This window comes from Rhodococcoides fascians A44A, from assembly GCF_000760735.1.
GTDB lineage: Bacteria > Actinomycetota > Actinomycetes > Mycobacteriales > Mycobacteriaceae > Rhodococcoides > Rhodococcoides fascians_E.
In genome coordinates this window covers 71,319-181,499 of the sequence record NZ_JMEX01000008.1, presented here as the reverse complement: position 1 = coordinate 181,499, position 110,181 = coordinate 71,319, and the positions used below count along the sequence as shown (strand labels likewise).

Sequence of the window (110,181 nt, the reverse complement as noted above, 5' to 3'; positions counted from 1 at the left end):
GAGCGGGGTGCCGTCGTCGTGTCCGACGAGTGCTACCTCGGTCTGACGTGGGAGGCGGAGGCTGTGTCCGTCCTCGACCCGCGTGTGTCCGACGGAGACCACACCAACCTTCTGGCCGTGCATTCGCTGTCCAAGACGTCGAACCTGGCCAGCTACCGTGCCGGGTTCGTGACCGGTGACCCGGTGCTGGTGAAGGATCTGCTCGAAGTGCGTAAGCACGCAGGCATGATGGTGCCTCTTCCGGTGCAGGCGGCCATGACCGCGGCCTTGGACGACGACGCGCACGAGAACGAGCAGCGTGAGCGATACCGTGCACGCCGCACCGAACTGAAGTCTGCCGTCGAGAAGGCCGGATTCACCGTCGACCACTCCGAGGCCGGTCTGTACCTGTGGGCGACGCGTGGCGAGTACTGCCGTGACACGGTCGACTGGCTCGCCGAACGGGGCATCCTTGCTGCGCCGGGGGAGTTCTACGGCCCGGGCGGGACCCGGCATGTGCGCATTGCGCTGACGGCCACCGACGAGAGAATCCACGCGGCAGCGGAGCGGTTGCTCTCCTGACGTCGAACTCTACCCTCACGTGAGGGTAGAGTAGCGCTACGTGCCGACCGACGTACTGAGCGCTCTGCGTTCACCCAAGATCCTCAAAACCGAGATCCTCGCCGGACTCGTCGTTGCCTTGGCGTTGATTCCCGAGGCGATTTCGTTCTCGATCATCGCCGGTGTCGATCCGCGAGTCGGTCTGTTCTCCGCCTTCACGATGGCCGTCACCATCGCGATCGTCGGCGGCAGAACCGCAATGATCTCCGCCGCGACGGGTTCCGTCGCACTGGTCATCGCCCCGATCGTCCCGAAGTACGGTCTCGACTATCTGGTCGCGACGGTCTTGCTCGGTGGACTGATGCAGATCGTCCTCACCGCGTTCGGGGCAGTGAAGCTGATGAGGTTCATTCCCCGCAGCGTCATGGTCGGATTCGTCAACGCGCTGGCGATCCTGATCTTCATCGCCCAGATCCGATACTTCGTCGACGTGTCGTGGCTGGTGTTTCCGATCGCCGCGGCCGCGATCGTCATCATGGTGGTTCTGCCCCGACTCACCACCGCGATTCCGGCGCCGCTGGTTGCCGTCGCGGCTCTGACCGTCGTCACCATCGTGTTCGGAGTTCAGGTCCCGAACGTCGGCGACGAAGGGGAGTTGCCGTCGTCGCTGCCGTCGCTGTTCTTCCCGGACCTTCCGATGAACCTCGAGACGCTGAAGATCATCGCGCCCTTCGCTTTCGCCATGGCGCTCGTGGGACTGCTCGAATCCCTGTTGACCGCGAAACTCGTCGACGACGTGACCGACACACCGTCGAACAAGACGAGGGAAGGCGCCGGGCTCGGTGTCGCTAACATCGTGACCGGCGCGTTCGGAGGCATGGGCGGGTGCGCATTGATCGGCCAGACGATGATCAACGTGAAGATCTCCGGAGCCCGGACGAGGATTTCGACGTTCCTCGCGGGAGCGTTCCTGCTCGTCCTCGTGGTGGTCTTCGGCGACGTCGTCGCGCGCATACCGATGGCCGTTCTCGGAGCCGTCATGATCATGGTCTGCTTCGCGACGTTCGACTGGCACTCGATCGCGCCGAAAACCCTGCGCCGCATGCCGCTCAGCGAAACCGCCGTGATGGTGGCGACGGTGGCGGTCACGGTCGCCACCGACAATCTGGCCTACGGCGTCATCGTCGGTGTCGTCGTCGCGATGATCCTGTTCGCACGTCGCGTCGCGCACGTCACGGAGGTCGTCGAGATCGCGCATCCCGACGACGACACTCGGGTCTACGGCGTACGCGGCGAACTGTTCTTCGCGTCGAGCAACGACCTGATCCACCAGTTCGACTACGCGACAGACCCGGCCAACGTCGTCATCGACCTGTCCGACGCGCACATCTGGGATGCGTCGACCGTTGCTACCCTCGATGCCGTGACGACGAAATACGCCAAGTACGGCACGCACGTCTCCATCGTCGGACTGGCCGGGGCAAGCAAGGAAAGGCATGATCGACTGACCGGACGCCTCGGCGGAGAAGGCTGAATCATGGCTGCGCACATGCAGATCGGTGAAGTCGCCGAACGTACCGGCTTGTCCATCAGAACGCTCCGCCACTACGACGAGGTGGGCTTGGTGCCGCCGTCGGAGCGCAGCGCCGGCGGGTTCAGGTTGTACACCGACACTGACGTCGAGCGACTGCTGGTGATTCGGCGCATGAAACCACTCGAATTCACGCTCGACGAGATGAGCAGACTACTGGCCTCGCTGGACACCATCGAGTCGGGCGGCGACGACGCCCAGGAGGCAGGCGCTTTCGTCGACGAATGCCATGCCAGGGCCGAGGCAGCGTGCGCGAACCTGCGGAAGAAGCTGGCGTACGCCGAGGAGTTGACCGCGGTTCTGGCCGCTAACCGACATCCCAGCCGCCGCGCCTGATACGCAGGATGTACACCAGCTCGGTGCTGCCGAACGCCTCGACCGTCGTGAACCTCTTCGGTTCGGTGTTCGTGGACGGGTTGCGGGCGAACTGCTCCTCGTAGAGTTGCCCGGCCCGAAGGTCGGCAAGTTCGACGCGTGTCCAGAAATCGTCGGACTGCACCGAATACACAAGCCGCGGCGCACTGTCGGTGACATGGTCGAAGTCGAGATCGTCGTCGTCGGCGGTGTCGTCCGCCAGTTCGTCCGACTCCTCGTCGGTATCGACGTCCTGTTCGGCGTCGGTGCCGATGAGGTACACCCCGGGTTGCAAGCTGCCGGCCGGGACCGTCAAATACTCGGCGTAGTCGCCGGAGTCGATTCCATCGGCGTCCATGTATGTACGGTAACCATGTGCTGCTTCGTTCACTGAACCCACTCGCCGTTGCGCGCGGAGACGATATTCCCGACGCCGTCACCATCGACGGAGTCTCGCTGTCACGAGGAGACATTCTCGGGGCGGCGACGTCGGTGGCGGAGCGTGTCGCCCAGGCGGACCGGCTTGCCGTGCTGGCGACGCCGTCGGTGAAGACGGTGCTGGCAGTGGTCGGTTGTCTGATCGCAGGCGTGACGATCGTTCCCGTGCCCCCGGACGCGGGGCCGGCGGAACGGGCTCACATTCTTCGAGACTCCGGTGCCCAGGCGTGGCTCGGAGCCGCTCCCGACGACACCGCCGGGTTACAGGTGCTGCCCGTGCGTCAACACGCTCGGTCGTGGCACAGCTACCCGGACCCGCATCCGTCGTCGACGGCGTTCGTTCTCTACACCTCGGGCACCACCGGCCCACCGAAGGGCGTGCTCCTCTCGCGTGAGGCCATCGCGGCGGGAATCGACGCCCTCGCCGAGGCCTGGCAATGGACGTGGAAAGACACACTGGTGCACGGTCTTCCGCTGTTCCACGTACACGGACTGATTCTCGGTCTGCTGGGACCGCTCCGGGTGGGAAGCCCCGTGATCCACACCGGCAAGCCGACGCCGGAGCTGTACGCCGCCGCGGGTGGCTCGCTCTACTTCGGAGTTCCGACTGTCTGGTCGAGGGTCGCCGCGGACGCCGACTCCGCTCGCGCACTGTCCGGTGCTCGTCTGCTGGTATCGGGGAGCGCGCCGTTGCCGGTACCCGTGTTCGAGAAACTGCGCGAGTTGACCGGTCAGGCACCGGTCGAGCGGTACGGCATGAGCGAAACGCTGATCACACTGTCGACGCGTGCCGACGGAGAACGCAGGCCGGGATCGGTGGGTCTTCCCGTTGCCGGCGTCGATACCCGGTTGGTGGGCGAGGACGGTGCGGTGCTGCCGCACGACGGTGACTCCATCGGTGCGCTCCAGGTCCGCGGACCGATGGTGTTCGACGGCTACCTGAACAACCCCGAGGCAACGGCCGAGTCCTTCACTGCCGACGGCTGGTTCGACACCGGGGATGTCGCGGTGATCGAGCCCGACGGCTTCCACCGAATCGTCGGCCGCGCGTCGACGGATCTGATCAAGTCCGGCGGTTATCGCGTCGGGGCAGGGGAGATCGAGACGGTACTGCTCGGTCACGCGACGGTCGACGAGGTGGCCGTGGTGGGGCTTCCGGACGAAGACCTGGGGCAGAGAATCGTTGCATTCGTCGTCGGGACGGGTGTGGAGCCGACGGTGTTGATCGACCTGGTGGCGTCCGAATTGTCGAACCACAAGCGGCCCAGGGAAATTCGTGTCGTGGATTCGCTACCGCGGAATGCGATGGGGAAAGTGCAGAAGAAGCAGCTCAGCTAGGAAAGTCGGCCGAAACCGACTATCGCAGAATCGGACAGAACGTCGACGGAGTGCACACGAATCTTTCCGAGTTCGTTGCCTCCCACCGTCGTTGCGGTGTCTCCGTCGACCGCCACGACGATGTTGGTGTGCTGGCCGACCCAGCTGCTGTTGTCGTACAGCACGACGTCGCCGACGGAGGGGACGTAACCCTTGGGCTCGAACGTGCCCTGCTGCTGGTAGTACTCGGTCAACGTGTACACCCCGGGGATGCGCCAACTGCCGGAATGCGGGTTGCTCAGCGGGCGGCCCGCTTCACGCATGATCCAGCTGACGAAGTTCGCGCACCAGGCCTCCTCGACGCCCTCGGAGTAGAAGGTGCCGGGGCGTTGCCGTTCGTGCTCCGCCCGAGTGAGGTCGACGACGGCCGCCTGCTCGGCAGTGAGCGCGGACGTGTCGACGTCGGGAAACGGCGTCGTGTCCCACGGCAGGTACCGGCTCGGGGCCGACCACAGCACGGCGCCCGCCACCACCACGACGACCGCGACGAACGCCACGAACCAGCGGCCGACGCGTCGGCGACCGCGTTGCGGGGCGGTGGGGACCTCGATGCTCATCCTTTGAATGTACCGGCAGGTCCGTTCGAGCCGACGGTGAAGAACCACGCTTGACCTTCGATCGACCGGAGACCCCAGGATGGGCTCGTGACCACATCGGAATTGATGACAATCGGCGCATTCGCCCGCGCAACAGGGTTGACCCCCGGTGCCCTGCGCTTCTACGCGGACTCGTCTCTCCTGGAGCCCGCCAGGATCGACGAGACCACCGGCTACCGCTACTACGCGCCGGGGCAGCTCGAGCAGGCCGAGGTGATCCGGAGCCTGCGGCAGATCGACATGCCGTTGGACATGATCGAGTCGGTCCTCGCCGGCGACGCCTCACCGATCGATCGGCACGTGAGCACCCTGACCGATCAGGCGCGGCTGGCGGCCCGTTCCGCCACCGCCGTACACGCAACACTCGACACCGAAAGCAGGAAGCCAATGTTCACTGTCAACGGCCCGGTCCTCGCCGCCGCACTCGATCAGACCCTCACCGCGACGTCGCATCACCCCGAGCATCCCGTTCTCGCCGGGGTGTACCTGGAATGGCGGGACGACACGCTGACCATGACCGCGACCGATCGATTCAGGTTGGTGTCCCGGTCGCTGGTGGCGAAAGCGGTTGCAACCGAGCCCGAATGGACCGCAGTGGTCGACGGGGACGATCTGCGGTCCGCGGTCCAATCCATCAGGCAGCACCATCGAGTGCAGGTGGATCGCACCCCCTCGGCGGTGACCTTCCGGCCGGGCGACGACCGTGCCCGCATCCTTGCGGCCGAGTTTCCGGACTACCGCGCACTGCTCGGCGCGCTGCCGGACGTCACCACCCGGATGGTCGTCGCCAAGTCGACGTTGCTGTCCATGCTCGACACCGAGAACGAGTACATCGATTTCACCACGTCCGACATGGATGCAACCGTGTCCGGACCCGACGTGGACATGGCGTTCGCCGTGACCACCCTGTACCCGGCCGTCGTGGCAGCGCTCGGCCCCGACGTCATGATCGACGTGTCGGGTCCGGAGTACCCGGTGGTGATTCGCTCCGCGGACAGCGGCGACCTCACCACTCTCGCGATGCCCGTCGACCGGAAGCTGCTACTGTCGCGTTCGTGACTGCGACCCACGTGACAGCCGATGTGCTGGTGAGGCGTCGCACCGTCGATTTCGGACTGGTCTGCTCTTCGCGTTGTTGCGCGTCCTGATCCAACCAATCAGGTCAGCACCCAACACACCTCACGAAGGGGACAGTCATGTCCACAGCTCTGTCGCACCTCGGATCCGTCACCAGCGCAACCAAGAACGCAGTCGACGCCGATCCACACAACGCCCTCGTCGTCTTCCGTGCATCCGCAGCCGCGCACGATGCCGTCGCCAGCACGGTCACGCTCGGCAAGTTCAGTGTCGAGGTGGACGAACCGCCCGCCCTCGGCGGCGAGAACACCGCGGCCAACCCCGTCGAGTACTACCTGGCGTCTCTGCTGTCCTGCCAGGTCGTGACCTACCGGGTCTGGGCGGACAAGCTCGGTATCGCGGTCGACGACATCACCGCGCGTGCCGAGGGTGACCTCGACGTTCGGGGCTTCTTCGGCTTCGACGACTCGGTTCGGGCCGGGTTCGGCGAGGTCCGAGTGATCGTCAAGGTCACCGGGCCGGAATCGCGTGAGCGCTACGAGGAACTGCAGGAAGCGGTGGACGCGCACTGCCCGGTCCTCGATCTCACACGCAACCGGACGCCGGTGCACACGACCCTCGAAACGGCCTGACGGATGAGCGAGAGGTCGTTCGGTCTCCGAACGCGCGCGATACATGCAGGTGCCAGACCCGATTCCGAGACCGGCGCGCGGGCGGTACCGATCTATTCGACCGCGAGCTACGTGTTCGAGGACTCGGCGGACGCCGGCGACCTCTTCGCTCTGCAGAAGTACGGAAACGTCTACAGCCGGATCGCCAATCCCACCGTCGCCGCCTTCGAGGAGCGCATCGCCAGCCTCGAAGGCGGCATCGGGGCGGTCGCATTCGCCAGCGGCCTGGCTGCGGAGTTCGCAGTGTTCGCCGCGCTCGCCGGCACCGGCGACCACATCGTCGCGGCAGCGGGGTTGTACGGGGGCACCATCACACAACTCGACGTCACGCTGCGACGGTTCGGTGTGGACACCACGTTCGTTCCGGGAACCGACCCGGCGGACTACGCAGCAGCGGTGACCGACCGGACGAAGCTGGTCTACGTGGAGGTCATCGGCAACCCGTCGGGTGACATCGCCGATCTGGAAGGCCTCGCCGTCGTCGCCCACGAGCACGGAATCCCGCTCGTCGTGGACGCCACCATGGCAACGCCGGTGTTGTGCCGGCCGATCGAGTTCGGCGCCGACATCGTCGTCCACTCGGCGACGAAATTTCTCGGCGGTCACGGGTCGACGCTCGGAGGAGTGGTCGTCGAATCCGGCAGATTCGACTGGGGCTCGGGGCGATTCCCGCAGATGACCGAACCCGTCGCGTCGTACGGAGGCCTGTCCTGGTGGGGGAACTTCGGCGAGTACGGCTTCCTGACGAAACTTCGCAGTGAACAACTCCGCGACATCGGTGGGTCCTTGGCCGCGCAGTCGGCGTTCACCCTGATACAGGGCGTGGAGACCTTGCCGCAGCGGATGGAGGCACACGTGCAGAACGCCCGCAACGTGGCAGCCTGGCTCGACGCCGATCCGCGAGTGGACTACGTCGCGTTCTCGGGTCTGCCGAGCCATCCCCACCACGAGCGTGCCGCGAAATACCTTCCGTCGGGACCTGGTGCAGTGTTCACCTTCGGGGTCGACGGCGGCAGGGACGCCGGCCGAGCATTCGTCGAGAACGTCCGAATCGCGAGCCACGTAGCGAACATCGGCGATGTGCGCACACTCGTCATTCACCCGGCCAGTACGACACACCGCCAACTGACCGACGATCAACTACACGAGGCCGGTGTCCGGCCCGAGGCCGTCCGCATCAGCGTCGGGCTCGAGGACGTCGACGACATCGAGTGGGACCTCGACCAGGCGCTCACGGCGGCAACGGGACGGGAGCGGTCATGACCATCAGGCAGATCCTTCAGCAGACCACGTCGGTCGCGATCGTCGGCGCATCGAAAAATCCATCGCGTGCAAGCTATTTCGTGAACAAGTATCTGTCGTCGACGAGCGCGTACGACATCTACCTCGTCAACCCCACGATCACCGAGATCGAGGGCACGCCGGTGTATCCCACACTTGCCGACCTCCCGGTGAGACCGGACCTCGTCGACGTCTTTCGCAAACACGACGACCTGCCGGCCGTGTTGGCGGAAACAATTGCCGTCCAAGCGAAAACGATCTGGCTGCAACTCGGACTCGTACACGACGAGGTCGCGCGCGACGCCGAACGCGCAGGACTGTCCGTGGTGATGGACAAGTGCCTGAAGATCGAGCATGCACGGTTCCACGGCGGACTTCACCTTGCCGGTTTCGATACCGGCGTCATCGACTCACGGAGGCGTCTAGCATTATGACCATGACCGAGCAGCCCCGAACCGTCGCATTCGTGCAAGCCACCTGGCACAAGGAACTCGTCGATCGAGCACGCGAGGGTTTCGTCGCCGAATTCGGTGCCGACGTCGAGATTTTCGAGGTACCGGGCGCGTTCGAAATTCCGCTGCACGCCCAGCGACTCGCACGGACCGGCCGCTACGCGGCCATCGTCGCCGCAGCCCTGGTGGTCGACGGCGGAATCTACCGACACGAATTCGTGGAAACCGCCGTCATCGACGGCCTCATGCGGGTCCAACTGGACACCGACGTTCCCGTCTTCTCGGTGGTGCTGACTCCGCACCACTTCCACGAACACGCCGATCACACCGACTTCTTCGCCGACCACCTCGAGAAGAAAGGCGTCGAGGCGGCACGGGCAGTCACACGAACCCTGGAATCGCTGAACTCGATCGGCTAGAGCGCGCACCTGGCATCGCCGGCGCTCGGGGTGATCGAGCGCTGCCGAACCCTCATGCGCATGTTCTGCGGCTTCAGCGTCAACGATTCCTGGATGTCCAGTTCGTAGCCGTCTTCGAGGTCGAAGTCGAAGGACCGCACCAAGTGCGCGAGCGTCAGCACAGATTCGTGCAGCGCGAACTGACGCCCGATGCAGCCGCGCATTCCGGTTCCGAACGGCTTGTACGCCTGCGCCGGGCGAGATTTCGAGCGGGCCGATGAGAAACGATCAGGATCGAAGACGTGAGAATCCGGGCCCCAGATCGGGTCGCGGTGCAACCCGAGTGTCAGTACGAATGCCCACTCACCGGCCTTCATCGGATATTTGCCGTCCGCCAACGACGTGTCCTGACGCGCCTTACGGAAGTAACCGGGAGCCGACGGCCAGAGACGTAGCGTCTCGTCGACGACGCTGCGGGTGTAGCGCAACTTGGAGACGTCCGCGTAGCTCACCACGTCGGATGCGTGGTCCGCCTCTTGGCGGACTCGGGCGGCGACATGGGGATGTGTCGCGAGGAAGTACAACGCGAACGCCAAGGTACCCGCGGTGGTTTCGTTTCCCGCGACGAGGAACGTCAGAACCTGGTGGCGAATGTTCACCTTGTCGAGCAGTTCCCCGGTCTCGGGATCGGGGGTGTGCAGCATGAGATCGAGCAGGTCGTCGTGACGAGTCTCTGTGTCCAGCATCCTTTTCCGAATGACGTCGTCGACCACGCCGTGCACGTACTCGATGTCGCGCTCGTTCCGGACCCGAGCTTTCCTGTCGAACAACCGCATGAACGGCAGGTCGTTCGACGTCCGGTTCACGTGACCGAGCACGCGGACTATCGCGGATACGAATGCGTCGTCGTCTCGTCGGAACGAGTCGAAGCTGTAGCCGAACCCGGCGCGGGCCATGTTCTCCAGTGTCAGCTTGTTCAGATCCGCCGTCACGTCGATCGACTGGTCGGAGCGCGTCCGCCAGTGCGAGGTGAGCTCGTTCGCCACGCCCTGCATGACGTGGTGATGACGTTGCATTGCATCCCGGCTGAATCCTGGCATCAGAACTCGATGTGCCGCACCCCAGTTGGGCTCGGAGTTGAACGCGGTGAACAAGCCGTCGCCACCCAGTGCGCGCAGCTTGCGATGCGGGAGTGCGAGAAACTTGGCGAACCGTGTCTCGTCGTTCAGCTCGGCCACCAGATCAGCACCGCTGACCACGACAAGGCGGTGCGACAGGATCTTCCGTTCGAATATCGGTCCCAATTCCGACGCCATCTTCAGTTCACGCTGGGTCGGTTTTGCCGCATCGATGCTGAGGATGTCACCCACTATCGGGAGGCGGAATCGAGGTTTGGGAATTGTCACGCCGACAGTGTGCCCCATACCGAGCGGATGGTCGATGTGAGAATGCGCGCGTAAGCCTGTGTCGTGGAAGGCGACAGATCAGCTGCGGTGACAGTGGATCCGGACGAGAGGTGCGGATCGTAGGGCACCTCGAGAACGTCGAAGACTCGGTCGAGGTCGCGCCGCACGTCGTCGACCGCCGAGGTGTTCGGTCCTGGAGTGCACTGCGCGACCACAACAGTGGTGCGGCGCAGTGCTTTCTCACCGGCAGCCAACCCGATCGTGTGGAGCGCAGCCCTCGAGCGTCGAACGGCATCGGGCCTCGCAGGGACCACGAGCACCACAGCTGCCGACGGCCCGCTCCGCAGTGGGCTCGCACTGTCGCGTTCCACACTTCCGTGCCCGAAATCGTAGATCGCCGCGTCGGTCGTGCAGGTCAGATGCCAATCGAGACGGCCGAAGTCGGGGTCGATCGAGTCCGGCCACGCCCGACCCAGCACTTGTGCCCCGGTACTGGTGGTCGACAACTCGACGCCGACATACCCCGATTCGACGGTCGCTGCGGTGACAGTGTTGTCGGCGGCGCGTTCGACGAGATCACCGCCGCCGACGGTCGCGTCGACGACCACCACGGACTTCCCGTGCAGCGAAAGAGCATTGGCAAGACCGACCGACGTCGTCGTGGTCCCGGCCCCGCCGCACGCCCCGAGTACCAACGTCACACTCATGGAGCGCCTTCTCGACAGATTCGGTGCAACGTCCGGGCCGAGCGTCAAGCCGCGGGAAGCTCCCAAGCGGAAGCGCGGGGGTCAGTATACAACCGGCAAATCAGTCGTTCGCGTGCAGAGCAGCGTTCAACTCGACGCCGGTGCCCTTCCACGGAACGACTTCCACCGCACCGGACACGGAGTTCCGACGGAAGAGCAGATTGCTCTTTCCGCTGAGCGTCGCAGCCTTGACCACGGTGCCGTCGGGACCGGACACCTTGGTGCCCGCGGTGATGTAGAGACCGGCCTCCACCACGCAGTCGTCACCGAGCGAGATACCCAGACCGGAGTTGGCGCCGAGCAGGCAGCTCTTACCCACCGAGATGACGTTCTTTCCGCCGCCGGACAACGTGCCCATGATGGACGCGCCGCCGCCGACGTCGGAGCCGTCGCCGACGACGACTCCGGCCGAGATGCGACCCTCGACCATCGAGTTACCGAGCGTCCCGGCGTTGAAGTTCACGAAGCCCTCGTGCATGACGGTGGTACCGCTGGCCAGGTGTGCACCGAGGCGCACACGGTCGGCGTCGGCGATCCGCACGCCGGAGGGGGCGACGTAGTCGACGAGGCGGGGGAACTTGTCGATCGAGTACACGGTGACCTGGCCGCGGGCACGAAGGCGAGCGCGAACGGTCTCGAAGCCCTCCACCGCAGCCGGGCCGAAGTTGGTCCACACGACGTTGGCGAGGAATCCGAACTGGCCGTCGAGGTTGACACCGTGCGGCTGCACGAGTCGGTGAGAGAGCAGGTGAAGGCGAAGGTAGACGTCGTGCGCGTCGACAGGTGCATCGTCGACGGACGCAATGGTGGTGCGCACGGCCACGACGTCGACGCCGCGAGCCTCGTCCGGGCCGACGAGTGCCGCGAGCTCGGCGGGGATGTCCGCACCGTCGAGTCGGGTGGTGCCGGAATCGGTGTAGTCCCCGAGCTCAGGGCTCGGGTACCAGGTGTCGAGTACGACTCCGCCGGTGGTGATGTTGGCAAGACCGATTGCAGATGCTCCCTGTGCGCTCACAGGTATCGAGAATACGGTGTGGGTCCGCAGGGTGTGGACACGGCCGATGGATGTCACCGCCGGGGTGTAGACATGAACGTAGGTAGCGGGGAGCCATCGACGTGTGGGGGACGAACGTGCGCGTAGCGAAACGAATTCGGACAGCAGTGACAGCAGCGACCGTGGCGGCGGTTGCCGCCACCGGCGCGGTGCTCGTCGGGACACCGGCCGCGTCCGCGGCACCGGACTGCGCGGCCGCTGCGGCACCGGTCCGAGTCGGTTCGGTCGGCGGCGCGGCGCTCGAAGGACTCGCCGTCGACTCGGCGGGCAGGCTCTACACGACGGACATCATCACCGGAGGCGTCTTCCGGATCGACGCACCTGGGCTGCCCGCCTACGAGATCGCGCGTGTCCCCGGCGGCGGTGGCGCGCTCGCCTGGATGCCCGACGGCACCCTGCTCGTCGGCTACGGAGCCAACCCGACCGTCATCGTCGGCGACATCGTCAAGGCAGCCGGGATCGTGCGGTTGAATATCGACACGCTCGAGACCAGCACGTTCGCCACCGGCCTCAGCGCAGCCAACGGTCTTGCCGTGGCCGATGACGGAACTGTGTACGCGACAAACGATTTCGGTAGCCTGGTCGGCCAGGTCGCGCCGGACGGAACGGTGAACCCCGCGTGGGCGCGGCTACCCAGTTCCAACGGCGCGGTGCTCGACGAGGCTGGTCGATACCTGTACGTGTCCAGAACGTTCGTGAACTCGGGCGTCAGCAGAATTCCCATCGCGAACCCGTCCGCACCGGAGAGCATTCTCGACCTGAACGGACTCGACTCGCTCAGCGCACCGGACGGGCTCACCCTCGATTCCGCCGGCCGTCCGGTCGTGCCGCTGAACACCCGAGGCCAGATCGTCCGAATCGATGCGCCCGGGCAGTACTGCGTCCTCGGCAGCGGAATCCCCACCTCGAGCGTCGTGATCTACGGACGGGGCGAGCAGGGCTTCTCCAGCGGACGGCTGTTCCGGGCGGGCTTCGACGGGTCGGTGTACGAGATCCCCGGCGGCCGCGACCTCGGCTAGAGCTTAAAATCGTCCGATGAGTGTTCCCCGCCTGGATCTGCACGCCGACCCGATCGACCTGACAGCCGCACTCGTCGACATCCCCAGCGTCTCCGAGGACGAGTCGGTGATCGCCGACGCCGTCGAAGCCGCACTGCGCGAGCAGACAACCGGGTTCGAGATCGTCAGGAACGGCAACGCTGTACTCGCGCGGACACACCGCGGCCTGCCCACTCGCGTGATGCTCGCCGGGCACCTCGACACCGTTCCGATCGCGGACAACGTGCCGAGCCGTCGTGAACGCGACCACGCCGACGGCGACGTGATCCACGGTTGCGGCACGGTCGACATGAAATCCGGGGACGCAGTCTTTCTGCACCTGGCGGCCACCGTCGACGCTGCCCACGACCTGACCTTGGTCTTCTACGACTGCGAGGAAATCGCGGCGTCCAAGAACGGACTCGGCCGCATCGAACGTGAACTGCCGGAGTGGTTGCAGGCGGACGTCGCCGTTCTGGGTGAGCCGTCGGGAGGGTTCATCGAGGCCGGCTGCCAGGGCACTCTGCGGGTGCGCCTGACGGCGAGTGGCACCCGTGCGCACAGTGCCCGATCATGGCTGGGAGACAACGCCGTTCACAAACTCGGTGCAGTGCTGGACCGGCTGACGGCATACGAAGCCCGGCAGGTCGACATCGACGGCTGTGTCTACCGCGAAGGACTGCAAGCGGTGCGCATCTCCGGAGGCGTCGCGGGAAACGTCGTCCCCGACGCCGCCGAGCTCGACGTGAACTTCCGATTCGCCCCCGACCGCAGCGTCGAGCAGGCCGTCGGTCATGTTCGCGACGTGTTCGCCGGGCTCGATGTCGGCGTCGAGGTCACCGACTCGTCGCCCGGTGCACTGCCCGGCCTCGGAGCTCCTGCCGCGGCTGCGCTGATCGAGGCCGCAGGTGGCCAGTTCCGCGCCAAGTACGGGTGGACCGACGTCTCGAGGTTTTCCGCTCTCGGTATCCCCGCCGTGAACTACGGGCCGGGCGACCCGAATTTGGCGCACAAGCGTGACGAGCGGGTGCCGACAGCACAGATCACCGACGTCGCAGCAGTCCTTCGTGCCTATCTCTCGAAGTCGTGAAGGGCCGCCGGATAGCCTGTCCGCATGGACGACGACAAGGCAGCTAGGCACAAGGGTTCGGTGGTGTTGCGGCGCGGACGCAACTCCGAGACGTCCACGTCGGATCAGCGTCTGCTGGATCAACGCGGCCCCGGCAACTGGATCCACACCGACACGTGGCGGGTGCTCCGCATCCAGAGTGAATTCGTCGAAGGGTTCGGTGCGCTCGCCGAGGTGCCAAGGGCCGTCACGGTATTCGGCTCCGCCCGCACCCCGCAGGATCACCCGGAGTACGAGCGCAGCCGGCAGCTCGGACAAAACCTCGCCGAGGCCGGATTCGCCGTCATCACCGGTGGCGGGCCCGGCGTCATGGAAGGAGCCAACCGCGGCGCATCCGACGCCGACGGCTTCTCCATCGGCCTCGGAATCGAGCTGCCGTTCGAGCAGGGACTCAACGACTGGGTCGATCTCGGCGTCAACTTCCGCTACTTCTTCGTCCGAAAGACGATGTTCGTCAAGTACTCCCAGGCATTCGTGTGCCTACCCGGCGGATTCGGCACCCTCGACGAACTGTTCGAGGCACTCACCCTCGTTCAGACCCGGAAAGTCACCAGGTTCCCGATCATCCTGCTGGGCACCGACTTCTGGTCCGGTCTGATCGAGTGGATCAAGAACACCCTCGTCGCCGAAGGCAAGGTCTCGCCGTCCGACCTGGAACTCATCCACTGCACGGACAGCGTCGAGGAAGCCGTGCGGATCATCGAAAGCACAACGGGGGAGCAGTCATGAGTTGGAACGTGTGCGTGTACTGCGCGTCGGGGCCCGTCGATCGGTCGTTCATCGACTTGGCGCGCGAGCTGGGAACGGAGATCGGACGCCGAGGGTGGGGGCTGGTGTCCGGCGGCGGCAACGTGTCGATGATGGGCGCCGTCGCGGAGGCAGCTCGCGCGGCAGGCGCGAACACCGTCGGCGTGATCCCGAAGGCGCTCGTCCACCGCGAAGTCGCCGACGTCGACGCCGACGAACTGATCGTCACCGACACCATGCGCGAGCGAAAGAAGATCATGGAGGACCGCGCCGACGCGTTCATCACGTTGCCGGGAGGCATCGGGACGCTCGAGGAACTGTTCGAGACCTGGACAGCGGGTTACCTGGGAATGCACGCCAAACCGATCGTTCTGCTGGACCCGGTCGGTCACTACGACGGACTCCTGCAGTGGATCGACAGCCTGTCCTCGACGGGATTCGTGCAACAGCGGGCCCTGGACGCGCTGGTCAGAACCGACACCGTCCGGGGTGCACTGGATGCATGCGCGGAGCCTGCGGAGTGACCTCGAAATCGGACGGGAGCGGAGCCTGCGGAGTGACCTCGAAATCGGACGTTACTCTGGAGTAAGGTTAGCAAGGTCACATCGGACTAAGGGGAGTTCATGGCTGTCGATGCCCGTCAGAAGATCAAGGTGACCGACGTCGCCGTCGCGTTGCCGAAAATGGTGACGGAGGTGCCCAGCCTGCTTCGGGGTGTCGCCGGGTTCACCCGCAAACCCCATCACAAGGCGTCGATCGGCCTCGTGTTCCAGGATGCTGCGGCGAAGAACGGTGACAGGCCGTTCGTGCGGTTCGAAGGGGAGTCCACGTCGTACGCGGACGCCAATGCGATCGTCAATCGTTACGCTGCTGTTTTCGCGGACCGGGGTGTGACGCGCGGGGATGTCGTCGGGGTGTTGAGCAAGAACCGCCCGGAGGCTCTGTTCGCGGCGTTGGCTGCGGTCAAGCTCGGTGCGACGGCTGGAATGCTGAACTACAACCAGCGTGGTGACGTGCTCGAGCACAGCCTGGGAATCCTCGATGCGAAGGTCCTGGTGTTCGACGAGAACACGCAGGAGGCACTCGATTCGCTCGAGGCCGCTCCGCAGGCCGGTTCGGTGCTGCCGCTGAAGGAACTGGACGAGCTGTCGCAGAAGGCGTCGCCGAAGAATCCGTCGGTCACCGCGGAGATCCTGGCGAAGGAGAAGGCGTTCTACATCTTCACCTCGGGCACGACGGGAATGCCGAAGGCGAGCCTGATGAGCCATTTCCGGTGGCTCAAGTCGATGTCCGGTCTGGGCAACATGGGTGTGCGTCTGCGTAGCGACGACGTCATCTACTGCTGCCTGCCGCTCTATCACAACAATGCTCTGACGGTGACGCTGTCCTCGGTGCTCGCCGGTGGTGCGACGATGGCGATCGGCAAGCAGTTCTCGGTCAGCAATTTCTGGGAAGACATCAAGGTGAACAAGGCCACGGCGTTCACCTACATCGGTGAGCTGTGCCGGTACCTGCTCACCCAGCCGAAGAAGGCGACCGACCGGGACAACACGGTCAAGCTCGTAGTCGGCAACGGCCTTCGCCCGGAGATCTGGGAGGAGTTCACCGAACGGTTCGGCATCCAACGCGTCGCCGAGTTCTACGGCGCCAGCGAGTGCAACATCGCCTTCATCAACGCGCTGAACATGAAGAAGACCGCGGGCATCTGCCCGCTGCCGTACGCGGTGGTCGAGTACGACGAGGAGTCCGGCAAGGCCAAGCGCGGTCAGAACGGCAAGCTGCGGAAGGTCGGGAACGGTGAGGTCGGTCTGCTGCTCTCCAAGGTCACCGATCGCGCCCCGTTCGACGGCTACTCCGACGACGAGGCCACCGAGAAGAAGCTCGTCCGCGACGGGTTCAAAGACGGCGACGCATGGTTCGACACCGGCGACCTCGTGCGTAAGCAGGGTTTCCTGCACGTCGCTTTCGTCGACCGCCTCGGCGACACGTTCCGCTGGAAGGGTGAGAACGTCGCGACCACACAGGTGGAAGGTGCCCTCGGCGGCCACTCCGCCATCGACGGTGCCGTCGTCTACGGCGTCGACATCGACGGTGCCGACGGCAAGGCAGGCATGGCTGCGGTGACGTTGCGCGACGGTGAGTCGTTCGACGGCAAGGCCGTCGCAGCGCATCTGTACGACAAGCTTCCGACGTACGCCGTGCCGTTGTTCGTGCGCGTCGTCGACAGCCTCGAACAGACGTCCACGTTCAAGAGCCAGAAGGTCGCCCTCCGCAAGCTCGGCTACGAGGAGGACGGGGAGAGCGAGCTCTACGTGCTGCGCGGCAAGTCCGGCGGTTACGACAAGGCGTACGACGGTTACGTCGACGAGGTCGCGGCAGGTAAGGCGCCCAGCAGCAAATAATGCCCGTGCCAGTATTGAAAGCATGAGCACTCTCTGCGGCAAGCCGGTGGCCGACGATCGCGCGCTCGTCATGGCGATCGTCAACCGCACTCCTGATTCCTTCTACGACAAGGGTGCGAACTTCACCGACGAGGCGGCGATGGCGTCGGTCCATCGCGCCGTCGCCGAGGGTGCCGACATGGTCGACATCGGCGGCGTCAAGGCGGGCCCGGGTGTGCTCGTCGACGCTGCCGAGGAGATCCGTCGCGTCGTTCCGTTCGTCGAGGCCATCCGCGGTGAGTACCCGGATCTGCTGATCAGTGTCGATACCTGGCGTAGCGACGTGGCGAGGCTCGCGTGCGGTGTCGGTGCCGATCTCATCAACGACACGTGGGCCGGGGCGGACCCTGGCCTCGTCGGGGTGGCCGCCGAGGAAGGCGTCGGCATTGTCTGCTCGCACACCGGAGGTGCCACACCGCGTACCCGACCACACCGTGTTCGCTATACCGATGTCGTTGCCGATGTCGTCGAGGAAGTGACAGCCGCGGCCGAGAAAGCTGTTGCCGCGGGTGTGCGTCGCGACTCGATTCTCGTCGATCCGACCCATGATTTCGGCAAGAACACCTTCCACGGGCTCGAGTTGTTGCGTCGCGTGGACGTTCTTGTAAACACCGGATGGCCAGTGCTCATGGCGCTGAGCAACAAGGATTTTATCGGGGAGACTCTAGGTGTAGAACTCGCCGACCGGTTGGAGGGAACATTGGCAGCGACAGCATTGGCCGCAGCAGGCGGCGCCCGAATGTTCCGGGTGCACGAGGTTGCGTCGACCAGAAGAGTCGTAGACATGGTTGCGGCGATACAGGGAAACAGGGCTCCGGTGCGGACCGTCAGGGGGCTGGCATGACGCTTGCGGACCGAACCACCGTCCTGGATTCATGGGCGGACACCAATACGTGGGACACCCCGTCGTGGTCCATCGCCGAACTCGAGGCAGCGAAGGCGGGCCGCACCGTCTCCGTCGTACTGCCTGCGCTCGACGAGGAAGACACCGTCGCGGCAGTAGTGGATACCATCCACCCGTTGCTCGGTGGTCTCGTCGACGAACTGATCGTCCTGGACTCCGGGTCGACCGACGCCACCGCCGAACGTGCCACGGCCGCCGGCGCACGAGTGATCAGTCGCGAGGAAGCAATTCCCGGACTCGACCCGGTCAAGGGCAAAGGTGAAGTGCTGTGGCGAGCGATCGCTGCCTCGACGGGTGATCTGATCGCGTTCGTCGACTCCGATCTGATCAACCCGGACCCGGCGTTCGTACCCAAGCTCCTCGGCCCCCTGCTGATGGGCGACGGTATCCATCTGGTGAAGGGCTACTACCGACGTCCGTTGCGCACCAGCGGCACCGAGGACGCCAACGGCGGTGGCAGGGTCACCGAACTGGTTGCCCGGCCGATGCTCGCCGCCATGCGCCCGGAGCTCACCGGCGTGATCCAACCGCTGGGCGGGGAGTACGCGGGAACGAGAGAACTCCTCTCCGCGGTGCCGTTCGCGCCCGGCTACGGCGTGGAGATCGGGCTGCTGCTCGACACCTACGACAAACTGGGACTCGGCGCGATCGGTCAGGTCAATCTCGGTGTCCGCAAACACCGCAACCGCCCGCTGGTGGAACTGGGCGCGATGAGCCGTCAGATCGTGGGCACCATGTTGAACCGCTGCGGCATGGTGGACTCGGGGGCCGGACTGATGCAGTTCCGCGTCGACGGAGATTCCTTCGTGCCGTTCTCCACCGAGGTGTCGCTGGCCGATCGACCCGCCATCAACACCTTGCACGTGTAACGCGCAGAACCGTTCGAGAGCAGGGCTGTGAGAAGATTCTGCGATGCTGACGCTTCTGCTGTACGTCGTCGTCATCGCGGTCATCGCAGCCCTGCTCTTCTTCGTCGCAAGTGCCGTGTTCGGTCGCGGTGAAGAGCTCGAACCATTGCCCGAGGGGACGACGGCCACCGTCCTACCTGCCGAGGGCGTGACCGGCGACGACGTGAAAGACCTCAAGTTCCAGCAGACGTTGCGTGGCTACAAGCCCAGCGAAGTCGACTGGGCCCTGGAACGACTCGCCGCGGAGATCGACCTGCTCCGGTCGCGCCTGGACGATACGACGAACGTGGACAAGTGACGGCCGTACCCGGCCCCGACGGCAAGCTGCGGTGCCCGTGGGGAGCAACCGACGACGAGCTGTACCGGACCTATCACGACACCGAATGGGGTCGTGAACTCCACGGCCGAGACGCCCTGTACGAACGATTGTGTCTCGAAGCGTTCCAGTCCGGATTGGCGTGGATCACGATCCTGCGCAAGCGCGAGAACTTCCGTCGCGCCTTCGCCGGATTCGATCCGGAGAAGGTCGCGGCATTCGGCGCCGCGGACACCGAGCGGCTGATGCAGGACAGTTCGATCGTGCGCAACCGCGCCAAGATCGACGCAGCCATCGGCAACGCGAGGGTGATCCTCGACCTGGACCCCGACCTCGATTCGCTGCTCTGGTCGTTCGCTCCGGCCCCGCGAGGACAGCGTCTCGATTCGATATCGGACGTACCTGCGGTGACCACCGAATCCACCGCGATGGCCAAGGAGCTCAAGCGTCGTGGGCTGCGGTTCTTCGGTCCGACCACGGCTTACGCATTGATGCAGGCCACCGGAATGGTCGACGATCACCTGACGGGATGTTGGGTGAAGTCCCCGAATACCGACTCCAGTTCCCGGTATCGGTCCCGATAGGGAAGAATGGAGCGCAAGAACCATTCTCGCTCACGGCGAGAACACTTTTTTGGCCGAAGCGCAGAGCTGGGTGGCGCAGATCTGGAGGGAGCAGAGGATGGCGGCGATGAAGCCCCGGACCGGGGACGGTCCCCTCGAAGCAACCAAAGAGGGACGAGGGATCGTGATGAGGGTGCCGCTCGAAGGCGGAGGACGCCTGGTCGTCGAGCTCACCCCTGACGAGGCAGCCGCCCTCGGTGAAGAGCTGAAAGGCGTCACCGGTTAACTGTTTTTCGTTTCTGTGCCCAGCCCCGCTTGCCGATTACGGCAGGTGGGGCTTAGTGGTGGTCGGGGTGCGCGGTAGGCGGGGTGTGTCGTGCTCGCCGACGTGATCGACCTGCTCGTCTGCCCGCACTGCGGCTCCGACCTCGACGTGGAGGACCGCACTCTCCTGTGCGATCGAGGGCATTCGTTCGACGTCGCACGTCAGGGATACGTCAGTCTCCAACCGGGCAGCGCAGGCAAGATCACCGGCGACTCACCGGACATGATCGCGGCCCGCACCGCGTTCCTGAGCACCGGCCACTTCGACCGGGTGACGGCGGCCCTCGTCGACGCGGTCGGTGCGTCTCGCACCGTGCTCGAGATCGGCGTCGGCAGCGGTCATTATCTGGCGGCCGTCCTCGATCGCACCGGTGGACGCGGAATCGGCATCGACGTGTCCAAGGCCGCGGCTCGTCGTGCGGCGCAGGCTCATCCCGCGATCGGGTCCGTGGTCGCCGACGTCTGGAACGGTCTACCCGTCCGTTCCGGCTCGCTCGACGCGATCATCTGTGTCTTCTCGCCGCGCAACGCCGCAGAATCCAGGCGGGTCCTCGCACCGGGAGGCAGGCTCGTCGTCGTCACCCCCACCGTCCGGCATCAACAGGAACTGATCGGCGAACTCGGCCTCATCGGCGTGGACGAGGACAAGGCCAGGCGGCTCGGTGATTCCCTGTCCGGAGGGTTCGACCAGGTGGACCGGACAGCCGTCGAATACCGCATGGAGCTCACCCACGCCGAGGTGGGCAGCCTCGTCGGGATGGGTCCGTCCGTTCGGCACACCACCGAAGCGGACAGGCGTGCCGCAATCGAATCCTTGTCCGAGCCGGTGGCCGTGACCGCGTCGGTCGTCGTCGGAACCTACGAGCGACGGGCGAGCGCCGCGGAGTAGACGTCCAGCGTCTGCTGAGCGATGGCCGCCCACGAGAATTCTGCGACGGCACGGGCACGACCCGCCTTGCCCATCGATGCCGCGAGCGTCGGATCCAGCGCGACCTCGTTGACCGTCCGGGCCAGAGCCTGCTCGAACGCCTGCGGTTCGTATGCGTTGTAGTGCACGAGGCGACCGGTGACACCGTCGTCGACGACCTCCGGGATGCCGCCGACGTCGGACGCGACCACCGCGGTTTCCGCTGCCATGGCCTCGAGGTTGACGATGCCCAGTGGCTCGTACACCGACGGGCAGACGAAAACCTGTGACGCAGAAAGTATTTCGCGGATCTTTTCGGTGGGAAGCATTTCGCGCACCCAGTGGACGCCGTCGCGCGCAGCGGACAGCTCGGCAACCGCACGTTCGGTCTCCGCGGCGATCTCCGGAGTATCGGGAGCGCCCGCGCAGAGCACCAGCTGAATCGACGGATCGAAATGGTGCGCGGCCGCGATCAGATGCCCGACGCCCTTCTGGCGCGTGATCCGCCCGACGAACGCGACGATCGGCCGATCCAGGTCGACACCGATGGCGTCCAACGCGGAATCCGACGGATCCGCGGCGGGTCCGGCGTGCCAGTTCTCGGTGTCTATTCCGTTGCGCACCACATGAACACGCTGCGGGTCCAGGCGCGGGTAGGCATCGAGGACGTCCTTGGCCATGCCCTCGCTGACGGCGATGACCGCGTCGGCGTACTCGACGGCATTGCGCTCGGACCACGACGAGATGCGGTAGCCGCCGCCCAGCTGCTCGGCCTTCCACGGACGGCGAGGCTCGAGCGAATGCGCGGTGAGGATGTGCGGAACGTCGTACAACTCCGCGGCCAGGTGGCCGGCGAGACCGGTGTACCAGGTGTGCGAGTGCACCACGTCCGCGTCGGCCGCGGCGTTCGCCATTCGCAGCTCCGCCGACAGGGTCGTCAGCGCCGCATTGGCGCCTTTCAGTGCCGGATCGGGATCATGGACGTGCGCGGTGTCCCGCGGCGCACCCATGCAGTGGATGTCGACCTCGCACAGCGCTTTCAGCTGCGCCGCGAGTTCGGTGACATGCACCCCGGCGCCTCCGTAGACCTCCGGCGGGTATTCCCTAGTCATCATCGCCACGCGCACATCTGTAAACCTACATTCCCGCGGTGAAACGCGTGTACTGCTAGCAAGCTTCACCCAGTGCGGATAGGTTGGCTTTGTGAGGACACAACCGCATGTTCTAGGGATCGTGCTTGCCGGCGGTGAGGGTAAGCGGCTCTACCCCATGACCGCGGACAGAGCAAAGCCAGCCGTACCGTTCGGCGGCGCCTACCGACTGATCGACTTCGTTCTGAGCAATCTCGTCAACGCCGGATACCTCCGGCTGTGCGTGCTGACCCAGTACAAGTCCCATTCACTGGACCGCCACATCTCCCAGACCTGGAGGCTGTCCGGATTCGCCGGCGAGTACATCACCCCGGTGCCGGCGCAGCAACGCCTCGGCCCACGCTGGTACACCGGCAGCGCCGACGCCATCTTCCAGTCGCTCAACCTCGTCTACGACGAAGACCCCGAGTACATAGTCGTTTTCGGTGCCGACCACGTCTACCGCATGGACCCCGAGCAGATGGTCCAGCAGCACATCGACTCCGGTGCAGGCGTCACCGTCGCCGGGATCAGGGTGCCGCGCAGCGAGGCCTTCGCGTTCGGATGCATCGACAGCGACGAGAACGGCAAGATAACCCAGTTCCTGGAAAAGCCCGCTCAGCCTCCGGGCACACCCGACGACCCCAACGTCACCTACGCATCGATGGGCAACTACGTCTTCACGACGAAAGTGCTGATCGACGCCATCAAAGCGGACTCGGAGAACTCCGACTCCGACCACGACATGGGCGGCGACATCATTCCCGCACTCGTCGAAGCCGGTGTCGCCTCGGTCTACGACTTCAACGACAACGTCGTACCCGGCGCCACCGAACGCGACCGCGGATACTGGCGCGACGTCGGAACCATCGACGCCTTCTACGACGCACACATGGACCTGGTGTCCGTGCACCCGATCTTCAACCTCTACAACCGCCGGTGGCCCATCCGCGGCGCCGCCGAGAACCTCCCACCCGCCAAGTTCGTGCAGGGCGGGCTCGCGCAGGAATCCGTCGTCGGCGCCGGATGCATTCTCTCGGCCGCGACCGTCCGCAATTCGGTACTCAGTTCCAACGTGATGATCGACGACGGTGCCACCGTCGAAGGCAGCGTCCTCATGCCAGGTGTACGCATCGGCAAGGGCGCAGTGGTTCGCCGGGCGATCCTGGACAAGAACGTCGTCGTCGGGCCCGGCGAAATCATCGGCGTCGACATGGAACGCGACAACGAACGCTTCAACGTCTCCGCAGGCGGCGTCGTCTCCGTCGGCAAGGGCGTCTGGATCTGACGGGAGTGGAGCCTGCGGAACGATCCGAGGTCAGCTGCGCGAAGCCCCGGGAGTGGAGTCTGCGGAGACCCGAGGTCAGCTGCGCGAAGCCCCGGGAGTGGAGCCTGCGAAATGACTCAAGGTCAGCTGCGCGAAGCCCCGGGAGTGGAGCTTGCGGAACGACCCGAGGTCAGCTGCGCGAAGCGCAGATCAGTCCGTCGCCGAGCGGAAGCAGGACGGTGGTGAGCCGTTCGTCCTCGGCGATGGCTCGGGCTGCTGCCCGGACTGCGACGGTGGTGGCGTCGCGCTGAGTCGAGTCCGGCACCCGGCCGTTCAGCAGTGCGTTGTGTAGCACCAGTACACCGCCGGGGCGTAGTAGTCGGACGCTCTCCTGAACGAAATGAAGGTGGTCGACGGGGCTGGCGTCGATGAACACGAGGTCGTAGGTGTCGTCGGCGAGGCGAGGGAGGACGTCGAGCGCCCACCCGTTGATCAATCGCGTACGTGACGGCGGGATACCTCCGGCTCGGAACGCTTCCTTGGCCGCGCGCTGGTATTCCGGTTCGGTGTCGATGGTCGTGAGTACGCCGTCCTCGCGCATCCCGTCGAGCAACCAGAGGCCGCTGATGCCGGCGCCGGTCCCGATCTCGACGACGGTCTTGGCGCCGAGCATCTGAGTGAAGATGCTGAGAATCGCGCCGACGGAGGCCGGCACGGGTGCTGCACCGAGGTCCTCGGCGCGTTCGCGGGCCGAGACGAGAACGTCGTCCTCCTGGGCGGATTCCTCGGCATACGACAGCAATCTCTCGGCATTAGTCGGCACCCTGCGACATTAACGTGACCCGGACGAATTTCCGAGCGGACAGGTTTCTCAGCGGCACCTCAGGTTATTCACACGTCGGCCACACGCGAGTGGGAGAAGCTACTTGTGATCGCTTGATCGACGAGCAACGCGAAACAGGAACATCCCGGCGGTGTCGCTGGTTGTACTGGTACGTGTTCCTGAGCAGGAGGATCCAGCCATCTACGAGATCAAAGAAGATCTAGACACCGCCGAACTGAGCGGCACCGCCGCTTTCGATGCCAGCGGCGAGGACGCCACCATGCCGTCCTGGGACGAACTGGTCCGTGAGCACGGTGACCGCGTCTACCGTCTTGCCTACCGGTTGTCCGGTAACGCCCAGGATGCCGAGGATCTGACGCAGGACACGTTCATCAGGGTGTTCCGTTCCTTGTCGAACTACCAGCCGGGAACGTTCGAGGGTTGGTTGCACCGCATCACCACCAACCTGTTTCTCGACATGGTCCGTCGACGCAACCGCATCCGCATGGAGGCGCTGCCCGAGGACTACGACCGTGTGCCGTCGGAGACACCCAACCCCGAGCAGATTTATCACGACGCCCGGCTGGATCCGGATCTTCAGTCCGCGCTCGACTCGTTGGCGCCCGAGTTCCGTGCAGCGATCGTGCTGTGCGACATCGAAGGCCTGTCCTACGAGGAGATCGGTGCGACACTGGGCGTCAAGCTCGGGACGGTGCGTAGTCGTATCCATCGTGGACGCGCGGCGCTACGGGAGTACCTTCGAGTGAACGGGAAGGTCGACACTTCTCACGCCAGTGTTCAGTAGCTACGAGGAGGGTTGGATGACGCAGGCCCGAGAGCCACGGCGGTTCAGCTCTACCGAACATCTGGCCAGCGAAGCGATCGCTGCATTCGCCGACGGTGAGCTGCGTATGAACGCGTACCTACGTGCTGCTCGGCACATTGCGGAGTGCCCGGAGTGCGCAGCCGAGGTCGATGCCCAGCAACAGGCGCGTAGCGCCCTGAAGGATTCGGGCGAGATGTCCATGCCCAACTCGTTGCTCGGTCTGCTCAGTCAGATCCCGATGTGCGAGCCGCCCGAGGTCAAAGCAGAGGTCGAGCGACGCCGACGCGTCATCGTGACGTCGGTCGTGAACCTTCGTCGCAGACGCCGTTAGGGTCGCCCTGTGTAATCTTGGCCGCTGTGACCGACGTGAGCGAGGGGTACCGGGAACGCGTGAGCACCAATACAGATCGCAGCACCGACACTGACCCGGAGGCGCCGCGGCTACCACCGCGTCCGGTCTACCGGCCGGAGGTCGATCCTGCCGCCACTGCCGCCTTCGGTCGGCCGAGCGACGTCCAAGGCTCCTTCACCCCCGCGGCACGACGCGGCGAACCGTCGCCCAGAATCACCTCGCGCGCGCCCGACCCTGTTCTCGCCGAGGCTTTCGGCAGGCCCACCGACGCGCAGGAATCGCTGCAGCGCGATCCTGAAGCTCCCACCGGCCCCCCGGAGGCAGAACCGGAACCCGAGGACCCGTGGCGCGACCCGAACTCCACCGTCAGGCTCGGCGCCGCAGCCGAGGACATCCCCGAGCCCGCAGTTCAACCCTTCGGCCCCAAGCTCGGTGTCCGTGAGGTTCTGTTCGGCGAGAAGGTCGCCCCGAAAGCTCTCGTCGTTCTCGGCGTCGTCGCACTGGCCATCGGTCTCGTCGGCGGCCTCATCGGGCGCGAAACAGCCGAGGTGACCGGAGCGTTGACCAGCCAGAAGGTGAATCTGACGCAGTCGACCGGCGAGGACTTGCCCCAAGGGCAGGTGGCACGCGTCGCCGACGCCGTCCTGCCGTCCGTGGTGTCCATTCAGGTCACGCTCGGCGAGAACGCAGGCACCGGATCCGGCGTCGTCATCGCCGGCGAGGGCTACATCGTCACCAACAACCACGTCATCTCGATGGCGGCCACCAACCCCGATCGCGCCACGCTGCAAGTGACGTTCTCCGACGGCACCAAGGTTCCCGCGGACATCGTCGGCCGCGACATCAAGACCGACCTCGCAGTGCTGAAGGCCGACGTCGGCAACCTCACCGTGGCCGAGCTCGGCAACTCCGCCGACGTCCAGGTGGGGGAGGACGTCGTCGCCGTCGGCTCGCCGCTCGGCCTGAACAAGACCGTCACACGCGGCATCGTCAGTGCACTCGACCGGCCCGTTCGACTGTCCGGCGAAGGCACCGACACCGACGCCGTCATCGACGCAGTGCAGACCGACGCCGCGATCAACCCGGGTAACTCCGGAGGACCACTGATCGACGCCGAAGGCCGCGTCATCGGCATCAACTCGGCTATCCGCAGCGAGAGCGGCGGATCGGTCGGCCTCGGTTTCGCCATCCCCATCGACGACGTCACCGAGGTAGCTCAATCGCTGATCCGGACCGGCGAGATGAAACACCCGGACATCGGCATCAACGCTCGATCGGTGATCAACGACGCAACATCCGGTGCCGAAGTGGCGAACGTGCGTGCGGGAGGGCCGGCACAGGAAGCCGGAATCGTCGAGGGCGACGTCATCACAAAGGTCGGTGACCGCGCTGTGACCAGTGCCGATGAGTTGGTCGTTGCCGTTCAATCGAGCGAAATCGGCCAGTCGACGCCTGTTCAGCTGGTCCGGTCCGGCAGACTCGTCGATGTGTCGGTCACCCCGGTTTCGGACTAGGCTGGCAGGCGTGTTCGGCAACATCGGCTGGGGAGAGCTCGTCATTCTCCTGGTAGCAGCACTCGTCATCCTCGGTCCAGACCGGCTGCCCGGCGCCATCAGCTGGGTCACCAAGTCCATCCGCCAGGTCAAGGAATACGCCAACGGCGCAAGCCAGCAACTCAAGGACGAGCTGGGCACCGACTTCGAGGACCTGCGCAAGCCCCTCGCCGACCTCAATCAGCTCCGCGGCATGACGCCCCGCGCTGTCATCACCAAACACCTGCTCGACGGTGACGACTCCATCTTCACCGGCAACTTCGACTCCAAGAAGCCGAACGGCAGCTCCAACGGAACCCCGAACACCCCCGCCAAGCCGTCGCTCGAGAAGAAACTGCCCGCAGGCCAGACCCCGCCCATCGACTCCGACGCCACGTAGCGCTCTTAGCGTCACAGCATGAAGGCGCCACCGCAGTGCACTGGATCCCGTGGGTCGGACAGCTGCGGTGGCGCCTTCATGCTGTGGGTCGAGCCTTACAGCACCTTGTTCAGGAAGTCCTGGGTCCGAGGGTTCTGCGGATTGCCGAAGAGCTGATCCGGGGTTCCTTCTTCGACGATGACGCCGTCGGCCATGAAGATGACTCGGTCCGAGACCTCGCGGGCGAAGCCCATTTCGTGGGTGACGACGACCATTGTCATTCCGCCCTTGGCGAGGTCCCGCAGAACCTGCAGTACTTCGCCGACCATTTCGGGGTCGAGTGCCGAGGTGGCTTCGTCGAACAGCATGATCGACGGGCTCATCGCGAGTGCTCGGGCGATGGCGACGCGCTGCTTCTGACCGCCGGAGAGGCTCGCGGGCTTGTAGTCCGCGCGCTCGGACAGTCCGACCTGCTCGAGCAGTTTCAGTGCCGTGTCCTTGGCCTCGGACTTCGACATCTTCTTCGTCTCGACGGGTGCGAGCATGACGTTCTCGAGTGCCGTCATGTGCGGGAAGAGGTTGAAGTGCTGGAACACCATGCCGATGTTCTGGCGAATCTTGTCGAGATTGACGTTCTTGTCGGTCAGGTCGACGCCGTCGACGACGACGTGGCCGCCGGTGATGTCCTCGAGCTTGTTGAGGCATCGCAGGAAGGTGCTCTTACCGGATCCTGACGGTCCGATGACGCAGACGACCTCGCCGTTGGCGATCTCGGCGTCGATTCCCTTGAGGACCTTGTTGTCGCCGAATGCCTTCTCCAGCGCCTTGATCGAAATCTTGGTGCTCACTTGTTGATCCTCTTCTCGAGCCGGTTCGACAGCTTGGTGAGTGCCATGATGATGATGAAGTACATGACGCCGATGATCAGCCACATGTTGAACGACTCGAAGTTGCGGGCGATGATCAGTCGGCCTGTCTGGGTCAGCTCGGCCAGGCCGATGACCGACAGCAACGAGGTGTCCTTCAACGTGATGACGAACTGGTTGATGTACGACGGAATCATCGTGCGGATGGCCTGCGGCATGACGACGCGGCGCATCGACTTGAGGTAGCTGATCCCGAGGCTTCGCGACGCTTCCATCTGGCCCTTGTCGACGGCGAGGATTCCGCCTCGGACGATCTCGGCCATGTAGGCGCCCGCGTTGAGCGACAGCGTGATGATGCCGGCGGTGAATGCGGACATCTGGAAGTTCAGTGCCGCAGGGACACCGAAGTAGATGAAGAATGCCTGCACCAGCAGCGGTGTGCCGCGGAAGATGTCGACGTACGTCGTGCCGATTCCTCGGAGCACGATGTTGGACGAGACACGGAACAGGCCGAAGATCGCGCCGAGAACCAGAGCGATCGCGATGGAGATGACGGTGAGAACGACCGTCAGCCACAGACCTTTGAGCAGCAACTGCCAGCTGCTCTTGATCAGACCGGGGATCGAGTTGTCCGACGTCGACGCTTCCGCGCTGAGGTAGGTGTCGAGAATGTCGTCGTACTGCCCGCTCTCACGCAGGTTCGCGAGCCCGGTGTTGAACTGCTCGAGCAACTGCGCGTTGGTGCCCTTGGCGACGGCGAAGCCGTAACTTGCTCCGGCTTCCTTGTCGGTGACGGTCTTGAATCCGTTGCCCTGGTTGATGCCGTAGGCGAGAACGGGGTAGTCCTCGAAGGCGGCGGCGGAATTGCCGGTACGCACTTCCTCGAACATCGTCGCCGAGTCGTCGAAACTACGGATCGTGAAGCCGTACTGGTCTGCGATGGAGTCCGCGAACGTCGCGCCCTCGGTGCCGTTCTTGACGGCGACGGACTTCCCGCGCAGGTCTTCGTAGCTCTCGATGTCGTTGTTGGACTCCAGAATTGCCATCTGGACACCTGAATCGAAGTACGGGTCCGAGAAGTCGAACGTCGCCTTTCGTGCGTCGGTGATGGACATTCCGGCGATCATTCCGTTGAACTGACCGCTCGTGACGCCTTGCAGGGCGGTGTCGAAGCCGACCTGCTCCACGTTGTAGGTGAAGCCCTGGTCCGCGGCGATCGCTGCCAGGAGGTCCATGTCGATTCCGACGAGTTTGCCCTGCTCGTCCTGGAACTCGAAGGGAGCGAACGTGGTATCGGTTGCGATGGAGTAGTTCTGTCCGGACGGCGGTGGCTGCTGCGCCGACGCCAGGGCCGGACCGAACAGCGACCCCACCAGGGTCACGAAAAGGGCGAGCACGATCGGTACCAGTACCGTCCGACTCGATTGCGGCTTCTTCATGCAGGCCACTCTCTATCGAAGAAAAGGATTCTCACCAAAGTGTAAGACTTGGCGAATTCTAAGACTCCAACCCTCGACAGGTGTGCATTCGGGTGGTATCAGGCCCTTCGGGTGGTGTCGATGCTCAGCGACATTCCGACGAGCCCGCGCTCCCGCACTGCGAGTTGCTTGGCCACCGCTTCCAACGCCTGCGCGGCCGGAGTCTCGGGCTGCGCCAACACGATCGGAGTGCCGGCGTCGCCACCCTCACGGACTGCAGTGTCGAGTGGAATCTGGCCCAGCAGAGGCACTTTCGCGCCCACGGCTTTGGTCAGCCGATCCGAGACATCCTGGCCGCCGCCGGATCCGAAAATGTCCATGCGGGTGCCGTCGGGCAGCTCGAGCCAGGACATGTTCTCCACGACTCCGGCGATGCGCTGACGGGTCTGCAGAGCGATGGCGCCTGCGCGTTCGGCGACCTCGGCGGCAGCCTGCTGCGGCGTCGTCACGACGAGGATCTCGGCGCCGGGAATCAACTGAGCCACGGAGATGGCGATGTCTCCGGTGCCGGGCGGAAGGTCGAGGAGCAGCACGTCGAGGTCGCCCCAGAACACGTCCGCGAGGAACTGCTGCAACGCGCGGTGCAGCATCGGTCCACGCCACACGACGGGCGTGTTGCCCGAGGTGAACTGCGCGATGGAGATGAACTTCACGCCGTGTGCCTGCGGCGGCATGATCATCTTCTCCACTTGAGTGGGTTTGGCGTCGTTGCCCAGCATGCGGGGGACCGAGTGACCGTAGATGTCGGCGTCGAGCACACCCACCGACAGACCACGCTTGGCCAGCGATGCGGCGAGGTTGACCGTCACCGACGACTTCCCGACGCCGCCCTTGCCCGACGCGACGGCGTACACACGCGTCAGCGAGCCGGGTTGAGCGAACGGGATGGTCGGTTCCGCGGAATCGCCGCGTAGAGACTTGCGGAGTTCGGTGCGCTGCTCGTCGTTCATGACGTCGAGTTCGACGGTGATGGTGCCGACTCCCGCGACATCGGCGACGGCTTTGGTGACGCGGTCGCTGATCTCCGATTTCATCGGGCAACCGGCAGTGGTGAGGTAGATCCCGACGTCGACGGATCCTCCGTCGCCGATGGTGACACCCTTGACCATTCCCAGGTCGGTGATGGGTTTGCGAATTTCCGGATCGATGACTTTCGAGAGCGCGCTTCGAACGTCGGATTCCGTCAGTACTGCCATGAGCTCATGCTAGTGGGGCGGGAGTGGAGCCTGCGGAATGACCCGGGGGAGGCGGGAGTGGAGCCTGCGGAATGACCCTTAGTGGATGCGCGGGAGCTGGTCGGAGGTGGGGACGATGCCGGTGGCGTAGCCGGTGGACCAGGCGAGGACGTTGGCGACGTAGGCCATGGAGTTGTTGTAGCGCAGGATGGCTTTGGTGGTCTGTCCGAGGTCGCGGAGGTTCAGGCCGCCGTCGCACAGGTAGTCGCCGGTGGCGAGGGCTGCGTCGTAGAGGTTCTGTGGGTCGGAGATGCCGTCGCCGTTGCCGTCGGCTTTGTAGCGGTTCCATGTTTCGGGGAGGAACTGCATCGGTCCGACTGCGCGGTCGAAGTTGGGGTCGCCGTCGAGTGCGCCGCCGTCGGTGTCGGCGATGACGTTGTTGCCGGCGAGTGATCCGTCGAGGCGGGGGCCGAGGATGGGCTCGAGCAGCTGGCCGAGGTCGTCGGCTTTGCCGTTATTGGCGTGGGTGGATTCGACGCGGCCGATGCCGGCGATGATGGTCCAGCTGATTCCGCAGCCGGGCTGGGTTTCGGCGAGAATCCGCTCGGCGTTCTTGTAGGCGGAGACGTTGACCGTCGGGATTGCGATGGGGCTGGCGGCGAGGCTCGTCGGCAGCTCGGGAGTCGGCGGGATCTCCGGCGCGGGCGCCGGGACGGGTGCTGCCTGCGGGACGGGTGCCTCGGCTGCGGCGACGGGCTGTGCCTCGGTGTCATCCGCGATGGGGGCGGGTGTTTCCACGACGGGCTCGGCTTCCTGCGCCGTGGAGGTGGTCGTCATGAAGGGGATGTACTCGGCCGCGCCTGCGCTGGTGGCGGCGGTGATGAGTCCTGCGGGGACGAGACCCGTCAGAGCAATCACCGAATTCCGGCGTACGTTGGAATTCGATGCTTTTCTGTGACGTCCCACGCGTCGGTACCTCCTGATCGTTTGCGAACCGGAGTCGAGGGTACCTGATTCGAGATCGTTCCGTTACACGGCCGTTATCAAGCGGCCCGGGCGGAACTAGTCCACGTCGAACGGGGCGTCGTTCTCCGGCGCCGGACCGTCCTCACGCTTGCGTGGGCTTTGCTTCTTCCGTGACTTCTTCGGCGCCGTGGACGGCTCGCCGCCCATCTGTTCCAGCAACTCGCGGATCTCGTCGAGTTCACGCCGCAGGTAATCACGAGTCGCGACCTCACCGACGGCGATACGCAGCGACGCCAGCTCGCGGGCAAGAAACTCGGTGTCCGCCTTCGTCTGCTGTGCCCGGGCACGATCTTCTTCCAGCGAAACCCGGTCGCGATCGTCCTGACGGTTCTGCGCGAGAAGGATCAGCGGAGCCGCGTACGCAGCCTGCGTCGAGAACGCGAGGTTCAACAGAATGAACGGATACGGGTCCCACTGAAGTGCGACGACGGCGACGTTCAGAAAGATCCAGACGATGACGATGATCGTCTGAATCGCCAGGTACCGTCCGGTGCCGAGGAAGCGGGCGGCGCGCTCTCCCGAGCTGCCGAGGTCGACGTCGAGATGCCAGTTGAACAGCCGCGAGCCCTGCGGTGTGTCCATGCGCTGCCGAGCGGTTTCCTTCACTGTCCTGCCACCTCCTGATCACGCCAGTCCTCGGGAAGAAGATGGTCGAGAACGTCGTCCACTGTCACTGCTCCGACCAGGTGATCTTCGTCGTCCACCACCGGCCCGCACACCAAGTTGTACGTCGCGAAATATCGGGTGACGGCCGTCAGGCTGTCATCCGGCGACAACTTGGGCAGCGCCTTGTCGATCACGCCGCCGACCAGGCTCGCCGGCGGCTCGCGGAGCAGTTGCTGCAGGTGAACACACCCGAGGTACGCGCCCGTCGGAGTTGCCGTCGGCGGGCGAACCACGAACACCAGCGAGGACAGCGCGGGCGTCAGATCCGGGTTACGTACCCGGGCGAGAGCCTCGGCCACCGTCGTCGATGCGTTCAACACCACCGGTTCGGTGGTCATCAGACCACCGGCAGTGTCCGGTGAGTGTTCGAGAAGGCGCCGGACAGGAGCGGAGTCCTCCGGGTCCATCAGACGGAGCAGCGACTCCGCCTCGGGCTCGGGCAGTTCACCCAGAAGGTCGGCTGCGTCGTCGGGGTCCATCGCCTCGAGCACGTCGGCGCCGCGTTCGACACCGAGGTAGTGCATCAGTTCGACCTGATCGTCGTCGGGAAGTTCCTGCACGACGTCGGCGAGCCGCTCGTCGTCGAGGGCGTGTGCCACCTCCATCCGTCGTTTCACCGGCAGCTCACGCATCGCGTTGGCCACGTCGGCAGCCCGGAGATCCTCGAACTGCATCAACAGCTGCGCGACGCCTTGGCCGGGGAGGGACAGCTCGTTCTGGGTCAGGCCCTGGACGTGTTGCCAGTCCACGACATGGATTGCACCTCGGCGCGCGAGCCTGCCGCGGCTGCGCCGGACCGCGACCCGAGCGACCAGCCAGTCACGGGTTCGAGTCAGTTCGATGCCGAGGTCGACGACGATGGAATCGGCGTCGTGCAGCTCTTCGAGTTCCGGGTCGTCGACGCGAACCTTGGAGTCGAGAATCTGCGCGAACACGAGGATTTCGTTGGCTCGCTGCGAGAATCTGCGCAGACTCACGTTGCCGGTGTTGAGCTGAACGGAGTTGGGTTCGATGCTGGTGACGCGCAGCATCGGCACGAAAATTCTTCGGCGCGTCGCGAGTTCGACGACCAGGCCGAGTACTCGGGGTTGGGCGCGGCCGACGCGCATGGTGATGACGAGATCGCGGACGCGGCCGATCGATTCGCCGTCGGGGCCGAGCACGACCAGACCCGCGAGCCTGGCTGCGAATAGCTTGCTCAGTGCTGCCATGATGGAAAGGTTAGAGCGTGACAGTACGAACCGGAGAATCGACAGCCGGTGAACAAGCAGGGAGCGATGAGGCTCGAATGAGCTCGGTGAAGCAAGACCGTCCCCGCCGATCCGTACTCGCGGTTCCCGGCAGTTCCGCGAAGATGATCGAAAAGGCCAAAGGACTGAAGGCCGACGCGATCTTCCTCGATCTCGAGGACGCAGTCGCCCCGATCGCCAAGGTGGAGGCGCGCGGACGCATCGTCGAAGCGCTCCGGTCCGACGGATGGGGAGACCAACTGAAGGTCGTCCGCGTCAACGACTGGACGACGCCCTGGACCTACGGCGACGTCATCGACGTCGTCTCCGGTGCAGGTTCTCGGTTGGATGCGATCCTGCTTCCGAAGGTCGAGACCGCAGCGCACGTCGAAGCACTGGATCTGCTTCTGACCCAGGTCGAGAAGACGAGCGGACTCGAGGTCGGCGCCATTGGAATCGAACCGCAGATCGAAAGTGCTCGCAGCCTGCGCAACATCGACGAGATCGCCACGGCCAGTCCCCGTGTGCAGACTCTCGTGTTCGGTCCCGCGGATCTGATGGCCAGCGTGAACATGCGCACCCTCGTCGTCGGCGAACAGCCGGAGGGGTACGACACCGGTGACGCCTACCACCACATCCTGATGACCATTCTGCTCGCCGCGCGGACCCACGGACTGCAGGCGATCGATGGTCCGTACCTCCAGATCCGAGATCTAGACGCGTTCCGCCGCGCCGCGGGCCGCACGGCCGGTCTCGGCTTCGACGGCAAGTGGGTACTGCATCCCACCCAGATCGATGCCGCCAACGAAATCTTCTCGCCCCGGCAGGCCGATTTCGACAAAGCCGAGAACATTCTCGAGGCGTACGAATTTCATACCTCCGAGGCCGGTGGTGGCCGCGGTGCGGTGATGCTCGGAGACGAGATGATCGACGAGGCGTCGAGAAAGATGGCCCTGGTGGTCAGTGCGAAAGGGCGCGCGGCAGGAATGCTGCGTAGTGAAGTAACACAAAGTGCAGATTCGGGCACAATAGAGCAATGACGAATCCACTTTCGCAGCCCGGCCGCCCAGGTCAGGGTCTTCCGACTCCGCCGTCCGGGTGGCCGATCGGTTCCTACCCGACGTACGCCGAAGCGCAGAAGGCCGTCGACTACCTCTCCGACCAGGAGTTCTCGGTTCAGGACGTCACCATCGTCGGCGTCGACCTCATGCAGGTCGAGCGTGTTCTCGGTCGGTTGACGTGGCCGAAAGTCATTGGCGGAGGCGTCGTCTCGGGCGCCTGGCTCGGACTGTTCCTCGGCCTGGTGCTTGGTATCTTCACCAACGGCAACATTCTCGGGGCGTTGATCATCGGCATCGTCGGCGGCGTCATCTTCGGATTGATCTCCGCGGCCATTCCGTACGCGGCCACCAAGGGCCAGCGAGATTTCGCGTCGAGCATGCAGTTGGTCGCCGGTCGGTACGACGTGTTGTGCGAGCCCAAGAGTGCGGAGAAAGCACGCGATCTGCTCGCGCGTCTCGCGCTCTGACACGTTCGTCGAGACGGCAGGTTACGGAATAGTTCCAATATCCCTATCGCCGGCCTTCGTTCGGTTACGTTTCTTTACGTACAGGACAGTCAATAAGGAAGTTCTGTATACGTAATCGAAAATACGGAGGCGGAAAGTGCCGAGACAACGTAGTCAAAGGCCTCGGAGTGCGAGGCCTGCACACGCAACCAGAATAGGGGTGTTGGCGGCCGCTGCGTTGGTCGCCAGCCCGTTGCTCGCAGCCTGCGGATCCTCCGACAGCAGCACACCTGTACTGAGTTTCTACACCGCAGCGGACGGCGCCGAGCAGTACGCCGCCGCTGCGGAGGCGTGTTCGGCCGCGTCGAACGGACGCTATCGAGTGGAACAGCGAACTCTCCCCAAGAGCGCGAACGATCAGCGACTGCAGTTGGCCCGACGTCTGGCGGGCAACGACAATTCGTTGGACCTGATGACCCTCGACGTGGTGTGGACCGCCGAGTTCGCCGAGGCCGGCTGGGCACTTCCGGTCCCGGATGATCTCGCCGCCAAGCTCGAAGGCGGCGCCACCCTGGAAGGCCCGCTCGAAACGGCGCAGTGGCAGGACCAGCTGTACGCGGTTCCACTGAACTCCAACACGCAGCTGCTGTGGTACCGACCCGATCAGGTGCCGGGTGGTCAGCCGCCGCAGACGTGGGACCAGATGATCGACGAAGCCGAATCGAACGCGGCCGAAGGCAAACCCGCGTACATCGGCGTCCAGGCCAAGCAGTACGAGGGCCTGATGGTGTGGTTCAACAGCCTCCTCGTCAGCGCAGGCGGTCAGGTCGTCGCCGACGACGGTACGACGGTGACCCTGAACGACACTCCCGAGCATCGTGCGGCGACCGAGAAGACACTCGAGATCATGAAGCGCGTCGCCACGGCCGACGGCCACGACCCGTCGATCTCGCAGACCGACGAGGCCACCGCCCGTCTCGGTATGGAGGCCGGCAACTCGGCATTCCAGGTCAACTACCCGTTCGTGCTCCCGGGCATCAAGGAGAACGCGGCAGCCGGGGCAGTACCGTTCCTCGATCTGACGAACGTCCCTGCGGACCAACAGGATGCCAAGGTCGCCGAGGTGTTCCGCAGCGCGCCGTACCCGGCGGTGATCCCGGATACTCCGGCCAAGGTGACCATCGGTGGCTTCAACATCGGCGTCGCCAAGACCACTCAGCACGAGGACCTCGCGTGGGAAGCCGTCGAGTGTCTGACCAACGAGGACAACCAGCGCAACAACGCCGTCAACGGCGGAGTTCCGCCGGTGCTGGCACAGCTGTATCAGGACCCTGAATTCCAGGCCGTCTACCCGGCGTGGGAAGGCGTACTCGACTCCATCGAGAACGCCGCGGTCCGACCCGTCTCACCTGCCTACCAGAGCATTTCGATCCTGCTTGCCGACGCGCTCAATCCACCTCAGAACATCGATCCCGTTGCGGACGTGGACAAGCTCGCCGACCTGGTCTCCAAGGCTGTCAATTCGGAAGGGCTGATTCCATGAGCGAGACGTTGGACAAACAGGAGATCCTGAAGAAGGTCTCCGACGGCAAGAAGGCCGAACGTCGGCTCGGTCTGACGTTGATCGCTCCCGCCGCGATCATGATGATCGCGGTGACCGGATACCCGATCATCTACGCCTTCTGGCTCAGCCTGCAGAAGTACAACCTCGCGTTCCCCGACGATCGTGAGTTCGTCGGAATCTCCAACTACGTCACCGTTCTCACCGACGGATACTGGTGGACGGCGTTCGGTGTCACCACCGCGATCACCATCATCTCGGTGATCATCGAATTCGTACTCGGCCTCGCGGTAGCGCTCATCATGCACCGCACGATCTTCGGCCGCGGACTGGTGCGCACGGTCGTGTTGATCCCGTACGGCATCGTCACCGTCGCCGCCGCCTACAGCTGGTACTACGCGTGGACGCCGGGCACCGGCTACCTCGCCAACCTGCTGCCCGACGGCAGTGCCCCACTGACCGAGCAGATTCCGTCGCTCGCCATCGTCGTGCTCGCCGAGGTGTGGAAGACGACGCCGTTCATGGCCCTGCTTCTGCTGGCCGGTCTCGCACTCGTCCCGGACGATCTGCTCAAGGCCGCGCAGGTGGACGGCGCGGGAGCGTGGACACGGTTGGTGCGCATCACAATCCCGCTGATGAAACCGGCGATCCTCGTTGCGCTGCTGTTCCGCACACTCGACGCATTCCGCATCTTCGACAACATCTACGTGCTCACCAAAGGCAGCAACGGCACGGGATCGGTGTCGATTCTCGGCTACGACAACCTGTTCGGAGCGTTCAACCTCGGACTCGGCTCGGCGATCAGCGTTCTGATCTTCTTCTGCGTCGCCATCATCGCGTTCGTGTTCATCAAATTGTTCGGTGCGTCGGCGCCGGGCTCGGACGACGGAGGCCGTAAGTAATGACGACCGTGACGCCTCGCAAGAAGGTCGGTTGGACCGTCATCAATGCGCTCGTGCTGCTGTACGCGCTCATCCCACTGGCATGGATCATCAGCTTGTCGTTCAAATCGACGGCCACCATCGCCGACGGCAAGTTCATTCCGAGCTCGTTCACCCTGGACAACTACAAGGGCATCTTCCAGACCAACCAGTTCACCTCGGCACTGATCAACTCGATCGGAATCGGACTGATCACCACGGTCATCGCCGTCGTGATCGGAACCATGGCTGCCTACGCCGTCGCTCGCCTCGACTTTCCGGGCAAGAAGGCGCTCGTCGGTGCGGCTCTGCTCATCGCGATGTTCCCGCAGATCTCGCTCGTGACACCGTTGTTCGACATCGAACGCGCCATCGGCCTGTTCGACACGTGGCCGGGCCTGATCATTCCGTACATCACGTTCGCGTTGCCGCTCGCGATCTACACGCTGTCGGCGTTCTTCCGGGAAATCCCCTGGGAGTTGGAGAAGGCCGCCAAGATGGACGGCGCGACACCGGCACAGGCATTCCGCAAGGTGATCGCACCACTGGCGGCACCCGGCATCGTCACGGCCGCGATCCTGGTGTTCATCTTCGCCTGGAACGACCTACTGCTGGCGATCTCGCTGACCGCGACGGAGCGATCCATCACCGTTCCGGCCGCGATCTCGCAGTTCACCGGTAGCTCTCAGTTCGAGGAGCCGACAGGGTCCATCGCCGCGGCTGCCGTGGTCATCACCATTCCGATCATCATCTTCGTGCTCTTCTTCCAACGACGTATCGTGGCGGGCTTGACGTCCGGCGCAGTGAAGGGATAACCGTCATGGCCGAAATCGTTCTCGACAAAGTCACCAAGCTCTACCCGGACGGCGCGGCTGCGGTCAGCGACGTCGACATCACCATCGCCGACGGCGAATTCATCATTCTCGTCGGTCCGTCGGGCTGCGGAAAGTCGACGACGCTCAACATGATCGCCGGTCTGGAGGACATCTCCTCGGGTGAGCTGCGCATCGCAGGCGAACGCGTCAACGAGCGGGCACCGAAGGACCGCGACATCGCGATGGTGTTCCAGTCCTACGCGCTGTACCCGCACATGACGGTGCGTCAGAACATCGCGTTTCCGCTGACGCTCGCGAAGCTCAGCAAGGACGAGATCAACACCAAGGTCGAGGAAGCAGCGAAGATCCTGGACCTGAGTCAGCACCTGGACCGCAAGCCGTCGAATCTGTCGGGTGGTCAGCGTCAGCGAGTCGCGATGGGCCGGGCCATCGTTCGTACACCCAAGGCGTTCCTGATGGACGAGCCGCTGTCCAACCTCGACGCCAAGCTGCGCGTGCAGACGCGTGCGGAGATCTCGCGGTTGCAGAAACGTCTCGGCACGACGACGGTGTACGTCACGCACGATCAGACCGAGGCCATGACGCTCGGGGACCGGGTCGTCGTACTGCGGGGTGGGCTCGTGCAGCAGATCGGATCGCCCCAGGAGCTGTACGACAAGCCGCGCAACCTGTTCGTGGGCGGGTTCATCGGATCGCCGTCGATGAACTTCGTTCCGGGCCAGCTCACGTCGGACGGGGTGCAGACGGACCTCGGCACCTTCGAACTGCCGCACGAGCGTCGTCAGGCGATCGCGCAGAAGAACCCGGGCAAGGACGTCGTCGTCGGTATCCGTCCGGAGCACTTCGAGGACGCGGCGTTGATCGATTCCTATCAGAAGTTGAACGGTGCGACGTTCACCGCGAGGGTGGATGTTCTGGAGTCGATGGGCAGCGACAAGTACGTGTACTTCGAGTCCAAGGGCAGCAAGGTGCAGTCCGCGGAGTTGCAGGAACTGGCTGCGGACGCCGGTCTCGGGGACACCGGAGGTGCTCAGATCGTCGCCCGTCTGGCCGCGGAGTCGGCGGCCCGCGAGGGCGGCGACGTCGAGCTGTGGTTCGATCCGGGCAAGATCTCGGTGTTCGACCAGGCCTCGGGTGACAACCTGACGCTGTAGAGGGCTCTACCCCCTGTGTGAGTGGAAATGTAGGCCCTGGGCCACCGGAGCGGAGTCGGCGAAGCGACCCGAAGACACATTTCCACTCACACAGGGGAAGCGAGCTACAGGGACGAGCCGGTGGACAAGCCCTGGAAGAACCCGGGCGCGAAGTTCGGAATGTCGGTCGGCGCCGGGGCGGGGGCAGGCGCGGGGACCGGTTGAGCCGGAGCCAGATTCGGCAACTGGAACTGCGGAAGCTCCCATTGAGGCTGAGCCTGCTGATGTCCCTGCTCGTCACGGATCGGATCGGCCGAGGCGGTACCCACCACCGCGACGAGCGGAACGGCAACCAGTACCCCGGTGACAGCGGTGCGGGACAAAATCTTTCGAGCGTTCATTCGGATTCCCTTTCGTGTGCGTACAACTCGAATCTAGGTACGCACGGAAGGGTCCGAAAGGGAGAAGCGGCTACTCCCAGAACGTCAGCAGTCTTCTGCCAGGATGCGCTCACCAGCGGATGCGCGTGCTTTTGCCTGCTCGGAATCGCCTCCGACCGTGGAGGCTGCTGTGAGTGTGCTCCGAGTCGCGCGGGGTACGCGGATCGCGAAGGCGGACAGGGTCGCAATGGCGCACGCGAGTGCACCGACCAGGAACGCTGCGGTGTAGACGATCTCGCGAGGAACAGATGTACTCGCGATCGTGTAGGTGGCGAGCATCGTCGTCAGGACCGCGCTCGCAATGGATGTCCCGACTGTTCGAACGATGGAGTTGACGCTGTTCGCGACGCCGGTGTCCGCCGGAGAGACCTCGGCCATCAGCAGGTTCGGGATCGAGGCGAAGGCCAGCGACACGAAGACGTTGACGATCGACGACGCGAGAATCACCTGCCACGTCGTGTCGTGGAACAACGCGAACTGGATGAATCCGACGATGCCGATCGCGCCGCCGCCGATCAGAACCGGCCGTGGGCCGAACCGTCGGATCAGCCCACCGCTCAACGTCGCCGCGACGACGCCCACCGCGGCACCGGGGAGCAGGTAGACGACGCTGGCGGACAGCACGTCGGCGCCGAAACCGTATCCGGCGACCTCGCGCGGTGTCTGCACGAAGTACGAGCACGCCAGGAAGTTGACGAACATGCCGATGCCGACGAACAGCGTCGCGACGCTCGTTGCGAGCAGTGGGCCGTGGGTCAGCATGCGCGGCGCGACGAGCGGGGCGGCAATGCGGTTCTCGAATATCCACCAGCAGGCGAGGACGACGATGCCGCCGACAGCGCAGAGAACCGTCGGAATCGATCCCCAACCCCACGACCGGCCCTGTGTCAGTGCGAGGAAGAGAAGTACCAGTGCGGCCGCGAGCAGGATCGCACCCCACCAGTCGACCGAGCCGGTTCCGGTGCGTGCGCGCGTGGGAACACCGAACCAGACGAGTGCGATCGCCGCGGCGACGAAAGCGACGGTGAGCCAGAACACACGGTGATAGTCCGCGCCGTCGGCCGTCAGGACTCCGGTGAGCACGAGACCGAACCCACCGCCCGCGCCGAGAGTGCCGGACAGAATGGCCATCGATCCGACAAGGCGGCGCGGGGGCATTTCGTCGCGCAGCAGAGCGAGGGAGATGGGAAACAGCGCGTAGGACAGACCCTGGAGGACGCGTCCGGCGAGCAGAAGTGGCAAGGATTCGGTGACGGCGGCCAGGAGCGATCCGAGCAACACGAGAACCAGGACGGCGATGAGGACGGGTCGCTTGCCGTGCAGGTCGGCGAGGCGACCGATGACGGGGGTCGCGACGACGGCGGCCAGTAGGTTGGCCGTCAGGACCCAACCGGCCGCTGTCGTGCTGACGCCGAGCTGTGTACCGATCGTGCCGATGATGGGGACCACCATCGTCTGAAGGACAGCAAGTGTCATGACGACGAAACAGAGGCCGGGAAGCAGCAGGCGTCCAGGGTGGATCTCGTCGGTGCGAGCCTGGGTGGGCATGACGAAAACCTCGTTACTTTTTCACAAGAGCTAAAGGGAAGACCAAAAGTTTGATGTGTGCATCTAAGTAACTATCAGGTTTGTGCCCGCCGGGAAAGACGAGCGGTGTTCTACGGAGTGCGCGAGCTGCGAGCGCGCTGGCGAAGCTCGGACACGATCTCGTCGTTCCAGATGTGTTCGCGGACCAATCGGTACCGCTCTCGGCTCATCCACATGTACGCCTCGGCGTCGGTCCGGCCCTCGAGAATGTCGGCGGCCCGGACCATCCTGACGACGGGCAGGAACTCCTCACCGAACCATCGGCGCGCGACGGTCGCCCGGTCCACGAATTCGCCCAACTCCTGCATCAACCTGAAACCCCACGCTTCGACCGACTCGCTCAGCTCGGCGTAATCGAACGGGTCGGTCACGGTGACGGCCTCACGAGCCTTCCCGACGAGGGGGACCCGGGACAGGAAAATCCGTCGGTGATCCTTGATCAGCAGGTCACCGCGCCGAGTGATTCCTTCGGGGGAGATGCGGGTGACGATTTCCGTGACGAGCGCGTCGATCGTGGTGCGGTGCATCGCGAACGCGATCGACACCCGGTGATGGCCGTCGAGCACGAAATGCATGGAACCGATGCGGTAGACCTGAATCGGCGGCATCGCCTCGCCTCGCCGCTGCGCCGCAGCAAGACGCTGCCACCGCTCCCTGATCCGAGCCGACGTCGGCCTGAAGAACCGGTCGAAGTCCCGGGTGCGGTCGACACTGCCGACGATCGAATCGACACGAATGACCTGAACACCCAGTTGGCGTTCACCGACCTTGCCGAGCGCGGCGACCACCTCGTCGAACGGCAGGATCGTGTTGATGTCGTCGGGTTGGCGACGCAACCAGCCGACGAGACGCGCCACATCGGCACGCCGACGCTGACGGGTGAAGTCGTTCTCGGCGTCGGCCGCGGGGAATCCGGTGTCACGTGCCATGGCGTCGCCTCACGATGGTCGGTGCTGTGATCTCCCGAGCCCCTCCACCGGGTTCTATGTCCAGCAAGGTGTAGCCGACGGTGTTCACGACGGCTGTGTCGTGCAGTCGAAGATCCGGAGGTGACTGCCCGTGCGGATGAATGTGCCCGTGCAGCAGAACCTGCGGTCGAAGAGACTGCACCGTGTCGTGCAGGCACTCGAATCCGATGTGAGCGGGATCGGTGTCGTCTCCGACGCCGAACGGTGGACTGTGCGTCAGCAGTACATCGACGCCGCGGTCGTCGCCCCGGACCTTCTCTGCCCACGTCTTGGTCCGTGTCAACGTCCGTGCCCGACGCCTCTGTTGGCGCTGGGTCCACTGGTTGGGTCCGCCGTTGTAGCGGATGGACCCGCCGAGACCGGCGATGCGAAGGCCCGCTGCGGTCACGATCCGACGATCCGCGTTGACGGCGCCGACGGGGCCCGGCCAGGTGCTCGGCAGTCCCGCCCGCATCCATCCGGCGCGTCCGGCCGAGTAGCCCGTCAGGTCGGCGTCGTGGTTTCCCGGCACGAACACGCACGGCGCGTTCAGGGCGTCGGTCAGATACTCGAGGTAGTCGAAGGGGAGGTCTCCCGCGCCGAGAACGAGGTCGACGTCCAGTGAACGCACCTGAGAACTCCACAGGCTTTCGATCGTTTCGTCGGAGACGGCAAGGACAGAGACCACGCGGACGACGCTACCGGGCAGCGGTGGTGTTGGATGGACTTCGTGAGCGACAGTGTCATAGCTCGGGTACGCAGTCATCTGCTTGCCGCGATCGGAGACGAGAAGCCGACGCCGTTCTCGGTGACGTTCCTCGGTCTCGAATCGTTGGACGTGTTGACGTTCTTCCCGCGACGCGACGAGTTCGCCCGGTTCGTGACGCTCGGTTGTTCGAGGTATCCGATGTCGGATCCGAGCGAGATGATCGCCGACGCCACCCGCGGTCCTCGCGCCGAGCTGATTCTCGTCACCAGAGTGTTCGACGGGATCGACAAGGATTTCCTGCGGAACCTGGCCAAGCTTGCCGCGACGCCGTCCGTCGAGGGTGTCGTGCTCCGCGAGGATCTTCTGCTGGATCTCGGTGAACCATTGTGGGCGGGTGCGCCGTTCACGGCGGTGCTGCTCGGGCGCAGCGACATCGAGGATCTCGAGCTGCCCGAGCCTGCCGACCCGGTCCAGTTTCTCGATGTCGTGCCGATCACGGGCACCGAGGCGGCGTGGGTTCGGCTGCGCGGCGCCGAGGCCCTGCGCGACGCGTGGACGGAAGCGGGAATCGACGTCCGTGACCCGAGCCGGTCCGCCGTGACGCTCTAGAGCCAGTCGTTCTTGCGGAACGTCGCGAACAATCCCACGCAGGCCACGGCCACCACGGCGACGACGATGTAATACCCGTACTTCCAATGCAGTTCGGGAATGTTGTCGAAGTTCATCCCGTAGATGCCGGCCACCATCGTCGGCAGGGCTGCGATGGCCACCCACGCCGAGATCTTGCGCATGTCCATGTTCTGCTGCATCGTCACCCGCGCCAGCGCGGCGTCGACGAGCGAGCTCAGAACCTCGTCGAACTCCGCTACCCGTTCCGCGACCAGAGTGTGATGGTCCTGCACGTCGCGCAGGTAGCGTCGAACCGCTTTGGGGACAGGGTTCTCCGAGCTCTGAGCCAGCTGATTCAACGGCGTCGACAACGGCGTGACGGATCGTCGAAGTTCGACGACCTCACGCTTGAGCAGATAGATGTTCTCGATCGGTACGTGATGGTGAGGCGAGAAGACCTCTTCCTCCATGACGTCGACATCTCGCTCGATCGAGCCGGTGACCTCGAGATATTCGTCGACGACGTGGTCGGCGACGGCGTGCAGAACGGCCGACGGCCCCAGAGCCAGCTGCTCGGGATTGTTCTCGAGCGTTCGCCGCACACCGGACAACCCCGAATGCTCGCCGTGGCGCACGGTGATGACGAAGTCCCGTCCGAGGAACACCATGATCTCGCCGCTCTCGACGATTTCGTTGGCCGTGGTCACCGATTCGTGTTCGACGTAGCTGATGGTGCGCAGAACGAGGAACAACACGTCGTCGTAGCGCTCCAACTTGGGACGCTGATGCGCGTGGACGGCGTCCTCGACCATCAGTTCGTGGAGGCCGTAGCACTGCGCGACACCGTCCATCTGACCCTCGTCCGGGGCATGCAGACCGAGCCAGACGAAGCCTTCCCCTCGCTTGCGGACCTCGGCTATCGCCGCCGAATGCGTGTACTTGCCCGGCAGCCGGTGCCCGTCGACGTAGACCGCGCAATCGACGATCGCGCGAGCGGTGGGTACGGGAACCTTCGGTCCGGCTGCCTGTCCACGATTGGACGGCCGCAGGGAGTGGAGCGACGGAAGCGACGGCCTCGGAGGTAGAGACGGCATGGCGCGAATCGTACGCCTGCGATACCAACGCCCGGTGCGCCTGAGACACTGGCTGTCGTGCGCATCGACCTCCACACCCACTCCTCGGTCTCCGACGGCACCGACACTCCCGCGGAGCTGGTCCGCGCCGCTCGTACCGCCGGACTCGACGTCGTCGCGCTGACCGATCACGACACCACATCGGGGTGGGACGAGGCCCTCGATGCAGCCCCGACCGGACTGACCGTCGTGCGCGGTATGGAGATGTCGTGCGTCGGCCGAGGGGAAGACGGCAAGCCGGTCCCGGTGCATCTTCTGGCCTACCTGTTCGATCCGAACGACTCGAGCTTCGCCGACGAACTCGCCCGCCTTCGAGGGGAGCGAGCGGCCAGAATCCGGCTGATGGCCGAGCGTCTAGCCGCTGACATCCCAGGCATCGTCCCCGACGACATCATCGCGGCCACCGGCGAATCGGCAGGCAGGCCTCACCTCGCCCGAGCCCTCGTCGACCTCGGCGCCGTCGACAGCGTTCAGCACGCGTTCGACGGCTACCTGTCGACGACCAGCCCGTACTACGTCGACAAAGTGGACACACCGATCCAGCGGGCCGTGGAGATGATCGCGGCGGCAGGGGGCGTCAGCGTCGTCGCGCACGCCCGTGCACGCAAACGCGGACGGATTCTCGACCCGAACCACATCCGAGAACTCGTCCCGCACGGTCTCGGCGGCGTCGAAGTCTTCCACGCCGACCACGACGAGCCGGACACCCACTTCATGCACGAACTCGCCGACGAACTCGGCATCATCGCGACCGGATCGTCGGACTACCACGGAGCGAACAAACCCCTGAAGCTCGGAGAACACACCACCGCGCCGGACCAGTACGAGCGCATCCTCCGCGCGGCGACAGGGTCGACGGTCCCGTCGTGAGCTTCGACACGACCCTCTACCTCACCGTCCTGATCACCCTGTTCGTGATCATGGACCCGCCCGGTGCCATCCCGGTGTTCCTCTCCCTCGTCGGACGCAAGAGCAAGGAAGCACGCAACCGCGCCGCATGGCAGGCACCGGCGGTATCGCTCACCGTCATCACCGTGTTCGCGATCGGTGGCCAGGCCATCCTGAACTACCTGCACATCGGTATCCCCGCACTGCAAGGCGCAGGAGGACTGCTCCTGCTCATCATCGCGCTGTCCCTGCTCACCGGACGCGGAGCCGGCGGCGGCGCCGAAGCCGAAGACGTCAACGTGGCACTCGTCCCTCTGGGAACCCCACTGATGGCCGGGCCGGGAGCAATCGCCGCCGTGATCGTCAACGTCAGCCAAGCCGAAGGACACGTCGGATCCCTCCTCGCGGTCGCACTCGCAATCGTGACCATCCACCTCGTGTTCTTCCTCGTCCTCCGATTCTCGACCGTCCTCATCCGCATCCTCGGCGAAGGCGGCATCACACTGCTCGCCCGCATCGCAGGTCTACTGCTGGCCGCAATCGCGGTCCAGCTCATCGCGGACTCCGTCCGCGGATTCATCACAGGAGGCTGACGGTTTGCTACGAGGTTTGAGTGGGGCCGTCACCGCGGGCCTCGTCGTACTGGCCGTCGTCGTCGCCGGCGCACAGTATCTCGGCAGCCAACGGGGATTCCCCGGCCCGGGAACAGTATCCGTCGCCGCGCACATCGCCGCAGCCATCGGCGCCGTCGTGATCCAGCACTTCGCGGATCACCGACGCCGCGCCGTCTCCGTCATCGCATCACTACTTGTCCTCGCCGTCGCCGGCATCCTGCTGTGGACACAGTGGTGGGGCTGACGCGGGCTCACTCCGCAGGCTCCGCTCGCGGGTGGGGCTGACGCGGGCTCACTCCGCAGGCTCCGCTCGCGGGTGGGGCTGACGCAGGCTCACTCCGCAGGCTCCGCTCGCGGGTGGGGCTGACGCCGCGGGCTCAGTCCGTCCTGGACCGCAGTCGACGGCCGGGATGTTTGCGCATCACGCGGTCCCGGTGGCAGACTGACCGACCAGTGCAGCCTGCGGTGCCACAGCGCCCGGCTCTTGTCTGCGACGGCGTCACCCGCCTCACGCCATCTTCGTGATTTCCCGACGCTTTTACGCGTCTTTACGTGACTGGGGCAACTAACGTGACTGCTGTGACCGAATCCATCGACAACGCCATCGACCCGACCGCCATCACCGACGAGGACATCTTTCTCGGCCACGTCGGCGGAAAACTCTCGGTCGAACTGACTGCGCCGTTGGACACGCAGCGGGACTTGTCCATCGCTTACACGCCCGGCGTCGCGCAGGTCAGCCGCGCGATCGCGTCCGACGCCTCGCTGGCGAAGCAGTACACGTGGACCGACCGTCTCGTCGCCGTCATCACCGACGGATCGGCTGTTCTCGGACTCGGCGACATCGGACCACGCGCGTCGCTTCCCGTCATGGAAGGCAAGGCGGCGCTGTTCAAAAGGTTCGCCGGCCTCAACTCCATCCCGATCGTTCTCGACACGAACGATGTCGACGAGATCGTCGACACCATCGTCCGGCTCCGCCACAGTTTCGGTGCGGTCAATCTGGAGGACATTTCTGCGCCCCGCTGCTTCGAGATCGAGAAGCGGGTCGTCGAGGCTCTCGACTGCCCGGTGATGCACGACGACCAGCACGGCACCGCCATCGTGGCGCTCGCAGCACTCAACGGCGCCGCGAAGTTCCAGGGCCGACGTACCTCCGAACTGAAGATCGTGATCTCCGGAGCGGGCGCCGCTGGAGTCGCATGTGCCAACATCTTTCTCGCAGCGGGTATCTCGGATGTCGTGGTGCTGGACTCTAGAGGCATCGTCTCCGCCGACCGCGGTGACCTGAACGCCGTCAAGGTCGATCTCGCTGCACGCACCAACCCGCGTGGACTGTCCGGTGGGGCAGGGGATGCGCTCGTCGGCGCGGACGTGTTCCTCGGGGTCTCTGCGGGCAAGATCGACGAGAGCTACATCGCGTCGATGGCGCCGCACTCCATCGTCTTTGCATTGTCGAACCCCGACCCGGAGATTCATCCGGAACGGGCTGCGCTGTACGCGTCGATCGTCGCGACCGGTCGCAGCGACTTTCCCAATCAGATCAACAATGTGCTCGCCTTCCCCGGCGTGTTCAGAGGCGCACTCGACGCCGGAGCGCGACGGATCACCGAAGGCATGAAACTCGCCGCCGCCGAGGCAATCCTCTCGGTACTCGGCGACGAGCTGGCTGCGGACAAAATCGTGCCCAGCCCGCTCGACCCTCGCGTCGCCCCGGCCGTTGCGGACGCAGTTGCGGCAGCAGCGCGAGCCGAGGGTGTCGCGTAGGACAGGGAAACGAAGCGCCCCGAATCACGCCTTACCTGGCCGTGGTTCGGGGCGCTTTCCCGCGTAGGGTCAGCCGGCCGGTGCCGGAGCGAACGTGGCGTCTGGTCAGTCTGACTGACTGAAGGGTTCTTTCGCTCCAGAAACCGGACTGTCGGCGTGAGGGTTAGAACGAAATGTGGCCGTTGGTCGAGCTAGTGCAGGTTCGGTGTTCGACGCAGCCGGCCGGTGCCGGGCACGGACGCGTACACCGCGAGGGCGAGGAGGCCGTCGACGACGAGTGCGAGCACGGCAACCAGGATGGCGCCGACGAGAACTCGGTCGTAACTGTAGAGCGCCAGACCGTCGAAGATGTAGCGGCCGAGCCCGCCGAGGTTGACGTAGGCCGCGACGGTCGCGGTAGCGATGACCTGCAGGGTGGTGTTGCGAAGACCGCCGAGAATCAAGGGCATCGCGTTGGGGATCTCGACTCGGAACAACACTTGCAATTCGGTCATGCCCATAGCGCGTGCTGCATCGACGACGTCTGCGTTCACGTTCGCCACTCCGGCGTACGTTCCGGCGAGCATCGGCGGAATGCCCAGTAGGACAAGGGCGATGATCGGTGGAACGAGCCCGAGACCGATGAGCAGCACGAGGAACACGAGCACGCCGAGCGTCGGAAGCGAACGAAGGGCGTTGACGAGTCCGACGATCAGCACCTCGCCGCGGCGCAAGTGCCCGATCAGCAGCCCGACGGGTACTGCGATCGCCGAGGAGACGACGACGGCGATGAAGCTGTACCAGATGTGTTCGAGGATCCGTGCGCCGATTCCGGTGCTGCCCTCCCAGTTCGCCGGGTCGGTCATGTACGCGAAGGCGTCGGTGAAGATGTTCATGCCCGTGCTCGCTTCTTGCCTGCCGACGTTCCGATACGGGTCCACGGCGTCAGTCGACGCCCCAGCAGATACAGCGCAGCGTCGAAGATCAGCGCCAGGAACACGATGGAGATGATCCCCGCGACGATCTGATCCGGGTAGTCACGCTGGTACCCCTGGGTGAACAACTGGCCGAGACCGCCGATGCCGATGACCGAACCGACGGAGACGAGCGAGATGTTGGTGACGGCGACAACGCGGATGCCTGCCACGAGAACCGGAAGTGCCAGTGGCAGTTCCACTCCGATCGCGCGGCGCAACGAGGTGTAGCCCATCGCCTGCGCGGAGTCGACGACGGCGAACGGCACCGAATCGAGTGCTTCGGGGACCACTCTGATCAGGAGCGCGGTGGAGTACACGGCGAGAGCGATGACGACGTTGATCTCGTCGAGAATCCTGGTGCCGAGGATGGCTGGGATGGTCACGAACAAGGCGAGCGACGGGATGGTGAACGCGATGCTGGCCACCGTCAACGTGATTCGGCGGATCCACGAGACGTTGCGAACCAGAGTGCCGACGGGGACCGCGATTGCGAGTCCGATGAGCAGGGGGACCAAGGACAGGTACAGATGAGTCTTGGTCAGGTCGAGAACGACGTCGAAATTGTCGACGAGCCAACGCATCAGAGCGACCCGAAGTGGTGCTCGTTGCGCGCCTCGTCCTCGGCGCGGCGTTGTGCCGCCAGATGCTCGAGAATTTCCGAGCCGTCGAGACTGCCGACGACCGCACCCGACTCGTCCACAGCGACACCGATTCCGGACGGAGACGAAATGGCTGCGTCCAGCGCCTGTCGGAGGTCACCTCCGACGGTGAACAGCGACCCGCCTGCCGCGGTGCTTTCCTGAACACTGCGCCCGGCGCGGATGCCCTCGACACCGGTGACGTCGATCCAACCCAGCGGCGCACGATCGGCCGTGACGACGAGAACCCACTGGCCCTGCTCGAGCCGGAGGCCGTCGAGTTTCTCGACCGGAGAGGTGTCGATGTCGTGCACGGGAACGGCGTCGGCGCTGCGGAAGGACAATCCGCGGTAGCCGCGATCGCGTCCGACGAACGAGGCCACGAAATCCGTTGCGGGTGAAGAGAGTACGACCTCCGGCCGGTCGTACTGCTGAAGCCTGCCTCCCGTCCCGAAGACGGCGATACGGTCCCCGAGGCGTACGGCCTCGTCGATGTCGTGGGTGACGAACACGATCGTCTTCTTCAGCTCGGCCTGCAGCCGGAGCATTTCGGTCTGCAGGTCCTCGCGAACGACCGGATCGACGGCGCTGAACGGCTCGTCCATCAACAGGATGGGTGGGTCCGCAGCCAGTGCACGGGCGACACCGACTCGCTGCTGCTGCCCACCGGACAGCTGAGCCGGATAGCGGTCGGCGAAAGCAGGGTCGAGCCCCACACGTTCGAGGACACCCAGTGCGGCGGTTCGTGCAGCGCGGCGCGACGTGCCCCGCAACACCGGGACCGTCGCGACGTTGTCGACGACGGTCCGGTGGGGGAGCAGACCCGCACTCTGGATGACGTATCCGATACCGCGCCGCAGCTTCACCGCGTCGGACTCGGCGATGTTCTTCCCGTTCACCGTGATCACCCCGGACGTCGGGGTGATCATGCGGTTGATCATCCGCATGGACGTCGTCTTGCCGCAGCCCGACGGCCCGACGAACACCGTGAACGATTCGGCCTCGATGTTCAGATTCAGCGAATCGACCGCGGTGGTGCCGCTGAGAGTGGAGCCTGCGGAACGACCCCCGGCTTCCGGGTATCGCTTGGTGACGTTCTCGAATGTGATCACGTGCGGCTCTCTCTAGGAGACCGGAGTATCCAGTCCCTGTGCGGTGACCCACTGCTGTGCGGCAGCAGCAGGCTCTGTCTTCGACTCACCGGATACGGACTGGTTGAGCGCCAGCAGTTCCTCGGTGGTCAGCTTGTCCGAGATGGCGTTCAGCACCGACGTCAGCTTGTCCGACGTCTTGCCCGCGTTGATGACGGGAATGACGTTCTGCGCGGCGAAGTTGAACTCCGGATCCTCGAGGACGACGAGGTTGTTCTCGGCGATCGACGCGGATGTGGAGAAGATGTCGGCGGCCGTGACCTCGCCGGAGGTCAGCGCGCGGACCGTGGCCGGGCCACCACCGTCGGACAGCGGCACGAAGTTGGCCGGATCGATGTTCACGCCGTAGTTCTCGCTCAGCCCGGGGAGGCCGTAGGTGCGCTCGGCGAACTCGGGAGGTGCACCCAACTTGATCTCACCGGAGTAGGGGGCGAGGTCCGCGATGGACGTCAGATTCCACCGGTCGGCGGTCTCCCTCGTCACGACGATGGAATCCTTGTCCTCCGCCGACGCCGGGTCTGCGACGACGAGGTCCGAGCCCAACGCGTCAGGGAGCGCAGCTTCCACGTCGTCCGCCGACGTTGCCGTGGCCTCGGGATCGAGGTACTGCAGCAAGTTACCGGTGTAGTCCGGGATCACGTCGATGGAGCCGTCCTTCAGTGCCGGGATGTAGGCCTCACGGCTGCCGATGTTCAGGGTCGTGCTGACGTCGAAGCCGTTGACCTTCAGCACCTCGGCGTAGATGTTGGCGATGATCTCCGACTCGGTGAAGTTCGCCGATCCGACCACGATGGAATTGGGGTCGGAATTGGTGTCACCTCCGCCCGAGGACAACGGATCGGAGTCCTCGCCGCCGCATGCAGTGAGAGCGAGGGCCGCTACCGACAGGGCCGCGACAGCGCGCGCAGTTCGGGTGATCTTCACAAGGAATCCTTCCATCGTGTCCAGCCGTCGCGTTCAGCCTGTTCCAGAGCTGTCCGAGCATGCGGGATGGTGCTTCGAGCGAGTCTAGCCATAAGGTTGTCCGGAGTATTTCTCTCGCAGGGCTCTGTTCCCAGCGTGCGAAACGTTAAACCAGACCACCGACAACTACTCCTCGAACGGAGATCTCTCTCGTGCGTGCGTTCGGCAACCGGCTGGTCGGCTCCCTCGTCCTGGCGTCGGTGGTCACCGCATGCAGCGCCGCGGCCGAGCCGACGGACGCGTCGTCGGTGGTGGTCGGTCGCGGAGACGACACGACGAGTGAACTGCTGGCCGAGATCTACGCGGGAGCGATTCGGTCCGCCGGAGTCACCGTGTCGGTCACGGACGGTCTCGGAGAACGCGGTGACTACCTTGCCGCACTCGACGCCGGGGATGTCTCGCTCGTTCCGGATTTCACGGGCGAACTTCTGCGTACGTTCGATTCGACGTCCACGTCGACGGACGCCGAGGATGTCTTCGTCGACCTGAACAGGTCGTTGCCGGAAGGGTTGTCTGTGGGCGACTACGCGCTTGCGGAAGACCGCATTGCTGTCGCGGTAGCGCCCGACGGGCCGCTTGCCGAACTGACGACAGTCTCGGAATTCGTGGACAACCGCGGTAGGGCGACGTGGGGTGTCGTCGGTGATCCGCCCGACCCGGACCCGATGGAGGTCGCCATGCGGCTGGTTCCTAGCGGAACAGGATCTGTGTTCGAGGACATCGCCGTCTACGTCGATGCAGACGCTGCGACAGCCGCACTCGAGTCCGGCGAGATCGGAGCGTTGGTGTTCAGAACGGCATCGCTCGGCCCGGCGGCGGCGAATCTGCTGACCCTCGAGGACGAACAGTCGGCGTTCAGCGCGGAGAACGTCGTGCCGTTGATGCGCACGGGGACGTTGAACGATGCCGCGACAGCGACGTTGAGTGTCGTTGCGGGCGAACTGACCACAGCGGACCTCGCCGACATGATCGGCGAGGTCCGCAGTGGCGGAGAATCAGGCGATGTCGCTGCTCGTTGGCTCGGCGAGCACAACCTCTGACGATCGCAGACGCGCCCCGAGGAAAGCACCGAGGTGGTGAGTCGCCTCGGCGGCCTCGCGCAGTATCGAGGTCTGCAGATGCGCGACGTGCCACAGCTTCTCGTACTCTACGTACTCGACCTCGTTGCCCTGCGTCAGTAGCCGATCGTGAAAATCCACGATCTGCGAGTAGAGCACCTCGGCCTTGCCGACGTGCATGACGATGGGCGGAAGTCCGGACAGGTCTCCGTGCAACGGCGCGAAGCCCTGATCGAGTGGATCCCCGTCGCCCAGGTACGCTTCCGCGGCCGCGAAGGACCAAGCGGTGTTGACGACGATGTCCCGGGGGAACGGCGCGTCGCGAGCACCCGGATCCACCCACGGCGAGATGAGGCCCAGCGCAGCCGGTTTCACACCGTCGTCGACGAGATGCCGGGCCGTCGCGACGGTCAGCCCGCCGCCCGCGGAATCGCCGGCGATGGCAATCCTGTCCGGCGTGTATCCGTGTGCCTTGACGAGTTCGCGGAACGCCGCGACGGCGTCGTTCAGGCCGGCGGGATAGGGGTTCTCGGGCGCCAGGCGATAGTCGAGAACGTACACGGCACTGGCCGATTCGCGCGCCAGGTGGGCAGCGAGCGAACGGTGCGTCGAGATGGATCCGATGGTGTACGCGCCGCCGTGCAGATACAGAATCGCAGTATCGCGCTCGGTTGCTCCGACGGTGATCCGCTCGGCGGGTCGGCCGGCAAGCGTCGTCTTCAGGCTGACGGCGCCGTCGGGCATGGTCTGCAGCGGAGAAGCCAGATCGAGGATCCGTCGCTGCACCGACACCGGCAACCTGGAGTCGAGGGCCAAGCGGTAGAACGGTTTCAGTGCGGCGGCGACCAGCGGAAGCGGCAGGTAGAAGGACTTCATCGTCCTACTTCTTCCTGGGCATGACGCGGTTGGCGATGGTGGCGACCACTCGCTGGTACTTCGACCCGGTGATCCGCTGGAACAGGTCCAACGCGATGGCGTCGGATCCGATGAGTACGCGGCCCTTGCCCTTCTCGACGCCTTTGAGGATCGTCTTCGCGGCCTGATCGGGTGTTGTCTTGGCGAGTTTCGCGTCGAAGAACTTCGCGACCGACTGCTGGTCGTAGTTCTCGGCAACCGTGGCGTTGCGCGCGATGGCGGTCTTGATGCCACCGGGGTGCACGACGGTCATCTTGACGGGGGCCTTGGAGATCAGCAGTTCCATCCGCAGCGCTTCACTGAAACCGCGGACGGCGAACTTCGCCGCGTTGTAGGCGGCCTGCGACGGCATCGCGAGCAGCCCGAAGAGGCTGGAGATGTTGACGATGTGACCGTCGCCGGATTCCTGCAGGTGCGGGATGAAGGCTTTGGTGCCGTTGACGACGCCCCAGAAATCCACGTCGACGATGCGTTCGATGTCCTTGAACGAGGACTGCTCGACGTCACCGTGGTACGCGATGCCTGCGTTGTTGTAGATCTGGTTGATCTTGCCGAAGCGTGTCTTGACGGTCTCGGCGTACTCGATCACGGTTTCCCGCTGGGTGACGTCGAGGAACTGTGATTCGACCTCGCCGCCGAGTGCCTCGACCTGCCGCACGGTCTCGGCCAGGCCGTTCACGTCGACGTCGGACAGTGCGAGTTTCGCTCCGCGCTGAGCCAGGTTCAGCGCAAGGGCGCGTCCGATACCCGATCCCGCGCCGGTGACGACGGCAACCTTGCCGGTGAATGTGGTGGTCACTTCGCTGCTACCTCGATGTCGGAGTCGTTCACGGTGCCCACGGCGGGAGCGGGCAGATCGGATGCTGCGACGCTTCGGTAGGCCGCCAGATCGAACTTACGGGTGATGGCGCGGAAGCGGAAGGTGAAGTCCGGCCACAGCGTCGTGTTGTTCCCGTGCTTGTCGAGGTACCAGCTGGCGCAGCCGCCGTTCATCCAGACGCTGTCCGCCATGCGGTCCTGCAGGTCGGCGTTGTAGTCGTCCTGGATGTCCTTGCGGACCTCGATGACACCGATGTCGTGCTTCTCGATGGTGTCCAGGGCGTCGACGACGTAGTTGAGCTGCGACTCGATCATGAAGACCATCGAGGTGTGGCCGAGACCTGTGTTGGGCCCGACGAGGAAGAACATGTTGGGGAAGTTCGCGACAGCGGCCCCCTTGTAGCCTTGCTGGCCTTCCTCTTCGAAGGTCTGCGCGAGGGTCTTGCCGCCCTTGCCGTAGATCCCCTGGTAGGCGGGCGAATCCGTGACATGGAATCCCGTTGCCACGACGAGTGCGTCGATCTCGCGCTCCGTGCCGTCCGCGGAGACGATCGAGTGCGCCTTGACCTCGGCGATGCCGTCGGTGACGAGGTCGACGTTCGGGCGGTCCAGCGCGGGGTAGTAGGCGTTGGAGATGAGCATGCGCTTGCAGCCGATTCGGAAGTTCGGCGTGACCTTCTTGCGGAGCGCCTTGTCCTTGATGCCCTTGTTGATCTGCTGCTTGGCGATGAGCTCGAAGATGCGCATCAGCGCGGGCTTCTTCGCGAGACCGACGACCTGCGTCTCGCGTGCCGCGTAGATGCCGGTGCGGGACAGTCGCTGGAATCCGGGGATGCGCTTGAAGGCGAACTTCTCGAGTGCGGTGTACTCGCGGTCGAACCGGGGAAGGATCCACGGCGCGGTGCGTTGGTACACGTCGAGGTGCTTCACCTTGCCGGCGATCGCGGGCACGATCTGGATGGCCGACGCACCGGTGCCGATGACGGCGACACGCTTTCCTTCCAATGAGACGTCGTGGTTCCACTGTGCGGAGTGGAAGACGTCGCCCTCGAAGCTCTCGATGCCTGCGATGGGCGGCAGGTTCGGCTCGCACAGGGCGCCGACGGCCGTCACGACCACCTTTGCGGTGTACTCGCCGGTGCTCGCGACGACGTCCCAGCGGTGAGTGCTCTCGTTCCAGGTCACGGAGGTGACGTCGGAGTTGAACACGTGCTTGTCCAGCACGTTGTACTTCCGCGCTACAGACGAGATGTACTTCTGGATCTCGGGCTGAGTGGAGAAGGAGCGGGTCCAGTCCGGGTTCAGCGCGAACGAGTACGAGTACAGGTGCGACGGCACGTCGCAGGCTGCACCCGGGTAGGTGTTGTCGCGCCAGGTGCCGCCGACGTCGCTGCCGCGTTCGAGCACGAGGAAATTGTGCTTGCCCTTCTGGGACAGCTTGATCGCTGCACCGAGGCCTGCGAATCCGCTGCCGATGATGAGGGTGTCGACCGTGCGCGGGGCAGTCACGCGCTCCGAGTTATCTGTTACGGAAAGACTCATGAAACAGAGAGTAGGAGCTTATTGAGTGTGAGTCAATAGTTATTGACTGCTATTCAGTAAGCTGGTTGCATGTCCAGTGTGAACACCCCGGCTGCCAAGCGAACGCGTATGAGTCCACAGGAGCGTCGTGCCCAGCTGATCGAACTGGGAACGGAGATGCTCGCGGACCGACCGCTGGAACAGGTATCGGTCGAGGACATCGCCGACCAGGCCGGAGTGTCCCGCGGCCTGCTCTTCCACTACTTCTCGTCGAAGCAGGACTTCCACCTCGCCATCGTGCGAGAAGCAAGCAAGACCATGCTCGAGCGCACCGCCCCGGACATGACCCTCGACCCGTACCAGATCCTGCGCGACTCCATCGCCAACTACGTCGACTACGTGACCGAGAACCGCGAAACCTTCATCTCTCTACTCCGCGGCTCCGCCACCGGCGACCCGGACATGCGCGACGTCTTCGAGCAGACCAGAACCACCATGGCCGAGCGCACCATCGCCAACCTCTACAAACTGCACGTCGAGGCCAACCCCACCACCGAACTCGCCGTGCGTGGATGGATCGCCTTCGTCGAGGAAGCCACCATCTCGTGGCTCCGCGACCCCCGCATCAGCCGAGACGAACTCATCGAACTGAACGTCGGTGCACTGCCCGCCGTCGCCCTGGCGCCCAGCATGATCGCCAGCCTCCTCGGCACCGGGGCTGAGTAACCTCCCTCTGTTCGGCATGAATGCCATGGCAGCCGTACGACGAATGTCATGTGACATCGATGCCGATGCCGATGCCGAAACTGTCCGCCGAAAAAACGAATGCGCCGTTCGGTCACTCGAGGTGACCGAACGGCGCATTCGCTCCGAATTGGTGCGGGTCGACTATCCCTCGCCGACGCCCGAGAAGGCTTCGTCGATGATTTCGAGCTGCTCCACGGCGTGGACCTTGCTCGAACCCGAGGACGGTGCGGACATTGCACGGCGGGAGACGCGCTTGATGTTGCTGAGCACGTCGGGCATGAGCTCGGGGAATGCGAGGCCGAAGAACGGCCATGCACCCTGGTTCGCGGGCTCTTCCTGGACCCAACGGAATTCCGTTGCGTTCGGGTAGCTCTTGATGGCCTCGGTGATCCGACGGGTCGGGACCGGGTAGAGCTGCTCGATGCGGACGATGGCGACGTCGTCGCGGTTGTCCTTCTGCTTGCGTGCCAACAGCTCGTAGTAGAGCTTGCCGCTGACCATCAGGACGCGCTTGACCTTGCTACGGTCACCGGTGCCGGTTTCGTAGGTCGGCTCGTCGAACACCGAGTGGAACTTGCCGTCGGTGAAGTCCTCGATGTTGGACACAGCGGCCTTGTTGCGCAGCATCGACTTCGGGGTGAAGACGATGAGCGGACGCCGGATTCCATCGCGTGCGTGGCGACGCAGCAGGTGGAAGTAGTTGGCAGGCGTCGACGGAACCGAGACGGTCATCGATCCTTCGGCGCACAGCGTCAGGAACCGCTCGATGCGGCCGGACGTGTGGTCCGGGCCCTGGCCTTCGTGGCCGTGCGGGAGGAGCAGCACGACGTCGGACAGCTGTCCCCACTTGGCTTCACCGGAGCTGATGAACTCGTCGATGATGGACTGCGCGCCGTTGACGAAGTCACCGAACTGCGCTTCCCACAGGACGAGTGCGTCCGGGTTTCCGACGGAGTAGCCGTACTCGAAGCCGACGGCCGCGAACTCGCTGAGCGCGGAGTCGTAGACCATGAACTTGCCGGGGTTCTCGCTGCCGATGTTGTGCAGCGGGGTGTACTCGGCGCCGGTCTTGCGGTCGATGATGACCGAGTGACGCTGGGTGAACGTTCCGCGGCGAGTGTCCTGGCCGGAGAAACGGACGTTGCGTCCTTCGTCCACGAGCGATCCGAGGGCGAGCAGCTCGCCGAACGCCCAGTCGACCTTGCCTTCGTAGGCCATCTCGCGACGCTTCTCGAGCACGGGCTTGACGCGCGGGTGCACGTTGAAGCCTTCGGGGACCTCGAGGAACGCATCGCCGATGCGGTGCAGGATGGACTTGTCGACGGCGGTGGTGAGCTTGGCCGGCAACTGCTGGTCGAGTTCGACCGATTCGCTGGGCTCGGGGTTGTACTTCTCGAGTTCGCGAACCTCGTTGAACACCCGCTCGAGCTGTCCCTGGTAGTCGCGGAGCGCGTCCTCTGCCTCCTTGAGGGAGATGTCGCCGCGGCCGATGAGGGATTCGGTGTAGCTCTTGCGGACGCTGCGCTTGGTGTCGATGACGTCGTACATCGCCGGCTGCGTCATCGACGGGTCGTCGCCCTCGTTGTGGCCACGCCTGCGGTAGCAGATCATGTCGATGACGACGTCCTTGTTGAACTTCTCGCGGAAGTCGACGGCGAGCTGTGCAACGCGGACACATGCCTCGGGGTCGTCGCCGTTGACGTGGAAGATCGGCGCGCCGATCATCTTCGCCACGTCGGTGCAGTACTCCGAGGAACGGGAGTGCTCGGGTGCGGTGGTGAAGCCGACCTGATTGTTGACGACGATGTGCACGGTGCCGCCGGTGCGGTAGCCGCGCAGCTGTGCGAGGTTCAGCGTCTCGGCCACGACGCCCTGGCCTGCGAAGGCCGCGTCGCCGTGGAGCATGAGCGGCAGAACCGAGAAGCCACCTTCGCCCGGTCCCTTGTCCAGAAGGTCCTGCTTGGCGCGAACGAGGCCTTCGAGGACCGGGTCGACGGCCTCGAGGTGCGACGGGTTCGCGGTCAGCGACACGGCGATGTCGTTCTCGCCGAACATCTGGATGTAGGTGCCTTCGGCGCCGAGGTGGTACTTCACGTCGCCGGAGCCGTGTGCGGCTGCCGGGTTCATGTTGCCCTCGAACTCGGTGAAGATCTTCGAGTACGGCTTGCCGACGATGTTGGCCAGCACGTTCAGTCGACCGCGGTGCGGCATACCGATGACGACCTCGTCGAGGGCGTGCTCGGCGCTCTGGTCGATGACGGCGTCCATCATCGGGATGACGGACTCGGCGCCTTCGAGCGAGAATCGCTTCTGGCCGACGTACTTGGTCTGCAGGAAGGTCTCGAATGCCTCGGCGGCATTGAGCTTGCTCAGGATGTACTTCTGCTGTGCCACAGTCGGTTTGACGTGAGTGGCCTCGACGCGCTCCTGCAGCCAGGCAACCTGGTCGGTCTCGAGGATGTGGGTGTACTCGACGCCGACGTGGCGGCAGTAGGAGTCGCGCAGAACGCTCAGCACGTCCCGCAGCTTCATCTTGTCCTTGCCGTGGAATCCGCCGACCTTGAATTCACGGTCGAGGTCCCACAGCGTCAGGTCGTGGCTGATCACGTCGAGGTCCGGGTGCATCCGGAACTTGTCCTTGGTGAACTGCAGCGGATCCGTGTCGGCCATCAGGTGACCGCGGTTCCGGTACGCCGCGATGAGCTCGAGAACGCGGGTGTTCTTGTCGACGGTGCCCTCGGGCAGATCCTTGCGCCAGCGGATGGGCTCGTACGGGATCTTCAGCGAATGGAAGATCTCGTCGTAGAACTCGTCGCTGATCAGCAGGTTGTGGATCGTGCGGAGGAAGTCGCCGGACTCTGCACCCTGGATGATGCGGTGATCGTACGTCGAGGTCAGCGTCATGAGCTTGCCGACGCCCAGTTCCGCGAGTCGCTCGTCGGACGAGCCCTGGAACTCGGCGGGGTACTCCATGGCTCCTGCGCCGATGATGGCGCCCTGGCCGTTCATCAGGCGAGGAACGGAGTGCACGGTTCCGATGCCGCCGGGGTTGGTCAGCGAGATCGTGACGCCCTGGAAGTCGTCGCCGGTGAGCTTGCCGTCACGGGCACGCCGGACGATGTCCTCGTAGGCGTTGTAGAACTGCGTGAACGAGTGCTCGTTCGTGTTCTTGATGGCAGCGACGACGAGGGAGCGGTTTCCGTCCTTGCCGGGCAGGTCGATCGCGAGGCCGAGGTTGGTCGACGCCGGGGTGACTGCATTGGGCTTGCCGTCGACCTCGGCGAAGTGCCGGTTCATGTTGGGGAACGCCTTGACGGCCTGCACGATGGCGTAGCCGAGGAGGTGCGTGAACGAGATCTTTCCGCCCCGCGTGCGTGCGAGGTGGTTGTTGATCACGAGGCGGTTGTCGACCATGAGCTTGGCCGGGATAGCGCGGACGCTGGTCGCCGTGGGGATCTGCAGTGAGGCCGACATGTTCTTCGCGACGGCAGCAGCGGCGCCGCGGAGGACCTTGGACGATGCCTCGGCCGCGGGGGCGGCTGCAGCGGGCTTGGCTGCGGGAGCGGACGGTGCCGCACCTGCCGCCTTGGAGGTCGCGGGCTTCGCGGTGGGCGCAGGCTTCTCGGCAGCTGCCTTCGGCGTTGCGGATTTCGGGGCGTCGGCCTTGGCTGCCGGGGCCTTGGGCGCAGCCTTCGCTGCCGGGGCCTCGGACTTCGTGGGCGCACCGTTGCCGTTGGAGCTCGTGCCGTTGGAGCTGCTGGAGCTCGTCGACTTCCCGGAGCTCGCCGAGCCGCTTCCTGCACTTCCGTTCGGAACCGGCGCGGCCTCGTCACCTGCCGGCGCGTCCGGGTCGTAGTCGGTGAGGAATTCGTGCCAGCTTGCGTCGACCGATGACGGGTCGTCCTTGAATCGCTGGTACATCTCGTCGACCAGCCATTGATTTTGTCCGAATTGGGTAGTGGAGCTGCTGCTCACGGCAGTAGTTCGCCTCGCTTCTTCTCTTCGTTCCCGATCACACGCGCGTACACATCCAGGGTAGACCTCATCCGGGGAGCGCGGACGTCCGGGACGTGGCTGTGGTATGTACTCACGAGTAACTGTCAACCTCGTTGCTGACGACTCCTGTGCTTATCGAATTATTCCCGCCGCGCGTTTCGGCCGCATCCCACAAGCGTGCGTAATACCCGCCGCGGGATCTCAGATCGTCGTGAGTCCCGGTCTCGACGATCCGGCCGTGGTCGACCACGACGATCATGTCGGCGCGTGCCGCCGTCGCCAATCGGTGCGCGACGACGACGGACGTTCGTGCACGCAGCACCCGCGTGCTGGCGTCGAGGACCGTGCGTTCGGTCGCGGGATCGAGTGTCGCGGTCGCCTCGTCGAGGAGCATCAGGTCGGGGTCCACCAGCTCGGCTCGGGCCAGCGCGATCAGCTGCCTCTGCCCGGCGGACAGGCCTTGACCACGTTCGCCGACGGGTTGGCGCATACCGCCTCGAAGTGCGGCGATGGCCTCCAGTGCGCCGACGGCGCGGGCCGCTGCTTCGATCTCCTCGCGCGTTGCGCCGGGTTTGCCGAAGGCGATGTTCGACGCGACGTCGCCGGTGAAGAGGTGCGCTTCCTGCGGGACGACGCCGAGCCTGCCGCGGTATTCGGCGAGTGAATAGTCGCGGAGATCGGTGCCGCCGACGCGTACCGATCCGGAAGTCGGGTCGTAGAACCGGGCGAGGAGTTTGACGATGGTGGACTTGCCCGCGCCGGTCTCTCCGACGAGGGCGACGGTTGCTCCACGGGGGATTGTGAGATTGACCTCACTGAGTGCTTCGGTGTCTGCCCCGGCATAGCGGAAGCCGACTTCGTCGAAGGCGATGTCGGTTCTGAGTCGGCCCTCGGGAATGCGTGTGGCAGCTCCGGTCGTCGCTGCTTCGATGGAACTGGGGGTGCGCAGGAGGTCGCCGATTCTCCGTACCCCGACGCTGGCTTGCTGGTAGCCGTCGAACACTTGGGACAGTTGCTGGATGGGCCCGAACAGCAGGCCGAGGTAGAGCACGAACGCGACGAGGGTTCCGGCGGAGGTCGACCCGGAGGCGACCTGGTGAGCACCGACGAACACGACGAGCGCGAGTGCGGCGTCGGACAGGAACGTGATGAAGGGGAAGTACACCGAGATCGCGCGCTGAGAACGCATCCGGCTTGCGCGATACAGGTCGGCTCGCTCGGCGAACCTGTCGGCGGCGAACTGTTCTCGGCGGTAGGCCTGTGCGGAGCGCAGACCGGCGATGTTCTCCTGGAAGTCGGCGTTGACCGCGGAGATTCTTTCCCTGGACTCGGTGTACGCGGCGGAGGAGATCCGCTTGAACACGACGGTCGCGATGATGAGAGGAGGTACGACTGCCAGCGCGACGAGTCCGAGAGGCAGGTCGGTGATCAGCAGGGCCGTGGCGATGCCGACGACGGTCACGAGGCTGACGACTGCCGTGGACGCCCCGGTCTGGATGAAGGTGGACAGTGCGTCGACGTCCGTCGTCATTCTGGTCATGATGCGGCCGGACAGTTCCCGCTCGTAGTAGTCGAGTCCGAGGCGCTGGATGTGCGCGTAGCTCTTGACCCGTAGCCCGAACAGCACGCGTTCGCCTGCTCTGGCGGTGATGACCGTGGTGGCTGCGATGACGAACCACCCGGCGACCGCGAGGAACACGCCTGTCGCGGTGGCTGTCCAGAGGGCGCCCGTGTCGGCGCGGGAGACTCCGTCGTCGACGGCGAAACGAACGATGGATGGAAACGCGATCGACGCGAGGGAGTCGAGCGCGAGCAGGACGACGACGGCTACGAGGAGTGTGCGTACCGGCGTGAGGAGCCGTGACAGCCGGAAGTCGGTGTCCGGGGCGCGTACGTCGCTGGGCGTGGGCGGCATTTCGGTAGCTGGGGGAAGGGCGTCGACGGCGTCCCTGAGCTCGGGGGTGGCCGCGACACTTCCGAGGGCCCCGGCGATCTGACCGCCGCCTCCGCCGCCGGTGGGTCTGCCCGCGCTCTGTGGTGTGCCGGACGTCGTAGCCGCCGTGCCCGTAAGCGCAGGCTCGGTGTCGGGCCACAGCTCGTTGCGCTGCGGCGTCGCAGACGCGGAAGCGTCGGTAGCGCCGTCGTCGGCTTTCTGGTCGTTGGAGAGCAGTTCGCGGAACAGTGGACATCGCGCGTCGAGTTGGTCGACGGTTCCGATGTCGATGACTCGGCCGTCGTCGAGTACGGCGACTCGGTCGGCGAGGGTCAGCGTGGATCGGCGGTGCGCGAGGACGATGGTGGTGCGCCGTGGTCGACGCCGGAGTGCGTCGAAGATCTTGGCCTCGGTTGTCGCGTCGACAGCGGAGGTTGCGTCGTCGAGGACGAGAACTCGCGGGTCGGTGAGCAGAGCCCGGGCCAGCGCTATGCGTTGTCGTTGGCCGCCGGACAGGGTGAGGCCGCGTTCGCCGACCACGGAGTCGTAGCCGTCGGGGAGTTCGGAGATGAACTCGGCTGCTTCGGCGAGTACGGCGGCGTCGTGTATTTCCTCGGCGGTGGCGTCGGGACGGCCGAGGGCGATGTTGGCTGCGATGGTGTCGGAGAACAGGAACGGCTCGTCGAACACGAGGCCGACTGCTTCGCGGAGGTGCTCGGCGCTGACGTCGGCCACGTCGATTCGCGCGGCGCCCTCGCCGGTCGAGGTGAGGGCGACGGAGCCCGAGCGCGGACTGTAGAAGCGTGGCAGAAGCAACGACAGTGCTGTCTTGCCCGACCCTGCGTGCCCGACGACGGCGACGCTCTCACCTGGTGCGACGGCGAGATCGAAGGATCGGAGTACGTCGCGTTCGGGCTCGAAACCGAAGGTGACGGCGGACAGGTCGATACCGAGGGGGCCGTCGGGGAGGGCGATGGGGTGCGGCGGCTCGGGTACGGATGGGTGGGTGTCGATGACGTCGTAGACACGCTCGACTGCGGCGCGAGAGAGCTGCGCGAGGATGACGACGGAGGACAGAGTGCGGGTGACTGCGGACAGGGTCGCGACGTAGGTGGCGAAGGCCAGGAACGTGCCGACGGTGATGTGGCCGTGCAGTGCGAGGTAGCCGCCGAGCGCGATGACGCCGACGAGGCCGAGTTGGGGGATTGCGGCCATGGAAGGGGCGAGCCGGGCGTTGATCTTCGCTGATCTCATCCGCTCGGCGAACAGGGTGCGGGACAGGTTCTCCAGCCGATCGACGGCGCGTCCTTCCTGTCCGAAGCCTTTGACGACGCGGACACCGGTGACGGTTTCCTCGACGTGTTGGGCCAGGTCGGCGGCGCGTTGTTGGGCCGACCAGGTGGCGGCGAACTGCTTCGGTCGGACTTTGTACACGACCAACGTGACGGCGGGGACGATCGCCAGCGCAACGACGGTGAGGAGCGGGGACAGGTACGCCATCACCACGAGTGCGAGGACGAATTGCAGGAGCGCGCCCGCGGACAGCGGAACCATGGCGAGGAGGCCCTGCACCAGCTGTAGGTCGGTGATGGACCGGGACACCACTTGGCCGGTGCGGATTTCGTCCTGTTTGCGGCCGTCGAGGCGTTGCAGGGAGGAGAGCAGGCCGAGGCGCAGGTCGTGTTGTACGTCGACCGAAAGGCGACCGGCGAGGAGTCGTCGGCCGAACTGGCATCCGAACCGGACCACGGCCAGGCCGCCGATCGCGAGGGCGACCCACATGATGGTCTCGCCCGCACCGGCAGAGGCGTCGTCGATGGCGATCCGTGTCAGCAACGGAAACGAGATGTCGATGACGGCGGCGATCATCGTGACGGCCAACGCGCCCACGGCGGTGCGTCGGTGCACCCAGCACTGCGCTACGAGCCGACGTATCCAGGATTCACTCATCGATAGCGAACGGTAGTCCGCACCTCCGACAGGCGATCAGCTGATGTCACGCTCCCGGGTCCGCAGCCACCCGGCAACGACGATCAGTGCGGCCCACAGCGCCAGGCCGATGGGCGCCCACGGCCACTCTGCCAAGCCGTTGCCGTCGTCGAGGTTCCACGCGACGACGGTGGACAGCGTCAGAGATCCGGGTGCGATCTGCCAGAACCCGACGAGGCCGAGGCCGGAGAGAATGCCGAGGACAACCAGTTCACCGACGGGGAACCAGGCGACGATGGCGATCGACGGCCAGGTGGGTGAACCGAACAGCAGCCCGAGACCGGATCCGATGAGCGACCACATCACGACGACGAACAGTCCTGCTGCGATGTAGCCGAAGACGTCGCCGTTCAGTGTGAAGTCTCCGGCGGTGAACGCGAGCATGCACAGAATGGTCAGGATGGAGACCACCAGCCCGTATCCCAACGCGAAGAGTGCCGTCACGAGCACTTTGGCGCCGATGACCCGATCGCGCCCACGCGCGGACAGGAACGACGTCGTGATCGTGTCGTGGCGAAACTCCGTTCCGGCGTTGATCGCCGAGAACACGGATCCGAACAGTGTTGCCGCACCGAGGGCGACGAAGAGCCCGGCGAGGACCACTTCGTTCATCTCGCTGCCGGTGATGTCGCTCATGCCCTTGCCGACCGCCGAGGAGATGGCGGTGGCGCCGATGCCGACGAACACCGGCGGTAGTGCCAGGGCCCACCAGAACTTCAGGGTGGTGACCTTGCGAATTTCCGAGGTGAGGACAGTGCTCATCGTCGGTCACCTTCCCACGGAGACGGTTGTGCAGCGGGCGGCCAGTAGCCGGGCTGCGGTTGTCCGTAGCCGGGTGGCGGTTGTCCGTAGCCGGGTGGCGGGTAACCCGCGTGCTGTGGTGGGTGGCTCGGTGCTGCCGCGTACTGCCCGGCCGTCATGGAGAGAAAGACCTGCTCGAGGTCGACGTGTTCGCTGCTGGTTCCGAAGACCGTGACCTCGGCTGCCACGGCGATGCGGCGCACGGTGTCCGCGTCGGCGCCGGCGACTCCGAGACGGCCGTCGGGAAGGAGTTGTGTGTTGGTGATGCCGTTCGACGCGAGGGCGAGGGCGAGGGTTGCGGGATCGGATACCGCGACGAGGATCCGGTTGGGTCGTGAGGAGCGCAGTTGTTCGATGCTGCCCTGGTAGACGAGCGACCCTGCACTGACGATGACGAGGTTGTCGACGGTGGCCTCGACCTCGCGCAGGAGATGGCTGGAGATCAGCACGGTCCTGCCGCCGGCCGTGTAGGACTTCAGGAAGTCGCGGAGCCAGGCGATGCCTTCGGGGTCGAGTCCGTTGGCCGGTTCGTCGAGTACGAGGATCTCGGGGTCGCCGAGCAGCGCGGTGGCGAGGGCCAGTCGTTGCCGCATTCCCAGGGAGAAGCCGCCGACCTGGCGTTTTGCGGTGTCGCTGAGTCCGACGAGGTGGAGGACGTCCGCGGCACGTGAGTCGGGGACACCGATCGCCGACGCGAAGATGCCGAGGTGACCGATGGCAGTTCGCTTGGGATGCAGGCTGCGCGAGTCGAGTACCGCGCCGACGGTACGGGCCGGGTCGACGAGTTCGGAGAACGGGACACCGGTGACGAGTCCGATTCCTGTGGTGGGTTTCGCGAGACCGAGCAGTAATCGAAGGGTGGTGGTCTTGCCGGATCCGTTGGGGCCGAGAAAGCCGGTGATGGAGCCGCGGGGCACGGCGAAGGACAGATCCGACACCGCGCGGACGGTACCGAAGTTCTTGGTCAGTCCGTGCGCTTCCAGTGCGTTGCCGAAGCCGTACGTCATGTGTGCGTGTCCCCCGGGCCGACGTGAAGTACCGGGCCGGAAGATCCGGCCCGGTACGAGGTTACGGGTTCACACGTAGGTCAGGGGAGCACGTGCTTCACAGAAATGCCGCGGCCACTTCCCGGTAGATCACCGACGGGTCGCCGTCGTCGGGTAGCGAGTGCAGCGTGACGTGCGAGGCGCCCGCGTCGAGGTGCTGACGGAGCCGGGAAGCGATGGCGTCCGCGTCTCCGTGTGCGACCAAGGCGTCGATGAGACGATCGCTGCCGCCGTCGCCGATCTCGTCCGCGGAGTACCCGAGACGCTTCAGGTTGTTCACGTAGTTCACCAGGTGCAGGTAGGGATTGTTGACGGGCGGCCGCCCGATCTCCCGAGCCTTCTCCGCATCGGATTCGAGCACTGCCTTGTGTTCGGGCGCGAGGATTTTGTCCGGGCCGAGGATCTCGCGGGCTTCGGCGGTGTGCTCGGGCGTCGTCAGGTACGGGTGAGCGCCTGCGCTTCGATCGGCCGACAGTTTCAGCACCTTCGGACCGAGGGCGGCGAGTACGCGTCGGGACTCGGGGACGCCGCCGTCGTCGAGGGCGTCGAGATAGTTCACCAGTGCGTCGTACGGCTTCTGGTACTCCTGCGTCGCTTCGGGATGCCCGGCACCGATGCCGAGGAGGAATCGACCGGGATGCTTCTTCTCGATGCGGTGGTAGGACTCGGCCACGTCGGGCGCGGCGGCGGACCAGATGTTGACGATGCCGGTGGCAACGACGATGGACTCGGTGGCGTCGAGGATCTCCTCGACCGAGGTCAGGTCTGCCGGCGGCGAGCCACCGAGCCAGATCGTGCCGTAGCCGCTGGATTCGATGAGGCGGGCCAGTTCCGGCGGGATGCCGGAGTAGTGCCGCCAGATTCCGAGTGTGCCCAAATCGGGTGTGCCCAGATCGGGTGTGCCCAGATCGGGTGTGCGCTGCTCAGGTGTGTCGGTGGTCATATGATGTCCCAACGCCGCGTCACTGCTCGAGAATTCCGTCGATCGGGTCCGCGTCGATGACGGCGCCTTCGGGCCACATCTTCGGTGCCGGTCCGAAGGCTTCGCGGGCGTTGCGGATGACGCCCTTGCCGATGACGCGGTTTCCTGCGCCGCCGATCACGGCGCCGATTCCTGCGGGCAGAAGTTTGCCGAACAGCAGTGCACTGCGCTTGGCCAGGTACTTCTGGACGAATTTCTTGACGAGGGACTTGTTCATGTTCGTCATCGCGCCACCGGGAATTCGCGATGTGACGAGCGGGCCCCAGTTCTTCGCGGAGCTACCGACGGTCTTCTGGACGATCTGCATGCCGGATTCACCCAGCGCCACCGACAGGACCAGCGCGCGTCGTTGTTGGTGATCGTGCACCGGAATGCCGTGCACCGATGCGACCGACAATGTCAGCAGCGCGGACGATTCGATGAAGAATGCGGTCTCGGCGCCCACGGCGGCGATCGACGCGACGGTGCCGACGCCCGGTACCGCGGCCGCTCCGCCGACGGCGCTGCCACTGCCGGTGACGGCGAGGAGGAAGCGGTTCTCCAGACGCTCGATCAGCTGTGCAGGCGTGTCGTTCGGGTGTGCCCGACGCATGTGTGCGACGTACTTCTCGACGGCGGGCCCCTGCAGGCGCGATGCGTTGTCGAGGATCTTGACGAGCGATTTCTCGAGACGCCCGCCTTCCTTGATGGTGTCGACCTGGTCGTTGCTCTTCTTCGCCACCGGCGCTCCCGATCTGCTCGTCGTACCGGTTTTCCGGCCCCGACCCATTGCTACCCGTTCGCTCACGGTTCTACCCTGCGTGAATGGGCTGTGTTTCCGATGGTGCGCGACGGCGTCCTGCCGGCCGGCTTCGGCCGTACGTCTCGTCGTACGACGGATATCGGCTTGCCGGTTTCGAGCCGGGCGAGCATGTGGGCATGCCGAGTCCGGCGTTGACGGTCATCGTGTCGATCGAGTCGAAGCTCGAGATCGCGGATTCTCCGCGGCAGGGGGCCTGTGCGTTCGAGACGTTGGCCAGTGGCATCTCGGCCGAGCCCGTGACGATTGCTCACGACGGCAATCAACACGGGATCCAGTTGTCGTTGACGCCTGCGGGGTCGCGCGCGCTGTTCGGAGTGCCGACGTCGGCTTTGGGGGAATGGATGGTCGATCTGTCGGAGGTGCTGCCCCAGGCCGCCGAGATGGTCGAGCGTGTGTCCGCCGAGTCGGACTGGGATCGACGCTTCGATGTGCTCGACGAGATCCTCGGCCGTGCGTTGGTGGCGAGCGCGATCGATCCGACGTTGACCGAAGCCTGGCGTCTGCTGGTGGAGAACGGTGGATCGGCACGCGTCGGGGATGTGGCGCGGGAAATCGGGTGGAGTCGACGGCACCTGATCAACCGGTTCACGGCGGAGTTCGGCGTCGGGCCGAAGGACGCGGCGCGGATCGCGCGTTTCGATGCATCTCATCGACTTCTGCGACGCGAGACGATTCCTCCCCTCGCCGACATCGCCGCACAGTGCGGGTACTACGACCAGGCACACATGGCGCGGGAGTGGCGCGAGTTCGCCGGGATGGCGCCGTCGCGGTGGCGTCGGGAAGAGAAGTTCGCATTCGTACAAGATGACGACGTCTGATCCGAGCATGCTGTGGACATGACATCCACGACCGTCTGGCCTTGTTTCCGCTACCGGGACGCCCGCGCGGCAATCACGTTCCTCGTCGACGTCCTCGGGTTCGCCGAGGCCGCCGTATATGGCGACGGCGACGTGGTCGAACACGCCGAACTCCGCTGGCCCGAAGGCGGCGGCGTGATGCTCGGCAGTGCAAGTCGGGTCGTTCCGCAGGCTCCACTCCAGGCCCGACCGGACAGCGCGATATCCGATCTACCTGCTGGAGTGGGCTCTGCCTATGTCGTCACCGACCACCCCGACGAGATTCACGATCGCGTCGTGGCGGCAGGTGGCGTCGTCGTCCAGGGGCTTCGGGAGGAGGACTACGGAAGCCGCGGCTTCACGTGCCGCGACCCCGAGGGTGTGCTGTGGAGTTTCGGAACCTACGCCGGAACCCAGTGATCGGCGGGAACGAGCTCCTCGGTGCGAGGCGGGGGAGGCGGGGTTCCGTCCCCGAAGGGACGTCCACCGAGTGATTCACGGCCGTGCGGTTCGAGCCAGCCGTGCAGATCCGGTCCTTTGGGCACGATCGACGTGGGATTGATGTCGGTGTGCACCACGTAGTAGTGCCTCTTGATGTGGTCGAAGTCGACGGTGTCTCCGAAGCCCGGCGTCTGGAACAGGTCCCGGGCGTAGTTCCAGAGCACGGGGATCTCCGTGAGCTTGCTGCGGTTGCATTTGAAGTGGCCGTGATAGACGGCGTCGAACCGCACGAGTGTGGTGAACAGGCGGACGTCGGCCTCGGTGATGGTGTCTCCGACGAGGTAGCGCTGCTCGCTCAGCCGCCCGGTCAACCAATCCAGTGCAGTGAACAGCCTGTCGTACGCATCGTTGTACGCCTCCTGTGACCCGGCGAATCCGCAGCGGTAGACGCCGTTGTTGACCTCGGTGAACACGCGCTTGGAGACTTCGTCGATCTCGGATCGAAGCGCTTGCGGGTACAGGTCGGGGGCGCCGTCGCGGTGGTACTGCGTCCACTCGGTCTCGAGGTCGAGGGTGATCTGAGGGAAGTTGTTGGTGACGACCTGTCCTGTGGCGATCTCGACGATCGCCGGCACGGTGATGCCGCGCGGGTAGTCGGGGAACCGTGCGAAGTAGGCGTCCTGCAGCCGGGGGATGTTCAGGACCGGGTCGACGCCCCCGGGTTCCTCGTCGAAGTTCCAACTGCGTGGATCGTGCGTCGGACCTGGAATGCCGAGCGACAGCACGTCTTCGAGGCCGAGAAGACGACGGACGATGATCGAGCGGTGAGCCCACGGGCACGCGCGGGCGGCGACCAGTCGATATCTGCCCGGCTCGACCGGATACCCGTCGCGGCCGTCCGCGGTGATGCGGGTTTCGATGTAGTTGGTGTCGCGGGTGAATTCCTTGCCGTTCTCCACATAACTCATACCTTCAACCTACTTCGATCGACACCAGCGCACCCCACTCTTCGAAACCCAGTCTCGCGCCGAGCCGTCGGGCAACGACGTTGTCGGCGTGGCACCGCCACTGCGGGATCATTCCTTCGTCGAACGCTTCGTTGGTGGCGAGGCGCGACACGACCTGGCCGTTGCCCTGGCGTCGGGCATCAGGGGCGGTGAGCACCCCGACGTCGCCGAGAAGTCCTTGCCATTCCGCGTAGCCCGCACTCGCGAGCGGCGTGGCTGCGTCCACAGGTGCGTCGTCGCCGAGAAGGGTGAACCACGACTGCTTGTGCGCTAGGTCGGCAGCGATCACGTCGTCGGGCGCACAGGCGGATTCGAGACTGTCGACGTGTGCGCGTTCGTGCGAGATCAGTGGATCGTGGCGGTCGATGGTGGTGCCGGCATCGTCGGCGTACGACAACACGATCGGGCCGGATGTGCGACCGGAAGCGAGTTCCCTCAGGCGTCCGCCGGTCAGCTCGTCGTCGGACATCGTCGCCGCCGTGGTCAGTGCCGACGCGGGCCCGATCAGTGCGCTGGAGTCACCGAGACGAACAAATGTGACGGAGGTCGCATTCTCGTCGGAGTGCACGTGGCGAACGCCGGGCCGAAACGCGGAATCGCCGAGGTCGAAGTGCCTGGACCACGCGAGGCGGATGATGTCGTGATGATGTGAATCCACCGAATCGAGGCTATCGGGTGCTCGGGAAAATCAAGCTATTGGACTTTTTCTGCCCCGCTGTTTCGCAATCGCGTGATCAATGGCAGTATCGCCAGTGAGATTAGTGCTTCGACGTGAAGGGCTAGCTCGCTTACAGAAGGTTTACGGTATGACGCAGGGCAGTGTTAAGTGGTTCAACGGCGAAAAGGGCTTCGGCTTCATCGAGCAGGATGGTGGCGGACCTGACGTGTTCGTTCACTACTCGGAGATCCAGGGATCTGGCTTCAAGACGCTCGACGAGGGTCAGCGCGTGGAGTTCGAGGTTGGACAGGGCCAGAAGGGTCCTCAGGCAACGGGCGTTCGCGCTATCTGATCCCCTCAAGGATCGCCACCCGAAATTGCTGACGGCTTGACGCTGTCTTCAGTTCAGGTACCCGAAGAGGCCGGGCACACGGAGTTCGCTCCGAGTGCCCGGCCTCTTTGCGTGCCGACTTCGCTGTGGTGGCATTGTCATCGGGGACCGAATGAACCGTTCGGTCACTCCAAGTGACCGAACGTCACGTTCGGTCACCTCAGGCGATGAACCGACGGGGGACAGACGATGACGACGCAGAGTGCGCCGGTCGAGATCAAGCCGTGGCCTGCGCTGTGGGCGCTGTGTCTCGGCTTTTTCATGATTCTCGTCGACACGACGATTGTTGCGGTGGCGCAGCCAGCGATTCTCGACGGTTTGCAGACCGATATCAACAATGTCATCTGGGTGACCAGTGCGTACCTGTTGGCTTATGCCGTACCGCTTTTGGTGACCGGTCGGCTCGGGGATCGGTTCGGACCTCGGAATCTCTACATCGCGGGCCTTGTGGTGTTCACCCTGGCGTCGGTGTGGTGTGGTCTGTCGGGTTCGATCGAGATGTTGATCGCGGCTCGTGCGGTGCAGGGTGTGGGCGCAGCGATGATCACCCCGCAGACCATGGCGGTCATCACGCGAATCTTCCCTGCGGACAAGCGCGGGACGGCGATGGGTGCGTGGGGTGCGGTGGCCGGGGTCGCGACGCTCGTCGGGCCGATTCTCGGCGGCGTGCTCGTCGATTCGCTCGGGTGGGAGTGGATTTTCTTCATCAACGTGCCGGTGGGGGTCGTCGCCATCGTGTTGGCGCTGAGGTTCGTTCCGGTGTTGCCGACCAACGAGCACAAGTTCGACATCCTCGGTGTGGTGCTCAGCGCGGTGGCGTTGTTCGCCATCGTGTTCGGGATCCAGGAGGGGCAGCGGTTCGACTGGGACGGCCGCGTCTGGTCGTTGATCGCCGCCGGGACAGTGGTCTTCGCGGTGTTCGTGTACTGGCAGGCCAAGAACCGCAACGAGCCGCTGGTTCCACTGGCGCTGTTCAAGGATCGTAATTTTTCGCTGTCCAACATCGGTATCGCCGCAATGGGTTTCGCGACGGCCGGAATGATGTTGCCGTTCATGTTCTATGCGCAGAGTGTGACCGGACTGAGCCCGACGCGCTCTGCCATCCTGTTCGTTCCGATGGCCGTGCTGACGGGGGCTCTGGCGCCGAACGTCGGAAAGCTGGTGGACCGAATCCATCCCCGCTACATCGCGGGCACCGGTTTGTTGTTGCTGGCGATATCGCTGCTCGCATTGGCCGTACTCATGACGCCGACCACGGCAATCTGGAAGCTTCTGATTCCCATTGCGCTGATGGGTGTGGCGAACGCGTTGATCTGGTCGCCGTTGGCGGCCACGGCGACTCGTAATCTCCCGCTGTCTCAGGCAGGCGCAGGCGCCGGTGTCTACAACACGACGAGAATGATCGGATCGGTCCTGGGCAGTGCGGGTATCGGCGCCCTCATCCAGTCTCGGTTGGCTGTGGAAATTCCGGGTTCCGACGCGGCCGGTGCCAACGAGTTCAGCGGTCGTGTACCGGAAATGCTCCGTGACGGGTTCTCCACGGCCATGGCGCAGTCGTTGATTCTGCCGGCCATCGTGCTGCTGCTCGGCATGGTGGCGGTCTCGTTCTACGCCAGGCCTGCGTTCAAGCCTATGTGAGTGGAAATGACAGTCCCATCGGGTCGCTCCGCAGGCTCCGCTCCTGCCCCAGGGCCTACATTTCCACTCACACAAGCATTTCGACTCACACAGGTCAGAGCCCGAGATCGCGGCCGATGAGCTCTTTCATGATTTCGTTCGACCCGGCCCAGATCTTGCTGACGCGGGCGTCCTTCCATGCCCGGGCGGCGCGGTACTCGTTCATGAAGCCGTAGCCGCCGTGCAGCTGCACGCAGTGGTCCAGGATTTCGTTCTGAACCTGGGACGTCCACCACTTGGCCTTGGCCGCGTCGATGGCGGTGAGCTCGCCCTTGCCGTGCGCGACGATGCAGTTGTCCACGAATGCCTGTGCGACATCGAGTTTGGTGACCAGCTCGGCGAGCAGGAATTTGTTCCACTGCAGTGATCCGATGGGCTGACCGAATGCCTTGCGGTCCTTGGCGTACTGGATGGTTTCCTCCAGGATCGGCCGTGTCTGCCCGAGGTTGGCCACGGCGCAACTGATGCGCTCCTGCGGCAGCAGCTGCATCATGTGGATGAATCCACCGTCGAATTCGCCGATCATGTTCGACGACGGCACGCGGACGTTCTCGAAGAAGAGTTCCGCGGTGTCGGATTCCGGCTGGCCGACCTTGTCGAGTTTGCGGCCGCGAGAGAAGCCTTCGGTGCCGTTCTCGACGGCGAAGAGCGTGATGCCCTTGGCCTTCTTCTCGGGCGTCGTGCGGGTAGCGACGATGACGAGGTCGGCGCTGTTGCCGTTGGTGATGAACGTCTTGGAGCCGTTGATGATGAAGTCGTCGCCGTCCTTGACGGCGGTGGTCTTCAATGCGGCGAGGTCCGATCCGCCGGACGGTTCCGTCATCGCGATGGCGGTGAGGAGTTCACCGCTGCAGAACCCGGGGAGCCAGCGCTTCTTCTGTTCCTCGGTGGTGAGCTTGACGAGGTACGGCGCGACGATGTCGTAGTGGATCCCGAAGCACGACGCGACCGCCGCGCTCGATCGTGCGAGTTCCTCGCCGAGGACTGCGTTGAATCGGTAGTCGTCGGCGCCGCTGCCGCCGTACTCTTCCGGTACTTCGAGGCCGAGGAAGCCGTTGCGTCCGGCTTCGAGCCAGATGTCACGGTCGATGAAGCGCTGCTCGATGAGCTTCTCTTCTCGGGGCGCGATCGTGCGGGTGACGAATTCTCGGGCGGATTCGCGGAACGCGTCGTGGTCGTCCTCGAACAGGGAGCGCTTCATGTGTGTTCCTTCCGGTAACGGTAATTCTCGTCTGCACAATACTCGCCGGTATAACGATCCAACAACACGCCTGCTCGGTAAAAACCGCAGCTCAGGGCGCCCCTTCCACCGCGGGACACGATGTGGAAACGATGGAAAATAATTCTGGTGTGACGTCAAAATCCTCAGGTAAAGGTTTAGACATGAGCGATTCAGCGATCACCGGACACCTCGCACACCTCCGCCGACTAGGCGCAAGCGAAGAGACCATCTATCAGAGACGGCGCATCCTCGGCCGCGTCAGCGACTACATCGGCAAGCCCATGGTCGACGCGACGTACGAGGATCTGGACCGTTGGCAGAGGAGTCTTCGCGTGTGCACATCGAGCATCGCCACCTACACGTCTCACGTGAGGGCCCTGTACGAATGGCTGTCGGACATGGACCACATCACGGTCAACCCGACCCGCAACCTCGTGATGCCGAAGATCAAACCACGTGTTCCTCGGCCGATACCTGAGAAGGATCTCGAGGTTGCGCTAGCCACTGCGCGTCACGACCATCAACTGTTTTGCTGGTTTCTTTTGGCAGGCTACAGCGGACTCCGTGCCGGAGAGATCAGCAGAATCGACCGCGGGGATCTACGCGAGGCCGACGACGGTGGCGCCTACCTGAAGGTCCACGGCAAGGGTGGCTACGAGCGGGTCGTGCGGATCGCACCCGAGGTGTACGCCGAGCTCGCACTCATCAGCTACCAGCGTGGTCGGCTGTTCCGGGGACGTGACGGCGAGGTGCTCCGACCGCATCGGGTCTCCCAGGTTTCGTCTCGCCACCTCGCAGGCGTCGGTTTGCCGTACACGCTGCACACACTCCGTCACCGCTTCGCGACCGCACTGTGCGATCTCGGGGCCGACGTCCGAGACGTGCAGCACGCGCTCGGACATTCGAGCCTGGCGACCACGACTCAGTACGTCGCACACAGCGCACGGCGTGGCGCCGGCGACGTCGACAGGTTGGGCGCCGGTCTGGCGGCCATGAAGAAGCGACAGACGGCGACGCGCAAGGCGAACGTGCCAACGTAGTACCGCGTCGGTTACGGTCGGCGCATGAAACGGACATTTATCGCGGCCGGGTTTGCCGCACTTACGCTCATCGCCGGATGCTCCTCGGGCTCGGATCGGAGCGTTGCCGAGGATCTCGCGAAGGCGAACGGGATGAGCGACGCGGAGTTCCTCGCGTGTGAGGACTACATCAACGGCCGCGATGACGTGGACGCCGACGACACGAGCTCGCGTGTCGAGTTCGCGCGGACGGTGAACGAGTGGGCGGCACAGTCACGCCCCGACTTGAAGGACGCCGGCGAGGTGCTGGCCCGGGCAGCGAACACGAACGCCGAGGGCTGGCCGATGGGAACGGGCACGTTCGAGCAAGCGTGCTTGCGCGCGGGCTGGCCGACACAGCAGCAGATCGACGACGCGAAGTAGGGCAATCCGGGAAGGCGGTCTGCTTTACTGAGTCGTTACTGTCCGACCCAAGAAAGTGACCCCTTCAGTGAAAGCCGTAGTAGCAGTCATCGCCGCCGTCATGCTGATGTTCGGTGGCGCGTCCGTCGCCGCCGCAGAGCCCTTGCCCGCACCAGCCGCGGGTAGCAGTGTCCAGGTCAACCCGGTTGCTCTTCCCCCCGGCGACACCCTCGAAGCCCGCGCCGGGATAGGTGCTGCGATTGGTGTAGTGCTCGGCGGCCTCGCAGGCCTGCCGTTCGCTGTCGTCGGCGCCATCCCAGGCGCCGTGATCGGCGGCCTCGCCGGCGCTGGCATCGGCGCTGCATCGTGGAACATCGCGAACGCGTACTTCGGCTAGTTGCCCTGTACGCTCGACGAGCCCCGACGGGTTGGGTTTCCCTGACAAGTTTCCTTGTCCCGTCGGGGCTTTGTCGTGTCTAGCGTTTGATGTCTGTTCGCGCGCCGCGGCCGGGGCGGTTGGCGTGCCACTCGTCGATGCGCTCCTCGGTCCAGCCCTGCACGGTTCCTCGGGGCAGGGTGCCGTCGTCGTTGACGGGCCCGATGGTGACGTTGGGTGATGGGAGTTTGTATCCGCTGAGTGTGTGGTCGGCGGCTCCGATGCGTTCGGCGAACTGCCGTTTGGATAGGTAGCGCTTGGTCATGGGCGTGATCGTAACCCAGTTCCGGACGGATATATACCTCTTCGTTGGCGCCGTGCGAATCACGTTCTGCCAGTTGTTGATAGGTGTTGCACTTATCCGTATGACACGGTAATGTTCTTGTTGTCAGGGAAACAGAAACAAGGAGACAACATGAACACCACCGCCCCCCGCACCGCCGCCCGCCTCACCACCTTCCTCTACCGAGCAGCAGCCGACCTCGACGCCGCCGCCAAGAACGCCCGGACAGCAGCCGAGACGGAGCACGCCACCGCCGGACGCGAACTCTGCACCGCAATGTTCGCCCGCCTCGCCCCCCGATAGGGGGCGGGGCCTCCGGGCCGGAGGCAACCCCAAGAGCAGATCCACGACGCGAAATGAGGCGAAGGTACGGTGCTGGACATGAACCGACTACGTGAAGCTGTCCGTGTTGTCGTTGAGTCAGTGCGAGCTGTGGGCGGAGTGGTGTCCTTCGAGCTCGCGAAGGCGCGACGTCCGAGCCGGGAGATCTATCGCGGCGACTAGACCCAACTGCAGACGCGCCGAAAGCGCCCCACCCTCGGTTGAGGGTGGGGCGCTTTCGTCATGCTCGGATGATCTCGAGGAACGCATCAGCCGTGACCGTGCGGCGCGAAGCGGTTCCGTTGCCGAGGGCCTCGACGCGAACTATGCCGCCAGTGCCGACGAGACCTGTGAGGGTGATCGCCCCCGCGGTGCTGTAGCCGGTGTTGTAGACGACGGATCCGGGGATCTCGACGCCGTCGTTCGTCAACCGTGAGTACGTCCAGTTCGACGGCCCGGGCTGGGCGTCGAACGGAACCCGGTACGTGATGTTCACCGTCACGCCGGCGGGGACGCGTATGCCGTTGTCCTCGATCAGCGTCGTGCCGAACCCGGCGCGAATCGACCACGGCGTCAGGAGCGTGTACGCCATCGCCGACGACGACGTGGACGCGACGAGCTGGGTTCCGTTCTTCGTCATGCCGCTGTTGTCGAAGGCGAGACGCGCTGTAGCTGTCGGTGTGACTGTGATGTTGAGGTCGGCCTTGACCGGAACCCGGACAGTCGCGGTCGCCGCGATCGCCACGTCCTGGACCGCTGCGGCGCGCATGCGGATGAGTCGTTCCGCTGTCGCGTCGACGGTCACGGTCGCGGCGGCGGCGCGGTAGATCCGTGCGAGCGCTGTGGCCGACGGTGTGACGGCCAGGTTGAGGACGGCGTCGACGGGGATCGATCCGCCGATCGCGACGATCTCGGCTGTCACTGTCGAAGCGATGTTCAGCGCGGCCGCCACGTTGGCGCGTGCGTACTGCGTGGCGGCCGCTGTGACATTGAGTGCGAGGTCTGCGCGTGCGAGTGCCGTTGCGCGCGCTGAGGCGTCGACTGCGACGTTCACGGCCGCTGTGCGCCGGTACCGGACGCGGACGGTCGCCGAGACGGTGACGGTGACGGTGAGGTCTGCGTCGACGTCCTTCGTGCCGCCATCCGCGCGTGCAGTCGCCGAGGCGTCGACGTCGACCGCCAGGACTGCTGCGACGCGGGCGACGACCCGGAGCTCGACCTCTTGCCTGACGACGACGGCGAAGTCCGCTGCGACTTGGAACCTCAGCGCCGGCAGTGGTGGGAGGACGTCGCCGTACAGGACGCGCCGCGACGGTGTCGGTGGACCGCTTCGTCCACGTGACACCGCCGGCAGCCGTGCTCCACCGTTCCGTGTCGGCGCGGGCAGGGTGGCGAGCATCGCCGTTACCCGGTCGCGTTGACCGTCGGTGTCACGACGATCTCGCCGGTGGCGCCGAGCTGCGTCGACGCGATGGGGATCGATCCGACGAATCGTCCGCCCGTCTGAGCTGACCAGATCCCGGCCCACGCGTAGGTGCCGGCCGCGACGGGAATGGTGACGGCGGATCCTGCGAGGGTGCCGTCGACTGCGCCGCCCGTCCAGGTCGTCTGCTTGCGGGCGTAGCCGCCGCCGGTGGCTTCGTTGGCGCCGGAGGTGCCGGGGTCGGCTGTGTGCAGCGAGATCCAGGTGCCGATCGTGCCGGTGTAGATCGCGATGTCTTCTCGGGTCTGTGGTGTCAGTGGCATTGCTGTGGAGCCTTTCAGTCGGTGCGGCGGACTTGGCCGAGGAACCACAGCCAGTCGTCGGTGAGCCCGCCTTCACGCGGGAGGGTGAGGTAAGCGCGGTACTCGGTGCCGTCGGGTACGAGTACCGCTGTGGTGCCGGTCGATTCGACGCGCCAGGTGATGAACCTGCCGGCGACGGTCGCGGACCAGACGGGGCCACCGTTGGCGAAGACGATGCGCGCCGAGGTGCCCGCCGGCCACTGCGTCGTCGGGTGTTCCTCCTCGTGGATGAAGTCCTGCTGCGCGGACAGGTGCAGTGGCAGCCCGCGTGGTGGTTGAAATCCGAGTCCGGTCGTCATGGGGTGGGACCTCCTACTCGTCTCTCAGGTCGTCGGGCTTGTCGGGTAGTGCGATGTTGTTGTCGGCGAGGCGGCCGGTGAGGCGGGCGACGTAGGTGCGGAAGGCGAGGACGAGTCGATCGAGTTTGTTGATTCGCCGGTTGCGATCGTCGACGTCGGCTTCGAGTTCGCGGACCCGGCCGCGGAGTCGGTCGATCTCGACGTCGTGATCGGCCCGCATTTCGGCGCGGTCGACCTTCCGGGCTTCCTTTTCGGCGGCGAGTTCCTCGCGGGCTTCGTCGCGTTCCTTGATCGCTTGGGCGAGGGCGTCGAGCTTGTTTCGGCTGCGAGCTCCGATGATTGTCGCGACGCCGGCGAATATCGCCGTGATGAGTGCCGATGCGACGCCGACGTTTTCGGCTGTCAGTACGGGCTCTGCGGCAATAGTCACCGACGACGCGAGGAGCGCAATCACCTATATCCCCTCTCTGCTGCACCGAAGGCCAGTGCAGCGTTCATTAGTCCGACGAATACCGCGATGGTGGCTGCGAGGATTGGTGTCGGTGGTTCGGAGAACCAGGCGCCGGCGAAGATCGCGCCGCCGTAGAAGATCCACACGATTACGGAGAGTCCGTGCGCGATGACGAATCCGGTTTTGCGGACTGCGCAGACGATGAGCCAGAGCCCGGTGAGTGCGAAGAGGAGCACCCACCAGGGGCCGGCTTGCTCGACGTAGACGACGAGGTTGATCTGGTCGGGTGGGAGTGGGCGGCGGACGAGCTGCGACGGCCCGAGGTAGAGCGCGCCGACGCAGATCCCCATGATTCCGGCCGTTCCCGCCGCCAGTCGGGTGCCGAGCATCAGTTGTCCGCGGAGTGGCGGCCGCTGTCGTCGTACGGGACCGGGCCGCCGGGCTCGCCGAGGGTGCCCGCGTTGTACTCGGTGTCGGTGACAGTCTCAGGTTCGACGTCGACCACTACCGGCAGTGCGACGGGTGCCGTCGACGGGAGTCCTTTGGTGGCACCGATGTTGAACGACGCAAGTGAGGTCAGAGCGGAGATGACCGCTGCGGTGGCGGCGATTGTAAGAGCGTCCTTCCATGCGACGTCAGCGAACCCGCCGGTCGCGGGGATCGCGGCGACGAGGCTGCCGGCGAAGGTGCGGGCGACGCGGTCACCGAGGTCGATGAGGAAGTTGCCGGACGTGAGCTGTGTTGACGCGACGAACGCGAGCAGCACGGACACGAGTGTCGCGAGGCCGGCTGCGGACAGGGCCGCCGGCCACGCGACGGACACGAGGGTCGCGCCGGCGCCGAGGAACACGAGGACGTTCTGCAGGAACGTCTTGACGCCGCGGTCGAGGAGGTCGAGCCAGAACGCGCGGGTGTCGATCGAGATCGATCCGACTTCGGCGTGGACGGTGACCGTGGTTTCGGAATCAGGCATTGTTCGCTTCTCTCTGTTGAGTTGTGCAGGGTGGATGCTGGGGTCAGACGGATTCGGCGGGCTGCTGCCGGGTGTCGCCGGACGCGAACCGGGCCTGCAGGGACTCGACGAGCTCGCGTGTCTTGACGGCTTCGGCGTGGGTCTCGAGGACCCAGAACACGAGCGACGCCGCGCGGTCGTCGCCCTCGACGTGAGACTTGTAGCCGTCCCAGACGACTTCGTTCCACACGTCGGCGAGGCCGGCGCGGCCCCACATCTCGCCGTCCTTGACGTTGACGTAGTTGCGGCCCTCGGGTGACTGCTGGCGGACCTTGTGCGGTGCGCCCCACTGCAGTGCGGCGGCTTCTGCTGGTGTCATCGGTGCGTTTCCTCCTGGTGTGGTGGGTGTTCCGAGGCGCATGATCAGCGCCCACGTCTTCGGTCCGACGGTGCCGTCCGGCGTGAGCGTCGGGTCGGTGCGCTGCAGCGCCGAGATCGCGGGCTGGGCGTCACGCCAGCGGCCGGTCTGCGGTATCCCGAGCTTCGCCTGCATGTGACGGATCCCGGCGATCTGGTATTCGGGTTCGCCGGCCTCCCCGGACACGGACTGTTCGGGCCCTTCCTTCGGCCCGTACCACCAGCCAGCGGGCAGCGGGAAGTCGTCGGGGTTGCCGGCGCCGACGACGGCCGGCAGGTACCAGAAGTCGTGGAACAGTGGGTCGTTCCATGCTCGGGCAGTGCCGGCGACGACGTGCCCGGAAACGTTGCGGTACATGCCGCGGGACTCGAAGTTGAGGCCGTCGAATGTGCCGGCGACGTGAGAGTTGTAGCCGCCTCCGCCGTGCATGAACCCGAGTTTCACGAGTGCGTTCGCGGGGACGTCGGAGGCCTTCGCGACGTGGATGAGTCCGAGCTGCGCGGCGTCTCCGGTTGCGGTGGCGCCGTACCGTCCGGGGCGGTTGCAGTTCTCGGTGGAACCGTAGCGTCGGTTGGCTTTCATGCCCTGCACGTGCGCTGCGACAGCGAACGCGAACCAGGAGCAGTCACCGCCGGGGTTGCCGCTGCCGCCGTACGCGTAGGGCAGGCCGTTCTTCGACCAGATGTAGGCGCGGGTCGCGTCGACCTGCGTCCGTGAGATTGTGCGCATCAGTCCTCCTGTGCGGGTGTGGGTTCGACGACCTGGTAGCCGAGCTCGGCTAGAGCTTCGTCGTGCGAGAAAACGCCGATGTAGCGGCGTTGCGGCGAGAGGCCTCCGTCCGGGTGCGCTACCGCGCCGCCGTTCGGCCAAGCCGCGTACACGTGGGTTTCTGCGTCGAATTGCTTGCTCATGGGCCATGTTTCGACGACGACATAGTGGTGACCGTCAATCGCCGGTTCCGCGCGATAGAGTCGCGCGTCACTGTTCCAGTTGGCGAGCTCTGACGCGATGAGCGTTGCAATCATGTTGCGGCTCCCGGTTTGTGAATGATGTACATGCGGCCATTCCCTCCAGGACCACCAGATGCCACTGCGGCCCCGTTGGCGCCGCCTTTACTACCCGCGCTGCCGCCTCCGCCGCCGGGTGCCCCACCTGCGCCGCCGGGCCCGGGATCTGTGAATGCGGCCGACCTGTAGCCGCCGCCACCTCCGCCGCCGCCGCCACAGGGGGTTGGCGACGTCACCGGGACAGACGCGCCGGGTCCTCCCGTCAGCGCGGCCATCGACGACGCATTGTTCTGTCCGCTTGTGCCGCCTGCAGCGAGTGGTGTCGCGCCTCCAGGCATAGCGAGGGTCGCCGCGCCGCCATTGACGCTGTCCCAGGACCCTCCGGCGCCGCCCACGCCTGGCGATGAGGCTGAGTTCAGAGCTCCCTGCGTCGTGAGGATTGCCCCGGGTGTTCCGGGAATGCTGGTTACGAAGGTGCCGAAGGACGTCACTCCGCCGTACTGGAAGTTTCCTGTGCCGCCCGCACCGATAGTGATTGGGACAGTGTCCGGTAGCTCGGAGCACGGTATCTCGCGTGCGACAAACCCGCCGTGCGTCCCTGGCGCCGCTGGTCTGTTGGAAATGGTGTTTTCGCCAGCCTGCCCGCCCCCGATGCATGCCACAAAGACAGACCCCGTCCCCGGGTTGGTCCACACACCGTTCGAGCTGTAGACGGTGCGGGTCCCGCCCTCTTCGAGCGCAGTAACACGGGCCTCAATTCCCTCGATCGATCCGGCGTGCTCGGTGACGCGTTCGTCCATCTCGCCGCCCCACGTCGATGCGCCGCCGAGGTTGAAGAACTTGCCGCCCGTGAACGCGCCGATGATTTGGCCAAGTAGGCCACCCTCTCCACGAAGGTTGTCCTGAGCCCTGCCGTACCCGTTGAGCGGTGGATTTCGTGTCTTCTGTCGAACGCCGTCGGGTGTTTCGTCCTGGCCCCATCGTTGACCCGGGCGGACGGTGTACGAGCCGCCGGGTACCGGGACTCCCGGTGCACCTGTTGTCATTTTGCTACCTCCCGGGGTACTTCCTGAGAATCGACGTCCGCGGTTTCTTCGACGTCATCTCGAGCGCTAGCACACGCCGGATCTCGGCCTCGTCACCGTTGCGGGCCACGTTGTCCAGATAGCCGAGGACGTAGTTGACGTTGTGCTCATTCGGGTTGAACGCCGGCCCGTTCCGCACGGCCGGCTCGGCGAGTTTCGGTGCCGAGCCGGGGTCGTGACTGATGCCCATGTTGTAGAGCTGCTCGGCGTGGAACTGGTTTTCGTACGCCGAGAACTGCGACAGGTCGACGAGCTCGGTGGGCTCCGGGTCCGGTTCGTCCTTGTCGACCCACCCGGACGTGTAGTTCATGAGGTGCTGCGGGCCGCGGGGCGGTGGCCGGAACTTCTTCGTCGCCAGTTCCGGATGCCACCGCACACCGCGTTCGTACAGCGTCTCCGACCAGTTGCCCATCGTGCCACCCTCGGGCCCGTCGATCGGTGGCGTGATCGATTGACCCATCATCGGCAGATCGATCAGGACAGGCTGCAGTGCTTGCCGCGGGTTGTCCGGATCGATGTTCTCCGGTGTCGGCAGGGCGGGCTGTGTCATGCGTAATCTCTCCTGTGCGTGAGTGATTGACGGGTTAGAGCACACCGAGGTCCTGCAGAATCCCGAAGAAGTCCTGTAGGTCTTGGAATGCGCGGAGTATCGGATCCTCGGGTTCGCGGGATCCGATCTTGATCTGCCATGCCGGCGTCGTCTTCCGATCCCACGCGAGGGTGAGCTCGGATACCTGCTCGACGAAGATGCGGCCGTACAGCGATTTCGGGCCGCGGATGGTGAATCCGACGCGATCGCCGATCGAGAAGTCACCGAACCCGCGTTCACCGATACGCCACGGGCTGCCGTCGGTGATCGTGAAGGTGCAGCGTGTCTGCTCGCGGGACTCGTACATCGCCGCGCGCTGAGCGATGACGTACGCCAGGGTGTAGGCCTTGTCGGCGCCCTGCGCGAACCTCTCGTGGTAGTGCGACCACCCGAGCCGTTGCGCGCGCTGCGGGCTCTTCCAGGCCCCGAACGCGAAGAACACATCGGTGTACAGCGGAGCCAACAATGCGTCCGCGACCCCGCCGAGTGGAGGGACACCGGGGATCATCGCGGTCAGATCGCCGATCATGGTCACTGCCGCTTTGATGGCCTCGTTGACGCCGGGTGCCGACGACCCGCCTGCGACCGACTGGATATCGGTTGCGGGCTTGTGCTTGAACGACGTTCGGAACGTGCCGGTCTTCTCGGACTCGTAGAACACGACAGCGGGCATCGACGGGTGCGTGCCGCGGTGCTTCGGCTCGAAGTACGAATCGGGGACGTTCGGGTCGGGGATCTGCTCGACGTTCTCCGTCAGACCATCCGAGCCGATCTTCAGGATCTCCGAAAAAATGCCGGAGAAGATGTTGCCGCGGAACGACGTCCCGGTGTTGAACCCGGACTTGTCGACAAGGTCCCAGACGAGGCAGCCGTGACGGAGTTTCGCTCCGGGCCACGGCGGCGGGTCGCCTTCGAGGTAACGGCGCGCGACCCACGACAACTGCGCGTCGGCGACGATCTTCCGGGTCGCCTCGTGGATTGTCTTGAATCGGGAGTGGCACAGCGCCGGCAGTGACCGATCGACCTCACCGGGCAGGGTCGGTTTGACGACCATGCTCCACGTCGATTGGTTGAAGTTGAACCACTGCGATGCGTCGAGCGGATTGTCCGGCAGCATCCACGCCGACGATTCGAGCCGCATGATGTTCGCGAGGAGCGTTGTCTTGCAGACGAACTTCGCGGAGCCGAACGCGAGCCACAGGCGGGGGAACTGCACCTCGGCCGGAAGCCACGGATTCGACCACGCCAGAATGTGTTTCAGGTGTTCGTAGTCGTTCTTGAAGATGACCTTCACGAACGACTTGCCGATCTCGTCGTGGACGAGCTCGAACTCCTCCATCATCCCCGACCAGCGGAGACCGTCCTTGTCGACGGTGATGAACACGTTCGTCGTGCCGCGGGCATCGACGTCGACGAGCCAGTCCGACAGGTAGTAGCCCTCGGGCAGTTCGATTGACCCGATGCCGGTTTCGTTGTCGATGAGTTGGAACGAGGCGGCGTTCTCCTGGGTGCAGATGCCGCGGAGGTTCCAATCGCCGTCCCATAAACGAACGAGCGCCGGCCGTAGCCGACGCTCTTGGTCCGATTTGAGGTTGTCCGTGATCTCTTCGAAGATCCGGTCGTAGTCGAGGTCGTCGACGACTGCTGCTGCTGTCATGATTGCCCTCCCCACGGCCGGGGCCACGGCTGAGGCACGATCAGTTCGATCGACACGCCTGCCGGTGCTTTGCTGAATGAGACGGGTAAGTCGATCGGCCCCATGCCCTTCGGGAACGGGTAGCAGAACTGGATCATCTTCATCCGGTACGAGTAGGGCGTCTTGCTGGCGGTGTTGTACATGCCGCCCCACGCGGCCCGGTCGGTGTCGATCCTGAGGTGCTCGCCGGCGACGAGCTCGGCGAGCTCGACGTTGCGGTGCGCGTCTTCGACGGCCCGGTTTTCGCGATTGTCACCGAACGACCAGTCCGGGACCGTCGGAATGCCGGGGGCGATGATCTGCCACACGGGCCACGTCTCGATGCACGAGTTGTTGCGGACCCTGCGGAGCAGGTCGGTGTTCTGCTTGTATCCCGTCTCCGTTGTGGCGTCGAGAGCGAGAGTCGACGTCGGCGAAGTCCACTTGTACCGCAACGGATCCGAGTACCAGTACGGGTCCCCGGAGATCGTGGAGACGATGCAGCCTTCGCCCTGTGTCTGCTCCGGGTCGTCGAGGAACTTGGTGAGCAGCTCCTTTTCGAGCTGCGCCGTCAACCACCGTCGAGACCTGCGTTTCGTGACCCACAGTTTCCCGGGCCGGTCGATCGCCCAGGCCTTCCCCCACTCCGAGTCGTTGGTCTCCCAATCGAGACCGTTGTAGTCGGAAATATCGACCGAGAATTTCATCCGCCGAGCCGGTACGCGGTGCCCGCCGAAGCGAGCACCGCGCCCGAACGCGGTTTCATTCCAGATCGACTCCATACCGACGTCGTAGAAATTCTCGATGTCGGAGGTGAGGATCACGCCCCGGTCCCCAGCGTTGGGGCCCGTGAGCGTGAACCATTGACCGTCAGGGCTTTCGTACTCGATGACGGTCTTGCTCTTCCGATTGTCGATGTACACGGGCGCTATCCCCTCCGTCCGGTGTTGTAGCCGAGCGCCTTCTCGCGCTGCGCTGATGTGTGCTCGCGCACCGCTTCTCGTGCACTGTCGACGTGGTAGTGCACGTGCTCCTCGACGATGGGTCGAAGCTCGTCGACGGCCGCAATGAGACCGCCGAGCAAACCGCCCGGGCTCGACGACAATCCGAGATCCGAGAGGAACTGGTCGACGTTCGCCTTCGCGAAGTCCGTCCCGATCGCCCCGACGTCCTCACCGGTCGGCCCCTGGTACTGCTCATCCACGGACCCGCCACCGAGCGGAGCACTGTCGGGCGGAGCGACGTCGGCGATAGACGTCGAATTCATCTGCGCACCGTCAGTGGCCATCGGATCCACCGGAGCCGAGAACGAACCACCTGATGCCGGCCAGTTCGTGACCCACACCGGCTGCGCGTCACCGCCGGCGATCTTCACCTCGCCGGCGTTGCCGCCACCGAAGGTGCCGCCGATACCCGTTGCTCCACCACCACCGCCGCCGCCGGACAGCGAGCCTCCGCTGCCGACCGAACCGGACGGCATGCCTGCGAACGACCCACCACCGGCGCCACCCGACACGTTCGGGTCACCGCCGAGGAAGAACTCAGGAGGCAGATGCGCGTGATCGGTGAACATCGAGTCGGCCGCGCCGGCAGCCATGCCACCGACCTGACCGTCACCGCGTGCGCCACCCATCTCGACGTTCGTTCCGTCGGGCAGGGTTCCGGCCGTGTGGCCGCCGTACGGTCCGCCGTTGTACCAACCGAGGTTGAACGAACCCGCCGGCCCCAGACCAGGCTTGAACCCGCGCGCGGCGAGCTCCTCGGCCTGGTTGCCCGTCGCGAACCTCGAACCGAACGGATCCCGTCCGACTGCGAAGTTCGCGAGTGCCGACATAGCGCCCGAGCAATCGCCCCAGTTGACACCGCCCCAGTCGTAAACCGCTCCTTCCAAACCGTTTTCGCGGGGGAACTTGTTCAGCTGGTCGGCCGTGACGAGACCGCCGTCTGCGAATCCGAGGAGCGATCGGAGGTCCAGCACACCGGAGACGATCGGGTGATCTTCTTCGATGCCGACCTTCGACAGTGCTCCGTCGTACTCGCCTCGAGTGGCGAGTGCACCGAACCCGCCGACCATCGCGTGGAGGAATCCAGGCGACGGCACCCACCCTCCTCGAATCGCTTCGAGGAGCGGCATTGTCGCGTCGTTGACACCCCGTGCCGGGACGACGAACTCACCGTTCGACAGCCGAGCCAGGATCGAGTCGCTACGCGAGGTGCCCGGACCTGACACCGGACCGCCGTCACGGAAGTACGGCAGGTCCGGCAGCCCGAGGGTGAATCCGTCCCACTTGACCGGTCCCACGGAGAACCCTGGGATACGGAATTCGAGGGAGTTCCACGCGCGGATGATCCAGTTGATCGCGCCCTTGAACGCGTTCTGTATTCCGTCCCACATTCCGGCCGCGGCCGAGGAGATCTTCCCCGGGAGGCTGGTGACGAACCCGACCATGTCGTTCCGCTTGCCGACGATCCAGTCCTTCACCTCGCCGGCCTTGTCGCCCATCCAACCGAGGGCGTCACCGACAGCGGAGATCCCGGTCGACAGGGCGCCGTACAGCCAATCCCACCCGGTTTTGATCGCATTCCACGCGCCGGTGACGATTTTCTGCCCGATCTCGGTCTGGGTGAAAAACCAGATCAGGCCACCGACGAGAGCTGTAATCGCGATGACAATGAGACCGATCGGGTTCGCGGATAGTGCAGCGTTGAAAGCCCACTGCACACCAGTGGCGACCGCTGTCGCGCCGCGCGCGATTCCCGATGCGATGGTGTAGGCGCCCAGTGCAATGGTGTTTCCTGCCAGCGCTGCTGCGCCGGATCCTGAGGCGACAGCGGCGATCCCCTGCCCAACGGCGTAGCCGACCGCTGCGACGCGCGCCGCGACATAGGCGGCTGCGAGAACACCCAATCCGACCGCGAGGCCCTGTGCGACACCGATGTTGTTCTGCACCCATGTAGCGGCGGATTCGAGTCCCTCCATCAATCCGCCTTGAAGTGACCGTTTCAGCGATTCGAAACCAGCGGCCGGCCCCTCGGTAAGGGTGGCGCCCATCGACGAGGTGGTCCCCTCGAAGTCACCGATCGCGGAAGCTCCGTTGCCGAGCTGCCCAAGGAATTCGGGAATCTTGTTCTTAGATAGATCTTCTAATGGTGTGCCGAAGATCGCGACAGACGCCGCGGCCTGCTCGGTTGGGCTCTCGATCTTCTGCAGTCCGCCGACAATCTGATTGAAAGCTGATCCTGCTGCCTCTCCTCCGGCAAGCAAGTCTGTTGCCATCTGGGTAGCGTCGAGGCCGAGACCTTTGATCGCGTCTTGAGCGGCGACGTCTCCGATGTCAGTGGCCCGGATGATGAATTCTTTGATCGAGTCGCCGGCCTTGTCCATGGCGATTTGGCCGCCCTGCGCGGCGTTCACGACGACGCCCATCGCGTCTCTACCGGACATACCCGCGGCCGCGAACGACACGGCGTATTCGTCCATGACCGGCAGGATTTCGCCGCGCATTGCGGCGGGGACGGACTGCATTCCCTTGGCGAGGAGATCGAACGCTTCGACGCCGTCTTTCGCGAATCCGTTGCGGATCATGTTGTTCACGGTTTGCGTGGATTCGGCGACGTCGACACCGAAGGTGTCCGACAGGACGATTGCGGATTTGGTGAGCTCGCCGATGTAGGCGGATCCGTCGTCGGTGAAGTTTCCGAGGGTCGACGCGACCGCTGAGATTGCGGTGTTCACGTCCTCCATCGAGCCGCCGAAGTTCTGCGACCAGAGCTCACCGGCGAGCTGTCCGGCCATGGCCGATTCTGCGGGATCGAGTCCGAGCTGCGCGGTCAGGAGGTTGTTTTGCGAGTCTGCGGCGATGGCCTGGTTTGCGAGTTCCATGGCGGATCCGACGCCGGCGGCTGCGATCGCCATTGCGCCGAGGCGCTTAGCGTTGTCGTCGATGGAGCTACTGAACCTGCCGAGGCCTTCCCGGAATCGACTGGTGCTCTGCTCGGCGTCGTCGGTGGCGTTGGCTGCGCGCTCCTCCGCGGCGGCGTGATCGTTCTGGGCGCGGGTGACGGCTTCGGTGGTGCGGAGCGCGTTGCGGTTCGCGGTCGCGAGACGCTCGACTGCGGCGGTGTACTGCGATCCGCTGGTGATGCCACGTTCGCGGAGCTCGTTGACCTTCTCCTCGGCTACGCGGACCTTGCCGGCGGCGTCGGCTTCCTTGTCGCGCGCTTTCGCGAGCGCCGAGGATGCCTTCTCGACGTCACCGCGGGCCGCCTCCACGCCCGAAGCTGCGGCACGGCCTGCGTCCTGTCCTGCCTGGCGGCCGGCGGACACGAACGGCGCGAACCCTGCTGTGAGGTTCCCGCCGATACCTTGCATCGACGGGATGATCTGCAGGGGTACATAACCGATCGCGTCCGACACGGGACCACCACCAATCTCTATTCAGTTGTGCCGCGGCCTTTCCGGCCTGCCAGCTCGCGTTTGCGTTTCGCCTTGATGCGTTTCGCGCGGATCCGCGCGCGGTCTGCGGTTTCGCGGCGGTCGACGCCCTGCAGATGCTTCGGCGGCTTCGGCGTCAGCGGGTATTTCTTCCGCGTGAGGGCCTGCCAGATGTGCGACAGAATGTAATCGTTGTCGGTCCACCGGGGCTTGCCGTCGTTGTAGTGCTTGACGATTCGGGACGTCGGCGGGAGTTCCTGGATTCTGACCCAGATCTCCCGGATCGTGAGTCGCCGGCAACCGTCCTCGTCGAACCTCCACCGATCCGAGTAGCGGATCCGGTGGTAGCGGGACAGGTCCGCTTCCACCAGATCCGCGTGTTCCTCGAGGAATCGGAGGAGGTTGATCAGTTTCCCGTCGACATCTCCACGACGGCCCTGTTGATCGTTTCGAACAGGTCGCGTGCCTGCGGGTTCGTCAGGCGTGGGTGAGCGGCGCGGAGCTTCATCGACTGTTGCGGCCCGAGAAGTCCGATCAGGCCGACGGCGTGATTGCCAGCGGCGAGGGGCTGCGTGACAGTCCAGAAGTCCCACTCGTCAGGGTCGGCGACGATCTCGAATTCGAGCTTCTCCCACGTGACGGTGATCGTTTCGACGCCCTCGGCCTCACGCTGCGCGGCGGACTTCTTGTGGTCCTGCGGCTGCTTCACTCCGGCGGGCTTGTGCGGCTGCGCGCGCTTGGCGGGTGCGCGGCGCGTCGTCGACTTCTTCGCTGGTGCACGCTTCGATGCGATGTTCGTCGGCTCGTCTACTTCGCCGTCGATCACTTCGGTGCTCTTACGTGTGGTCATGGTGTGCGGGTTCTCCTTCGTCAGATGTGTTTCCAGTTGCGGCGCTTCACGATGTCCGCGACGCCGCCGATCGATAGACCGAACTTCGCTGCCAGTTCGCGGTAGGTGGTTGCACCGGTCGCGTAGAGACTGCGTAGTTCGAGCACCTGCCCCTCAGTGACCCGCGCGAATCCGTTGCGTGCACCGAGGCTGATTCTGTTGCGGCCCTTCGTCATCATGTCTCTCGTGTTGTCCACAGGATCTCCGAGAAACAGGTGATCGGGGTTGATGCAGGGCGGGTTATCGCAGGTGTGCAGGACGCGCTTGCCGTCCGGTATGGGTCCAACGTGCACGCGGTAGGCGACGCGGTGCGCACCGTCTTTCTGCCCGCGAACGGTCGTCCGGCCGTAGCCGTCCTTGTCGCGGTACTCGACCCATTCGAGGCAGTCGGCGAACTTGCCGGTGCCTGGTTGGCACTTCGACATAATGCGGTCCCGCACGCTTTCAAGCGTTGCGCTATCCATCAGCGCGCTTGGTGTGCAGGCCTTGCCGGCGGACGAGCGCCGGTGCGACTGCGAGGGTGAGTGCGCGCACGTCTTCTTCGGACAGGCGGGACTCGGTGAGTTCGTCGTGGAACGCGAGGAGCTGCTCGGCGGTGGTGCCGTTCGGCTGCGCCTTCGCGGTCGCGGCGAGTTCCTTGTCGGCTTCGACGACGGCCGCGGCGAGCTTCTTACGGATGCTCGGCGGGTAGTTGCCGGCGTCGTCGGTTGCGAGCCCCAGGCGCAACGCTGCGGCGCGTAGCGCGGACTCGGGTGGGATTGCTGGCATGCGGGTTCGTTTCTGTCGGTGTGCGGGCTCTGAGAGGGAGACAGGCGGCGCGGTGAACCCGCACAGGAACCCCGCGCCGCCTGTCGTCTATGCGCCCCTCGGCTTGCGGGCGGGCTTGTCCTCGACGACGTCAGCGGCCGGTTCGACCACCTCGCCGTCGACGGTCTGGATCGGTGGAGGGTCCGCGGTCACCGTCTCGGTGACGCCTTGCTCGGCGACCGGGGTCAGCTCCTCGGGGGCCGGGACCTCGTCGGCGGGATTCTCCCGGTCGAGGTACTTCGCGACCTTCAGGTCTTCGACGAGGACCTTCGCGGAATTGTCGTCGACGGCGATCTGCTCGCCGGCCTCACGTTTACCGCGTGCCTCCGTGTATTCGATTCGTACAGCCATGATCTACGCGGCCTCCAATGCCTGGCGATCGAACACGTCGTCGGCGCCATCCGCGAACACGTTCGCGTTGACTTCCCACTTCGTGATGTCGGTTTCGTTGCGGTTGTTCGCCGGCACCCACAGACGGGACCGGCGTGTGGTGAACAGACGTTCCTTGTCGTCGAGATCCGAATCGGTCTCGAACGCAAGCCACGCGTGGACGGGCTTGGGCATCTTGACCTTCGTCGCCGTCGAGCCCGGGAAAATGATCTGCTTCGTCACGGCGTTGTTCTCCAACGGCGAGAACGTCCGAGCGAGCTCGAACTGACTTGTACCGATGCGGATCAGGCCGATGCCCCAGCCGTAATGCTTCGTCTCGTTGGACGAGCGTTCCTCACCGAAACCGTCTTCGCCGTCGAGGATGCCGACCTCGGGCCAATCGGTTTCGTCCCAGTCGTCGTCGATCGTCAGCGGAAGGTCGGGTCGAGTCAGACCGAACGCGACACGGACGGACGCGTTGATCCAGATCTTGGTGTTGTCGGGATTGCGCACAGCAATAGTCCCCTCTCGGGTTGGGATGATGAATCGGGAATGTGCGGGTTCGACCCACCCGAGAGACGGGCAGGGGATCGAGCGAATTACACCGTCGCGGTGCGGATTCGCGTGCGGGCAGTGAACGAAACCATCTGCCCACCGGTTCGGGAGTCGCGGGCGTCGAGCAATGATGCGCCGGGAAGTACCTGAGCGATTCCGGGGATGCGCTGAGTCAGGACCAGGCCGAGGCAGAGTCCGGCGATGCGCCGTGCCTCGTCGTACCCGGCCGCCCACACAGTCACGCGGAGCTGCGGCTGTGTGGTGATCGGCCAGTCCATCGGGCCGGAGTCGTCGAACACGCCGACGTGCGGCGGATGCGCCGTCGTCCACCCGTCGAGTAGCCCGTGCCCGACGGTGACTCCGGCGCCGAACTTCGGCTGGTGCTCGTCGTAGAACTCGACGATCGGGCGGATCAGTTGCCCTGGGGTGCGGAGCTCTTCGGTCATCGCTGGCGCACCTCGAGCCCGACCCGCGCGGCGGCGCGTGTGAGTGCACCGTCGCGGGCCTGCGCTTCGGCCGGCACCCACACACTCGCTGCGGAGCGGTCGGTGCTGTACTCCTGCACTTCCATGTCGTCCTCGTCGACGTCCTCGATCGCGCCGGCAATGCTCCGCGCCGTCTGGTTGACGAGCGCTGCGACCGACGGCCACTTGAGGATCTCGCCGACGACTGCGCGATTGAGCTGGACGCGAGGGGTTGCCATGCGATCACCCACTCTCGTTCGATGCGAGGACGACCATTCCCCTGCGGCGCGTCCGCGGGGACCGCCAGTCGAGGACCCGCACCGAGTACTCCTCGCCGCGGATCTCGATCCGGTCGTCGTCTTGGACGTTGACGGCGCCGACGAAATACAGGGTGAACTTGACGGTCTCGCCGTTGCGGCCTCGGTCGCGGTATTCGTCGTTGGCGCCAGGTTCGACGGCGTGTGGGTGCAGTGGGACGCGGGACGTGTCGGCCGGTAGCGGGTTCTGAAATCGGTCGAGGCCTCCACCGCGGCGGACGCGCGTGACGAGTTCTCTCACGCGCGACCACCGACCACGTACTTCGCGAGGGCGGCCCGGGCGGCACCCGACAATGCGGTACCTCCCTGCGAACCCTGCCATTCGAACGGCCCGATCTTCTCGGGTAGCTCGTCCGGCTGTGTCGCGAGGTTCTGCGCGACCATGTCGAGAACGACGCCGATGACGACGTCGGGGATCTCGGGGAACCCGTGGGTGAGGTCGACCAGGACGGCGCGTTTCCGTTCGGTCCATGGCCGGCCGCTCACGAGCTCGCCGGTTTGTGACCATTCGACGTCGCCGACTTCGGTCTCTGTCGGGTCGTCGATTCGGAGGATCGTCCCGGACTCGGACACGAGGTGCACGTCGGTGACGTGCAGAGACGGCAGGAGCAGAGTCCGCCGGCCGTTGCCGTCGACGACGAGCGTCTGCCGGAACGATGGGGCGATGTGCCATCCGCAGTAGTCGCGGATCGCGCCGATTGCCTGGTCGAGTCGGTACTGCGTGAAGTCCTCAGCGTCCGTGAACGCCTGGAACTCTTCGACGGTGACGATCGGCCCCAGCACGGTGGGCTCTGCTCCTGTCATTACTTCGTCTCCACTCCCTGCGACGCGCCCGCGCCGCCGGTCTCGTCAGGCTGGCGGGCCTTGTTCCGTGCGGCCGGCGCGGTCTTTTTCGCCGGTGCCGCCTTCTTCGGTTCGGTTGCCTCGGTCGACTTCTCGGTCACCGCGGTCGCCTCCTCCTCGGTGTCGCCGTCAGCCTCGGTCACGTCGCCGGCTGCGGGCGGGGTGCCGGCCGACTCGGTCTCGGTGGGCTCCGATGCGGTCGATACGGGGATCGTGCCGGTCGTCGACAGCACAGTCGTGGCGTCTTCCTGCTCGACCTCTGCGACGACGGGAACGACCCGACTTGGCTTCGGGGCCTCGTCGGACCGGTACCGGATCCCGTCGATGACGACCATCTTCGGCTTGCGTGCAACCATCTCGATCAGACCTCCGCACCGATGACGACGAGACGGTTCGGCTTCCAGATCGCCTGCGCCGCCCGGAGTTCCGCACGGACGTAGACCATGTTCCGCTGCGCGTAGTCCTTGTGCTGGTTGAAGGCCTGCACCGTGAGGCCCTCGCGGTCGAGGAGCGCGATCTGCTTGAAATCGCCGAGGATGCCCTGCTCGATTTCGAGGCGATCCGAGGTGACGCGGGGGCGGCCCCAGAGGGTGCCGGGGCCGGCGCCGAACGGGCCCTGCCCGTAGAACCGCTCGTTGGCGTCCTGCAGGAGGTCGATCGCCTCTTCCATCTCCGGGGAGATCAGGACGGCGTCGACCTTGCCGCCGACACCGCGGCGGGTGACGCGGGTGATTCCGCGGCGTGCGGCCTTCACGAACGCCATCGCGGCGGCCGGCGAGATCTCTCCGCCGGCGACGTCGCCGGCGGCGTAGTCGACCTCCTGGACGCCGGTGGTGTTGAGCAGTCCGCGGGGGACGCCGTTGACACCGGTTCCGTTGAGCAGCAGTTCCTCGATCACGTTGTCGATCGAGTACTCGAGCTCGGAGTCCATGTACGACGCGAACGCCGGACCGTCGGACAGGAGCTGGTTAGTGACGTCGTAGCCGTCTGCGTAGGTGTAGACCTTCGCGTCCTCGATCGAGGTCTGGAAGTCCGACAGCGGCTTCAGTCCACCCTCTGCGACGATCGCGGCGTTGCGGGTGACGGACTGGACCTGGACGTACTCGAAGTTGCCGCCGGTCGTTCCGCGGGCGATCAGGTCGAGCAGCGTCAACCGGTTCCGGTCGACGAGATCGACCATCGGCATGCGCACGGGCTGGATCCGCGCCAGGTCGACGTTGAGCGTCGCCTTGCGGCCAGCGAAGTAGTCCGCCATGCTGCCGACCTTGATGCGGCCGGTGTCGATCGGCGTGCCGTTGCCGACGCCCGACGGGTGCGCCTTCTTGAATGCCTTGAACTGGTCGGACTTGGTGAACCGCTCACCGTAGGACTTGCGGTCCCGGACTGCGATCCGGCGGCCGCTCTTCACCGCGTCGGCGGTCGACTGGTCGTCGTTATCGTCGTCGTCTCCGCTGTCGTCGGAATCGTCGTCGTCCGAGTCAGCGTCGGCGGCGTCGTCCGAGATGCCCTTGAGCTTGGCGGCGATCTCGTCCTGCTTCGCGATTTTCTCGCGGAGCTCCTTGATGTTGTCGGCGAGCTCGCCGGCCTCCTTCAGCTCCTCGTCGGTGAATTCGCGTTCGCCGCCGATCTTCTGGAGTTCGGACTTACGTGCGAGCGCCTGCTTGAGTAGTGCCCTGAGATTCATTGCGAGTAAGACCCTTTCGTGTGGTCAGTCGGAGAGTGATAGCCGTGCGAGCGCCTGGGCGGTTCCGTTCGACGACTCCTGGGCGGACGACTTGGCGGAGGGATCAGCTCCGCTGTCGCTGGCCGGGTCGTCGGCGGCGTGGCCGGTCTTGCGGGCGTTCTTGCTATCCGGCGTACTGCCGGAAGATTTGTCGTCGGGCGTCGCCGACGCGAGTACTGCACCGATCGAGTCGTAGGCCTTCTGCAGGCTGTCGAAATTGGTTTGCGACAAGACGCGGCCGGTTTTGAAATGCCGGGCGAGCTCGGCGGATTTGACCTCAATCAGCTCGGTCTCCTGGTTCGCACCGACCAGCGTCGGCCCGACCTCGAACAGGTGGAGCTTTCGGAGCTCGAAAACCTCGTACTTCTTGCCGGTTTCCTTGTCCTCCCGCTCAACCCACCCAGCGTCGAGAATGTCGTACGCGAACGACGACTGCGTGACGCGCCGTCCCTTCAGGAGCCGGTACACCTGCTCCGCTTTGGGGTTGTTCTCGAGGTCGATCTGATACAGCGTCTCGAGTCCCTTCTCGGTCTCGGATGCTTCGAGGACTGTCCCGATGTGGGAGAACGGGTCTCGCCAATCATGCGACCAGATCGCCGGGATCGGATCGCCCGATTCCTTCCACGCTTTGAGGTCCTCGTCGAACGCTCCGGGCATGACGACGTCGCCGTAGCTGTCGACGTTGCCGAACACCGACACGACGGCGAGGACCTGGCCGTCCTTCAGTCCGTCTGCGCTGCCGGCGGCTTTCACCTTGGTCTGGAATTCCTTGACGTACATCAGACCTCCTCGGTCGTCGGTGGTGCCGAATCTTGCGGCGAGGCTTGCCCACCGACGAGAACGTTGAGCGGGGTGATCAGTTCATCGCCGCCCTCGATGGCCGGCAGGTTCATTCGCGCGCGGCCCTCGTTGCGGGTGAGCCACGGACCGCCGATCGAGGACTGCATGATGCGGGCTTGCTCCTCGAACGAGCCTTTGAGCTTGGCCTCGATGTTGGCTTCGACGTACAGCGGCTTACCGTCGTTGAACCGCGGGACGATGTGCGCGTTGATCGACTGCTCCCACGCGAAGATCCACGGACCGAGCGAGTCGCGGTACAGCATTTGGCGGAACGACTCGACGTTCGAGTACGTGCCCTCCCGGGCGCCGACGAGCTCCGGGGCGATGAAGTACGCGGAGGCTGTCTCGGCGTCGGTGAGCTTGCGGCCTTCCAAGTCGAGGGTGTCCTTGGGGCGGAACGACGTGACCTCCTTGACGGTCATGCCGTCTTCGAGGACCGGTGTTCCACCCTCGGCGCCGCCGCCCTTCTTGAACGACTCCCACTGCGACTTGAAGCGTTTGTAGCTCTCGTCGGTCCACTTCGCCTCGGCCGGCCGCTCGATCACCTGCGGGATCCGCGCTGCGTTCTTCCACACCGACCGTCGATACTCGACAGCCTCCGACGACTCGGCGAGGATCTCGCGGAGCGTCTCGATCGGCGAGAGCCCGTTGTCGCCGCGCGGTGAGTAACCGACGTCGAACATGCAGTCCGCCGGATCGAACTCCGTCCGCTCGCCAGCCTTTGTGTTGTAGCGGACGGTGTGAATGTTGCCGAACTCGTCGGCCTTGAACCGGACCCGGCGAGCGGGTAGCCGGGTAAGCACAAGCTCGCCGGTGTCGGGGTCCTCGTGGCAGGTGACGCAATAGCGGTCGTAGAGGAGCTGATCCATGATGACCGCCCGCCAGAAACGGATCGGTGTCATCCCGGCCGCCGGCCGGCTCAGCATCGCTGCGAGCTTGCCGTCTGTGATGCGCTTGCGGTCGTTGTCGTCGATCCGCTCGAACAGGTGCATCGGGATCGTCGAGATGTTGCGGGCGATGAACGTCGTCACCTTGCGGACACTCGGCTGATTCCTGAACGCGCGGCCGGGGTTCATCTCGCCGGCGAGATCGTCGAGGGGGAACCCGGGATCCATCACCTCGACTCCGCCGGCGCCGTACTCCCGCTCGAAATGCGAGCCGAGGGCGCCGAGGGTCTGGAATACCGCCATCAGTCACCCACCGCCTGCACGTACCGAACCGACGAGCGAGCGATGCGGAGATGCCCGTCGACGGCCTTCGGTGCGTCGACGCCGGCCGTCGCCTTGCGGATCACGAGATACGAGCGGCCGGTGCCGGCGAGAGTGCCGACGATCGTCGCATCTTCGAGCTGCACGACGACCTTCTCCCCGACCAGGTCTCGCAACTCGTCGCGGCGCCGGCCCCGGTACGCGAGCACTGCTGCAAGCACCAGGATTGACGCGGCGATAATGACGGCCTCGGCCATTTCGAACCCCTCACACGATCATCAGATCGTTGTTCTCGTAGTAACTTTCGTTGGGCGGAACCTCGTCGATCGCGCGAGAGAGAGCCATGATGAGAGCGGCCACGGCGTCGATCTTGTCCGCGGCCTTCGCCTTCGACGGCTTCACGTTGCCGGCGTCGTCCATCGCTACAGCGAAGTTGTCGACCATCCAGCGGACGGCCATGTTGCCGCCGTGCCGAGTGACCGGGTTCTCCTCGGTGCCGAGCAGCACCAGGCGTTGCAGTTCCTTCGTCGGCGACGACATAGACGCGTAGCCCTGACCCATCTGGACCAGCGGCGCCCCGTCTTTCACGAGGTCGTTCGCGAGCTGTGTTGCGTTCCATCGGTCGTACGCGATCTCGCGGACGTCGAACTGGTCTCGGTCCTTCTGGATCGTCGCCCGGATGAAGTCATAATCGGCGACGTTGCCCGGGGTCGTCGTCAACCATCCACGCTTGACCCACATGTCGGCCGATCCGGCGGTGCGCCGGTTCAACCAGTCGAGGTTCTCCTCCGGGATCCACGTCCGCCACAACATGTCGTAGCCGCCGCGCTCCTCGTCCGGGAACACCCAGCACAGCGACGTAAGGTCCGACGTCGCGCCGAGGTCCAGGCCGCCGTACGCGGCGCGGCCCTTGAGCCGGACCTCGTCGACGATCGACGCGTTCCGATCCCACGCACCGAGGTTGATGTACTTCGCGGACTGCTTCGTGCGGATCCCGAGGTGCAGTCGCAGGTACGACGACAGTTCGATCGGCGAGTTCTGCGCCTTCTTCGCGGCGGTCCGCAGGAACGAACGTGTCGGCGACACACCGAATCCCGGGTTGGCTTTACGCTGCGTCTCCTCCGAGAACGGATCGTCGGATTCCTCGGCGCCGAACACCACACCGTACGTCGACGAGTCCGTGAGTACTCCGCGGGCGAGCTGCTCGACGATGGTCCGCTTCCGGTCGTACGCGGTGTCCTTCTTGCCCTCGTCGGCCGTGGTGATGAACACGATCAGCGGTTGCGAGCGGGATCCGGTGCCGGTCTCGATCGCTTCGACGAGCTCGTACGTCTTGTGCAGGTGCAACTCGTCGACGACAGCTCCGTGCAGGTCGGCGCCATGCTGCGCGTCACCGACCGACGCGACGACCTGAAAATACGATCCGGTCTTCGGGTGCGTGACCCGATCCTTGAGCGGCTTCACATGCGGACGGAGCGACGGCGACTTCTTGCAGATGTCCTTGATCGGATCGAACACGAACCCGGCCTGCGCTTTATTCGTCGCCGCGGCGATGACCTGCGCGCCGGCCTCACCGTCGGCCGTGGTCAGGTAGATCCCGATACCGCCGGCGATCGTCGACTTCCCGTTCTTACGAGGCAGGTCGATGTACGCGTTTCGGATGATCCGCACGTACTGCTCGAGATCCTCGTCGTACCGGATCCACCCGAAGATCGGGGCCACGATGTAGGCGACCTGCCACGGGTCCGGGATCAGCGGCTTGCCGGCCATGCGGCCCTTCGTGTGGCGGAGCCGGCGGAACACGTTCATGACCTTGTCGACCCGGTCCACGTCGAACCGTGCTCCCGGCTCGTCCCGCGGCTCGGGTGTCTTGATCAGCGGCGGGCAGTCAGGCAGCGGGATACCGCGCGAAACCAGGTAGAACGCGACCTCGGGCGAGATCTTCAGTGCGGCGAGCTCATCGGCGTCCGGGATCTCTACGTCACGCGAACGGGTTTTCGTCGTCATCGGTCGAGCCCTCGGTCCGACCCATTCCGCCGGACAGCTTGCCCTCCGCCGACGGCGTCAACCCGAACTCCTGCGCCCACCCTCGGAGCTGATACGCGGCGCGCTCGGCGACGGCCATAGCTGGATTCTTTGTCTGCCATACCGATTCGGTCCCGTCCTTCCGAATCGAGCGGTTCTGAACGACGATGCCGTTCTTCCGAACCTGGCGGATCGCGTCGACCCACGTCGCCCACGTCTCGCAGTACGCGGCGAGCGACGATCGATCCTCTTCCTTCGTCAGATCCAGACGCGACAGCCCCGGAACGATCCGACGCCACTCCGCCTTCGCCTCACGGGACAGCCACGTCGGCGGCTTCGGAGGGATCCGCCGGAAGTCCGGCGGCGGCGCAACCTTCCGGCCGCCCGAATCGAGGCCTTCACCGCGGCCGTTGAGCAACCGGAGCTGCGCCGGCGCCTGCGCTGGACCTGACATCGTGACCCCCTTCGGGTTGATACCCCCCATGCGCCCCAACCTGAGCGCGCACACGAAGCGCCACCGAGTCGGGCTCCGCTGGCTGTTTGCGTTGTGATCCAGACGCCCCTATGGGGTGGGTGTGCTTGGCAGGGTGGCGGCGAGGAGGACGTCTGCGATGAAGCCTTCGCGTTGGGATGCGTGGACGTTGTTGGCGACGGTCTGCACCAGCGCGGCACCGAAGAGGGCGCGGGCTGCGGTCTCGCGGGCGAGGGATGGCTGTGAGTGCATCAGTAGCCTTCGACGAATCGGAGGACCAAGTGCTTGCCGAGTCGGCCTTGCACTAGGTGGAACTCGCTGAGACTGCCTGTGATGCGGTTGCCGTCGCGTTCGACGCTGAGGTTGTAGTCGAATTGCGGGCTGGCGGGGGTGGCGTCGTCGACGATTCGGTTGGCGATGGGGTGCGCCTCGCCGAGGGTTATGACGAGTGGTTCGTCTGCGCGCCAGCCTTCGTCGATGTCGCCGACGAGGTTCCACTGTGAGTCCCAGAGTCGGACGTGGGTGGCGCCTGTGTGGGGGCGGGCCGCTCCGGGTGTGGGGATGCCGCGGACGGTGATCTCTTCGGCGAACAGGGAGACGGTGACGGTGCCCATGGTGCTGTCGGGGTCGGCGTTGGCGGTGACGATGGGGCCGGGTGCGGCGAGCATCCATGGCAGGCGTGTGTTGTCGACGTCGACTGTGCTCGCGTCGTAGTCGACGGTGATGTTCTGCGCGAGTGTCTGTGTGTGCGGGTTCTTGGTCATCGGTGCTTCTTCCGTTGTCGTCCGGCTCGGGCTTCGGTCTGGGTCTTGTTGTCGTGGTGTGGTTGGCAGAGGGATTGGTAGTTGGCGGGGTCGTAGAGGTCGCCGCCTGCTGCTCGGTTGTGGATGTGGTCGGCTGTGACGGCGAGGCGTGCGCATCCGGGCCATTGGCAGATGGGGTGGTCGGCGAGCTGCTTCTCGCGGATCTTCTGTTGTCGGCGGGTGGTGCCGCTGTTGCCGTAGGAGGATCCGCGCCAGGGTTTCCAGCAGCGGGGGCAGTGCGCGCCGGTGAAGGCCTTCGAGCACTTGGGGCAGAGGCGGGCGGGTGCGTGTGGCATCAGCGATGGGAGGTGATCTCGAACCGGGCGAACGATGCTTCGTTGAGTTCGCGGAGGGAGGCTCGGCATGCGGTGCAGCGGCGGGACTCGTCGTGGGTGCCGCGTGTGCATCCGTCGGTGATGCAGCGCCAAGGTTGTCCGCGCTCGACCATGGTCAGGCCTTCTCGTAGGTGGCCTGGAAGGACTGGTCGGTGAGTGGGTGTATGCCGTTGGCGTTGTACACGAGCCACATACCGTCTTGCACGCCGATCCATGTGCAGTCGAAGTCCATGAACAGAACACCGGTTATTCCGGGCTGCAAAAGCCGTTGGAGGTTGGTGTCACCGACGGCGTCTCGGGCGACTTCGTGATCGTTCATGTCGAGGAGGGGGATGAACAGTTCGACGATGGCGTTGGAGCCTGCACCGTGCGCGGGGCGTTCGCTTCGTTGACGTTGTCTCCTGTCCAGCGCAGTGCTTGGACGTGTTCGGGCTTGGTGCGGTAGGTGTTTTCGTCGGCCATGTGCGTGGCTCCTCGGTGGGGTTACATTCGCGGTCAAATTTTGACCGTTGATGTTGCATTGGGCTGAGTAAAATCACTGTGTGCCGGTTTTAATCGGTGAGGGGGTTCCCGGTAGTCGTCAGCAGCTCGGCGTCCCCTGAAAGTGCTCAGGGGCCGATGGGTTGCTCTGCTTGGATTCCCAATGGGCGCGTAACGGAAATCAGGACCGTGCCGTGGGTGACTTTGACTGGCGACTGCCGGGAAGTTTTCGGATACAGGTGTCTCCGTGCGGACCATTGTTGCACCTCGCGCGCGTGCGCGCGTGCATTGGGTTCGTGCTTGTTCCTTTGCGTAACAGCGTTTTACGCGCTGTGCGGGTAATTCCCTGTTAGGAGTTGTTGGTATTTCTGCCATTGCTTGGCGAGTTCGATTCCGTCGCCGACGCGGTAGAGGGCTTCGGCGTTGCGGTGGATCCAGAAGTCGTAGCGTTCGCCGTGCCAGAGCCATTCGCGGGGGCGGATCTTCTTTCGGTGGGCCCATGATCGGAATGTGGCGTCGGGGATCTTGACGCCGATGATGAGCTCGATGTGCTCGAGGACGCCGTATCGGGAGAGGTTCCAGTTGCGGACTTGGTCCATCAGGCCGTCGCGGATCTCGCGGGCGTCGTACAGCGATTTGCATTTACCGCATTGGACGATGGGTGCTTCTTGCTCGGCGGTCATGATGGATCCGCATTCGGCGCAGGGGCCGCGGTATGCGAGTGGTGTCATTCGGTCGATGGTGCGTTGGGCTTTGGCGATGAGGGCGCGGAGTGTTTCGTACTTGTCGATGGGTTGGTTGAGGGTGCGGAGCCAGTGGGGGTGGTGGGCGAGCCAGACGGCGGCGATTTCGGCGGGGGTGGCGGCGGTAAAGCTGATTGCGGCTATGTCGGTTCTGCGGCCGGCGCGGAGTTCGTCGACGAGCTCGACGATGTAGCGGCGGTTGGGCCGTAAGCCGTGGCGGTCGCAGAGGGTGATGGCCCAGCGTCGGAGGGTGTCGTCGAGGACGTCGAGGAGGCTGCTGTCAACGGGCATGCCGTTTCGGTCGAGGCGGATGGGGAGTTGTGTGTCGGCGTCTTTTCCGCCGGCGCGTGCGCGGCCCATTCGGTCGAGGCGCGCGCGGGTGACGGTGAGTTCTGCGACGAGCTCGGGGATGGTTTGGAGGTCGGTGGCCATGTTGTGTGCGCAGGTGGTGCACATGGGGTAGCCGTCGGTGACGGGGCGGCTGCAGCGGCCACATTCGACGGTCATCGGCGTTTCGCGATCGCTTGGGCGACTGCGATCGTCGGGACGGACTCGAATGGCGCCAGGGCGAGGCCTCGGACACGTGCAAGGGTGGCGCGGGCCTGGATGAGCTCGATAGCCATCATTTGCAGGTATCCGTCGTGGTCGTCGTCGTAGTAGACCGGGAAGTTCCACGGTTCGTTCGACCACTCGGTGAGCTGTTCGTCGGTGGGTCGTTTCGCTGCGTCACTCATCGGGTGTCCATCCGTCGAGGTCGCCGCGGAGTGCGTGTGCGGCGATGGTGAGTCGTTCGTGGTAGCGGCGTGGTGTGTTGCGGATCCGGCGGATTCGGCGTCGGATCCGTTCGCGGCGTGTGGGTGGTGTGAAGATGAAGTTTTTCGGGCCGCGGAATTTCAGGAATGCGGTAACGACGTCTTCGAGCTCGACGTCATCAGGTACGGGGATTTCGAGGTATCCGTCGACGGGGTGGCGCGTGAAGTTCTCGCCCCAGGCTTCGTTGTAGGTCATCGGTGTCGTCTCCTGGTGTTGCGGCGGCGTTCTCGGCCGGGGTTGACGGTCCACATGGGCGGTTGCTCGGGTGTTGTGGCCGCGGCGATTTCGGGCGGAATATGATTCGCGTCGTTTTCGCCGACGGTGACGGTCCAGGTGGCCTCGAGAATTCCCCAGTCGAAGAAGAAGCTCGCCGAGAATGGGTTCGGCAGGCCGGGTTGTGGTCGGCGGACCGTCCATGTTTGGCGGTCGGCGTCGAGGTAGTTCGGCGGGATCGGCCCGGTCGTGTCCATGGTGGCGTCGACGTACTCGGGCAGGGTGCCGGTGACGCGGTAGTTCAGGCCGGATCGTTGGCCGTGGCGGTCCCAGGTGACGTAGAACCCGTTGGCTTCGTACGTGTAGGCGGGGATTACGCGTCGCCGGGGTACGTACAGCCATGGGCGCGGTTCACGCTGAGCGTAGTCGTTGGGCAGGAACGGGTTTGTCCACGTGAGGATCTTCGACATGCGCTCGTACGCTTCGCGGTGCTCGTCGATCTCGGTGAACGTGGTTCGTGCGCCGGACTGGCCGCCGCACCAGTCGTACGGGCGGCCGTGCAGCGATTCCGTGTAGTTCATCAGGCCGCCGAAGTGCGACGCGAACGAGATTCCCTCGTTGACGGACATTCCGCTGACTGCGCCGGACATGAGCTGGTCGCGGTGTGCTCGTGCGTCGCGCGTCGACCAGCTTTCATCCCAGGTGCCGCCGAGGGCTTCGATCTGTGAGCGGAGGCTCGCCAGGTCGAGGAGGTTGCGATAGAGCAGGTCGACCCACGGTGACCGACGCGGCGGCGTGTAGCGGGGTCGTGGTGCGACGACGCCGATGTTCGACCACGCGGATAGGTCGAATACGTCGTCGGTTGGCAGTGGCGTCCCGAGTGGTGCTGTGTACAGCGGGGTCTGGATCTCGCGGGTGACGTTCGGGAGGTAGCCGTCGGCGTCCCGGGCCTCCTCGAACGGGCCGGGGCGTCGTGGCCCGATGAATGTCGATCCGGGGCATCGCGCGTAGTAGCCGCCCGGCTCGGCATGCCACTGCCGGCCGCAGTGTGGGCATGGCGGGGTGTCGGGTCCTTCGATGCCGGAGCCGATGCAGTTGCCCTCGGGTAGGCCGTGCCATTGCCGTGTGCAGCGCGGGCATTCGGGGTAGTCGGGGTCGTCGTAGTCGTATCCGCCGATGGGTTCGCCGGCGTCGAGCTGCTCGTCGATGAGGGCGTCGATCTGGTCGATGACGGACTGCTCCGGGTTGCTCATCGGGGGGTCCTCCATGTGACTGACACGTCGAATACGCCGGTGGTTTTCTCGTCGGCGGCTGCTGCTTGGCAGGAAATCTTGGTGCTGTGCGGTAGGTCGTATTTCGCGTGGTCGGCGGGCAGTGTGCAGTAGCCGATGACGGATTCGGATACCAGTGCGGTGAGGTGGTGCTCGCATGTCTCGATGCGTTCGACGGACTGCTCGGGGTTACTCATGGTCGATCTCCTCCGATCGGCCACGTGACGCCGGCCGCGGTGCGGTGCGGTTTCGGATGATGGTGGTAGTGCTCGATGCAGGGGTCGGTCTCGCCGTAGTCGCCGCAGGAGACGGCGTGGCACCAGACGCACCGCCAGTACGTGCGGTCGAGGTTCGGGTTTGCAGGGTGCTGCACCTCGTGCGGCCGATAGTCGTGATCGACGCCTGCAGCAGTGCACAATTCGGCGTTCACGTCGAGACCGGTTATGAGCTCGTCACTCATCGGAGTTGGCTCCAATCGACTCGGGGTGCGTAGTGGCAGGGCAGTTCGGGCTCGTACCAGCCGAGGTGCTGGCTGATGATGGTTGCGATGGCGAGGCCGTCGGATCGGTTGTCGTCGCCGTTGATCGGCGCTCCGGGCCACAGTTCGCGCATGGCGGCGAGGACTTGTGGTTTCTTCGCGGAGCCGTCGCCGGTGGCGAAGATCTTGATCGCCTGCACGCTGATTCCGACGACGGGGATGCCCTTGCCGGCGAGGTAGTGCGCGAGCTCGAGGATGAGCGCGCCGCGTTCGACGAACAGGCTCGCCTGCTTGGGTGTGGGGTTGACCTGTGGGAGGAGTTCGATGCCGACGGCTCGGGTGCCGGCGGGGAGTTTCCGGAGGATCCGGTCGCGTTGCCGGCGGACGCGGAGGGCACGCCCGACTAGAGACACGTCTTCCGGGCGGCTCTCGCCGACGGTGACGAGTTTTGGGACGTTCGGGGAGAGTGCGGTCGCAGGATCGTGGATTTGGGCGATTCCGGCGGCTGTGAGGGACGGGTCGATACCGACGACGATGCTCACTCGACACCTCGGAGGCCGGGCGCGGGCACGTCGTCGATGATCTGCACGGTCGGGCACGGCCAGACGATGATTGCGTTCTCGTCGTCCGGGTCGGAGTTTGAGCAGTACGTGCAGATCGGCCCGTGGTGGCCGTATCCGAGCTGGCACTTGTCGCAGTCAGCGTCGTGGCACTGCCACTCGCCGTCTTGGTCGCGCGTGTGCAGGTCGCGAATTGCCGCCAGCTTGCGAGCCTGAGCAGAATCGACGATGACCCATCCGAGCTCGTCGAGATCTCGCACGACCGACTCGACGCACTCGGCCGAGCTCGGGACGTGTGGTGCAGCGGGCCAGTCCCAGTCGAGCGCCCGGGCGAGGGCGTCGTTGGCGCTCACTTGCCGGCCGCCTTGACTCGGACGGTCACGGGAATGTCTTCCCATTCGGGTTCGGCTACTTCGAACAGTCCGTCGTCGTTCATGGTGAGGTTCTCCTCGGATGCCATGCGCTGCAGTCGTTGTGCTCGTTTGGTGCGGCGTATGTGGGCGGGCATGTTGGTCAGTTCGTGGCGGGTGCCGTCGTAGTCGACGCGTTGGCACGGTTGGCCTTTCGGCGCTCCGCAGTCCCGGCACGGGATCGTTTCGGCGAGGTCTTTCTCGGCGAGCTGCTCGAAGTCGGGGTTACGCACCGTCGCCGTCCTCCGAGATCAGAGCTCGCCAGTCCTCGATCGACATCGGTGTGTGGTCGCAGCGGATCGCCGGGAGGTCGTAGTCGTGGACGTCGCGGGGTTCTTCGCGGATGCCGTTGAGATCGCACCACTCGCAGTCGTCGATGACCTGCCGGCGGGAGAGTTTCGCGTCGGCGGCCCGATGCGCTTCCCAGCCGTCGGCGCGCTTCCGGGCGTCGCCGCAGGCGCGGCACGGGGCGCTGGTGCCGTTCGGGTGGATCGAGCAATTCGGGGAGGGCTTGAAATCCGAGGCCGGCGCTTGGTGACCTTCCGTACTTACTAAACCCCCTAAGGGTGCAGGGTGTAAGTATGCAGGTGTAGGTGCAGGGGATCCGGACCGATTTCGATTACCGATCTCGCTACTTGATGTTTCGGTGTTCCCGACCGCATTCGGATCGGTGTTCGGGACCGTATCTGGATTACCGATCTGGACCGCATTCGGATTACCAATCGGGACCACAATCTGATTGGTGTAATCGACCGTGTTCAGGTTCGGGCGGGACAGCAATTTCGACAATCCATCCCTCGTGTCCTTGTGCGTCCACGACGAATAATCGGGGTGCTCCTTCTTCGCCTGCTGCACCTCCGACACGATCGCCGCCCGGAGCTGACGGGACGTCGTTTCCGAGTAGCCACGGACGACAGTGGACGCCATCTTCGGGTTCTTCAGGAGCTCGTCGGAGCGGATCAGAGTGCGGACCATAAACTCTTCGGTGTCGACGTCGAACAGGGCGTAGGAGCGTTCCTCGAGGAGTGCAGCGGCCGCGGTGATTCGGTCGATCGTCATGTCGCCGGCCTTGCGTACGAGTCGCTTCGGGCGCCAGTCTCCGACGCCAGCGTAGTTGAGTGTGGGTTCTGGGATGAGGACGCGGAAGTACAGCCATTGCGCGTCGGCGGTCAGCTCCTCGAGGTCGTCGTCGTCCGCGATGTTGATGCGGATCCGAGCGAATTCACGTGGCATTAGAGCGTTCCTCCTTTCGGGTGGTGTGGTTGCGGCGGTATGCGGTGACCATGTCCCTGCGCTGTTCACCTGTGAAGAGGGCGCCGAAGTTGATGATGGGTAGGCCGAGACCGGAGAACAGCATGTCGTTCAGGTAGTCGACGGTCTGCTGTATGACGTCGTCGAGCTCGCCGCTGAGGAGGATCCTCCGGGCTCGCCGGCGGTGTCCGCGGACCTTCATCCGCGGGAAGTGCTCCGGGGTGCGGGGCCGCTGTCCTGAGCTCATGCGAGGCTCGCGATCTTCTCGGTCATGTTGGCGACGTACGTCTTCCGGGTGCCGGGTTCGATGCGTCGGTGGTACGAGGTGTGGTCGCCGGTGCGGTAGCCGTTGAACTGCTGGCTTGCGCGGGTGTAGAGGTCTCGGACGGCTTCGCGGTTGCGCCAGTCGACGCCGATCTGTTGGAACTGCTGCAGTCGGATCTTGGTGGCCATGCCGAGGCCCCAGCCGACGAGGTCGGTGAGGCTGAATCCGTCGGTCTGGTCGGCGAACGTGCGGAGCGGCGAGTCGGCGTCGCAGAACGGGATCATGTCGGCGGGATCGTTGGCGCGGAACACGGGTGCGGCGGTGTGGATCAATCGGTTCCCGGCGACGCCCCACTGCTGCTGCCGTAGGTCGCGGCGTGGGTTCTTCGGGTCGGCGATGAGCGCGACGCCGACCATGCGCCGCTTCGCGTCGAGCAGCGGGCCGTGCACAGCGCGGCCGATGCGGTCGGCGAGGTCACCCATCGAGTCAGCGCCGGCCGAGTAGCCGGCGAGAACGAAACGCCCGGGCGCACGGGAGATCTCCCCCATCGCGAGCGAGATCGCTTCCTCGCGGGTGCGTATGTACGCCTGCCCCAGCGGGTTCGGGATCGGCCCGTACTCCGAGCGGTGGTTGAGGTGCACGACCCGAAAGCGATTCTTCGGCAGCGGATCCGTGACGAGAGACAGCGTCGTCGGAACGCCGAGACCCTCACCAATACCGCGGGCACAGACGATGGTGATGATTTCAGCGCTCATCGAACACCTCCACGGGGTCTTGGTCGTCGAGGTTGAACTCCTCGAATTCGCCGCTGAGCCCAGGGCCCGAGGTCGGGCTGTAGGGGTAGCCGCTGATGGCGATCGTCGTCCACGCGGTGCTGTGGGTGACCTTCTGCAGCACTCCGGCGACGTGGGCGAGTACTCCGTTGGGGTACTTCCAGTAGAACTCGATTCGGTCGCCGAGGTTGTCGTAGTTGAGCTCGCCGGCGGGGCTGTAGGGGCTGGTCTCGTCGTTGATGTATTTGACCGCTGCTTCGTGGTCCGAGTGGATAGGCATCAGGCGAACACCTCGTCGAAGATGCGGCGCGCGAGCTCGGCGTCACCCATGGCGGTGTGAGCGTCCGCCAGATCGATCTTGATACCGAGCTGCTCGGCGGCCTTCCCCATGCCCTGCAGCCGGTTCTCGGGGAGCCACTGGACGCGGCCGGCAACGAGGTTCTCCACGCACACCGGGCGGTGGCTCCACGATGGGCACAGGCCGTGCCAGCGCATCCGAGTTTCGAGGGTCTGCATGTCGAACGACGGGACGGCGCCGACGATGGTTGCGCCGCGGGTCCAGCGGTCCACGATGTGCATCGCGGCTTCTTCGGTGTACAAGTCGAAGAACGGCCCGTCGACCCAGCTAGGCCGCCCAGCGGAGGGCTCGGTGCTGTCGACGACGGTGTCGGTGCTTACCGCGAGGCCGTTCTGCCGTGGGTGGCGTTCGTAGAATCGGCCGATCTGCAGCGAGAACGGGTCAGCATCGGAGAGGTCGACGCCGTCGATGAACATGCGGATCTTCTCGACTGCGTCGGGGTTCGGTGAGTCGGGTTCGAGGTCTGCGAACTCGTCGACGCGGATCATCGCGATCTCCCACGGGAGGCGGGTGTCCCCGCGAAGGGAAGTGGTTTCGGTGTCCAGGAATACAA

At 65.0% G+C, this 110,181-nt stretch carries 130 protein-coding genes (1 of these 130 cut by a window edge); 46 read left to right on the top strand and 84 right to left on the bottom strand.

Annotated features, from left to right (window positions below; all coding sequences use genetic code 11):
• The 3 genes in view from dapC to BH95_RS13040 are tightly spaced (at most 40 nt apart) and all read left to right on the top strand, a layout consistent with a single transcriptional unit that may run on beyond the window.
• On the top strand, positions 1-561 hold the 3' portion of the coding sequence (dapC, locus tag BH95_RS13050) for a succinyldiaminopimelate transaminase (RefSeq protein ID WP_037182653.1). Its footprint begins 543 nt before the window's first position; 561 of the gene's 1,104 nt are visible here — the last part of the coding sequence; its start codon lies beyond the left edge, outside the window; the stop codon is at positions 559-561.
• Between the two features lie 40 nt (positions 562-601).
• Positions 602-2,074 (top strand): SulP family inorganic anion transporter, encoded by a 1,473-nt coding sequence (locus BH95_RS13045; protein ID WP_019665413.1) that lies wholly within the window; start codon positions 602-604, stop codon positions 2,072-2,074.
• Between the two features lie 3 nt (positions 2,075-2,077).
• Positions 2,078-2,467 (top strand): MerR family transcriptional regulator, encoded by a 390-nt coding sequence (locus BH95_RS13040; protein ID WP_019665412.1) that lies wholly within the window; start codon positions 2,078-2,080, stop codon positions 2,465-2,467.
• Here BH95_RS13040 and BH95_RS13035 read toward each other — a convergent pair.
• Entirely contained in the window at positions 2,439-2,843 is a 405-nt protein-coding gene (locus BH95_RS13035) for a hypothetical protein (RefSeq protein WP_033188048.1), read from the bottom strand. The two genes, BH95_RS13040 and BH95_RS13035, sit on opposite strands and share 29 nt — an antisense overlap.
• A gap of 2 nt (positions 2,844-2,845) precedes the next feature.
• Here BH95_RS13035 and BH95_RS13030 point away from each other — a divergent pair, with 2 nt between their 5' ends.
• Positions 2,846-4,261: an acyl-CoA synthetase gene (locus BH95_RS13030; RefSeq protein WP_019665410.1), complete on the top strand. Its 1,416-nt coding sequence runs from the start codon at positions 2,846-2,848 to the stop codon at positions 4,259-4,261.
• On the opposite strand, the gene BH95_RS13025 is transcribed toward BH95_RS13030, so the two are convergent.
• Positions 4,258-4,857 (bottom strand): CHAP domain-containing protein, encoded by a 600-nt coding sequence (locus BH95_RS13025; RefSeq protein ID WP_037158402.1) that lies wholly within the window; start codon positions 4,855-4,857, stop codon positions 4,258-4,260. The genes BH95_RS13030 and BH95_RS13025 overlap by 4 nt on opposite strands.
• An 87-nt stretch (positions 4,858-4,944) precedes the next feature.
• On the opposite strand from BH95_RS13025, the gene BH95_RS13020 reads away from it, so the two are divergent.
• From BH95_RS13020 to BH95_RS13000, 5 genes are all read left to right on the top strand, one after another.
• Positions 4,945-5,955: a DNA polymerase III subunit beta family protein gene (locus BH95_RS13020; protein WP_037182652.1), complete on the top strand. Its 1,011-nt coding sequence runs from the start codon at positions 4,945-4,947 to the stop codon at positions 5,953-5,955.
• A gap of 137 nt (positions 5,956-6,092) precedes the next feature.
• On the top strand, positions 6,093-6,605 hold the full coding sequence (locus tag BH95_RS13015) for an OsmC family protein (RefSeq protein ID WP_019665406.1): 513 nt from the start codon (positions 6,093-6,095) through the stop codon (positions 6,603-6,605).
• A gap of 3 nt (positions 6,606-6,608) precedes the next feature.
• Positions 6,609-7,907, top strand: coding sequence for an O-acetylhomoserine aminocarboxypropyltransferase/cysteine synthase family protein (locus BH95_RS13010; RefSeq protein ID WP_037182649.1), 1,299 nt, complete (start codon positions 6,609-6,611; stop codon positions 7,905-7,907).
• Complete coding sequence (locus BH95_RS13005) at positions 7,904-8,359, top strand: CoA-binding protein (RefSeq protein WP_019665404.1); 456 nt, start codon at positions 7,904-7,906, stop codon at positions 8,357-8,359. Before BH95_RS13010 ends, BH95_RS13005 begins: the two co-directional genes overlap by 4 nt.
• Positions 8,356-8,796, top strand: coding sequence for a 6,7-dimethyl-8-ribityllumazine synthase (locus BH95_RS13000; RefSeq protein ID WP_020112603.1), 441 nt, complete (start codon positions 8,356-8,358; stop codon positions 8,794-8,796). Before BH95_RS13005 ends, BH95_RS13000 begins: the two co-directional genes overlap by 4 nt.
• Here the strand turns inward: BH95_RS13000 and BH95_RS12995 are convergent.
• From BH95_RS12995 to dapD, 3 genes are all read right to left on the bottom strand, one after another.
• Positions 8,793-10,199, bottom strand: a complete 1,407-nt coding sequence (locus tag BH95_RS12995; protein WP_037141208.1) for a cytochrome P450 — start codon at positions 10,197-10,199, stop codon at positions 8,793-8,795. The two genes, BH95_RS13000 and BH95_RS12995, sit on opposite strands and share 4 nt — an antisense overlap.
• Complete coding sequence (locus BH95_RS12990) at positions 10,178-10,888, bottom strand: MinD/ParA family ATP-binding protein (RefSeq protein ID WP_037158391.1); 711 nt, start codon at positions 10,886-10,888, stop codon at positions 10,178-10,180. The genes BH95_RS12995 and BH95_RS12990 overlap by 22 nt, the downstream gene beginning before the upstream one ends.
• Positions 10,889-10,988: 100 nt before the next feature.
• The gene (gene dapD, locus BH95_RS12985) at positions 10,989-11,942 is read right to left on the bottom strand and encodes a 2,3,4,5-tetrahydropyridine-2,6-dicarboxylate N-succinyltransferase (protein ID WP_019665400.1); all 954 of its coding nucleotides are present in this window, start codon (positions 11,940-11,942) and stop codon (positions 10,989-10,991) included.
• Positions 11,943-12,088: 146 nt separating this feature from the next.
• Here dapD and BH95_RS12980 point away from each other — a divergent pair, with 146 nt between their 5' ends.
• From BH95_RS12980 to BH95_RS12930, 11 genes are all read left to right on the top strand, one after another.
• Positions 12,089-13,000 carry an SMP-30/gluconolactonase/LRE family protein gene (locus BH95_RS12980; RefSeq protein ID WP_371828322.1) on the top strand — a complete coding sequence of 304 codons (912 nt, stop codon included), beginning with the start codon at positions 12,089-12,091 and terminating at the stop codon, positions 12,998-13,000.
• A gap of 16 nt (positions 13,001-13,016) precedes the next feature.
• Positions 13,017-14,108, top strand: coding sequence for a succinyl-diaminopimelate desuccinylase (gene dapE, locus BH95_RS12975; RefSeq protein ID WP_020112599.1), 1,092 nt, complete (start codon positions 13,017-13,019; stop codon positions 14,106-14,108).
• A gap of 24 nt (positions 14,109-14,132) precedes the next feature.
• A complete protein-coding gene (locus tag BH95_RS12970) occupies positions 14,133-14,876 on the top strand; it encodes a TIGR00730 family Rossman fold protein (RefSeq protein WP_037182645.1) in 744 nt (247 codons plus the stop codon).
• Complete coding sequence (locus BH95_RS12965; protein ID WP_019665396.1) at positions 14,873-15,418, top strand: TIGR00730 family Rossman fold protein; 546 nt, start codon at positions 14,873-14,875, stop codon at positions 15,416-15,418. The genes BH95_RS12970 and BH95_RS12965 overlap by 4 nt, the downstream gene beginning before the upstream one ends.
• 99 nt (positions 15,419-15,517) lie before the next feature.
• Positions 15,518-17,296, top strand: coding sequence for a long-chain-acyl-CoA synthetase (locus BH95_RS12960; protein WP_037141221.1), 1,779 nt, complete (start codon positions 15,518-15,520; stop codon positions 17,294-17,296).
• Positions 17,297-17,318: 22 nt separating this feature from the next.
• Positions 17,319-18,179: a dihydropteroate synthase gene (folP, locus tag BH95_RS12955; RefSeq protein ID WP_019665394.1), complete on the top strand. Its 861-nt coding sequence runs from the start codon at positions 17,319-17,321 to the stop codon at positions 18,177-18,179.
• Positions 18,176-19,108 carry a glucosyl-3-phosphoglycerate synthase gene (locus BH95_RS12950; RefSeq protein ID WP_019665393.1) on the top strand — a complete coding sequence of 311 codons (933 nt, stop codon included), beginning with the start codon at positions 18,176-18,178 and terminating at the stop codon, positions 19,106-19,108. The genes folP and BH95_RS12950 overlap by 4 nt, the downstream gene beginning before the upstream one ends.
• A 43-nt stretch (positions 19,109-19,151) precedes the next feature.
• On the top strand, positions 19,152-19,445 hold the full coding sequence (locus BH95_RS12945) for a DivIVA domain-containing protein (protein ID WP_019665392.1): 294 nt from the start codon (positions 19,152-19,154) through the stop codon (positions 19,443-19,445).
• Entirely contained in the window at positions 19,442-20,047 is a 606-nt protein-coding gene (locus tag BH95_RS12940) for a DNA-3-methyladenine glycosylase I (protein WP_037141227.1), read from the top strand. The genes BH95_RS12945 and BH95_RS12940 overlap by 4 nt, the downstream gene beginning before the upstream one ends.
• A gap of 97 nt (positions 20,048-20,144) precedes the next feature.
• Complete coding sequence (locus BH95_RS12935) at positions 20,145-20,312, top strand: DUF3117 domain-containing protein (protein ID WP_068369835.1); 168 nt, start codon at positions 20,145-20,147, stop codon at positions 20,310-20,312.
• Between the two features lie 90 nt (positions 20,313-20,402).
• Entirely contained in the window at positions 20,403-21,239 is an 837-nt protein-coding gene (locus tag BH95_RS12930; protein WP_037182640.1) for a methyltransferase domain-containing protein, read from the top strand.
• Here BH95_RS12930 and glgA read toward each other — a convergent pair.
• Positions 21,209-22,384, bottom strand: coding sequence for a glycogen synthase (glgA, locus tag BH95_RS12925; RefSeq protein ID WP_026347837.1), 1,176 nt, complete (start codon positions 22,382-22,384; stop codon positions 21,209-21,211). The two genes, BH95_RS12930 and glgA, sit on opposite strands and share 31 nt — an antisense overlap.
• Before the next feature lie 76 nt (positions 22,385-22,460).
• Between glgA and glgC the strand changes: the two genes are divergently transcribed.
• Entirely contained in the window at positions 22,461-23,675 is a 1,215-nt protein-coding gene (gene glgC, locus BH95_RS12920) for a glucose-1-phosphate adenylyltransferase (protein WP_026347836.1), read from the top strand.
• 169 nt (positions 23,676-23,844) lie between these two features.
• Here the strand turns inward: glgC and BH95_RS12915 are convergent, their stop codons facing one another.
• The gene (locus BH95_RS12915; RefSeq protein WP_026347835.1) at positions 23,845-24,477 is read right to left on the bottom strand and encodes an O-methyltransferase; all 633 of its coding nucleotides are present in this window, start codon (positions 24,475-24,477) and stop codon (positions 23,845-23,847) included.
• Between the two features lie 199 nt (positions 24,478-24,676).
• On the opposite strand from BH95_RS12915, the gene sigE reads away from it, so the two are divergent.
• Genes sigE through tatB form a run of 4 tightly spaced genes read left to right on the top strand, consistent with a single transcriptional unit; the run spans position 24,677 to position 27,587 of the window.
• The gene (sigE, locus tag BH95_RS12910) at positions 24,677-25,282 is read left to right on the top strand and encodes an RNA polymerase sigma factor SigE (RefSeq protein WP_026347834.1); all 606 of its coding nucleotides are present in this window, start codon (positions 24,677-24,679) and stop codon (positions 25,280-25,282) included.
• A 16-nt stretch (positions 25,283-25,298) separates the two neighbouring features.
• Positions 25,299-25,634, top strand: a complete 336-nt coding sequence (locus BH95_RS12905; RefSeq protein WP_033188102.1) for a hypothetical protein — start codon at positions 25,299-25,301, stop codon at positions 25,632-25,634.
• A 59-nt stretch (positions 25,635-25,693) separates the two neighbouring features.
• Positions 25,694-27,169, top strand: a complete 1,476-nt coding sequence (locus BH95_RS12900) for a S1C family serine protease (RefSeq protein WP_196806923.1) — start codon at positions 25,694-25,696, stop codon at positions 27,167-27,169.
• A gap of 10 nt (positions 27,170-27,179) precedes the next feature.
• Positions 27,180-27,587 carry a Sec-independent protein translocase protein TatB gene (tatB, locus tag BH95_RS12895; RefSeq protein ID WP_019665382.1) on the top strand — a complete coding sequence of 136 codons (408 nt, stop codon included), beginning with the start codon at positions 27,180-27,182 and terminating at the stop codon, positions 27,585-27,587.
• A gap of 95 nt (positions 27,588-27,682) precedes the next feature.
• Here tatB and BH95_RS12890 read toward each other — a convergent pair whose 3' ends face one another.
• The 6 genes from BH95_RS12890 to BH95_RS12865 all read right to left on the bottom strand — a co-directional run bounded on the left by BH95_RS12890 (position 27,683) and on the right by BH95_RS12865 (position 33,988).
• On the bottom strand, positions 27,683-28,414 hold the full coding sequence (locus tag BH95_RS12890; RefSeq protein ID WP_019665381.1) for an amino acid ABC transporter ATP-binding protein: 732 nt from the start codon (positions 28,412-28,414) through the stop codon (positions 27,683-27,685).
• The gene (locus tag BH95_RS12885) at positions 28,411-29,871 is read right to left on the bottom strand and encodes an amino acid ABC transporter substrate-binding protein/permease (protein WP_020113422.1); all 1,461 of its coding nucleotides are present in this window, start codon (positions 29,869-29,871) and stop codon (positions 28,411-28,413) included. Before BH95_RS12885 ends, BH95_RS12890 begins: the two co-directional genes overlap by 4 nt.
• A gap of 98 nt (positions 29,872-29,969) precedes the next feature.
• Positions 29,970-31,106, bottom strand: a complete 1,137-nt coding sequence (locus BH95_RS12880; protein ID WP_037182638.1) for an Mrp/NBP35 family ATP-binding protein — start codon at positions 31,104-31,106, stop codon at positions 29,970-29,972.
• 78 nt (positions 31,107-31,184) lie between these two features.
• Complete coding sequence (locus tag BH95_RS12875) at positions 31,185-32,051, bottom strand: lytic transglycosylase domain-containing protein (protein WP_027499054.1); 867 nt, start codon at positions 32,049-32,051, stop codon at positions 31,185-31,187.
• Between the two features lie 96 nt (positions 32,052-32,147).
• Positions 32,148-32,693, bottom strand: coding sequence for a DUF1003 domain-containing protein (locus BH95_RS12870; RefSeq protein ID WP_052060192.1), 546 nt, complete (start codon positions 32,691-32,693; stop codon positions 32,148-32,150).
• A 20-nt stretch (positions 32,694-32,713) separates the two neighbouring features.
• Positions 32,714-33,988, bottom strand: a complete 1,275-nt coding sequence (locus BH95_RS12865) for a magnesium transporter MgtE N-terminal domain-containing protein (RefSeq protein ID WP_037141232.1) — start codon at positions 33,986-33,988, stop codon at positions 32,714-32,716.
• A gap of 77 nt (positions 33,989-34,065) precedes the next feature.
• Here BH95_RS12865 and BH95_RS12860 point away from each other — a divergent pair, with 77 nt between their 5' ends.
• From BH95_RS12860 to BH95_RS12835, 6 genes are all read left to right on the top strand, one after another.
• The gene (locus BH95_RS12860) at positions 34,066-35,046 is read left to right on the top strand and encodes an HpcH/HpaI aldolase/citrate lyase family protein (RefSeq protein WP_019665375.1); all 981 of its coding nucleotides are present in this window, start codon (positions 34,066-34,068) and stop codon (positions 35,044-35,046) included.
• Positions 35,043-35,534: a general stress protein gene (locus tag BH95_RS12855; protein ID WP_019665374.1), complete on the top strand. Its 492-nt coding sequence runs from the start codon at positions 35,043-35,045 to the stop codon at positions 35,532-35,534. Before BH95_RS12860 ends, BH95_RS12855 begins: the two co-directional genes overlap by 4 nt.
• Before the next feature lie 199 nt (positions 35,535-35,733).
• Entirely contained in the window at positions 35,734-37,056 is a 1,323-nt protein-coding gene (locus tag BH95_RS12850; RefSeq protein WP_019665373.1) for an ABC transporter substrate-binding protein, read from the top strand.
• Entirely contained in the window at positions 37,053-37,976 is a 924-nt protein-coding gene (locus BH95_RS12845) for a carbohydrate ABC transporter permease (protein WP_019665372.1), read from the top strand. The genes BH95_RS12850 and BH95_RS12845 overlap by 4 nt, the downstream gene beginning before the upstream one ends.
• On the top strand, positions 37,976-38,809 hold the full coding sequence (locus BH95_RS12840; protein WP_019665371.1) for a carbohydrate ABC transporter permease: 834 nt from the start codon (positions 37,976-37,978) through the stop codon (positions 38,807-38,809). The genes BH95_RS12845 and BH95_RS12840 overlap by 1 nt, the downstream gene beginning before the upstream one ends.
• 5 nt (positions 38,810-38,814) lie before the next feature.
• Positions 38,815-39,984: an ABC transporter ATP-binding protein gene (locus tag BH95_RS12835; protein WP_019665370.1), complete on the top strand. Its 1,170-nt coding sequence runs from the start codon at positions 38,815-38,817 to the stop codon at positions 39,982-39,984.
• A 104-nt stretch (positions 39,985-40,088) separates the two neighbouring features.
• Here BH95_RS12835 and BH95_RS12830 read toward each other — a convergent pair whose 3' ends face one another.
• The 4 genes from BH95_RS12830 to BH95_RS12815 all read right to left on the bottom strand — a co-directional run bounded on the left by BH95_RS12830 (position 40,089) and on the right by BH95_RS12815 (position 43,625).
• Positions 40,089-40,364: a hypothetical protein gene (locus tag BH95_RS12830; protein WP_019665369.1), complete on the bottom strand. Its 276-nt coding sequence runs from the start codon at positions 40,362-40,364 to the stop codon at positions 40,089-40,091.
• Between the two features lie 84 nt (positions 40,365-40,448).
• Positions 40,449-41,951 carry an MFS transporter gene (locus BH95_RS12825; RefSeq protein WP_033188062.1) on the bottom strand — a complete coding sequence of 501 codons (1,503 nt, stop codon included), beginning with the start codon at positions 41,949-41,951 and terminating at the stop codon, positions 40,449-40,451.
• Positions 41,952-42,061: 110 nt separating this feature from the next.
• Positions 42,062-42,919 carry a hypothetical protein gene (locus BH95_RS12820; RefSeq protein WP_019665367.1) on the bottom strand — a complete coding sequence of 286 codons (858 nt, stop codon included), beginning with the start codon at positions 42,917-42,919 and terminating at the stop codon, positions 42,062-42,064.
• On the bottom strand, positions 42,909-43,625 hold the full coding sequence (locus BH95_RS12815) for a metallophosphoesterase family protein (protein WP_037141238.1): 717 nt from the start codon (positions 43,623-43,625) through the stop codon (positions 42,909-42,911). The genes BH95_RS12820 and BH95_RS12815 overlap by 11 nt, the downstream gene beginning before the upstream one ends.
• A gap of 33 nt (positions 43,626-43,658) precedes the next feature.
• Between BH95_RS12815 and BH95_RS12810 the strand changes: the two genes are divergently transcribed.
• Positions 43,659-44,255 (top strand): suppressor of fused domain protein, encoded by a 597-nt coding sequence (locus BH95_RS12810; RefSeq protein ID WP_019665365.1) that lies wholly within the window; start codon positions 43,659-43,661, stop codon positions 44,253-44,255.
• On the opposite strand, the gene BH95_RS12805 is transcribed toward BH95_RS12810, so the two are convergent.
• Positions 44,252-45,349 carry a magnesium and cobalt transport protein CorA gene (locus BH95_RS12805; RefSeq protein ID WP_026347831.1) on the bottom strand — a complete coding sequence of 366 codons (1,098 nt, stop codon included), beginning with the start codon at positions 45,347-45,349 and terminating at the stop codon, positions 44,252-44,254. The two genes, BH95_RS12810 and BH95_RS12805, sit on opposite strands and share 4 nt — an antisense overlap.
• 57 nt (positions 45,350-45,406) lie before the next feature.
• Here BH95_RS12805 and BH95_RS28290 point away from each other — a divergent pair, with 57 nt between their 5' ends.
• From BH95_RS28290 to BH95_RS12790, 4 genes are all read left to right on the top strand, one after another.
• A complete protein-coding gene (locus tag BH95_RS28290; protein ID WP_020113102.1) occupies positions 45,407-46,258 on the top strand; it encodes a PHP domain-containing protein in 852 nt (283 codons plus the stop codon).
• Positions 46,255-46,869 (top strand): MarC family protein, encoded by a 615-nt coding sequence (locus BH95_RS12800; RefSeq protein ID WP_019665362.1) that lies wholly within the window; start codon positions 46,255-46,257, stop codon positions 46,867-46,869. Before BH95_RS28290 ends, BH95_RS12800 begins: the two co-directional genes overlap by 4 nt.
• Before the next feature lie 16 nt (positions 46,870-46,885).
• Complete coding sequence (locus BH95_RS12795) at positions 46,886-47,134, top strand: hypothetical protein (protein ID WP_019665361.1); 249 nt, start codon at positions 46,886-46,888, stop codon at positions 47,132-47,134.
• Positions 47,135-47,460: 326 nt separating this feature from the next.
• Positions 47,461-48,657: an NAD(P)-dependent malic enzyme gene (locus tag BH95_RS12790; RefSeq protein ID WP_020113101.1), complete on the top strand. Its 1,197-nt coding sequence runs from the start codon at positions 47,461-47,463 to the stop codon at positions 48,655-48,657.
• A 191-nt stretch (positions 48,658-48,848) separates the two neighbouring features.
• Here BH95_RS12790 and BH95_RS12785 read toward each other — a convergent pair whose 3' ends face one another.
• From BH95_RS12785 to BH95_RS12770, 4 genes are read right to left on the bottom strand one after another with little or no spacing between them, the layout of a single operon-like run.
• Positions 48,849-49,532: an ABC transporter permease gene (locus tag BH95_RS12785; protein WP_037141242.1), complete on the bottom strand. Its 684-nt coding sequence runs from the start codon at positions 49,530-49,532 to the stop codon at positions 48,849-48,851.
• The gene (locus BH95_RS12780; protein ID WP_019665358.1) at positions 49,529-50,194 is read right to left on the bottom strand and encodes an ABC transporter permease; all 666 of its coding nucleotides are present in this window, start codon (positions 50,192-50,194) and stop codon (positions 49,529-49,531) included. The genes BH95_RS12785 and BH95_RS12780 overlap by 4 nt, the downstream gene beginning before the upstream one ends.
• On the bottom strand, positions 50,194-51,363 hold the full coding sequence (locus BH95_RS12775) for an ABC transporter ATP-binding protein (RefSeq protein WP_019665357.1): 1,170 nt from the start codon (positions 51,361-51,363) through the stop codon (positions 50,194-50,196). The genes BH95_RS12780 and BH95_RS12775 overlap by 1 nt, the downstream gene beginning before the upstream one ends.
• A 12-nt stretch (positions 51,364-51,375) precedes the next feature.
• Positions 51,376-52,341, bottom strand: a complete 966-nt coding sequence (locus BH95_RS12770; protein WP_170947450.1) for an ABC transporter substrate-binding protein — start codon at positions 52,339-52,341, stop codon at positions 51,376-51,378.
• A 176-nt stretch (positions 52,342-52,517) separates the two neighbouring features.
• Between BH95_RS12770 and BH95_RS12765 the strand changes: the two genes are divergently transcribed.
• A complete protein-coding gene (locus tag BH95_RS12765; protein WP_037182631.1) occupies positions 52,518-53,405 on the top strand; it encodes a glycine betaine ABC transporter substrate-binding protein in 888 nt (295 codons plus the stop codon).
• Here the strand turns inward: BH95_RS12765 and BH95_RS12760 are convergent.
• The 3 genes from BH95_RS12760 to BH95_RS12750 are packed head-to-tail and all read right to left on the bottom strand — an operon-like array spanning position 53,361 to position 56,699.
• Positions 53,361-54,299 carry an alpha/beta hydrolase gene (locus tag BH95_RS12760; RefSeq protein WP_037182630.1) on the bottom strand — a complete coding sequence of 313 codons (939 nt, stop codon included), beginning with the start codon at positions 54,297-54,299 and terminating at the stop codon, positions 53,361-53,363. The two genes, BH95_RS12765 and BH95_RS12760, sit on opposite strands and share 45 nt — an antisense overlap.
• A 4-nt stretch (positions 54,300-54,303) precedes the next feature.
• Entirely contained in the window at positions 54,304-55,137 is an 834-nt protein-coding gene (locus BH95_RS12755; protein ID WP_019665353.1) for an SDR family NAD(P)-dependent oxidoreductase, read from the bottom strand.
• Complete coding sequence (locus tag BH95_RS12750) at positions 55,134-56,699, bottom strand: flavin-containing monooxygenase (RefSeq protein WP_027499051.1); 1,566 nt, start codon at positions 56,697-56,699, stop codon at positions 55,134-55,136. Before BH95_RS12750 ends, BH95_RS12755 begins: the two co-directional genes overlap by 4 nt.
• Before the next feature lie 69 nt (positions 56,700-56,768).
• On the opposite strand from BH95_RS12750, the gene BH95_RS12745 reads away from it, so the two are divergent.
• Positions 56,769-57,404, top strand: a complete 636-nt coding sequence (locus BH95_RS12745; RefSeq protein ID WP_019665351.1) for a TetR/AcrR family transcriptional regulator — start codon at positions 56,769-56,771, stop codon at positions 57,402-57,404.
• A gap of 162 nt (positions 57,405-57,566) precedes the next feature.
• Here the strand turns inward: BH95_RS12745 and BH95_RS12740 are convergent, their stop codons facing one another.
• The 6 genes from BH95_RS12740 to BH95_RS12715 form a co-directional block, all read right to left on the bottom strand.
• Positions 57,567-61,400 carry a multifunctional oxoglutarate decarboxylase/oxoglutarate dehydrogenase thiamine pyrophosphate-binding subunit/dihydrolipoyllysine-residue succinyltransferase subunit gene (locus BH95_RS12740; RefSeq protein WP_080733888.1) on the bottom strand — a complete coding sequence of 1,278 codons (3,834 nt, stop codon included), beginning with the start codon at positions 61,398-61,400 and terminating at the stop codon, positions 57,567-57,569.
• Positions 61,401-61,512: 112 nt separating this feature from the next.
• Positions 61,513-65,304: an ABC transporter ATP-binding protein gene (locus BH95_RS12735; protein WP_167336907.1), complete on the bottom strand. Its 3,792-nt coding sequence runs from the start codon at positions 65,302-65,304 to the stop codon at positions 61,513-61,515.
• Between the two features lie 36 nt (positions 65,305-65,340).
• Positions 65,341-66,105, bottom strand: coding sequence for an ABC transporter permease (locus tag BH95_RS12730; protein WP_019665348.1), 765 nt, complete (start codon positions 66,103-66,105; stop codon positions 65,341-65,343).
• Positions 66,102-67,151 (bottom strand): ATP-binding cassette domain-containing protein, encoded by a 1,050-nt coding sequence (locus BH95_RS12725; protein ID WP_033188068.1) that lies wholly within the window; start codon positions 67,149-67,151, stop codon positions 66,102-66,104. The genes BH95_RS12730 and BH95_RS12725 overlap by 4 nt, the downstream gene beginning before the upstream one ends.
• 97 nt (positions 67,152-67,248) lie before the next feature.
• Positions 67,249-68,133 carry an LLM class F420-dependent oxidoreductase gene (locus tag BH95_RS12720; protein WP_037182625.1) on the bottom strand — a complete coding sequence of 295 codons (885 nt, stop codon included), beginning with the start codon at positions 68,131-68,133 and terminating at the stop codon, positions 67,249-67,251.
• Between the two features lie 19 nt (positions 68,134-68,152).
• Positions 68,153-68,893, bottom strand: coding sequence for a hypothetical protein (locus tag BH95_RS12715; protein WP_019665345.1), 741 nt, complete (start codon positions 68,891-68,893; stop codon positions 68,153-68,155).
• An 83-nt stretch (positions 68,894-68,976) separates the two neighbouring features.
• Between BH95_RS12715 and BH95_RS12710 the strand changes: the two genes are divergently transcribed.
• Both BH95_RS12710 and BH95_RS12705 read left to right on the top strand, forming a co-directional pair.
• Complete coding sequence (locus tag BH95_RS12710; protein WP_244164955.1) at positions 68,977-69,792, top strand: AraC family transcriptional regulator; 816 nt, start codon at positions 68,977-68,979, stop codon at positions 69,790-69,792.
• 18 nt (positions 69,793-69,810) lie between these two features.
• On the top strand, positions 69,811-70,230 hold the full coding sequence (locus BH95_RS12705; RefSeq protein WP_026347826.1) for a VOC family protein: 420 nt from the start codon (positions 69,811-69,813) through the stop codon (positions 70,228-70,230).
• Here the strand turns inward: BH95_RS12705 and BH95_RS12700 are convergent.
• The gene (locus tag BH95_RS12700) at positions 70,212-71,219 is read right to left on the bottom strand and encodes a glutathione S-transferase family protein (protein WP_052060059.1); all 1,008 of its coding nucleotides are present in this window, start codon (positions 71,217-71,219) and stop codon (positions 70,212-70,214) included. The genes BH95_RS12705 and BH95_RS12700 overlap by 19 nt on opposite strands.
• A 4-nt stretch (positions 71,220-71,223) precedes the next feature.
• On the bottom strand, positions 71,224-71,916 hold the full coding sequence (locus BH95_RS12695) for a GNAT family N-acetyltransferase (RefSeq protein WP_037182616.1): 693 nt from the start codon (positions 71,914-71,916) through the stop codon (positions 71,224-71,226).
• A 148-nt stretch (positions 71,917-72,064) separates the two neighbouring features.
• On the opposite strand from BH95_RS12695, the gene BH95_RS12690 reads away from it, so the two are divergent.
• Both BH95_RS12690 and BH95_RS12685 read left to right on the top strand, forming a co-directional pair.
• Positions 72,065-72,268: a cold-shock protein gene (locus BH95_RS12690; RefSeq protein ID WP_019665340.1), complete on the top strand. Its 204-nt coding sequence runs from the start codon at positions 72,065-72,067 to the stop codon at positions 72,266-72,268.
• Positions 72,269-72,496: 228 nt separating this feature from the next.
• The gene (locus tag BH95_RS12685) at positions 72,497-73,945 is read left to right on the top strand and encodes an MFS transporter (protein ID WP_037182614.1); all 1,449 of its coding nucleotides are present in this window, start codon (positions 72,497-72,499) and stop codon (positions 73,943-73,945) included.
• Positions 73,946-74,039: 94 nt separating this feature from the next.
• Here the strand turns inward: BH95_RS12685 and BH95_RS12680 are convergent, their stop codons facing one another.
• Positions 74,040-75,185 (bottom strand): acyl-CoA dehydrogenase family protein, encoded by a 1,146-nt coding sequence (locus BH95_RS12680; protein ID WP_019665338.1) that lies wholly within the window; start codon positions 75,183-75,185, stop codon positions 74,040-74,042.
• A 182-nt stretch (positions 75,186-75,367) separates the two neighbouring features.
• Here BH95_RS12680 and BH95_RS12675 point away from each other — a divergent pair, with 182 nt between their 5' ends.
• The 3 genes from BH95_RS12675 to BH95_RS12665 are packed head-to-tail and all read left to right on the top strand — an operon-like array spanning position 75,368 to position 77,024.
• The gene (locus BH95_RS12675) at positions 75,368-76,246 is read left to right on the top strand and encodes a tyrosine-type recombinase/integrase (protein ID WP_179275251.1); all 879 of its coding nucleotides are present in this window, start codon (positions 75,368-75,370) and stop codon (positions 76,244-76,246) included.
• Positions 76,247-76,270: 24 nt separating this feature from the next.
• Positions 76,271-76,648, top strand: coding sequence for a hypothetical protein (locus BH95_RS12670; protein ID WP_037182612.1), 378 nt, complete (start codon positions 76,271-76,273; stop codon positions 76,646-76,648).
• Positions 76,649-76,703: 55 nt separating this feature from the next.
• Complete coding sequence (locus BH95_RS12665) at positions 76,704-77,024, top strand: hypothetical protein (RefSeq protein WP_141216838.1); 321 nt, start codon at positions 76,704-76,706, stop codon at positions 77,022-77,024.
• Positions 77,025-77,103: 79 nt separating this feature from the next.
• Here the strand turns inward: BH95_RS12665 and BH95_RS12660 are convergent, their stop codons facing one another.
• Positions 77,104-77,328: a hypothetical protein gene (locus tag BH95_RS12660; protein ID WP_037106115.1), complete on the bottom strand. Its 225-nt coding sequence runs from the start codon at positions 77,326-77,328 to the stop codon at positions 77,104-77,106.
• Positions 77,329-77,478: 150 nt separating this feature from the next.
• Between BH95_RS12660 and BH95_RS12655 the strand changes: the two genes are divergently transcribed.
• Positions 77,479-77,649 (top strand): hypothetical protein, encoded by a 171-nt coding sequence (locus tag BH95_RS12655; protein WP_157773089.1) that lies wholly within the window; start codon positions 77,479-77,481, stop codon positions 77,647-77,649.
• 259 nt (positions 77,650-77,908) lie between these two features.
• Here the strand turns inward: BH95_RS12655 and BH95_RS12650 are convergent, their stop codons facing one another.
• The 49 genes from BH95_RS12650 to BH95_RS12425 form a co-directional block, all read right to left on the bottom strand.
• Positions 77,909-79,066 (bottom strand): hypothetical protein, encoded by a 1,158-nt coding sequence (locus BH95_RS12650; RefSeq protein WP_037182607.1) that lies wholly within the window; start codon positions 79,064-79,066, stop codon positions 77,909-77,911.
• 5 nt (positions 79,067-79,071) lie between these two features.
• The gene (locus BH95_RS12645) at positions 79,072-79,413 is read right to left on the bottom strand and encodes a phage tail fiber protein (RefSeq protein WP_052059145.1); all 342 of its coding nucleotides are present in this window, start codon (positions 79,411-79,413) and stop codon (positions 79,072-79,074) included.
• 14 nt (positions 79,414-79,427) lie between these two features.
• Entirely contained in the window at positions 79,428-79,751 is a 324-nt protein-coding gene (locus BH95_RS12640; protein ID WP_037182605.1) for an LtfC-like domain-containing protein, read from the bottom strand.
• A 13-nt stretch (positions 79,752-79,764) separates the two neighbouring features.
• Entirely contained in the window at positions 79,765-80,205 is a 441-nt protein-coding gene (locus BH95_RS12635) for a hypothetical protein (RefSeq protein WP_037182602.1), read from the bottom strand.
• Entirely contained in the window at positions 80,202-80,591 is a 390-nt protein-coding gene (locus BH95_RS12630) for a hypothetical protein (protein WP_037106129.1), read from the bottom strand. Before BH95_RS12630 ends, BH95_RS12635 begins: the two co-directional genes overlap by 4 nt.
• Positions 80,591-81,175, bottom strand: coding sequence for a holin (locus BH95_RS12625; RefSeq protein WP_037182600.1), 585 nt, complete (start codon positions 81,173-81,175; stop codon positions 80,591-80,593). The genes BH95_RS12630 and BH95_RS12625 overlap by 1 nt, the downstream gene beginning before the upstream one ends.
• A 43-nt stretch (positions 81,176-81,218) precedes the next feature.
• Positions 81,219-82,301, bottom strand: a complete 1,083-nt coding sequence (locus BH95_RS27825) for a hypothetical protein (RefSeq protein ID WP_052060058.1) — start codon at positions 82,299-82,301, stop codon at positions 81,219-81,221.
• Positions 82,301-82,483, bottom strand: a complete 183-nt coding sequence (locus BH95_RS29240) for a hypothetical protein (RefSeq protein WP_193748917.1) — start codon at positions 82,481-82,483, stop codon at positions 82,301-82,303. The genes BH95_RS27825 and BH95_RS29240 overlap by 1 nt, the downstream gene beginning before the upstream one ends.
• 110 nt (positions 82,484-82,593) lie before the next feature.
• Positions 82,594-83,625 carry a hypothetical protein gene (locus tag BH95_RS29065; protein WP_037106140.1) on the bottom strand — a complete coding sequence of 344 codons (1,032 nt, stop codon included), beginning with the start codon at positions 83,623-83,625 and terminating at the stop codon, positions 82,594-82,596.
• A gap of 4 nt (positions 83,626-83,629) precedes the next feature.
• Positions 83,630-84,214 (bottom strand): phage gene 29 protein family protein, encoded by a 585-nt coding sequence (locus BH95_RS12605; protein ID WP_037182595.1) that lies wholly within the window; start codon positions 84,212-84,214, stop codon positions 83,630-83,632.
• A 34-nt stretch (positions 84,215-84,248) separates the two neighbouring features.
• Positions 84,249-85,910, bottom strand: coding sequence for a Gp37-like protein (locus BH95_RS12600; RefSeq protein ID WP_037185124.1), 1,662 nt, complete (start codon positions 85,908-85,910; stop codon positions 84,249-84,251).
• Positions 85,907-86,851 carry a hypothetical protein gene (locus tag BH95_RS12595; RefSeq protein ID WP_037106144.1) on the bottom strand — a complete coding sequence of 315 codons (945 nt, stop codon included), beginning with the start codon at positions 86,849-86,851 and terminating at the stop codon, positions 85,907-85,909. Before BH95_RS12595 ends, BH95_RS12600 begins: the two co-directional genes overlap by 4 nt.
• Positions 86,852-86,856: 5 nt before the next feature.
• Complete coding sequence (locus tag BH95_RS12590; RefSeq protein ID WP_037182591.1) at positions 86,857-90,345, bottom strand: hypothetical protein; 3,489 nt, start codon at positions 90,343-90,345, stop codon at positions 86,857-86,859.
• 17 nt (positions 90,346-90,362) lie between these two features.
• Complete coding sequence (locus tag BH95_RS12585) at positions 90,363-90,731, bottom strand: hypothetical protein (RefSeq protein WP_037182588.1); 369 nt, start codon at positions 90,729-90,731, stop codon at positions 90,363-90,365.
• A gap of 38 nt (positions 90,732-90,769) precedes the next feature.
• Positions 90,770-91,213: a hypothetical protein gene (locus BH95_RS12580; RefSeq protein ID WP_037182585.1), complete on the bottom strand. Its 444-nt coding sequence runs from the start codon at positions 91,211-91,213 to the stop codon at positions 90,770-90,772.
• A gap of 20 nt (positions 91,214-91,233) precedes the next feature.
• A complete protein-coding gene (locus BH95_RS12575) occupies positions 91,234-91,692 on the bottom strand; it encodes an HNH endonuclease (RefSeq protein ID WP_157773087.1) in 459 nt (152 codons plus the stop codon).
• Positions 91,693-91,708: 16 nt separating this feature from the next.
• Positions 91,709-92,020 carry a hypothetical protein gene (locus tag BH95_RS12570; RefSeq protein ID WP_037182581.1) on the bottom strand — a complete coding sequence of 104 codons (312 nt, stop codon included), beginning with the start codon at positions 92,018-92,020 and terminating at the stop codon, positions 91,709-91,711.
• An 87-nt stretch (positions 92,021-92,107) separates the two neighbouring features.
• Positions 92,108-92,410 carry a hypothetical protein gene (locus BH95_RS12565; RefSeq protein ID WP_037182579.1) on the bottom strand — a complete coding sequence of 101 codons (303 nt, stop codon included), beginning with the start codon at positions 92,408-92,410 and terminating at the stop codon, positions 92,108-92,110.
• Between the two features lie 3 nt (positions 92,411-92,413).
• Positions 92,414-92,941, bottom strand: a complete 528-nt coding sequence (locus BH95_RS12560) for a hypothetical protein (RefSeq protein WP_052059148.1) — start codon at positions 92,939-92,941, stop codon at positions 92,414-92,416.
• A gap of 86 nt (positions 92,942-93,027) precedes the next feature.
• Positions 93,028-93,429, bottom strand: a complete 402-nt coding sequence (locus tag BH95_RS12555) for a hypothetical protein (protein WP_052059149.1) — start codon at positions 93,427-93,429, stop codon at positions 93,028-93,030.
• Positions 93,426-93,686, bottom strand: a complete 261-nt coding sequence (locus BH95_RS12550) for a hypothetical protein (RefSeq protein ID WP_037182577.1) — start codon at positions 93,684-93,686, stop codon at positions 93,426-93,428. Before BH95_RS12550 ends, BH95_RS12555 begins: the two co-directional genes overlap by 4 nt.
• A 4-nt stretch (positions 93,687-93,690) precedes the next feature.
• Entirely contained in the window at positions 93,691-94,005 is a 315-nt protein-coding gene (locus tag BH95_RS12545) for a hypothetical protein (protein ID WP_037106161.1), read from the bottom strand.
• Positions 94,002-94,568, bottom strand: coding sequence for a hypothetical protein (locus tag BH95_RS12540; protein WP_037106164.1), 567 nt, complete (start codon positions 94,566-94,568; stop codon positions 94,002-94,004). The genes BH95_RS12545 and BH95_RS12540 overlap by 4 nt, the downstream gene beginning before the upstream one ends.
• Positions 94,568-94,963 (bottom strand): hypothetical protein, encoded by a 396-nt coding sequence (locus tag BH95_RS12535; RefSeq protein ID WP_037182574.1) that lies wholly within the window; start codon positions 94,961-94,963, stop codon positions 94,568-94,570. The genes BH95_RS12540 and BH95_RS12535 overlap by 1 nt, the downstream gene beginning before the upstream one ends.
• A gap of 5 nt (positions 94,964-94,968) precedes the next feature.
• Complete coding sequence (locus BH95_RS12530) at positions 94,969-96,291, bottom strand: phage major capsid protein (protein WP_037182572.1); 1,323 nt, start codon at positions 96,289-96,291, stop codon at positions 94,969-94,971.
• Between the two features lie 24 nt (positions 96,292-96,315).
• Positions 96,316-97,110: an HK97 family phage prohead protease gene (locus BH95_RS12525; protein WP_052060056.1), complete on the bottom strand. Its 795-nt coding sequence runs from the start codon at positions 97,108-97,110 to the stop codon at positions 96,316-96,318.
• Entirely contained in the window at positions 97,110-98,360 is a 1,251-nt protein-coding gene (locus BH95_RS12520) for a phage portal protein (RefSeq protein ID WP_052060055.1), read from the bottom strand. Before BH95_RS12520 ends, BH95_RS12525 begins: the two co-directional genes overlap by 1 nt.
• A complete protein-coding gene (locus tag BH95_RS12515) occupies positions 98,360-98,635 on the bottom strand; it encodes a hypothetical protein (protein ID WP_037106175.1) in 276 nt (91 codons plus the stop codon). Before BH95_RS12515 ends, BH95_RS12520 begins: the two co-directional genes overlap by 1 nt.
• 10 nt (positions 98,636-98,645) lie before the next feature.
• A complete protein-coding gene (locus tag BH95_RS12510; RefSeq protein WP_052060054.1) occupies positions 98,646-100,385 on the bottom strand; it encodes a terminase large subunit in 1,740 nt (579 codons plus the stop codon).
• Positions 100,360-100,857, bottom strand: a complete 498-nt coding sequence (locus BH95_RS12505; protein WP_037106412.1) for a phage terminase small subunit P27 family — start codon at positions 100,855-100,857, stop codon at positions 100,360-100,362. The genes BH95_RS12510 and BH95_RS12505 overlap by 26 nt, the downstream gene beginning before the upstream one ends.
• A gap of 108 nt (positions 100,858-100,965) precedes the next feature.
• Entirely contained in the window at positions 100,966-101,127 is a 162-nt protein-coding gene (locus tag BH95_RS28760) for a hypothetical protein (protein WP_157773085.1), read from the bottom strand.
• Positions 101,127-101,639 carry a hypothetical protein gene (locus BH95_RS12500; RefSeq protein WP_037182570.1) on the bottom strand — a complete coding sequence of 171 codons (513 nt, stop codon included), beginning with the start codon at positions 101,637-101,639 and terminating at the stop codon, positions 101,127-101,129. The genes BH95_RS28760 and BH95_RS12500 overlap by 1 nt, the downstream gene beginning before the upstream one ends.
• Positions 101,636-101,974, bottom strand: a complete 339-nt coding sequence (locus tag BH95_RS29545; RefSeq protein WP_037182568.1) for an HNH endonuclease signature motif containing protein — start codon at positions 101,972-101,974, stop codon at positions 101,636-101,638. Before BH95_RS29545 ends, BH95_RS12500 begins: the two co-directional genes overlap by 4 nt.
• Before the next feature lie 154 nt (positions 101,975-102,128).
• On the bottom strand, positions 102,129-102,332 hold the full coding sequence (locus BH95_RS12490) for a hypothetical protein (protein WP_037182566.1): 204 nt from the start codon (positions 102,330-102,332) through the stop codon (positions 102,129-102,131).
• Complete coding sequence (locus BH95_RS28755) at positions 102,329-102,475, bottom strand: hypothetical protein (protein ID WP_157773083.1); 147 nt, start codon at positions 102,473-102,475, stop codon at positions 102,329-102,331. The genes BH95_RS12490 and BH95_RS28755 overlap by 4 nt, the downstream gene beginning before the upstream one ends.
• Before the next feature lie 341 nt (positions 102,476-102,816).
• On the bottom strand, positions 102,817-103,743 hold the full coding sequence (locus BH95_RS12485) for a hypothetical protein (protein ID WP_037182563.1): 927 nt from the start codon (positions 103,741-103,743) through the stop codon (positions 102,817-102,819).
• Positions 103,740-103,970: a hypothetical protein gene (locus BH95_RS12480; RefSeq protein ID WP_037182561.1), complete on the bottom strand. Its 231-nt coding sequence runs from the start codon at positions 103,968-103,970 to the stop codon at positions 103,740-103,742. Before BH95_RS12480 ends, BH95_RS12485 begins: the two co-directional genes overlap by 4 nt.
• The gene (locus tag BH95_RS12475; protein WP_037182559.1) at positions 103,963-104,244 is read right to left on the bottom strand and encodes a hypothetical protein; all 282 of its coding nucleotides are present in this window, start codon (positions 104,242-104,244) and stop codon (positions 103,963-103,965) included. The genes BH95_RS12480 and BH95_RS12475 overlap by 8 nt, the downstream gene beginning before the upstream one ends.
• Entirely contained in the window at positions 104,241-105,515 is a 1,275-nt protein-coding gene (locus tag BH95_RS12470) for a hypothetical protein (protein ID WP_037182556.1), read from the bottom strand. The genes BH95_RS12475 and BH95_RS12470 overlap by 4 nt, the downstream gene beginning before the upstream one ends.
• On the bottom strand, positions 105,512-105,730 hold the full coding sequence (locus tag BH95_RS12465; protein ID WP_037182554.1) for a hypothetical protein: 219 nt from the start codon (positions 105,728-105,730) through the stop codon (positions 105,512-105,514). The genes BH95_RS12470 and BH95_RS12465 overlap by 4 nt, the downstream gene beginning before the upstream one ends.
• Positions 105,727-105,993: a hypothetical protein gene (locus BH95_RS27815; RefSeq protein WP_052060053.1), complete on the bottom strand. Its 267-nt coding sequence runs from the start codon at positions 105,991-105,993 to the stop codon at positions 105,727-105,729. The genes BH95_RS12465 and BH95_RS27815 overlap by 4 nt, the downstream gene beginning before the upstream one ends.
• Entirely contained in the window at positions 105,990-106,553 is a 564-nt protein-coding gene (locus BH95_RS27810; RefSeq protein WP_052060052.1) for a hypothetical protein, read from the bottom strand. Before BH95_RS27810 ends, BH95_RS27815 begins: the two co-directional genes overlap by 4 nt.
• Positions 106,550-106,924 carry a hypothetical protein gene (locus tag BH95_RS12455; RefSeq protein ID WP_037182552.1) on the bottom strand — a complete coding sequence of 125 codons (375 nt, stop codon included), beginning with the start codon at positions 106,922-106,924 and terminating at the stop codon, positions 106,550-106,552. Before BH95_RS12455 ends, BH95_RS27810 begins: the two co-directional genes overlap by 4 nt.
• Positions 106,921-107,214, bottom strand: coding sequence for a zinc finger domain-containing protein (locus tag BH95_RS12450; protein ID WP_037182550.1), 294 nt, complete (start codon positions 107,212-107,214; stop codon positions 106,921-106,923). Before BH95_RS12450 ends, BH95_RS12455 begins: the two co-directional genes overlap by 4 nt.
• A complete protein-coding gene (locus BH95_RS12445) occupies positions 107,207-108,214 on the bottom strand; it encodes a hypothetical protein (protein ID WP_037182548.1) in 1,008 nt (335 codons plus the stop codon). Before BH95_RS12445 ends, BH95_RS12450 begins: the two co-directional genes overlap by 8 nt.
• Positions 108,204-108,479 carry a hypothetical protein gene (locus BH95_RS12440; protein ID WP_037182545.1) on the bottom strand — a complete coding sequence of 92 codons (276 nt, stop codon included), beginning with the start codon at positions 108,477-108,479 and terminating at the stop codon, positions 108,204-108,206. The genes BH95_RS12445 and BH95_RS12440 overlap by 11 nt, the downstream gene beginning before the upstream one ends.
• Positions 108,476-109,252, bottom strand: a complete 777-nt coding sequence (locus BH95_RS12435) for a hypothetical protein (RefSeq protein ID WP_052060051.1) — start codon at positions 109,250-109,252, stop codon at positions 108,476-108,478. Before BH95_RS12435 ends, BH95_RS12440 begins: the two co-directional genes overlap by 4 nt.
• A complete protein-coding gene (locus tag BH95_RS12430; protein ID WP_037182542.1) occupies positions 109,242-109,550 on the bottom strand; it encodes a hypothetical protein in 309 nt (102 codons plus the stop codon). Before BH95_RS12430 ends, BH95_RS12435 begins: the two co-directional genes overlap by 11 nt.
• The coding region (locus BH95_RS12425; protein WP_208601170.1) for a hypothetical protein at positions 109,550-110,181 on the bottom strand (632 nt) is incomplete at its 5' end. The genes BH95_RS12425 and BH95_RS12430, both read right to left, overlap by 1 nt.

Bases quoted from the DNA above. Each gene is read 5' to 3' on its own strand.
- BH95_RS27825 (WP_052060058.1), bottom strand. From the start codon at position 82,301: ATGCGCACAATCTCACGGACGCAGGTCGACGCGACCCGCGCCTACATC.
- BH95_RS12770 (WP_170947450.1), bottom strand. From the start codon at position 52,341: ATGGAAGGATTCCTTGTGAAGATCACCCGAACTGCGCGCGCTGTCGCG.
- BH95_RS12750 (WP_027499051.1), bottom strand. From the start codon at position 56,699: ATGAGTCTTTCCGTAACAGATAACTCGGAGCGCGTGACTGCCCCGCGC.
- BH95_RS12870 (WP_052060192.1), bottom strand. From the start codon at position 32,693: ATGGACACACCGCAGGGCTCGCGGCTGTTCAACTGGCATCTCGACGTC.
- BH95_RS12515 (WP_037106175.1), bottom strand. From the start codon at position 98,635: ATGGCCGAGGCCGTCATTATCGCCGCGTCAATCCTGGTGCTTGCAGCA.
- BH95_RS12625 (WP_037182600.1), bottom strand. From the start codon at position 81,175: ATGCCTGATTCCGAAACCACGGTCACCGTCCACGCCGAAGTCGGATCG.
- BH95_RS12630 (WP_037106129.1), bottom strand. From the start codon at position 80,591: ATGCTCGGCACCCGACTGGCGGCGGGAACGGCCGGAATCATGGGGATC.
- BH95_RS12725 (WP_033188068.1), bottom strand. From the start codon at position 67,151: ATGACGTACGGCTTCGGCAACGCACTGGAAGCGCACGGACTGACCAAG.
- BH95_RS12995 (WP_037141208.1), bottom strand. From the start codon at position 10,199: ATGGGGCACACTGTCGGCGTGACAATTCCCAAACCTCGATTCCGCCTC.
- BH95_RS12555 (WP_052059149.1), bottom strand. From the start codon at position 93,429: ATGACCGAAGAGCTCCGCACCCCAGGGCAACTGATCCGCCCGATCGTC.
- BH95_RS13025 (WP_037158402.1), bottom strand. From the start codon at position 4,857: ATGAGCATCGAGGTCCCCACCGCCCCGCAACGCGGTCGCCGACGCGTC.
- BH95_RS12700 (WP_052060059.1), bottom strand. From the start codon at position 71,219: ATGAGTTATGTGGAGAACGGCAAGGAATTCACCCGCGACACCAACTAC.
- BH95_RS12445 (WP_037182548.1), bottom strand. From the start codon at position 108,214: ATGCCACGTGAATTCGCTCGGATCCGCATCAACATCGCGGACGACGAC.
- BH95_RS13010 (WP_037182649.1), top strand. From the start codon at position 6,609: ATGAGCGAGAGGTCGTTCGGTCTCCGAACGCGCGCGATACATGCAGGT.
- BH95_RS12525 (WP_052060056.1), bottom strand. From the start codon at position 97,110: ATGTACGTCAAGGAATTCCAGACCAAGGTGAAAGCCGCCGGCAGCGCA.
- BH95_RS13030 (WP_019665410.1), top strand. From the start codon at position 2,846: ATGTACGGTAACCATGTGCTGCTTCGTTCACTGAACCCACTCGCCGTT.
- BH95_RS12970 (WP_037182645.1), top strand. From the start codon at position 14,133: ATGGACGACGACAAGGCAGCTAGGCACAAGGGTTCGGTGGTGTTGCGG.
- BH95_RS12855 (WP_019665374.1), top strand. From the start codon at position 35,043: ATGACGAATCCACTTTCGCAGCCCGGCCGCCCAGGTCAGGGTCTTCCG.
- BH95_RS12675 (WP_179275251.1), top strand. From the start codon at position 75,368: ATGAGCGATTCAGCGATCACCGGACACCTCGCACACCTCCGCCGACTA.
- BH95_RS12670 (WP_037182612.1), top strand. From the start codon at position 76,271: ATGAAACGGACATTTATCGCGGCCGGGTTTGCCGCACTTACGCTCATC.
- BH95_RS12860 (WP_019665375.1), top strand. From the start codon at position 34,066: ATGAGCTCGGTGAAGCAAGACCGTCCCCGCCGATCCGTACTCGCGGTT.
- BH95_RS12435 (WP_052060051.1), bottom strand. From the start codon at position 109,252: ATGAGCGCTGAAATCATCACCATCGTCTGTGCCCGCGGTATTGGTGAG.
- BH95_RS12570 (WP_037182581.1), bottom strand. From the start codon at position 92,020: ATGCCAGCAATCCCACCCGAGTCCGCGCTACGCGCCGCAGCGTTGCGC.
- BH95_RS12880 (WP_037182638.1), bottom strand. From the start codon at position 31,106: ATGGCAGTACTGACGGAATCCGACGTTCGAAGCGCGCTCTCGAAAGTC.
- BH95_RS12475 (WP_037182559.1), bottom strand. From the start codon at position 104,244: ATGACCTACAACGAAGCCTGGGGCGAGAACTTCACGCGCCACCCCGTC.
- BH95_RS12720 (WP_037182625.1), bottom strand. From the start codon at position 68,133: ATGACCACCGACACACCTGAGCAGCGCACACCCGATCTGGGCACACCC.
- BH95_RS12510 (WP_052060054.1), bottom strand. From the start codon at position 100,385: ATGACGACGAAAACCCGTTCGCGTGACGTAGAGATCCCGGACGCCGAT.
- BH95_RS12950 (WP_019665393.1), top strand. From the start codon at position 18,176: ATGACGCTTGCGGACCGAACCACCGTCCTGGATTCATGGGCGGACACC.
- BH95_RS12760 (WP_037182630.1), bottom strand. From the start codon at position 54,299: ATGAAGTCCTTCTACCTGCCGCTTCCGCTGGTCGCCGCCGCACTGAAA.
- BH95_RS29065 (WP_037106140.1), bottom strand. From the start codon at position 83,625: ATGACAACAGGTGCACCGGGAGTCCCGGTACCCGGCGGCTCGTACACC.
- BH95_RS28760 (WP_157773085.1), bottom strand. From the start codon at position 101,127: ATGCACTCACAGCCATCCCTCGCCCGCGAGACCGCAGCCCGCGCCCTC.
- folP (WP_019665394.1), top strand. From the start codon at position 17,319: ATGAGCACTCTCTGCGGCAAGCCGGTGGCCGACGATCGCGCGCTCGTC.
- BH95_RS12480 (WP_037182561.1), bottom strand. From the start codon at position 103,970: ATGAGTGACGCAGCGAAACGACCCACCGACGAACAGCTCACCGAGTGG.
- BH95_RS12730 (WP_019665348.1), bottom strand. From the start codon at position 66,105: ATGAGCACTGTCCTCACCTCGGAAATTCGCAAGGTCACCACCCTGAAG.
- BH95_RS12810 (WP_019665365.1), top strand. From the start codon at position 43,659: ATGGACTTCGTGAGCGACAGTGTCATAGCTCGGGTACGCAGTCATCTG.
- dapE (WP_020112599.1), top strand. From the start codon at position 13,017: ATGAGTGTTCCCCGCCTGGATCTGCACGCCGACCCGATCGACCTGACA.
- BH95_RS12745 (WP_019665351.1), top strand. From the start codon at position 56,769: ATGTCCAGTGTGAACACCCCGGCTGCCAAGCGAACGCGTATGAGTCCA.
- BH95_RS12535 (WP_037182574.1), bottom strand. From the start codon at position 94,963: ATGGTTGCACGCAAGCCGAAGATGGTCGTCATCGACGGGATCCGGTAC.
- BH95_RS12690 (WP_019665340.1), top strand. From the start codon at position 72,065: ATGACGCAGGGCAGTGTTAAGTGGTTCAACGGCGAAAAGGGCTTCGGC.
- BH95_RS12485 (WP_037182563.1), bottom strand. From the start codon at position 103,743: ATGACCGTCGAATGTGGCCGCTGCAGCCGCCCCGTCACCGACGGCTAC.
- BH95_RS12470 (WP_037182556.1), bottom strand. From the start codon at position 105,515: ATGAGCAACCCGGAGCAGTCCGTCATCGACCAGATCGACGCCCTCATC.
- BH95_RS12785 (WP_037141242.1), bottom strand. From the start codon at position 49,532: ATGAACATCTTCACCGACGCCTTCGCGTACATGACCGACCCGGCGAAC.
- BH95_RS12945 (WP_019665392.1), top strand. From the start codon at position 19,152: ATGCTGACGCTTCTGCTGTACGTCGTCGTCATCGCGGTCATCGCAGCC.
- BH95_RS12705 (WP_026347826.1), top strand. From the start codon at position 69,811: ATGACATCCACGACCGTCTGGCCTTGTTTCCGCTACCGGGACGCCCGC.
- BH95_RS29545 (WP_037182568.1), bottom strand. From the start codon at position 101,974: ATGCCACACGCACCCGCCCGCCTCTGCCCCAAGTGCTCGAAGGCCTTC.
- BH95_RS12885 (WP_020113422.1), bottom strand. From the start codon at position 29,871: ATGAAGAAGCCGCAATCGAGTCGGACGGTACTGGTACCGATCGTGCTC.
- BH95_RS27815 (WP_052060053.1), bottom strand. From the start codon at position 105,993: ATGAGTGACGAGCTCATAACCGGTCTCGACGTGAACGCCGAATTGTGC.
- BH95_RS12550 (WP_037182577.1), bottom strand. From the start codon at position 93,686: ATGGCAACCCCTCGCGTCCAGCTCAATCGCGCAGTCGTCGGCGAGATC.
- BH95_RS12680 (WP_019665338.1), bottom strand. From the start codon at position 75,185: ATGAAGCGCTCCCTGTTCGAGGACGACCACGACGCGTTCCGCGAATCC.
- BH95_RS28755 (WP_157773083.1), bottom strand. From the start codon at position 102,475: ATGGCCGACGAAAACACCTACCGCACCAAGCCCGAACACGTCCAAGCA.
- BH95_RS12640 (WP_037182605.1), bottom strand. From the start codon at position 79,751: ATGACGACCGGACTCGGATTTCAACCACCACGCGGGCTGCCACTGCAC.
- BH95_RS12605 (WP_037182595.1), bottom strand. From the start codon at position 84,214: ATGACACAGCCCGCCCTGCCGACACCGGAGAACATCGATCCGGACAAC.
- BH95_RS12600 (WP_037185124.1), bottom strand. From the start codon at position 85,910: ATGACAGCAGCAGCAGTCGTCGACGACCTCGACTACGACCGGATCTTC.
- BH95_RS13035 (WP_033188048.1), bottom strand. From the start codon at position 2,843: ATGGACGCCGATGGAATCGACTCCGGCGACTACGCCGAGTATTTGACG.
- BH95_RS12905 (WP_033188102.1), top strand. From the start codon at position 25,299: ATGACGCAGGCCCGAGAGCCACGGCGGTTCAGCTCTACCGAACATCTG.
- BH95_RS12835 (WP_019665370.1), top strand. From the start codon at position 38,815: ATGGCCGAAATCGTTCTCGACAAAGTCACCAAGCTCTACCCGGACGGC.
- BH95_RS12540 (WP_037106164.1), bottom strand. From the start codon at position 94,568: ATGACAGGAGCAGAGCCCACCGTGCTGGGGCCGATCGTCACCGTCGAA.
- BH95_RS29240 (WP_193748917.1), bottom strand. From the start codon at position 82,483: ATGAGCAAGCAATTCGACGCAGAAACCCACGTGTACGCGGCTTGGCCG.
- BH95_RS12845 (WP_019665372.1), top strand. From the start codon at position 37,053: ATGAGCGAGACGTTGGACAAACAGGAGATCCTGAAGAAGGTCTCCGAC.
- BH95_RS12780 (WP_019665358.1), bottom strand. From the start codon at position 50,194: ATGCGTTGGCTCGTCGACAATTTCGACGTCGTTCTCGACCTGACCAAG.
- BH95_RS12505 (WP_037106412.1), bottom strand. From the start codon at position 100,857: ATGTCAGGTCCAGCGCAGGCGCCGGCGCAGCTCCGGTTGCTCAACGGC.
- BH95_RS12960 (WP_037141221.1), top strand. From the start codon at position 15,518: ATGGCTGTCGATGCCCGTCAGAAGATCAAGGTGACCGACGTCGCCGTC.
- BH95_RS13040 (WP_019665412.1), top strand. From the start codon at position 2,078: ATGGCTGCGCACATGCAGATCGGTGAAGTCGCCGAACGTACCGGCTTG.
- BH95_RS12580 (WP_037182585.1), bottom strand. From the start codon at position 91,213: ATGACCACACGTAAGAGCACCGAAGTGATCGACGGCGAAGTAGACGAG.
- BH95_RS13000 (WP_020112603.1), top strand. From the start codon at position 8,356: ATGACCATGACCGAGCAGCCCCGAACCGTCGCATTCGTGCAAGCCACC.
- BH95_RS12520 (WP_052060055.1), bottom strand. From the start codon at position 98,360: ATGGCGGTATTCCAGACCCTCGGCGCCCTCGGCTCGCATTTCGAGCGG.
- BH95_RS12685 (WP_037182614.1), top strand. From the start codon at position 72,497: ATGACGACGCAGAGTGCGCCGGTCGAGATCAAGCCGTGGCCTGCGCTG.
- BH95_RS12935 (WP_068369835.1), top strand. From the start codon at position 20,145: ATGGCGGCGATGAAGCCCCGGACCGGGGACGGTCCCCTCGAAGCAACC.
- BH95_RS13005 (WP_019665404.1), top strand. From the start codon at position 7,904: ATGACCATCAGGCAGATCCTTCAGCAGACCACGTCGGTCGCGATCGTC.
- BH95_RS12440 (WP_037182545.1), bottom strand. From the start codon at position 108,479: ATGAGCTCAGGACAGCGGCCCCGCACCCCGGAGCACTTCCCGCGGATG.
- BH95_RS12645 (WP_052059145.1), bottom strand. From the start codon at position 79,413: ATGCCACTGACACCACAGACCCGAGAAGACATCGCGATCTACACCGGC.
- BH95_RS12650 (WP_037182607.1), bottom strand. From the start codon at position 79,066: ATGCTCGCCACCCTGCCCGCGCCGACACGGAACGGTGGAGCACGGCTG.
- BH95_RS12990 (WP_037158391.1), bottom strand. From the start codon at position 10,888: ATGAGTGTGACGTTGGTACTCGGGGCGTGCGGCGGGGCCGGGACCACG.
- BH95_RS12710 (WP_244164955.1), top strand. From the start codon at position 68,977: ATGGGCTGTGTTTCCGATGGTGCGCGACGGCGTCCTGCCGGCCGGCTT.
- BH95_RS12865 (WP_037141232.1), bottom strand. From the start codon at position 33,988: ATGGCAGCACTGAGCAAGCTATTCGCAGCCAGGCTCGCGGGTCTGGTC.
- BH95_RS12530 (WP_037182572.1), bottom strand. From the start codon at position 96,291: ATGAATCTCAGGGCACTACTCAAGCAGGCGCTCGCACGTAAGTCCGAA.
- BH95_RS12805 (WP_026347831.1), bottom strand. From the start codon at position 45,349: ATGCCGTCTCTACCTCCGAGGCCGTCGCTTCCGTCGCTCCACTCCCTG.
- BH95_RS12500 (WP_037182570.1), bottom strand. From the start codon at position 101,639: ATGACCAAGAACCCGCACACACAGACACTCGCGCAGAACATCACCGTC.
- BH95_RS13015 (WP_019665406.1), top strand. From the start codon at position 6,093: ATGTCCACAGCTCTGTCGCACCTCGGATCCGTCACCAGCGCAACCAAG.
- BH95_RS12735 (WP_167336907.1), bottom strand. From the start codon at position 65,304: ATGAGTGAATCCTGGATACGTCGGCTCGTAGCGCAGTGCTGGGTGCAC.
- BH95_RS12565 (WP_037182579.1), bottom strand. From the start codon at position 92,410: ATGGCTGTACGAATCGAATACACGGAGGCACGCGGTAAACGTGAGGCC.
- BH95_RS12820 (WP_019665367.1), bottom strand. From the start codon at position 42,919: ATGGCACGTGACACCGGATTCCCCGCGGCCGACGCCGAGAACGACTTC.
- BH95_RS12840 (WP_019665371.1), top strand. From the start codon at position 37,976: ATGACGACCGTGACGCCTCGCAAGAAGGTCGGTTGGACCGTCATCAAT.
- BH95_RS12465 (WP_037182554.1), bottom strand. From the start codon at position 105,730: ATGAGTAACCCCGAGCAGTCCGTCGAACGCATCGAGACATGCGAGCAC.
- BH95_RS12655 (WP_157773089.1), top strand. From the start codon at position 77,479: ATGAACACCACCGCCCCCCGCACCGCCGCCCGCCTCACCACCTTCCTC.
- BH95_RS12430 (WP_037182542.1), bottom strand. From the start codon at position 109,550: ATGCCTATCCACTCGGACCACGAAGCAGCGGTCAAATACATCAACGAC.
- BH95_RS12830 (WP_019665369.1), bottom strand. From the start codon at position 40,364: ATGAACGCTCGAAAGATTTTGTCCCGCACCGCTGTCACCGGGGTACTG.
- BH95_RS12490 (WP_037182566.1), bottom strand. From the start codon at position 102,332: ATGAACGATCACGAAGTCGCCCGAGACGCCGTCGGTGACACCAACCTC.
- BH95_RS12825 (WP_033188062.1), bottom strand. From the start codon at position 41,951: ATGCCCACCCAGGCTCGCACCGACGAGATCCACCCTGGACGCCTGCTG.
- BH95_RS12660 (WP_037106115.1), bottom strand. From the start codon at position 77,328: ATGACCAAGCGCTACCTATCCAAACGGCAGTTCGCCGAACGCATCGGA.
- BH95_RS12965 (WP_019665396.1), top strand. From the start codon at position 14,873: ATGAGTTGGAACGTGTGCGTGTACTGCGCGTCGGGGCCCGTCGATCGG.